Source organism: Paenibacillus sp. LPE1-1-1.1 (assembly GCF_040676435.1).
Lineage (GTDB): Bacteria > Bacillota > Bacilli > Paenibacillales > Paenibacillaceae > Pristimantibacillus.
In genome coordinates this window covers 1-115,343 of the sequence record NZ_JBEGHY010000046.1, presented here as the reverse complement: position 1 = coordinate 115,343, position 115,343 = coordinate 1, and the positions used below count along the sequence as shown (strand labels likewise).

The window sequence follows — 115,343 nt, the reverse complement described above, 5'->3', positions numbered from 1 at the left end:
CTAGTTCCTTAAGGTTTGCCGTAGGATCTTCTAACAATAAGGGATCGTTACGTACATACATTCCCCGTCCATGTTCGATACTGACATTTCCTTGGCTTTCCAGCGTCCGCAGCGCTTCCCGGACAGTAGATACGCTTACTGCCAGATCCTTAGCAATCTCTTGCAGCGTTGGTATACGTGATCCGGGAGGCCATTCCCTGCTAATAATTTTCTGTTCAAGTACATCTATGGTCATGGAAAAAGCAGTTTTTTTCATCATCGTAATCCCCAGTGTATCTTCATAATAGGTCTATATTAACATAATCGTATAAGCTTCTCCTAATCGTAATTACGTATTGACATCTAGAAATAAAGATACTATGATACCTTCATAAAGATCAGATCTTTAATAATAAAAAGTAATTAATTAAAATAATACACGCTATTTTTTTATTGTTAGATCAGATCTATAGGTGTTAATTTTTAAGTTGTTATATATAGATATGATCAATAAATAGGGTGGCCGTCTTGGTGATAGAGGAGGAAGATAGGTAATCATGAACAAACAGGAACAGCTAAAGCAGTTAAAGGATTCCGGCATCGTTGCAGTCATTCGGAAGCCTCCATATAACAAGGTCATTCAGATTACGGATGCATTGGTTGCTGGTGGCGTTGAAGCGTTAGAGATTACGGTCGATACAGACAGGGCATATGAAATCATTGCTCAGTTGAAAGAGAGATACGAAGGTAAAGCACTAGTTGGTGCAGGTACAGTATTAGATGAACAAACAGCGAAGACAGCGATCGAAGCTGGAGCTGACTTTATATTTTCTCCGATCCTGGATGAAGCTACGATCCGTCTAACCAATCAATATGGGCGTATTTCGATTCCAGGAGTCATGACGCCGACAGAGATTGTGAAGGGGTATCAATACGGAGCAGATGTGCTTAAAATTTTCCCAGGCTCCTCACTAGGCGTTAACTATATAAAAGAGTTATCGGCTCCGCTCGGCCATATTCCGATGATGCCAACGGGTGGAGTTACTTTGGACAATGTAGGCCCATTTATTCGCGCAGGTGCTGTGGCGGTAGGAATTGGAAGTTCTTTAACGAATTCGAAAGCGATTGCAGAAGAGCGGTACGATGTGCTTACCGGATTAGCTCGGCAATTCAGACTGGAAATCCAAAAAGCTAGAGAATAGGGAGAGGATTAATTTGAAAATTACAAAGTTTGAGACTTTTATAGTACCGCCCCGGTGGCTGTTCTTGAAAATTGAAACGGATGAAGGAATCGTTGGATGGGGAGAGCCTGTAATCGAAGGCAAAGCTCATACGGTACAAGCGGCTGTAGATGAGCTCATGGATAATCTAATCGGGAAAGACCCGCTTCGCATTGAAGATCATTGGCAGGTCATGTACCGCGGCGGGTTCTACCGTGGCGGTTCGATACTGATGAGTGCGATTGCCGGGATCGATCAGGCGTTGTGGGATATTAAAGGGAAATTTTATAATGCTCCAATCTATCAGCTGCTTGGCGGAGCATGCCGTGATTCGATGCGTGTCTATTCCTGGATCGGCGGGGATCGGCCGAGCGATGTTGGAAAAGCGGCTTTGGAGAAGCAGCAGGAAGGCTTTACGGCGATTAAGATGAACGCTACAGAAGAGATGCAATATATTGATAGCTATCAAAAGGTGGATCATGTTGTGGAACGGGTAGCAGCGATTCGTACGGCGACCGGCCCGGACTTTGGCATCGGCGTAGATTTTCACGGCCGTATACATAAACCAATGGCGAAGGTACTCGCTAAAGCATTAGAGCCTTATAGGCTGATGTTTATAGAAGAACCCGTGCTTCCGGAAAATAACGAGGCTCTCCGAGATATTGCTAATCATACGAGCACACCGATTGCGACGGGCGAAAGAATGTTCTCGCGCTGGGATTTCAAATCATTACTGGAAGATGGCTATGTGGATATTATTCAGCCCGATTTATCGCATGCAGGCGGCATAACAGAGTGTAAAAAAATATTCGCGATGGCGGAGGCTTATGATGTTGCAGTAGCGCCTCATTGCCCACTCGGTCCGATTGCGCTTGCTGCTTGTCTGCAAGTTGACGCCACAGCCCACAATGCAGTCATTCAGGAACAGAGCCTGGGGATTCATTATAACCAAGGGAATGATTTGCTGGATTATATAACGGACCCTAGCGTATTCTCTTACGAGGATGGGCATGTGAAGATTCCGCAGGGACCGGGACTGGGGATTACGGTTAATGAGGAGTATGTCCGTAAAATGGCGACGGATTCCCCGCATCGATGGAGAAATCCGATTTGGAGACATAAGGACGGATCGGTGGCCGAATGGTAGAACAGAAGAGAATGATGAAAAGAGTAAAAAATTAATTTCTAAGGCGTAGACTACTTCCTTCATGCAAGGAGGTAGTCTTTATTATGGTGCAAGTACCGTTGTAAGCTGAGACATATTACCTATTTCATTGTATAATTGTTGGCCATTCATCAAGTGAACAAATGCGAGATCATTTGTTTCTTGACGCAGTCTGCTATCACCCGCAGAGCTTTTTAATTGCGTAGAAGTATGTACTGCAGAAACCCGTTCATGCGAGGTGTTTCTTAGCTACGCTGCTGTTTCTACAACAGAACAACCCACAGACGAGGTGTTTTTTTGCTACGCTGCAGTTTATACAACAGAAACAGCCTATCTAGACTATTTGGGGTCTTCATAGGCTGTTTCTGCTGTACTTTCTACACTGTAGCGCCACACCATGCTCGCAGAATCTGGTTTCTATTGCACAAAGTGCAGTAGGCAACACACTGCGCACGCTGTATTGGCCATTCATTAAGTGAATAAATACGAGATCATTTGTTTATTGTACTGTCTGCCTAGACGGGCTCCTCTAGGGGCCCGTCTTTCTTTTGCGTAGACAGACATGTGTTCGAGAAATAAATATCCCCATGCCGGGTCATTGTCCATAACTACAGCGAAAGAAGAATCATAGACTAATCCCATGTATTCATGGGTAGAGGTGACCTGTTTGCCCAAAATAACTAAAAACATAAGCGGCAAGAAACTCGGTAAGCGAAGACGAGTCTGTGTTCAACACGTAAAAAAAGGTGTTATAAGAATAGAGGGAAAATTTGCCGAAAGAAAAATAAAACAGTCAAGACCTTATACGTAGTAATCCGAATTAAAATAAATCCTTCATGCGTGCGGCGCAAGCACCGAAATAGGCACCGATCAATTCGCATTAGACCAGTGGTTAAAAGATACTTTTTTGTTGCTCCGCATGATATGGATTTAACAGACGGAATCGTTATATTATCCAGTCAATTTAATAATGATAGCGGCGAAGTGATCAAAGTGTTCTCCGATTTCGGTAAAGAGGGATATTTTAATTTATTTATCAACGGAGTAATGCAAGAAGGCGGGATGTATCGCGTGAAGCCCAATGCATTAGCCATTGCTGCAGCGGAGCAAACTATTTCCGAAGGTACTCCGATTATCATAGAATCAGTCGGGTTTACCACGAAGGTAATATACAAATACTCATATGAACGGGAAAATCTACCCGTCCCCTTTTCATTCCCTGGAATATAGTAATATCGAAGCATATTCCAGTAGAAGAGGAGGTTTTTATCATGGCGCTACAACTTATGAAGCTGCTTGTAACGGCAGCAACCACGACCGAAACGGCTCCATCTCCGGAGTAGTTTTTCCATATAACAACAGGTGTAACGGCAGCGGGTACGACATTAACGATCGATACTGCGGATTTTTTCGATGATTTGGGTGTAGTTGCTGTTGACCTTCCTGTATTAGCAACAAATAGCAGCATGTACAATGTGTACATTAACGGAGTATTACAAATGCAAGGCATTTCGACGTATACCCCTGGCATTACGGCCGTTGGATCACTTGCCATTGCGGTACCGGCCGGAGGAGATCCGATTCCAGCTGATACACCGGTTGTATTAGAAGTAGTAAACTTTGCATCAGCATCTACAACAACAGTAACAACATAATTCGAACTATAAAAAGTCTAAATTAAAGCCCTTAACCGAGTCGGTCGAGGGCTTTTTTTTGCGTGTTCTTAGTTAATTTGAAATTGAATTTATGCATACTGGAGGTATCTCTTTTTACAATGAAAAAATAAAAAAGTCATAGTTTAGATTAATCGAATGCTTGCAGAGGGGAATCGTTTCCAGAAAAAATAACAAGCAACGATTATGAGGGCGATATGAGAAAAACAAATGAAAACGCATACATGTTATTTTTGTTTTATTCTATTCCATCGCTGCCCAGAAAGGTTGTCTGATGGACCTAAAGCGATTGGTAAATCTTGCGGAGGCCGTTAAATGGGCGTTTTTAGAGCAAAAATGACACATTATCGTTATTATCAGACTTGTTTGATTAATTCGTCATTTTGTATTTATTCATTAAAGTATGCGCTTTCACGCGAGACTGAAAATGACATATTTACGGTGTCTCCACTTCTAGGCTATCGTTGTCCTTGTAAGCGATAGCAACTTTCGAATCCTGCAACGGATCACGAAGCTAAAGCAACGATAACGAAATCCGAAAGGAGTGACCCCTGTGCAGGAGGCAAAAGGAATCGCAACGGTCGGCATGCTGCCGGAGCCGGGGAAGGCCAAGAGCAGGATATGGCGAAGAGTCATTCAGAATTGGGAGCTGTATCTTTTCATAGCACCCGCATTTTTCTACTTCCTCATCTTCTCATACGGTCCGATGTACGGCATACAAATCGCATTCAAGAACTTCATTCCAACGAAAGGGGTTTTGGGCAGCCCGTGGGTAGGGTTCGATCATTTTACCCGATTCTTTAATTCCTATTACTTCTGGGACTTGTTATGGAACACGCTGAGCATCAGCCTATATGAACTCGCGATCGGGTTTCCGATTCCGATTATTCTGGCACTGGCTTTCAATGAGTTGAAGGGCGGATTCTTTAAACGGATGGCCCAGACCGTGACCTACGCGCCGCATTTTATATCGGTCGTCGTTATGGCGGGGATGATTATTACGTTCTTGTCCCCCTCATCAGGCATTGTCACGCATCTAATCGAATGGCTCGGGTTTGACTCACCGGATTTCCTGACAGACCCTCAGTGGTTCAAGACGATGTACGTGTTCTCGGGTGTCTGGCAGAGCGCAGGCTGGGGAACCATTATTTATCTGGCAGCCCTGTCGGGTGTTGACCCTGGACTGCATGAAGCAGCGATTATTGACGGAGCCTCGCGCTTCCAAAGGGTTCGCCATATTAACATCCCGACGCTTGTCCCGACGATGACCATTTTATTGATCCTGAATATGGGAAGCCTGCTCGGGGTAGGATTCGAGAAAATTTTGCTGCTGCAAAATTCGCTGAACATGGAATCATCGGATGTCATCTCGACTTTCGTTTACCGGTCGGGGCTTGTGGATGCCCAGTACAGCTTCTCGACGGCGATCGGTTTATTCAATTCCGTTATCAACGCGATTGTGTTAGTGGTTGTGAATCAAATTGTGCGACGTACCAACGAAAACAGCTTGTGGTAGAAGGAGGTGTGACCGATGACTTCGGGCGTAAAAGAAACCGGTCGTGATAAACTATTTCTTGTTTGCAACTATATTTATGTTTTTTTAGCCTTTATTATAGTGGCTTATCCTGTTATTTATATGATCAGTGCCTCCATCAGTGATCCGAAGCTGGTTGGTTCAGGCGAAATGTGGCTGTGGCCCAAAGGCATTACGTTTGAAGGCTACCAGCGAGTGTTCCAGAACGAAAGTATATGGACGGGTTACGGCAACACTATCCTTTATACGGTGGTAGGTACAGCGATCAACTTATTCGTTACGCTGCCGGCTGCTTATGCGCTGAGCCGGAAGGACTTTCTGGGACGGAACTTTTTTATGGGAATGTTCATGGTCACCATGTTCTTCGGCGGCGGCCTTGTGCCAAGCTATCTGCTCGTCAAAGAACTGGGAATGGTCAATACGATGTGGGCGATTGTCATCCCGTCAGCCGCCTCGATTTGGAACATTATTGTATCCCGCACGTTTTTTCAATCCTCGATTCCAAAAGAGCTGCAAGAAGCGGCTCAGATCGACGGATGCACCAATATACGGCTGTTCTTCAAAATCATTCTGCCGTTGTCGATGCCGATTATCGCGGTTATGGCATTGTTCTACGGCGTCGGCAACTGGAACAGCTATTTCTCGGCGCTTATTTATTTGAATGATGCCGTGAAATATCCGCTGCAGCTTGTGCTGCGCCAGATTCTTGTTTTGCAGGAGATGTCGGCTCAAGGCGGGGGCACAATCGATGCTTCCACGGCGTCGGCGCTTAACAACAAGGCAGAGATTGCCGCGCTGGTTAAATACGCCGTTATTATCGTGGCGACTGCGCCGATTATCGCGATTTATCCGTTCCTGCAGCGTTACTTTGTGCAAGGTGTCATGATTGGTTCCGTTAAGGGCTGATCTTGCTCATAAATGATATGAAAAAGGGAGAGGGATTTTGGATGAAAAAGCTACGTAAAGCATCATCGCTTCTGCTTAGTCTCACGCTGCTCATCTCAGTATTAGCGGCTTGCGGCTCACCGAACGCGAACGATGAGGGTAATGCAAATGGCAGCAATGCCGGCACCGAGACGGCGACATCCAATCAGGCTGAAGGGGTCAGCAAAGAAGGGTTCCCGATTGTAAGCGAACCGATTACGCTCAAAATGATGTCACAGGATGTCGGCGTTGCGGATTGGAACAAGATGCCTGTCCTACAAGAGATGGAGAAATTGACAGGCATCAAGCTGCAATACCAGAATGCCCCGCTAGACAGCTTTGCTACGAAGAAGAACCTTGTATTTGCCAGCGGTGATCTGCCGGATATTTTTTATGCAGCGGACCTAAAACCGGCAGAACAAGTGACTTACGGCTCCCAAGGCGTACTCATTCCTCTAGAAAAATACATTGATGAGGGTTATGCGCCTAATATCAAAAAAATCTTTGATGACCATCCGGATATCCGTAAATCGTTTACGACGCCAGACGGCCATATCTATGCTTTGCCGAACATTGATTTAGCGGCTGTCTGGTATCGCGGCCCGATGTGGTATAACGGCAAGTTCTTGAAAGCACTTAATGCTGCAGAGCCTAAAACGACAGACGAATTGTATGACTATTTGAAGCGTGTAAAAGATGAGGATGCGAACGGAAACGGGAAGCAGGATGAAATTCCGCTCACTTCCGTGAAGCTGGATGATTTGCGGATGTACTTCCTCGGCTTCTGGGGCATTTACGACGAGGTCGTCTATGCCGATAAGGATGGTAAAGTGCATTATACGCCGCAAGAAGAAGGCTATAAAGGTTACTTAACTTTCCTGAACCGTTTATGGAAAGAGGAACTGCTCGACCATGAGACCTTCTCGCAAACGGACGAACAGAAGAAGGCGAAAGGGAAAAACAACCAAGTTGCCGTCTTCAACGACTATTTCCCATACTTTACGCTAGGCGGCGAGCCAAGCGAGGACAACCCGTTGATGACGCCTGTGAAAAGCGAAATTGCCGATTCTCCGGTCTATGGCAAACATCCCGGCATATCGGCGAACGGTACCTTTGCGATCACGAGCAGCAATCCGGCCCCAGAGGCAACGATGCGTTGGGTAGATTACCTTTACAGCTACGAAGGCGCTACCTTGTTTAACCAAGGTCCAGAGAACCTGCTCTGGAAATACAAGAATAAGGAAACGCATGAGAAGGAATGGCTTCCGGTTCCAGGCGGCGTCGACCGTGAAGAATACCGCGGAACGATTACGCCGAACTATGGGATCCTTACGCCGGGCATGAGCTCCAGCGAGCTTTCCGTGGGTCTTCGCAGCGATTTCGACTTATGGATCGATAAGCAAAATGCGGAAAAGCTTACGCCGATCGCAAAATCGCCTTACCCTAACGTTTATTTGACAAATGAAGAGCAAACCGAGGCATCCGCTTTGTTATCCGATCTGGATACGTACGTTCAACAGATGGAAGCGAAGTTCGTAACCGGCCAGGAGTCGCTGGCCAATTGGGATAAGTATCTGGCTCAAATTAAAAAAATGGGCGGAGACCGCATTGCCGAGCTTTATCAAAGCGCGTACGACAGATAACGCCTAGGCGGCGAATCGATTCGAGCATGAAGCAAGAAGCCCAAATAACCCGGTCATGCATAATGATGACCGGGTGTTGTTTTATCTTTTAGGATTCGTCGTCCAGGTCGGAAGCTGACTCAGCCGATCCGTTCTCCCCGTAAAGCTTGCGGTATTGCCCAGGAGTATAACCGGTTTCTTTCTTGAACTTCCGGATAAAGTTAGGCGTGTCCAGATAGCCGACCTGAATAATGATTTCTTTGAGCGGCGCATTCGTCGTCTTTAGATGGCGCATCACCTCATCCATTCTTTTTTGCCAAATATATTGGATGAAGTTAAGGCCCATCTTTTCCTTGAAGGACCGGCTGACATGCGAAGGCGAGATCGCAAACTCGAAAGCGACCGTTTCGAGACTGAGCGTATGGTCCGCGTAGTGATCATCGATGTAGGAGACAATCCGGTCGATCTGCGTTTGCTCTTCTTTCTGGTTGTTACGCTCCACTTGCTTGCAGATTCGGGAGGCGAGATTCAGAAAGCCGCTCTCGAGCTCATCCAAAGAATTACTGTAAATCATATTCGGAGCCATTTCCTGCATCAAATTATGAATGCCGAGCTCGGATGCGGTTTTCAGCATCGTATTTAGAATATCAAAGCAAATGCAGCGTTTGAGCAAGGCAGACAGCTCGGATGATTGCAGGCTCTGGATTGACGCGCTGATCATCTGCGAAGCCACATCATAGCTTCCCTGCTTCAAGCTCTGGGAGAGCTTGAGCAGGGAGTGATTCGGAATCCAAAACGTATGATCCGGCGCGTAGAGCAGCTTCTCGAAATAAGTGACGGTGCCATGGCCGCTGGATGTACGCAGCTCGAAGGCGGAGCAGGCCTCGATAAACGACTGGTTCAGCTGATCCGGACTTGAATAGCAGGTTCCGACGCCAATCGTGGGGATAACATCGAACGTCTCCAGCATGTTGCAGCGAACGGCTTCGACGATGTGACGGACAGGCGTGAATTCCTGCTCCGCCTGAATGCTGTTAAAGCTGATAATGAGCGCGATTTGATCCAGCTGCGGAAGCTCTACGCCGTAGGCATGGGCTGCCAGCTCCGGGAATTCAATCTGGGCAAGCAGCTCGATCATTTCCTTCCGTTCCTGCCGCTCGTCCTGCGTATCCTCCATGTCGCCCCATCCTATCACCATAACGAAGTGATGGGTCCGGTCGAAATGAAGATCGAAGGCTTCTTGAAGCTCCGGCGTGAGGCTTTGCGCATTGCCGTATTTGAGGAGCATGGACAAGAAGTGATTGCGGGCATAAGGCTCTTGGAGATCGATGCGCGAGCTGTATTCCTGAAGCGCCGTTCGGATCCGGTCAAGCTCGTTGCCGGTTGCTGTTGTTCCGTCTGCCGGATGCCTAGGCTTGGATTTGGAATTGGCGAACTCGACAAGCGTAGAAATGGGCTGGTATTGCATCCTGGCCAGCAATAGGGCGATCGCGGCGCCAACGATCACGACAATAATGAACAACATGACGATGAAGCTCCGAACATGGACGACGCTGCTGAAAAATTGCGCGCTCGGCATAACGGTCACGTACGTCCAGCCGTTGTTCTCCGACGTTACGGATACGATCGAATGCGGTTTGCCGTTTAATAGTTTGTCATGAATGCCAGGCGAGAGACCGAAAAGGGACTTCGCCTCTGCATTTCCCAAAGCTTCTCCTTGCCTATTGTCGACAAGAATTTGGCCCTTGTTGTCCAGGATATAAGTTATGCCTTGATAATTGCCTAGAATCGAATCGATTAAGCTCGTGAGCTCGGATTTCTTGATGAGATACATGATCGTTCCGTGCGGATTGGGATTGTAAGGCGTAATCGGAATAAGATAAGCCAGCATCGATTCCTGAAGGCTTGCGTTGCGGACGACGGTATCGGCTGGACGCATCGTCGGAAATTTTGCGTTGTTCAAGTCTTGCAAAATCGTCTCTTTCTTCCATTTGCTGAAGCTGAAGCTTTTTGCAAAGACGTCGAAGCTTGAAAGTCCCTTGGCCGAGTAAATCTTCTCATCCTTGTGAAAATACAAGAACAACTCGTCAATGATCGAGCTGGTTGCCTTATATTGATCCAACGCATCAATCGCTTCCCCGCTGTAATAGGCATCATGAACCCGAAACGGAGTCAGCCTCTTGTCATAGGAGATGCGGGAAGCAATTTCGCCCAGCTCTTTCATTCGGCCGTCAATAATAACTTTGGTCTGCGTTAATTGATTGAGGCGGGATTGCTCGATTTCGGAACGTAGATTGGAGACTGCGCTTTGATAGATGAAGATCGTCATGAGAACTAAGGGAATAAGTAAAATAAACAAGTAGGACCAGATATATTTTAAAAACAGTTTGGATTTAAAGTAGTTCCTTTTCATCGATTCTGCCTCCTGTTATTTACCGATCCTTTTAGTTGATTCCTATCATACCAACAAATTTACAATTTGGACATAGAGCGAAAAATACTAAAAAGGACATCAAGGGCGGACTCGTTGTCCGGCTTGGGGATAGAAAAGGTTTAGATGAGGCACCGATAGCGCATGTATTTCGCATTAATTAAACGAGAGGGGAAATGAGATATGCAGAAGTGGTTCCAGGAGGCCAAGCTCGGAATTTTCATCCATTACGGCATCTATGCCGTAGACGGGGTTGCGGAGTCATGGTCCTTCTATAACGGGAGAATGTCTTATGACGATTACATGAAACAATTGGACCGGTTCACGGCATCGAAATTCGATGCGGACAAATGGGCGGATTTGATCGAAAAATCGGGCGCCAAATATGCGGTCCTTACGACCAAGCACCATGACGGCGTAGCCTTATGGGACACGCAGTACAGCGATCTCAACGTTGTCAAGAAGACGCCGGCGGAAAGGGATCTGGTTAAAGAATACGCGGAAGCCATTACGCGGAGAGGGATTCGCCTAGGGATGTATTACTCGCTGATCGACTGGTCGCATCCCGATTATCCTAGCGTTTTTGAGGGCGGAAAGGTACCTGATGATTTGAGCAAAGCCAATCGGTTCTCGAATCCGGTCGACGGCGTTCAGGATGAAGAAAAATGGAATCAATTCCTGCAGTTTAACAATGATCAGCTGAAGGAGATTTTAACGAACTATGGGAAGGTCGATCTGCTCTGGTTCGACGGAGACTGGGAACGAACGGCGGAGCAGTGGAATTTGCCTGCGTTCAAGCAGTATTTGCAGTCGTTCAACCCCGATATCATTATTAACTCGCGTCTGCAAGGCCATGGGGATTACAAAACGCCGGAGCAGGGTATTCCGATTACGAGGCCGGAGGGGCCTTGGGAGTTCTGCACCACGATCAATACCTCGTGGGGATACGTCCCTACGGATCACAAGTACAAGTCCTTGAACCAGATCATTCGCATGTTCTGCGATTGCATCACCTTGGGGGGCAATATGCTGCTTGATATCGGGCCGATGGAAGACGGAACGGTAGATAAGCGGCAGGAGGATATTTTGCTGGGGCTCGGCGAGTGGATCCGAACGCATGAGGAAGCCGTATTTGGAACGGATGAAGGCATTATGACGAGGTATTATTTAGGCGGAAGCACGGTCTCGAAGGACAAGAAGACCTTGTACCTCTTCGTTTACGACGACCCGAAGGAGAGCCTCTGCCTGAAGGGCCTATGTAATCCGATTAAAAAAATTACGGTGCTTCATTCCGGCAAAGAGCTCTCGCATGAAATTCATGGCGGCGTGCCGTGGTTCAATATTCCGGGTACGACATGGATCTCGATGACGACAGAAGATGCCCATGAGCAGGTTACGGTCCTTAAGCTTGAATTTGACGAAGAGCTGGAGATGTACGGCGGCTCCGGAGCCGTTGTCACGCATAACTAGCAAACCAAATGGATCACCAAGGAGGCAGGAACGATGAAGATTGGATTAAGCTCTTATAGTCTATTAAAAGCGATCAAAGCGGGAGAGATGAGCATATTGGATGTGATCCGCTGGGTTGCGGATAACGGCGGAGAGCATTTGGAGCTTGTTCCTTACGGATACACGCTGGTGGATAATCCCGAGCTGGCGGATGCGGTCCGCGAAACCGCGAAGGAAGCGGGCATTGCGTTGTCCAACTACTCCATGCCGGCGAATTTCGTGCAAGACACGGAAGCTTTGTTCAATGAGGAGGTTGCCCGGGTCAAGCAGCATGTCGATCTTGTGCATCGGCTCGGCATGAACCATATGAGGCATGACGTTACCGCGTTTACGATTCCGCAAGAGAAAATGAGCATCCAGTGGTTTGAAGATCATCTCTCTCTCATGGTGAAGGGCAGTCAGCTCATCGCGGACTATGCTGCGGAGTACGGCATTACGACAACGATCGAGAACCACGGCTTCAGCGTGCAGTCCAGCGACCGGGTACAGCGTGTCCTGCATGCGGTCAATCGCCCGAATTTCAAAACGACGCTTGATATCGGCAATTTCATGTGCGTGGACGAAGATTCGATCGTCGGCGTGAATAAGAACCTGCCCTATGCTTCGCTCATTCACTTCAAGGATTTCTATTTCCGTCCGTATGACCAGGATCCGGGAGGCGGCGAGTGGTTCTTGACCTCGAACGGGAACTATTTGCGCGGGGCAATTGTTGGGCACGGGGATATTGAAATTCGAAAAATCGTCAAGCTCATCAAGGAATCAGGCTACGACGGGTATATCACGATTGAGTTCGAAGGGATGGAAGAGTGCAAATCGGCCTCCCGCATCGCGATGGACAATCTGCGGCGCTTCTGGGACGAATGTTAACAATAAGCGGGATTCATAGATCAATGCAGAAAAGAAACGAGGGAATGGCATGAATTTAAGCGGAGTGCCGGAGCCGAAGCTCGAATATGCTCCAAAACATTATATTTGCAAGCGCGCCGCGGAGCCGCTCCTGATCGACGGCCGTGTCGATAAGCCATTCTGGGCAGCGGCGGACTGGACGGAGGATTTCGTCGATATCGAAGGCGACCTGCGTCCGGGGCCTGCGAAGCGTACCCGTGTGAAAATGCTGTGGGACGACGACTATTTTTATTTTGCGGCGGAATTGATGGAAGACCAAATATGGGCGACGTTGACGGAACGGGATTCGGTTATTTTTTATGATAATGATTTTGAAATTTTCATAGATCCCGACGGAGATTCCCATCACTATTACGAGTTTGAGATCAATGCGCTGAACACCGTTTGGGATCTGCTGCTCATTAAGCCATACCGGGATGGAGGCCCTCCGGTTAACGGCTGGGATATAAGCGGGCTTCTGACGGCGGTGCATATCGACGGGGAGCTGAACAAGCCGGGCGCTTCGAATCGGAAGTGGAGCCTGGAGGCGGCGATGCCTTGGAAAAGCTTGCGCGAATGCGCGGCCGAAGCGAAGCCGCCGGCAAACGGCGAATTTTGGCGCGTTAATTTCTCCCGCGTCGAATGGCAGGCAGAGGAGCAGGACGGCGAATACCGCAAGGTCGTTAACCCGGATACGGGAAAGCCGTATCCGGAGGATAACTGGGTGTGGTCTCCGATGGGCATTGTTAATATGCATTATCCGGAGCTGTGGGGTTATGTCGTATTCGCGTGCGAAGACGTCCCGGAATCGTTTGAGCTGCCGCCGGATGAACGGATCAAGTGGGAGCTTCGCAAACTCTATTACCGTGAGCGCAATTACTTCGCCAGCCACGGCATCTTTACAAGCGATGAGAAATGGTTGATGCATGACGACGAGCATTGGACGATTAAGCCTGTGATTGAGACGACCAGCTCCCTATTTCAGATATCTGCGCCATCGACGGATGGCAATTCCAGACTCTGCATTAGAGAAGACGGCAAGCTATGGAAGGAGTGAGTGCGAATGACCCTACAGACCTCTGTATTCTCATTGGATCAGAAGGCAATGGACCATATTGAGCGCAAGTTCCGCGAGAAGCAGCTGATCGCTGCGGCAAGAGCACAGGAGCTGTTCGATATCTTTCAGCAGAAGCTGACCTTAGAAGAAACCTGGGCGCTCAAATATTTATTTGCCTATATGCCGGTAAACGATTTGGCCGATTATGACGGATCGTTATTTTTAAGCCATGTACGCCGTACATTGGACATTCGGGGCCGCGTTCCATGGGGAGAGCGTGTTCCCGATCACCTCTTCCTGCATTTTGTGCTGCCGTACCGGGTAAACACGGAGAATATCGAGGATTCCCGCGGCATTTTGTATAACGAATTGGCGGCTCGCACTTCGCACTTGTCTATGGCGGATGCGATTCTGGAGACGAACTACTGGTGCCATGAGAAAGCCAACTATACGGGAAGCGATTTGCGAACGGTCTCGCCGCTGACGATGATCCGGACTGCGCGCGGCCGCTGCGGCGAGGAATCGACGCTTGCGGTTGCTGCGCTTCGCAGCATCGGCATTCCTGCACGGCAAGTTTATACGCCGCGCTGGGCGCATTGCGATGATAACCACGCCTGGGTTGAAGCATGGGCCGACGGCAGGTGGCACTACATCGGCGCTTGCGAACCGGAAGCGCGCCTGAATCAAGGCTGGTTCAGTCCGCCTGCCCGTCGGGCAATGCTGATCAACACGCGGATATTCGCAAATTACTCCGGTCCGGAGGACATCACGCTCGCCGACGAGTGGTTTACGGAAATCAACTTGTTGCAGGGTTATGCGCCTACAAGAACCATTACGGTTCATGTAAAGGACGAGCAAAGCAGACCGGTGGGCGGAGCTGACGTCTTCTTCGAGTTATACAATATGGCAGAGTTTTATCCGATAGCAGCGCTGCCGACAAACGCGCAGGGGAAGGCCTCGTTTAAGACGGGCTTCGGGGACCTCATGGTTCGCGCAGTAAAGGATGGCATATGGGCAGAGAAGAAGATTGCGGCCGCAGACGGCGAGCGCTTCGAGCTTGTGCTGGATCAGGAGGGTCAGCCGAGCGGCACGGCGGATTTCGATATGGTTCCGCCGCCGGAGCTTCCGGGAGAGACTGCCGATCCGTTAACCGAGGAGATGATCCTCCGGCATAACCGGCGCCTGGAAGAAGGCACGGAAATTCGAAGCCGCTATGAGCAAACCTTTATGGATGAAGAGCAAGCGGTGGAGCTCGCCGAAGCTGCGGGGCTCCCGCGGGAGCGGGTATGGGATGTGCTGCGCAAGGCGCGCGGGAACAGCCGGGAGATAGCGGCGTTCCTGCGGGAACGCTCATCCCAATATGGAGAGTATCCGCTGCGCCTGTTAGAGAGCATGAACGAGAAGGATCTTACGGATACGTTCCGCCCGGCGCTTGACGATCATCTCATTGGCTCCCTGGCACAGCGCGATGAGCTTCCGGAGGATCTATTCAACCGTTACATCCTCTGTCCTCGCGTATTATACGAGATGATCAAGCCTTATAAGCTTTTTTTCCAAGACTTGTTTACGGAAGAGGAAGCACGATCGTTCCGGGAGGATCCGGCGGAGCTTGCCCGCAGGCTGGATTCGGAGTGGGAGATCAGGGAGGACCTGCCTAATTTGCGGGGCAAGGGAAACCCCGTAGGCACCTTCCAATTAAAGAAGGGCGACCGCGTATCTGTGGATATTTTGTTCGTGGCGATTTGCCGTAGCCTTGGCATTCCGGCACGCTTGCATCCGAGCGAGCATAAGCCGCAATTTTGGATAGTCGGCAGCTGGCAGGATGCTTTGTTCACTCAAGGATGGAAGCCTCAAACGAAGAAGAAGGATAATGGAACGCTTCGTTTGCTGCCGGACGCCGAACAGAGGACAGAATCGCCCGCCCCCTCGTACTCCGAGAATTTTACGTTCGCCCGGATGGAGAACGGAAGCTACAAGACGCTTAGCTACCCTTACGGGAAATCGGATGTATTCGACCAACCGTTCGAGGTCGAAGAAGGCTCTTACCGCATGACCACGGGCATTCGTCTGAAGGACGGTACCGTTCGCGTGCGATTCACGTACTTCATGGTACGCGCAGGGGAACAAACGGATTGCCGATTGACATTCCGCGAGCCGATGCTCGATATTCCCGTGCTGGGGACGATGAATCGGAATAGCGCGCTCCTTATGGGGAATGGCAGCGTGAAGACGCTGGGTGGGCTGATCGGCATTAGCGGGGCGATTGTCGCTTGGCTGGAACCGGAACGAGAGCCAACCAAGCATTTGATCCGTGAAATTAGCGAGCTTGCCGAGCCTTTGGCGGAGCTCGGAGCGCCGATCGTCCTCGTTGTCGGCGATTCCGAGTGGTCCGCGTCGTTCGATCCTGCCAGCTATCCGAGGCTGCCGTCAAACGCCCTGTTTGTCCGGGATTCCGACTATGCATCGTTACCCGGGTTTATTTCCGAACCGTCAGCCAGCGAAGCAGGTTTCCCGCATCTCTTCGTACTGGACGGCCAAGACCAAATTCGTTATTCCGCATCAGGCTATAAAATCGGTACCGGAAAAGAAGCTTTGCAGATTCTAACCAGCATACGGCAGCAGCCAGCAGAACGGAGTGATAAACAGTGACGAAGAAGAAATATATTGTAGCGGGTTATGCCGTCGATTCGAAGCTTCAAGACATTACGCGGGAAGATTTGATGAAGCTGACCCATCTGAATGTGGCCTTCGGCCATGTGCGCAATGATGAGATTTCTACGGACCATTTGAAGCATACGGATCTTCTTAAGAAAATCAAACAGGAGTTTCCGCAGCTGACGATCCTATTGTCCGTCGGGGGCTGGAGCGCCGGCGGATTCTCGGAAGCGGCGTCTACGCTTGAGGGGCGAACCCGCATGGCGGACTCGGCGGTTCGCGTATTGACCGATTTTCCGTTCGACGGGATCGATCTGGACTGGGAATACCCCTGCTATGGCGAAGCCGGCATCGCGTCGAGTCCGGCGGACAAGACCAACTTTACCCTGCTTCTAAAGACGATGCGTGAAGCATTGGATCGCAAAGGCGCAAGCGACAAACGGCATTATCTGCTCACCATTGCGGCAGGCGCGGATCAATATTACGTAGATGGCACGGAGATGGACCAGGTCCAGCAGTATTTGGATTTTGTGCAATTGATGACCTACGATATGCGCGGCGGCTTTCAAATTTTGACGGGCCACCATACGAATCTGTATACGCCAACCGGGGATTTGTTCCGTATCAGCGTGGACGCTTCCGTTAACCTGTTCGTGCGGGCTGGCGTGCCGAAGGAGAAAATCGTCATTGGCGCGGCATTCTATTCCAGGCAATGGCAGCAGGTTCCGGACCGCGCTAACGGGCTTCACCAAATGGCTGGAAGCACAGGCGGTTATGGGCCGGATTTTAGGGCATTGGCGGCGGAATACATCGATAAAAACAACTATGTGAGATACTGGGACGATGAAGCCAAGGCACCGTACCTCTATGACGGCAGCAGCTTCATCTCCTATGAGGATGAGCAATCGCTGCAGCACAAATGCGATTACGTCAAGCAAAATGAGCTGGGCGGCGTCATGTTCTGGGAATACAGCTGTGACGAGACGCACAGGCTGCTCGATGCGATTGCTCAGGGGCTTAAGGCTTAGCGTTAGCCCATATGATAAAGGCGGGAGTCCTAACCTTCGCGGTTAGGGCTTTTTTTTCCAGGTGTTCATTCCTCGCCAAGGAAGAGATTTACAAACACGCTGCCATAACATTCGAAATATTGGCTTTGTATCCTTTATGGGAATTTCAGAAAAGCCTATAATGAACCCACATACATGAAAGCGCATACAAAAAATGCTTTTAGCTTCTACACTCATGAAGGAGGAAAAGAAATGAAGCGAAGGTTTTGCAGCATGACGCTTGTTATTGCACTGCTTATGACTATTTTTGGCGTAAACGGAGGGGGTTCCTCTCAGGTCAGCGCGGCGCCGGCATTCGCCAAGGGAGCAGACATCAGCTGGGTTCCCGGTATGGAAGCACAAGGCTATACCTGGAAGGATAAAAACGGCGTGACGCGGGACATTATTCAAATTTTGAAGCAGGATTATCAAATCAATTCGGTACGTATTCGGGTATTCGTCAATCCTTCCTCGAGCTATGGCAATGGTTATATGAATAAAGACCGCGCGGCGACTTTGGCCAAGCGCGCCAAGGATGCGGGGATGAGCGTGATGCTGACGCTGCACTACAGCGATTCATGGGCGGATCCCGGACAGCAAACGAAGCCTGCAGCCTGGGTAAGCTATACGTTCCAGCAGCTGATGGATGCCGTCTGGAACCACACGAGAGAGGTCATGACCGCCATGCAAAGCAAAGGCGTGACGCCGGATTGGGTGCAGATCGGCAATGAGACCAATGACGGAATGCTGTGGAATGACGGCAAAGCGTCCTTAAACATGAAGAACTACGCTTGGTTGATCAATACCGGCAACAATGCCGTGAAGTCCATTAGCACGGGGACGAAAACGATTGTGCATTTGGCGAATGGCTACGATAACAGCGTATTCGTGTGGAATATCGGCGGGCTGATCGCAAACGGGGCAACCTTCGATATTATCGGCATGTCGCTTTACCCTTCAAGTACCGATTGGTCTAGCAAGGTTACGCAAACGATCAGCAACTCCAACGATATGATCTCGCGTTACGGCAAGCCGGTCATGATTACGGAGATCGGCATGGACTATAATCAGCCTGCCGCGGCCAAAAGCTTCGTCACGGATATCAAGACAAAAGTACGCAATATATCAGGAGGAAAGGGACTGGGTGTGTTTTATTGGGAGCCGCAGGCGACGCCAAGCTACAACGGCGGATATAGCAAAGGCGCATGGCAAGCGGATGGCAAACCGACAATCGCTTTGGAGGGATTTCTGAATTAAAAAAAAGATCTATCGCTTGCTCATACGAGCGTGTGATAGGTCTTTTTTTTGCTATTCTTTAGTTTCCTTTTGCTGTTCCTTGGCCAGCTGCTGCCGAAGCTCGGCATTTTTAGCCGCAAGCTGTTTAGCCAAAGCCGCCTGTGAAGCATCGATTCTCGCGACTTCGTCGGTTAGCTTCGTGATCTGCGTCATTTTGCTGCTCAGATCACTTGGGGAAGAGCTAAGCTTGCTGCTCTTTTGCAGCTGCTTTATTTTTGCGGCCGCTTTTTCTTTTTTGCTCTTATCGTTAACGCTTTGTTTTTGAAGGTCGGCGATTTCTCTTTTCAACCGGCTGATGATCGAAGTAGTAAAGCTAATGGACATTCCAGCACCTCATAATCGTATAGTGTTGCATCGCCCTATTTTACTATATAAAGCTTGGATAAGCGAGAAAGAAAGGCCAGGGCGGCAGACATCTTAAGCATGATGTCTGCTGCTCTGGCCACCGTCTAACGGTTAAACTGGCTGATGCAGCTTGTTATTGATCGAGGTCCTGCTGCTGCGCTTTGTTCCTTTTGGCTTTAAGCGGCGTGCGTCCGATGAAACGTCCAAGAATCATAAATAAAGGCGAGGCTTCGAGTTCAACCAGATTGAGCATTTCAGCCATGTTGAAAATGACCAGAAACGGAAGTAATCCAATTGCAAGAATACCGACGATAAGACCGATAGAAATATTGCGCAGCATTTTGCCAAGCGGCATACTCTCATCTCCCATCCTGCGATTTTCCTCACCTTTCCATTATACGCCCCTGCAGCAGCATCATTCAACCGCGGCGTCATGCCCCGCTTAATGCCCGAATCGAAAGGGCCTCTGAGAAAGGCTTACTTGTGTCTGCAAATCATAGTAAAGTATATTAAACGTTGTAACGCATATCGTGTTTTTTTCGAGGGCATCAGGCAGACACGGGAAAGGAGCTTATTTTGAAAGCTAAAAGCTTGTACGACAACTATGTAAAAAATAACCTTTTCATGAAAATGATTTTGCTGTTCGCGCTCATTACCACGGTAACAATCGTCACGTTTTCGTATTTTATGTTCAATGTGATGTCGGAATCCATTGTCCGCAATGAGCTTGAAAACCAGAAAAAAGCGATGGACAGCGTGAACAGCTACATGACCCGCAAATATGAATCGGTGCAGTCGATCATGCTGGATGTGTATCGGAATGAATCATTATCGCTTCATCTCGCTTATTTCCTGCAGCATCCCTTTGAGGACTATATGAAATATCAGTTGGACCAATATGCCAATGAGGCGGATATCGAGATGCCGATGGGCCTGGAATATTTTGATAACAAACTGGACAGCGATGCCGATATCGCGAATTTAATGCTGTACAGCTCGGAAAAGCAGTTTCTATTTGCATATAAACAGGGCCATGTATCGAAATTAATATCAACCAACGCCTCCCGCTCTTATATTCCTGATGCGATGGCGCTCGAGAATACGGCGGTATCGGTGCCGAACGCATGGGTTCGCAGCGCGATTGACCAGCATGAGCCTAAGCTTTATGCCATGCGCGTGCCGATAACGGACAAGAATACGTTTAAAAATTTAGGGCAGCTGCTCGTTTATTTTAATGCGGAGCGTATCCAAAAAACGCTGGAGAGCTATAAGAACCAATTAAAAGGCTATATTCTCGTGTTAGGGCCGGCAGGCGAAGTGCTGTTCGACTCTTCTGACCGTTATTACGGCGCCCGTTACCCCTATGCGGACAAAATAGATTCGCTCTACGATACCGCGATGCTTGAGCAGGAGTCCTACGTGACGACGTTAACGCAAAGCCAAGCAGGCTATATGGTGGTTGGCATTGCCCCGAAAGCCGAGGTTGCCGAAGCCTATCAGGGGCTGAAGCGCACGGTCATTTTAATCAGCGCGATCTGTATCGTGACGGTGCTTCTGGTTCCGGTTTTGGTTGTCATTAATTTTGCGAAACGCACCAATAAAATCATCCGGTTCATGCGGAAGGTCGAGAGCGGCGATTTGTCGGCGCGCATCCAAGACGAGAAGGAGGATGAACTCGGACAAATTTCCAGAAGCTTTAACGACATGCTGGACGAGCTGACCCGCCACATTGACCGTGTCTACAAAGCGGAAATCAAGCAGAAGCATACGGAGCTGGCAGCGCTGCAGGCCAGGGTGAATCCTCACTTTCTCTACAATACGCTGGAAGTCATCCGTATGCGGGCCGTATCGCAGGGGGCAAAGGACGTAGGCGAGATGATTTACAGCCTGTCCGTCCTGTTCAAAAGCTTCGTGCAGCCCAAAGGGGAAAATACGTTGAAGGATGAGCTCGAGACCTCGCGTCTTTACTTAGAGCTGTTCCGTATCCGGTACAAGGACAAGCTGTCTTATGAAATTACATGCGATGATAGCTTGGCATCCCGTAGGATTATGCGGATGGCGCTGCAGCCGATTATTGAAAATTACGTCGTGCACGGCCTGGAGCCCCGCAGATCGGATAACCGGATCCGGATCAGTGTTTGGCAGACTGAGGATCGGGTTCGGATTCAGGTGGAGGATAATGGCAGCGGCATTGAGCCGGAACGGCTGGAATCGATTCGCCTTGCGATGGACTCCCCGGAGGAAACCGGGGAATCCTTCGGCCTGCGCAGCGTGCATGAGCGCTTGAAGCTGCTCTACGGTATGGACTACGGAATTGAAATAACGAGCACGCCAGGCGTCGGAACCATTGTTAAGCTTGAATTTCCAGATACGGAGGACGCACAGCATGTATAGAGTGTTTTTAGTAGATGACGAGCCGTTCATTATCGAAGGCTTGTACGATATTATCGATTGGTCGGCGTTTGGCCTTGAAATCGTCGGCTCAGCGGAAAATGGGCAGGATGCGCTTGCTGCGCTTAAGGAATCAGCGCCGGATATATTGCTGACCGACATCTCCATGCCGATTATGAATGGTTTAACGTTGATTCACGAAGCAAGGAAATTCCGGCCGGATCTAAAGGTGATTATTTTAAGCGGCTTTAACGATTTCGAATATATTAAATCCGGACTCAAGCTTGGCGTTGAAAATTATTTGTTGAAGCCAATTAACATTGACGAACTTCAGGAGACGCTGGCCAATACTATCGACAAGCTGAACACAATCAGGCCGGACCGGTTATTTAGCGATTATGATATCCGGATTCTTAGGGATAATATATTATACCGCTGGTTAACCGGACGCATTGCGCCAAATGAGCTGAATGAACGCATGGATATGCTGGATATTCGTCTTGACGCGCCGTATCTCGTTACTGCGGTGCTCCGGACGGAAAGCCAGTTCGAGCCATCCTACGAAGCGGCTCAAAGGCTGGCCGTGCAAGATCCTTCGATGCTGCCCTTTGTCGATATTGACGGCGATCTCGTTATCGTATTTATGATAGAGGACCCGGTTAAAGGGAAAGATAAAGCCATGAGCGTGCTTGAAAATATGCAAAAACGGTTGGAGCCTAGCCCATTGCGCATTACGATCGGCAGCGTGCAGGAGATAGGGGAAGGTGCGCCCCGCAGCTATACCCATGCCAAGAAGGCACAGGAGTATTTTTTGCTGCTGGATGAACCGGCTATACTCGATTACGGCATGCTATCCGAGAAAAACGGGATTGAGCACGCGGCGGCCCAGCCGCTGGATTGGTCCGCGTATTCCAAGCTGATTAAGGCAAAGGACCTGGAGCAGCTTCATGCGGCGATCGATGCTGAATTTGAGCGCTGCCAAATGCTTGAGGGAGCGACGCCTGCTTATATTCAAAGCATGGCGATTGAGCTCATGATCAGGTTCAAGATGGAACTCAAAGAAATTAAGCAGGCGGATCAGCCGGAGCTTTATAAAGCCGGCTTTGCGCAAATCATGCAGGCGGAGTCGATCGAAGGCTTAGCCGCAGTCGTCAAAGAGGCGGCGACCTTGACCGTTGACTCGCTTATGCGCGACGTGAAAAGTCCGATTATCCAGCAGCTGCTGAATTATGTGCATGAAAATTACGCGCAGGCGCTTTCTCTCAAATCGCTTAGCCAGCAATATAATATTCACCCCGTTTATCTCGGCCAATTGTTCCAGAAGGAAACGAATGAGACGTTTACCGAGTACATCAACAAATACCGCATCAATAAAGCAAAAGAAATGTTAAAGGAAACGCAGCTAAAGGTGCAGGAAATCGCGATGCAGGTAGGCTATTGGGAGACGGGGTATTTCTATAAGCAATTCAAGAAATATGTCGGTATTTCTCCCACCGATTACAAAGGACTGCTCTAATGCAACACGGAGCTGTCCTTTTTTCTTTAATTTGTACAGCATACCTTTAATTTGTTCTCTATTTGAAAATCGTTACATCCGTTATTTTTAAGTTAGCCCTTAAAACGCTGTCATTAAGGGACAAGCAATAAAGTAAGCGCATGCTTACGCATTCGGATTCTGCTTCGAAACACAACACGGGGAGGATTTAAACAATGAGTAGAAAGAAAAACAGCTTTACGCTAGCGCTTTCGCTGCTGCTGGTGATGTCAATTGTGCTAAGCGCCTGCGGAGGCGGCAAGAACGAAGGTACAGAGGGGACAGCCGAGAAACCGGTTGAACTGATCTGGTACACGATCGGTACGCCGCAAAAAGACGTTGACAAAGTTATGGCGGAAGTAAGTAAATATACAGCCGAAAAAATCGGCGTAACCGTGAAAATGAACATGATCGACTGGGGCGATTACTCGCAAAAGCTGCAGGTTATGACAGCTTCCGGCGAAGCGGTAGACATTATGTTTACGGCCTCATGGGCATTCGACTATGTACAAAACGCTAGGAAAGGCGCATTCATGCAAGTCGATGATCTGCTGAAAGAGCATGGCCAAGGCATTGTCGATACGTTAGATCCGGCATTCCTGGAAGGCTCCAAAATCGACGGCCATAACTACGGCATCCCGGCTAACAAAGAGCTGCCAGCGCAAGAGGTATGGCGCTTCAACAAGCAGTTTGTCGATAAATACAAGCTGGATATCTCGAAGGTGTACACGCTTGAAAGCTTAGAGCCGCTTTTGAAAACGATTAAAGAAAACGAGCCGGATGTTTATCCGTTCGCCGTAGATAAAAACCAAATGCCTTACGTGCCTTACGACTACATCATTGAAAAGCTTCCAATGGCGGTATCGCTGGATACGACGGATTACAAAGTCGTCAATGTGCTGGATACGCCGGAAATGAAACAAATTTTGAATACGATGCACAAATACTACAAAGCAGGCTACATTCCGACGGAAGCCGCTACGATGGATTCCATGACTGACGTTCAAACGACAGGGAAATGGTTCGCTGACCGTGCAACATCCCAGCCGTTCGCGGATAATCTCTGGTCGGCAAGCTACGGCTATCCTGTCGTATCCACGCCGGCAAGCGACGCGCTTATTTATAACTGGTCCGTAATGGGCTCCATGCAGGCGATCTCCGCTAACTCGAAGTATCCGGAGAAAGCTATGGAATTCTTGAACCTGCTGAACACAGACCCTGTGCTTCGCAACATGGTTGATTCGGGAATCGAAGGCGTTCACTACAAGAAAGCAAGCGACAATGTAATGGAAAACCTGGATGAGTCGAAAAACTATGATATGCCAACCTTCTCGCTAGGTAACGTTATGCTAACGTATTTGAACACGACAGATCCGACCAACAAGTGGGAAGAGTTCAAGAAGTTTAACGATGCAGGAACAGAAGCGCCGCTTCTTGGCTTCAACTTCGATACGTCGAAGGTAACGACGGAAATCGCTTCCGTAAACAACGTGAAAGAAGAGTACTGGGCAGCGCTTATGACAGGTACGGTTGATCCGGAAACTTACCTTGCCCGTGCGAACGAGAAATTCAAAGCAGCCGGACTTGATAAAATTATGGCTGAAGCACAGCGCCAGCTTGATGAGTGGAGAGCCGCGAACAAGTAAACAAGCAGGAGGGTATGAGGCGGATGCTTGGCATTCGATTCATACCTTCTCTCATTAAATTGACAGCAGAGAGGTGATCACGTGGGAGCCTTTGGGCGATTTTTCAAAGATATTAACAAAAACAAAGCGATGCTGATTATGGTACTGCCAGCGACACTCTGGTTCATCTTCTTCTCCTACCTGCCGATGGCCGGCATGGTAATCGCGTTTAAGGAATACCGCTACAGCAGGGATGGATTTTTGGCCAGCATTATCGAGAGCAAATGGGTCGGCCTGCAAAACTTTAAATTTTTGTTCAGCACGAATGACGCTTATATCATCACCCGGAATACCGTGCTCTACAACATCTTTTTTATTGTGCTGGGGCTGGTCATCGCGGTTGCGATGGCGATCATGCTGGCAGAAATTACGAATAAGAAGCTGGCAAAGGTTTATCAGACGGGCATGTTTCTTCCTTATTTCCTATCTTGGGTTATCGTCGGATACTTCGTATTCAGCTTCCTCAGCATGGATCGGGGCGTCGTGAATCAAATCGCGGGCTGGTTTGGAATCGATCCGGTGAATTGGTATTCGGATCCGACTTATTGGCCGATTATTATCGTGGTCGTGTTCCTCTGGAAATCGGTTGGCTACAACAGCGTAATCTATTTGGCTGCGATCATGGGGATCGACAAGTCGCTTTATGAAGCGGCAATGATCGATGGCGCTAACAAATGGCAGCAAATCCGCAACATCACGATTCCGATGCTGACGCCGCTTATTACGATATTGACGCTGCTTGCGATCGGTAAAATCTTTTATGCGGATTTCGGGCTGTTCTACCAGGTGCCGCGGGATTCCGGAACCTTATACAGCGTAACGAACGTTATCGACACCTATGTGTACCGCGGTCTGAAATCGACCGGCGAAATCGGTATGAGCACGGCAGCAGGATTGTATCAGTCGCTTATCGGCTTCGTTCTTGTCATTACATCGAATGGTATCGTACGTAAATTCAATAAAGACAATGCTTTGTTCTAGTCATGACGGCCATACGGCCCCATGGCAGGCATCGCGAAGGGAGGAAAACCGTTGTGTCCGCTCAAACGACGAAAGGCCGCGATTTTCATAGATTGACACCCGTTTGGAATCTCGCTTTCCATTCGGTAGCCGGTATTTTTGCTTTATTATGCGTATTTCCTTTTTTGTTTGTCACCGTTATTTCGTTTACAGATGAAGCAACCTTAGCCAAAAACGGATATCAGCTGTTTCCGGAAAAATGGAGCTTCGATGCTTATACCTATTTATTCAAAGCTGGGGACCAGCTCCTTCGCTCCTATGGGATAACGATTGCGGTTACCGTTATCGGAACGGCGATCGGTGTCGTGTTTACCGCGCTTTTTGCTTACGCGATATCGCGCCACAGCTTTAAATACCGCAATTTTTTCGCTTTTTTCGCCTTTTTCACGATGTTATTCAACGGCGGGCTCGTCCCGACCTACATTATCGTTACGCAGCTGCTCGGACTTAAAGATTCGATATGGGCACTCATTCTGCCTCTGGCGGTCAACGCCTTTTATATTATGATTCTTCGCACGTTTTTCTCGACCATGGTGCCGGATGCGATTATCGAATCGGGTAAGATCGACGGCGCGGGCGAGTTTGGGATTTTCTTCAAGCTGGTGCTGCCTTTGTCGCTGCCCGGTCTCGCAACGATTGGTTTGTTCAGCACGCTCGGCTATTGGAACGATTGGTTCAATGCGCTGCTTTACATTAATACGCCGAATTTAGTGCCGCTTCAGTCGATGCTGATGCGGATTGAAAATAGCATGCAGTTTATTATGCAAAATTCTCAAAATGCGTCGCTCAGCATGGGCGTACTGCAATCGATGCCGCAGGATACGTCCCGTATGGCAATGGTGGTACTCGCAACCGGCCCGATCGTATTCGCCTATCCGTTCTTCCAACGGTATTTCATTCAAGGCTTGACGGTTGGCGCCGTCAAGGAATAACGAAGATTCTTTTCTAAAGGAGCATACCGAACATGGAACAATTCCGATTACCGAAAATCCCGATGCCGGAGCTGACGCTGCCGCAGGCGGTCCAAGAGGTGCTGAAGGAAGCCGAGCAGAAGCTTGCGCATCGCCCGAAGCTGCTGCAATTATTCAAAAACTGTTTTCCGAATACGCTTGAGACGACGACAAAGCTGATGGACGACGGCACAACCTTCGTCATCACAGGCGATATTCCCGCGATGTGGCTGCGCGATTCCGTTGAGCAGGTCATTCATTACGTCCCATTTACTAAGGATGACAAGGATCTGCAGCGCATCATCGGCGGATTGATCAAACGGCATATGTCGTCCATTCTAATCGATCCTTACGCGAATGCCTTTAATGAAACGGCCAATGACTGGCACTGGAACACGACCGATGAGACGGAAATGTCGCCATGGGTTTGGGAGCGCAAGTTCGAGCTGGACTCGATTTGCTTCTCTATCCGCCTTGCGCATGCCTACTGGAAAGAAACCGAGCTGACGGATATTTTCGATTCCGGCTTCAAGGCGGCGATGCGCCGCATCGTAGAGCTATGGAAGACGGAGCAGCGTCACTTTGAGCTGTCCCCGTACCGTTTTGTCCGGGATAACGGCATTCCGACGGATTCGCTGCGCAATAGCGGCCTGGGCATGCCCGTTAACTACACAGGCATGATCTGGTCAGGCTTCCGTTCCAGCGATGATGCTTGCGATTTCCATTACAACGTGCCGGACAATATGTTCGCCGTGGTTGCGCTGCGCCAAATGAGAGAGATCGCGGAATGGGTGTTCCGCGACATGGACTTCGTTAAGGAGCTGAAGAAGCTTGAAGACGACGTCGACCATGGCATTCAGCTGTACGGCATTTACCAGCATCCGGAATTCGGGCCGATTTATGCTTATGAGACGGACGGCTTCGGCAATTATTGCCTCATGGATGATGCGGGCACGCCTGGTTTGATGTCGATTCCTTATCTCGGTTATACGACGGCCGATGATCCGATTTATCAGAATACGAGAAAGTTTGCGCTCAGCAAGCATAATCCGTTCTATTACGAAGGATCGGCAGCTAAGGGAATCGGCAGCCCGCATACGCCGCCAGGCTACATTTGGCATATGGCCTTGTCGATGCAGGGCATTACCGCTGTCAGCAGCGAAGAGAAGCTGGCTTTGATTGCGATGCTGGAGGCGACCGACGGGGATACCGGTTATATGCATGAGGGCTTCCACGCGGATGATCCATCCGTATTCACGCGCAAATGGTTCGCATGGTCAAACAGCCTCTTCGCGCAGCTGGTTTACAAGGCGATGAAGGAAGACCTGCTATGAGCATGAACACCATCATTTTTTATGATCCTTCTTTTCCTATAGCTGCTCACCTAAACGCCGACACGGAAGGACAGCTGCTCCAATTAGGCAGCGTTGTTCGCGCAGCCGGATTAGGAAAGGCGCTTCAGGCAGCAGAAGGCGGCAGCTTCGTCAATCTGCATGCGCCCTATTTTCCAAAAGAAGCGTGGGGCGAAATCCTTGCTTTTCTAAAGCGCGGCGGTGGCCTCATCAGTATTGGCGGAGCGCCGTTTAAGCGCCCGGTTCTTAGAAATGAAGCAGGAGCGTGGGAGGCGGAAGGAGAGCAAACCGCCTACCACCGCGAGCTTCATATCCATGAAATCCTGCCCGTAAGCGAGGCACCGATCAAAACATTGTCTGCTTTCGCGGACATTCCGCTGCTGCAAGGCAAGGAATCGATGTTTGAGGTTGCCGGCACCTGGAATCTGGTGCCCCATGTGACGAAAAGCAGCGACCTGCCGCATCAAATGGGCTCGGCGGGTCCGATGGACGCGCAGCTGTATCCGCTTCTGAAGGGGATTACCTCTGAAGGAAGGGAAGTTGCTGCACCTGTCGTGTTATGGGAAAACACGAAGGGAAGCTTTGCGGGAGCGCGCTGGCTGTTCGTCAACCAGCCGTTAACGGAAGCGTTCTGGCAAGCGGGCGGCGCCGGCGAGCTTAGCCGCTGGGCATCATTCTGCGCGGCAGGCGTAACCGAGCTCTGGTTGAAGCCGAACTATGCTTCCTTTGAGCCGGGCGAGCGGGCAATGCTGACGCTGCAGATGCAGAAGCTTAGCCGCTCTGCCGCTAAGCCCTCGCCTGCGGTCAGTTGGAGCTTTACTATAACGGCCGAGCATAGCAGCAAGCCGGAACAGCGCTGGACAAGCCGTCTGCAAGAAGAAGCAAGCAGCAAGCAGCTGATTTGCCGCATCCCTGTTGCCCTGACGGTGGAGCGCGGTTATTACGAGGTGCAATGCAGAGCCGAGTCGTCTACGGGTGAAGTTCGCATCCTGCGCCAAGGCTTCTGGGGCTTTGATTCCGAGCTGCTCGCGGAGGGCAGCCCGGTAACTTGCGGGCGTGATTATTTCGTGAAGGACGGCCGGCCGATGCCGGTTGTCGGCATGACGTATATGACCTCGGACGTTGCCCGCAAGTTTTTGTTTTTGCCGAATGCCTCCGTATGGGACCGCGATATGGCTCAAATGCGCAAAGCGGGCATCAATTGGATTAGAACCGGCATTTGGACGGCTTACCGGAATATCATGCAGGTGGACGGTCATGCTTCCGAGGAGGCGCTTCGCTCGATTGACGCGTTTCTGCTAACCGCTAAGCGGCATGATCTGCAGGTCACCTTTACGTTTTTCTCGTTCACCCCGGAAACCTGGGAAGGCGAAAATCCTTATCTCGATCCGCGGAGCGTCGAGGCGCAGAAGCGTTTTATCCGGTCCATTATTTCGCGCCATACGCAGTCCAAGCATGTGGACTGGGATTTAATCAATGAGCCGTCCATGTTCGATCCGCCCCGGATTTTTTCCGACGGCCCAAGGTCCGCCCGCGATACCTTCGAGAAGGCGGCCTACGCGGCTTGGCTGAAGGAGCGCCATGGATCGGTGGAACGGCTGCAAAAGCTATGGAATATGACGCCGGAGCAGCTGCCAAGTTTTGAGTCCGCTTTGCCGCCCGAGCCGGAGGAGATCAACTTCGACGTTCAGGATATGCACCAGGGCAAGAAGGGAACGCGCTGGCTGGATTATGTGCTGTTTTCCATGGATATGCATAACCGCTGGGCGAAGCAGCTGTACGAAACCATTAAAGAGGAATGCCCTGACCATATGGTTACGGTTGGGCAGGATGAAGCGCTCGGCGCGCAGAGACCTTCCCCGTTTTTCTACGGCGAGGCCGTAGACTATACGACCGTGCATTCCTGGTGGCTGAACGATCAGCTCGTATGGGACAGTATCTTCGCCAAGACGGCCAATAAGCCTAATCTCGTGCAGGAAACCGGCATTATGTACGTCGAGACGCCGGAAGGACGCGCGAAGCGCTCGGAGGAAGAGCTTCGCAGCATGCTGGAGCGCAAATACGCGTATGCTTTCGCGACGGGCGGAGCAGGCGCGGTCCAGTGGATATGGAATACGAATTTCTATATGGACAACGCGAACGAATCGCATATCGGCGCGCTGCGCGCGGACGGAACAGAGAAGCCGGAGGCAGACGTATCCTATGATTTCGGGCGCTTCATGGCAGAGATCAGGGACCTGTTCAGCGGACGGGAGCTGGAGGATACGGCGGTCGTATTCCCTTATTCGAATGACTTCTCCAACCGCAAGCTGGCCTTTGATGCGACAACCAAAGCGACCCGCGTTCTTGCTTATGAACTGAATAAGCCATTCCGCGGCGTGAGCGAATACCATCTGGAAGAGCTGGAAGCGAGTCCGGCAAAGCTGGTTATTGTACCGAGCGCCCATAATATAGATGATGCGGCAATGGATCAACTGCTCCGCTTCATTGCGCGTACGGGAGCAACGCTCCTGTTTACGGGCCCAACGGGTCTGGATGCCTATTGGAGACCGGTGGCACGCCATTCGGAATTGTTTGGCGCAAGGGAGCTTACCAACGTGCGGCGCGAGGAGCTGCTCAGCTTCGGCAATCGTATGATGCCTGTTTCTTACGGGAGCCGCCGAATTGCGCAGGTAACGAAGGAAACAAGGATTGCAGCTGCGGAAACCCATGCCGAGCAGCTCGTGGAGCTGCCGCATGGCAAAGGAAGAATCCTTTGGTGCCCGCTGCCTCTGGAGCTTAATGACCGTATCGAGCCAATCTCCGCCGTCTATCGTTATGCACTCGAATCATCCGGCTGCTCCGAGGAGCTGCATTGGATCAAGGGCGGACATTTTCCAGGCGTGTACGGCCGCAAGCTGAGCTTCAATGACGGCGCATTATTCACATTCGTATCCGAGTTCGGCTTGGATGTCGAGATCGAGGTAAAGGATCCCGCGACAGGGGTCCGGTACGCGTTCATGCTGGAGAAGGAACGTTCCGTTCTGTTCGCAGCAGACAACAAGGGACAGCTGCTGTCGGTCTACCGTCCTGATCAGGTAAGCATTACGCTCATGCCAGCTAACGACGATTAACAAGAAGAGGTGTTCAATCATGACCCATAAAAGAACAGCCCATATCATCTCGCATACCCATTGGGACCGGGAATGGTATTTGCCATATGAGAAACATCATGTCCTGCTCGTGAAACTAATGGATACGCTGCTTCATACGCTGGATACCGATCCAGACTTCAAAAGCTTCTATTTGGACGGACAGACGATTATTTTGGAAGACTACCTGCAGGTACGTCCGGAAAACCGGGAACGGCTTGAGCGCTATATTAAAGAAGGGCGTATTCCGATCGGCCCTTGGTATATTTTGCAGGACGCTTTTCTTACAAGCAGCGAAGCGAATCTTCGTAATCTTCAGATCGGCCATCAAGATGCAAGCCGTTACGGAACGATCGCAAAGGTCGGCTATTTCCCGGATACGTTCGGGAATATCGGCCAAGCGCCGCAAATTTTGCGGCAAGCCGGCATCGATAACGCCGTATTCGGCAGGGGCGTGAAGCCAACCGGCTTCAATAACACCGTCGCGGATTCCGATTATGAATCCTCCTTCTCCGAGCTGATCTGGGAAGGGCCTGACGGCTCCCGCGTGCTTGGCGTTCTGTTCGCGAACTGGTACTGCAACGGCATGGAAGTGCCGGTTGACGAAGCAAGCGCCAAGGAATACTGGGAGCGCAAGCTTGCGGAAGCGGAGAAATACGCGGCTACCGGCCAGCTCCTGTTCATGAATGGCTGCGATCACCAGCCGATCCAGCAGGATTTGTCGGCTGCGCTTGCTGCGGCAAGAGAGCTTTTTCCCGATACCGAGTTTATCCACTCCAATTTCCAAGATTACTTGGCATCGGTCAATGCTTCGCTTAACCGCGAGCTGTCCGTCGTAAAAGGCGAGCTTCGCAGCCAGCGGACGGACGGCTGGTCAACGCTCGTGAACACGGCGTCTGCCCGCGTTTATTTGAAGCAAATGAACCAGCTGGGCCAAGCGATGCTCGAGAAGGTTGCGGAGCCGCTTGCGACGCTTGCTTATTCGCTTGGGCATGAATATCCGCATCATTTGTTTACGTATGCGTGGAAAACGCTCATGCAAAACCATCCGCATGACAGCATTTGCGGCTGCAGCGTGGATGAGGTACACCGCGAGATGGTCACCCGCTTTGATAAAAGCCGTCATATTGCGGAAGCGATTATCGATGACAGCAAAAAAACGATCGCGGACAGCGTAGATACTTCGGTATTCGGGCAATATGGCGAGGATGCGCTTCCGCTGGTGATATTTAATACGACAGGCTGGAAGCGCAGCGGCGTCGTAGCGGTCGAGCTCGATGTCGCCCGCATCTATTTCCGTGACGGCATGCCGTTAGATGAAATGAATCAGAAAATGTATGCCATCGACATCACAGACAGATCGCTCGTGAATCGTGACGGCGCGGCAATTGCCCACACGGTCGTCGATTTGGGCCTTCAGTTCGGCTATGACCTGCCGGATGATAAATTCCGCCAGCCTTATATGAGCCGGAGAGTACGCTTAACGTTCGAAGCGGCGGAAGTGCCTGCGCTTGGTCTGGCTGCATACGCTTGGGTTCGGGGCGCTGAGCCGGCCGGGCAGCCTTCCGCATCATTAGCAGCGGGAACGCATGCGCTAGAGAACGAATGGCTTCGGATCGATGTCGAAAACGACGGATCATTTAATCTAACCGATAAACGCAGCGGACAAATCTATCGCGGGCTTGGCGTCTACGAGAATACGGGCGATATCGGCAACGAATACATGTACAAGCAGCCAAATGGCGAACAAACATTGACAACGAAAGGGCTGCCAGCGAGCATTCGCCTTACGGAAAACACCGAATACCGGGCTGCAATCGAAATCGTGCAGGAGTGGGCAGTGCCGGCTTCGGCCGATGAGCAATTCGAGATCGAGAAGCGCGAAGCGATTTATTTCCCTAACCGGAAATCGCAGCGAACGGCGCATACGGTTCCGTTGACGATCCGTACGGAAATCGCACTGACCCGCAGCGGCCAAGCCGTAGAGTGGAAATCCTCGTTTAATAACCAAGCGAAGGATCACCGGGTTCGGGTCTTGTTCCCGACGGATCTTGCGACAGCCGTCCACCATGCGGATTCGATCTTCGAGATTGCAAAGCGCGATAACGAGCCGGCTGCCGAATGGGTTAATCCAAGCAATGCGCAGCATCAGCAGGCGTTCGTCGACGTAAGCGGCGAGCTTGCCGGCCTTACGATTGCTAATCTAGGCTTGCATGAATACGAGGTATTGCGCAATGGCCGCAATACCATAGCGATTACGCTGCTGCGTTCCGTGGCAGAGCTCGGCGACTGGGGCGTGTTCCCTACGCCGGAAGCGCAATGTCTAGGTGAGCAAAGCTTCAGCCTCAGCATCATCCCTCATAACGGCGACGGTACGGCATCAGGCGCCTATGCGGCGGCTTATCAGTTCCAAGTGCCGTGGACGGTCAGTCAGACGGGCGTGCACGAAGGAACATTTGCTTCAACGGTTTCCGCGTTTGATTGGGAAGGAAGCAGTCTAGCCTTCTCTTCGTTAAAGGTTAACGAGCAATCCGGCGATTTGATGCTGAGATGGTATAATATGAAGCCGGCTGTGACGGAGCTTAAGCTCACGGCAGGCGAAGCTGCTCCAGATTTGGGGCATGTTTATAAAAGCGATGTGCTTGAACAGCCTGGCGAACTTCTTGCCGGTCAGGGCCAATCATTCTATCAAGTGCCGGTAGGGCCATGCGAGATTTTGACCCTTGGCGTCAAGCTGAAATAAATGAAGAAAAAGCCCTCTGCAAAGGAAGCTGCGCAGAGGGCTTTTTGCTTTTCCCGCCTTCCGATGGTTGTGTTTAACCGCATTATGCGATGGTCATAATGGGAAGAGACAACGGAACCGGAGACGACAACCCATGACTAAGCCTATTCAGGAACCAATCGATGACAAACGGCAGCAGGAGTATGACGGAGTGCCGCTGGCGGCTGATATTCATGAAAATATCGAAATGATTTTGCGGGATCTGGGCGGCAGCGACGATGTCGTCATCCGTGAAATAACGAGTGACCGATATGCCGAACCAGCGGCTGCGATTGCATATATTGACGGCATGTCCGATGCGGCAATTATAAATACGTACATATTTGATGTGATAAACCGATCATTGTCGCATATGGAAGACCTGGACAAGCATGATGCGGAAAGAAGAACGCTTGCCGAAAATCTGTTATCGGGCATTGGTTCGATCCATGTCGTCTCAGATACAGCCGAGCTTTATCAATTCATGTTATCCGGTGAAGCCATCATCTTTCTGGCTGGCAGCGACCATGCTTATCGCGCGGATATCCGCCAGTGGAAGGGACGCGAGGTTACCGAATCGACGAACCAGACCTCCATTCGCGGACCCAAGGAAAGCTTTACGGAAACCTTGCGGGTAAATACCTCGCTTGTACGAAGGAAAATCAAGGATCCCCGGCTCTGGCTGGAGACGTTCCCGATCGGGCGAATTACAAAAACGAATGTCACGATGATGTATTTGAACGGCATCGCCAAACCCCCTGTTATCGATGAAGCGCGTTCGCGTCTGAAAGCCATCGATATCGACGGCGTGCTGGAAGGCGGTTATATAGAGGAACAAATCGAGGATGCCAAATTTTCGATATTCCCGACGGTTTTTAACACGGAGCTGCCTGACAGCGTAGCCGCGCAGCTGCTGGAAGGCAGGGTTGCCATTCTGGTGGACGGTTCGCCGAACGTGCTTATTGTGCCGACTCAATTCGTCACCTTTGTGCAATCAACGGAGGATTATTACCAGCGCGCCTTGTATTCGAGCCTTCTTCGATTACTGCGTTTTATTAGCGGCTTGATCTCGCTGCTGCTGCCCTCTCTCTATATTGCCATTACTACCTTCCACAGGGATATGCTTCCCACCTCCCTGCTCATCAGTCTCGCCGCGCAGCGGGAGGGAGTTCCGTTCCCCGCCTTTATCGAGGCGTTAGCGATGGAGATTACCTTTGAAATTTTAAGGGAAGCGGGGCTTCGCATGCCTCGCGCGATCGGACAGGCCGTATCGGTCGTCGGTACGCTGGTTATCGGGCAAGCGGCGGTTGAGGCAGGAATTGTGTCCGCTGCGATGGTTATTGTCGTATCGGTTACGGCGATATCGACATTTACGGTGCCGGCTTACAACATGTCGATTCCCGTTCGTATGCTTAGGTTTGCATTCATGGGACTCGCCGCCAGCTTCGGCTTGTTCGGCATTATTATGGGCTTTTTTACGCTGCTGCTGCATTTATGTTCCCTGCGTTCCTTTGGAGAGCCTTATATGGCGCCGCTCAGCCCGTTTATCGCAGCGGAGCAGCAGGATGCGCTGATCCGATTGCCGCGCTGGCTCTTTTTTAAACGGCCGAGCAGCACGCAGAAGGGCAACCGAAACAGGCAGCAGAAGAGATAGAAGGATGCGGAAAGGAGCTTAAGCGTGATGCTGCGTAAAACCGTGCTGCTCGTCTTATGTATGTGTCTGCTTACAGGCTGCTGGAGCAGGCGCGAGCTTAATGAGCTGCTAATCGTGTTAGGCATTGCCGTTGATTGGGAGGACGGCGAATATCTGGTCTCCTTTCAGGTCGTAAATCCCAGCGAAATTTCTGCACAGAAACAAAGCGGAGACCGTCCTCCCAGCACGCTCTACCAAGGGAGAGGCAAAACGATGTTTGAAGCCGCGCGTTCCTTGACTGCCGAGGCGCCGCGTAAAGTATATGCCGGTCATTTGCAAATCTATGTGATCGGAGAAAAGCTCGCAAGGCGCGGAATCGGCGACTTTCTTGATAATACGCTGCGGGATAACGAGGCGCGAATGGATTTTAATGTCGTTGTAGCAAAGGGGGCGAAGGCCGAGGATATTTTGAAAATTTATACGCCCCTCGAGAAGCTGCCGACCCAAAACATGCTGAGATCGCTGGAAACCTCGGAAAAATCATGGGCGCCGACGGTTTCGGTTACAATGGATCAAATTTTAAGCACCCTCTCCGGAGACGGCAAGGAGCTGGCGCTCACGGGCATTCAAATCATCGGCAGCCAGAAAAAGGCCGAATCCAAGGAGAACGTCGAAACCTTTTTGCCTCCTGGCCGTTTTCGCTATACGGGAATCGCGGCATTCAAAAAAGATAAGCTCATCGGCTGGTTGAATGAAAAGGAGAGCAAGGGTTATACGGATATCACGAATAACCTGGACAGCACTTCGGTGGAGCTTAAATGCAGCGAAAATAAATATTTGGGGATTGAGATTACCTCATCGGAATCCCGAATCAAGATGAAGATGAACAATGGTCTGCCTGAAGCGCATATTTATTTTCAGACGGAAGCGAACCTTGTCGACCGGGGATGCAGAGAGGTGAACCTTAAGGACCCTGCTGTCATTGGGCAGCTTGAGCAGCAGGTCGAAGGTGTGATGCAAAGCAATGCGGATGCTTCCGTAAAGCATGCCAAGAAGCTGAAGTCCGATATATTCGGGTTTGGCAGCACGCTTGGGAAGCAGCAACCGGAAATGTGGAAGAAAATGCAGAAGGGCTGGAATGAAGAAGGCTTCCCAGCGCTAAAGCTTCACTATCATATTGAGGTACATCTTCGCAAAACGGGCACGACAGGCAATACAACGATCAAATAAGGGGCATTCGACGGGAGGCTGCAGCAATGTCATCTTTTATTGGCGTAATGGCCATTGCTGTTTGCGCGGCATGGTGGGAGCTGCCGAAGCTGATTGAAAAGAAGAGAAAGAAAGAAATATTCGTATTTATGGCTTTGCTGCTGCTGGGGGCCGGATTGTACGGGGCGATGACGCTGAATGTCAAACTCCCGAATCCGTTTCTTCTGCTTAAAGCGGTCTTTGGCAGCTTTGCGTAAGCAAGGCGATGAACGATGAAGGAGGGGCAGCCGTGGGTAAAGGAGTCGCAAGCGATAACGGTCAACTATCTTCCAGGCAATTTATGATCTTGGTCATTCTATGCACGATAGGTGATTCCATACTGATTCTTCCGACGCTTATCGCGGCAGCCTCCAAGCAGAACGCATGGCTTACGATGCTGTTCAGTCTTGTTTTGGGACTTGGCGTAGGCGTCATGTACGGGCTCCTTGCGAAAAGAATGAAGGGGCTTAGTTTGATTGCCTTCGTGCAGGACGCTCTAGGAAAAGCGGCCGGCAGCGTGGTGTGCCTCCTCTTTATCATCTATTTCATATACCTGCATATCACCTTAACGAGTGAAATGAGCCAGTTTATGACGACGCAATTAATGCCGGAGACACCGAATAACGCCATTTTTATTTTGTTTATCGTAGTCGTTATCATTGCCTATCGGCTTGGAGTAGAAGCTTTTGCCCGGATGAGCGAGCTGTTGTTTCCGATCTTTATGCTGCTATTTGTTTTTATGGTCGTGTTCCTGCTGCCGCAGGCCGAAATCGCCAATCTGCAGCCGATACTGGCAGACGGGCTCAAGCCGGTTATGAACGGTTTGCTTGCCTCACTGACGATACCGTTCTCGGAGCTGATCGTCATTTTGATGCTGGTGCCCCATTACAAGGGAATCACGAATACCATGAAGCCGCTGCTCGCGGGGATAGGAATCGGAGGGTTGATTTTATTCGTTACGGTTTTATTATGCGTGCTGGTGCTTGGTCCGAGTTTAATGGAAAGCAAATATTATCCGACCTTTGTTCTCGCCCAGAAAATAACCGTAGGAAGCTTTTTGGAGCGGATGGAGGCCATCCTGACTTTTATGTGGGTGATCACGGTTTACTATAAAACGCTGCTCATCTTTTACGCCGTTACCAAAAGCATAGAACAGTTGTTGGGACTAAAAGAAAGCAATATGCTTACTGTACCGCTAGCCATGCTCTTACTGGTAGGCTCCGTCATCAGCACGCCTAATATCGTGGTCTATAATGAGATCATTAAATCCGTTTGGTCACTGTTTGACGCAGCCATTTGCCTTTTGCTGCCCGCGCTGCTGTTGGTCTGGTCCTATTTCAGGAGAAATAGCGAGAAAAAGGCGAAGGCATAACCGATCGGATGCATGCGGAAATCGGTTTACTCTTATTCCCGCTAACAGAGTCAAATGCCTGCATGCTATAATAGAGCAATACGCGTAACTTTTATGGATAGAATCAGGGTCTCCTCGGAGCGGAGGGGCCCTTTTTTATTGGAAATACAGGTTGCCATACATAGCAGGAGGGAAATAGATGGCAAAAAAAGGACCGAAGCGGCCCACCAGAGATGAGTTTGAGCTGGAGGAGCTGGGTGAGAGATTGGTAGAGGCCAAGCAGGAAGGTACGGAGCTGCTGCTCACGGTTTGGGCAGAGGAAGAACGGGTAAGAGGCGTAATTACCGCACTCGATTCCAGAACGAAGAAGGTACACGTGGAATATATGGGCAGCGTAACGAAGGTTCCTTTTTTGGATATTATGAAGATAGAGAGCCCTTATTAATACAATTGGTTTTAAAGCAAAACAAACCTCCCTCGTTCAGGGCTGAACGGCAGGGAGGTTTGTTTTTTTTGCCCGGCCATCCAGCTTCGTTTGAGCAATGCGGAGGAGAGGTCTATAATGGAATAAGGCTAACGCAAAAGACGCTTATTCATTCATGATGGAGGAGGTTTTACATACATGTACCCAACACAGCAGCATTTGGAGAAATACGCGGCGCTTGCCGTTAAGGTCGGCGTCAATGTACAGCAAGGGCAGACGGTGGTCGTCATGGCTCCGATTACCGCAGCTCCTCTAGTACGGCTTATTGCGTCAAAGGCTTATGAAGCCGGCGCCAAAAACGTGCATGTGGAGTATAACGACGAAGAGCTGTCCCTCATTAAATACAAGCAAGCGCCGGATGAGGCTTTCTCCGAATATCCGATGTTCCGCGCAAAGGCTTGGGAGGATTTCGTGGAGCAGGGCGCTGCTTTTATTACGATCTATTCGCCAAACCCCGACTTGCTTAACGATGTCGATCCGAACCGGGTGGCTGCAGCTTCTAAGGCAGCATCTACCGCGCTTAGCGGATATAGAAGCTCCCTGATGAACCATACGAATGCCTGGTCGCTTCTTTCGTATGCGACACCGGGGTGGGCAGCTAAGGTTTTCCCTGATTCCTCGCCGGAGGATGCGGTTCAGAAGCTTTGGGAGCGGATTATCGATGCTACCCGCATTGGGCTGGAGGATCCGATTGTGGCTTGGAAGGAACATAACGCAAAGCTGCTCCAAATGGTTGAGGTGCTTAATAACAAACGCTATAAACAGCTTCAGTATGAGGCGCCGGGCACAAGCCTGACCGTTGAACTGCCGGAAGGCCATATTTGGCTGGGCGGCTCCAAGGCGAATGCCAAAGGCATTTTCTTCAATCCGAATATGCCGACGGAAGAAGTATTCACCATGCCGAACAAGGATGGCGTAAACGGAACGGTTCGCAGCACCAAGCCGCTTAATTATAACGGGCAGGTCATCAACGGCTTCTCCTTGACCTTCAAGGATGGCAAAGTCATCGAGCATTCGGCTGAGCAGGGCTACGAGGCTTTGACACATTTATTGAACACGGATGACGGGGCGAGACATTTGGGTGAAATCGCGCTAGTGCCTCATGACTCGCCGATCTCGAACGCCAATGTCACGTTCTTTAATACGCTCTACGATGAGAATGCCTCCTGCCATTTGGCGCTGGGCCAAGCTTATCCGGTCAACCTGAAAGGCGGCACCAAGATGTCGCCCGAGGAGCTTCTCGCTCATGGAGCGAATAGAAGCCTCACCCATGAGGACTTCATGATCGGCTCGCCGGACATGAATATCGACGGCGTAACGCAGGATGGAAAGCGCGAACCGATCTTCCGCAACGGTAATTGGGCGATTTAGCAGTAAGGTTAATTTATCTAAAAAAGGCTCTGGTTCCGCAGTTTAAGCTGCCGAATCAGAGCCTTTGTCGTCCGTATGCGACGGTTGCCGCTTCAATAATAAAACTTTTGCATTTCCGCAGGCACGCCGTTGCGCATCAGCAGCTCCGCCAGGGTCTCGCTGGCTGCGGGCGTATCGCCCGATACCAGCAGCCGTACGGCGAATTTATTCGCTTGACGCTCGTATTTTCCCGCATTGAAAAAGGATTGCTCATCCAGCCAAAAACGGTTAAAGCCCGGATGCAGCCGGTCATGCCCAAGCTCATGGGCGCATACGAACCTGCACCAATCCTCGGGAAGCTTATCGTGAATGACGATAAAGCGGCGCCGTAGCTTTTTGAAATAGAGGCCTCTCGTTCCTTCGCCAAGATCAGCATACCGGATATGAATGCCAATGCCCTCGGCGATGGTGAAGGGGTCATTGGTCTTGAATTTCCGGATGAGCTTCAAAATCAATTTATCCATAGCAACACCTACCCTTTGGCATCATCAGGAACATGCCCTGCCGCCTCGGTCTTTTTTTTGTGTTTGTTCATTTGTTTCGCTTCCCAGAACAGCCCGGTCAGCACATCCATAACGCGTTGACGGTCATCCTTGCTCATCGGAACGCCGTCGAACATAATTTCCCCGTCTTCTTCCAGCAGCTTCTTAAAATCTCGCTTATCCTTATACGTCGCCCATTCGGGAATTGTTGCTGCCGCTGCATCGCGTCCCAGTAAATAGTCGGTCGTCGTATGTAGAATATCGGCCAGTTTTTGCAAATCCTCGCTCGTTGGGGTTACGCGGTCATTCTCGATATGCCCCAAGTTGGATCGGCCCATTTCAAGATGGGAGGCGACCTCCTGCTGCGTTAATCCGTGTTCGACTCGCAATTGTTTGACTCTCGTTCCTAATGACATTATAAATACCCTCCGATTTCTTTAAATGGTATTTTAGATACTTGACGGTAATTAAAATACCCAATAAAATGAGTTTCATCAGATAGACTGTTATCATCATGCATAAAGGAATATAAATGATATTTTTAATACTCAATACCTAGTCTAATGTTTGGAAATGATAGTGTCAATACCATTTGTGAGCCGGAAGTTTTCGAGTTAAGAGTATTTAAATTACCAAGTTAATATTTTTTTGATAAAAATAAGAACACATGTTCTTATTTTGGTTGTTTTTTAAGCTCATTATATCACTTTTAATACAAACACAAACACAAACACAAACAGAAAGGATGCTGCAATCGAATGGAAAACAAGGAGATCTATTTGTCGGACAATGAGCTTGAAGCCTTTAAGAAGTATAAAGAAAGCCATGACAAGCTTTTTAAGGACCGTGTCATTCAGCAATTCTTTGAAAATAAGAAGCATGTTAAGCTGCTGGTTGGTTGCAGAAATGGTGATGCTGCCTGCATGCAGCAGTTGGAAGAGACCTTTCGGAAGTATTTTTTTGAATACCGTTTTATCAAATATTTGGCGGGAACGATTCGCTTTTATACGATTGAATTGCTGCGGAATCAGCAAAAGTATAAGCAGCGAAACCCACTTATTTATGACTCGCCGGCTTCCGACCAAGGCGAAGCAACCTTGGGGGAGCTTATGCAGTCCAGCCGAACCGATCAGCCCTCCAGCCTCTCCTACACCTCAAATCCATGCCTTATGGCAGCATCGTTTACGAATGACGACTTAACGGCTGTCTTCGAAGCCCTCTCTGGAAAACAGCGCCTAGTCGCAACTTTAGCTTACGGCCTGCGCTATCAGGATAATGAAATCGCGAAGATACTTAAAGTAAGCCCTCAAGCGATAAGCAAATCGAGAAACAAAGCATTAGAAACCATACGCGGCTCACTTGCCGGAAAGGGGGTGAAATAATGCTGGAGACTTTAGCGATTACGCCTCTGCTTGCAGCGATTGGTCAGGTTGGTTTTCCGATTGTTCTGGCCGGTTATTTGCTTATCCGGTTCGAGAGAAAAATTGATGCTTTGGCTGCCTCCGTTACGGAATTGAATCATGCGGCTAGAAATAAGCCAAACGAAAGCGAGGACAGCGATGGACAAAAAACTGTTTGATCAAGTCAGGGCGGCGCAGCAGGGGGATAAAGAGTCTTTAGGGCAAATCATCGAGGCATTCGCTCCAGCGATCCGGCAAGCAAAGCATCAAACGAATCGAAACGAACAGGAGGATGTGCAGCAAGCGATCATTGAAATGCTGATTCATAAAATTCTCTCCTACGATCTATCTCAGACATTGGATTATTCCGCTTTTTGCAAGCTGAATCAATGCGAGTCCAATGCCAGGTTAAACACGGTAGAGAGAGCAACATACAGCGAGGAGGGATATTGATATCCGAGCTGCTTTATTACGGAGGGAAAACGCGCAGTGCCATGAGGATTCCCGGCTTTAGGCATATGCTCATTTCCTCCAAAAGCCCATACGCTTTTCGCCCTGAATCATAGGATACTGTGTAAGTTAACAAAAAGGAGATGACCACATGAGTTATGGAGTAGCGGGAGCAAATGTTGGACCTGGACACTGCGCGCCTTATCCGGTTGCAGGCGTAAGCACGGGCTGCGGCGGTTTTTCTAACATTGGTTTTATTCTTGTCCTCTTTATCCTACTTGTCATAATTTCTCGTTCTTGGTTGTAATTTTTCAAAATAACACCGCGTAACGAGCTTATGGCGCTTCGAACAACGGCAGCCGTTTACGCTTGGCCAGTGTTTGTTCTTGAGTTTCACTAAGCGTATTTTTCCACTACCTGCAAGCATAAATAACAGCCCCAAGCGCCTGAGCGTTTGGGGCTGTTATAGCTGTGCGATAGGGACGAGCAATGCTGGATGCTAAGGCTGTGAGGTTCGGCGATGACCTCACATCGTATATATATTTATTCATGCGACATCAATCGATAAATTATTTATCAACCAATCATTATAATAGCTAGGTGCGAATGATTTGGTTGTACGGTAAATAATCTATGGGGCGAGGTTGAATCAATGAAGAAGATTCATATTGCAAGGGTAAAATGGACGATGCTCTTATTAATGGTCCTCCTGGTTATCCAGTCACCAATGAATGCCTATGCTGCTGGCAGCGCAACAGGGCCGCTTATTACGAACGTAATTCCTGCAAAACAAGCAACGGTCTATACATCTATGCCAAGGATTACAGCTACATTGCAGAATACTGGTTCTGGAATTAATGATTCAACCATTCAAGTGAAGGTGAATGGAATCGCGGTACCCTTCCAGTACGACATCAGTACCGGAATTGTGGCGGCGGCGACCTCTGGTTTGCCTAACGGTACATATCAGCTAACGATCGATGTTTCAGATTCATCTGGAAACCCGGCAGAGCAATGGAAATCCATGTTTAATGTATCTGTTGATACTGGAGCAGGCAAGATCGAATATCTAGCGTTAGGCGACTCCTTAGCAGCAGGTATGACACCGTACAAATCAGTAGGACTCAGCTATACGGATATGCTGGCCGAGAATATTCGCAGCTTTGGATATTTGGGTGAATTCAACAAAAATCATACCTATCCGGGATATACGACCCAGGATGTGCTGAATGATATTCAAAATAATGTAACGGCTCCGAACGGGAAGACAATCCAGCAGAATATCGCGAGCGCGGACGTCATTACGTTGGACATTGGGGCAAATGATTTTATAAAGCAGCTTAGTCCTGCCTATTCGTTAGACCCAAGTATTGTGCCAGCCTTAATCCAACAAATCGGTACGAATACCGGACTTATAATATCAGCGATCAAGCAGCTAAACCCAACAGTAAACATATACGTTATGGGCTTATATGACGCGTTCCACAATTTTCCTTTATCCGCTATTCAGAAGCAGCAGTTTGCAGTTGTATTGGATTACTTAAACCAAGCACTGGCAGGCGCTGCTGTGCAAACAGGGGCTATATACGTGCCTACTGGTGTCGCCGTTGCTGCGGATTATGGGAATAACCTGCCTAATCCTTTGGATATCCACCCAAGCGAGCAAGGCTATAAGGCCATAGCAGATGCTTTTTGGAATGTGATGAAGACCTCTTATGCATGGCCCCTAGACAGCACGCTGACGGCTGGAAATATTGCCTCTTCAAGTCTCACATTGAATTGGACATCCGCTAATGGCGGCACTTTTGATTATAAAATTTATAATGGGACAGTAGAAGTAGCTACAGTATCGGGAAGCGTATATAATCATCAAGTAAATGGGTTATCATCGGATTCATCATATACCTTTAAAGTAGAAGCTAAGCTCCCGAATGGGATATGGACCACCAATGGGCCGGCAGTAACAGCCAAAACAAATGCAACGAGCGCCTCCGCAGGTCAAACAATCCCGCAAATCAACCAACTAACCGCAAAAGAGATAAGTGATCGGATTACATCCGCCGGCACGTCTCCAACGATAACGATCGATGTAACAGGCGATGATGACATTCTCTTGCCTGGCACTGTGGGCCAACTCCTGCAGCAAGCGAATAAAGCGTTGGTTATAAAATCCAATGGACAATCCGCAGCTATTCCATTCTCTGTCCTGAACGATCTTAGCAAATTAGGCAGCGGTGATGTATGGAAGGATGCGAAGCTTGAAATATCGTTAAAGGCTATACAAGATTCAACGGCGGGTGACTTGGTGAGTGCTGCTAATCTCGCAAGTGGAGCATCGATCAAGCACAAGGGACAGCTGTATGAGTTTGATTTAACGCTAGTGTCCTCAACTGGAAAGACGATTCGTTTGGATCGCTTTAATGCGCCGGTCACTTTACGCTTTTCACTTGTTTCCGACAATACGGATACAAGTCTGCTGGGTATTTATTATCTTAACGAGAGCCTGAAGCAATGGGAGTACGTCGGGGGAGAAATAGGGACTGATAATGGATCAATCGAGTCATCCTTACCGCACAATTCCAAATATGCTGTCCTTGAATACACAAAAACGTATAAGGATGTACCCGCGGCCCACTGGGCTTTTCATACCATTCAAAGACTAAGTGCCATACATGTGATCGATGGTGTCAGCAGCCAGCAATTTAATCCTGCCCAACCGACGACTCGAGCACAATTTGTTACCATGCTGGTTCGTGCTCTTGGTATTCAGTCTACTGAAGCACATACGGCTTTTACTGATGTATCCGAAGGAGCTTGGTATTCTGAAGCGATCGCTGGAGCTGTTCAAGCCGGAATGATAAAAGGACTCGATGAAAGCCATTTTGCGCCTAATGCTACGATTACTCGTGAACAAATGGCCATACTGCTGGTTAGGGCTTATGAGTACAAAACAGGCAAGCAGCTTGAAACGAGTGACATGCTGCTCCAGTTTAAGGATGCAGATCAAGTATCCTCATGGGCAAAAACGGAAGTGAACAAAGCACTCAGGACCGGACTTATGCAAGGGCCGGATAAAAATACATTTGTTCCAAAAGGCTTAACGATTCGCGCCGAAGCTGCACAAGCGATTTATAACTTGCTTGAAAAGTAAATAACGATCAACAAAAAAGGGGCTGCCTAAGGCAGCTCCTTTTTGTTGATCGTTACTTTCTACCGCAAGCAGCGGTATATTCAAAGAAATAGGGAGACAACAGCGATTACCTGCAAGGCCGTTGCGGAGGCGCACGCCTCTCGCTTTGAGTGCCTTGAGGAGATATTCTCCAGTCAAGCAAGCATCGCTGCCAAGTAAGAAAAGGTGCGGGCTGTTCCGAAAAATGAGCAGGAGCACATTTTGCTCAAACGCCTATACGTTTTTCTCTTTGAATCATAGGATACTGTACCTTAATAAAAAGGAGATGAACAAATGAGCTATGGAGTAGCAGGCGCAAATGTAGGACCAGGACATTGCGGACCCGTTTATCCGGTTGCAGGTGTTAGCCACTGCGGTACTGGGGTTGGCGGAGCGTTTTCAAGCCTTGGCGTTATCTTAGTCCTCTTCATTCTGCTTGTCATTATTTCCCGTTCTTTGTGCCACTGAGCGGCAGAGCTTACTTGTAAATCGGCAGCATAGCGTTTCCACTAATTGAAATAGCATAAATACCCCCAAGTGCCTGAGCCTTGGGGGGTTTTGCATGCGGCAGCAGAAGCAGCTATTCGCGAACCTCTGCGATCAGCTCGATTTCAATCGGCGTATGGAAGGGCAGGTCACTTGTGCCAATTGCGGAGCGGGCGTGCCGGCCGTTTTCGCCGAACACCTCGATGAGCAAATCGGAGGCTCCATTCAGTACATATGGCTGATCGCCGAAGCCGGGAGCGCTGTTAATGAAGCCGAGAATTTTTACGATTTTTACGACGCGGTCGAGGTCGCCCAAATGGGCCTTCATGGCGGCAAGCAGGTTAATGACGACCTGACGGGCCGCTTCTTGCCCTTGCTCGATGGTTAGATCGGAGCCGATTTTCCCCTCGTACATCAGCACGCCGTCGATGCGGCAGTCGAAGCCGGAAGTATAGATCAAATTGCCGGTTTGGTTGACCGGGATATAGGAAAACTTAGGTTTCGTGGTTTCAGGCAAAACGATACCTAGCTCGGCAATACGTTTTTCGATGATCGACATCATAAAACAGCTCCTTTGAAATGGGGTGGTTATTTAGTGTGTGCAGCAATGCTGGGCGCGAATAAGCTGCCCTTCGCGTTTATGCGTGTGCACGCCATGAGAAAGCGTGAGCTGGCCGGATACGATGACATGCGAAATGCTGGCCGGGTATTGGCGCGGCTCCTCGAAGGTAGCGGTATCCTGGATGGCATCCGGGTCGAATACCGTAATATCGGCAGCGTAACCGGGCACGAGCAGTCCTCTTTTGCCAAGCTTAAAGCGCTGCGCGGGGAAAGAAGTGAGCTTGCGTACCGCTTGTTCAAGCGACAGAACCTTGTCCTCGCGGACATACTTGGCAAAGACGCGCGGGAAGGTTCCGTACGTACGCGGATGCGGTTTGCCGATTTCGCAGTTCAGGCTGTCGGAGGCGATCAGCGATTTCTCGTAGCCGATGACCTGCTTCACATCATCATCCGACATATGGAAATAGACGATGGCGATCTGCCCTTTCTCCTCCAGCAGCAGATCCATCATGCAATCGACGGGATGCTGCCCGCGCAGCTCGGCAACCTCGGCAATGGATTTTCCTTCCAGCGTTTTGTTCGCATCCGTCTGCATGGACGAAAGGATAATGCTGGTCCAGCCGGTCGAGCACACGAGATTATCCCATGTGTCTTGCTCGCGGCCAAGCTCTTCTTTGATTCGCATACGGAGCGCTTTATCGCGGAACGCTTCAAGCGTTGCTTCGATGCCGCCTTCAAGCACCCATGGAGGCAGTACGGTTGTTAAGGTCGTCGAGCCTGCGGCATAGGGATACACATCTACGGTAACGTCCATGCCGCGTGCCCGGGCGGCTTCCACGAGCTCCAGCGCGTCAAGCGCCTTGCCCCAGTTCGCGCGGCCCGCTGCCTTCAAATGGCTGATATGCAGCGAGATGCCGGCCCGTTCCGCGATCCAAATGACCTCGGCGACGGATGGCAGCAGGTTGTTGCCTTCCCCGCGGATATGGGTGGACAGCAAGCCGTTATATTTCGGCAGCACGCTGCAAAGCTCGGCTAGCTCATCACGCGAGGTATAGCTGCCTGGCGCATACAACAGCCCGATCGATAAGCCGATGGCGCCGGCCCGGAGGCCCTCTTCAAGCAAGGTCTTCATGCGTTCAAGCTCGTTCTTCGAGGCAGGGCGGTTCTCAAAGCCCATCACCGCGATACGAAGCGCGCCGTGCGCAACGTAGGTGGCGATGTGCTCCGAAGGATTCGAGCGGCCGACAAAGTCCATATATTGGCTGACCGTTTCCCACGGCCACTCCCAGCTTGTGCTGCCGAGCACCGGCTGTACGTACGTTTGCAGCAGCTGGGCTTTTTCCCGAACGAATGGAGCAGGGGCGAGCCCGCAGTTGCCGACTACCTCGGTCGTCACGCCTTGCTGCAGCTTAATTTCGCTGTGCGGATGATCGATAATCATCAAGTCGGAGTGGCAGTGCCCGTCGATAAAGCCGGGAGAAATGACCTTGCGGGCTGCGTCGATGATTTGTCCTGCCTCTTGGTCAACGCGGCCAATCGCAACGATGAGGCCGTCCTTCACCCCAACATCGCCGTTATACCAAGGGTTGCCGCTGCCATCGACGATTTTGCCGTTTTTCAAAATAAGATCGAGCATGCCGTACGATGCCTCCTTCTCGTTATTCGAGCATACCGCGAGCGGCTACGGAAGTTTTGCGCAGCTGCCCGGCTGAATCCTTAAGGTAGACGAAGCTGTGCAAATTAACCGTGCTGCAGATATGGTTAGGGATAATACGAAGGACGTCTCCTACCTGATAGAGGGAATCCGGAGACACGCGAATCATGCCATGCTCCTCATTCATTCGCTCCAGCACGGCATCGGGATCTCCGATGACATGGCCGAAGCCCTTGAGGAACAAGGGGGCGTGGCCCGGCTGCACATCTGTCGCGAAGGTTTTGCTGCCGCCGTCGATTACGATGAAATCAGCCGAGGGACGGCTGACAATGGCAGCAAAGACGGAGCCGGCGCATTGCTCAAGCGAGCACATGCCATACGCAGCCTGCATTCGGTCCTGGTAGATATAGGTGCCGGGACGAACCTCCGTTACGCCGTCAATCTCTGCCGCGAAGACCGCCGTTGGCGAGGAGCCGACGCTAACATCTTGGATCGCGATGCCGGCAGCTCTAAGCTCAGCCGCTGCTTCGGCCATCAAACGGCCTTCTTCATGACCGGCTGCTTTGACGTCAAGCGTGGGTGCTCCGCCTGCCATAGCGCCGCGATACGTGAAAATTCCGCTAAGCTTCATCCCGGGAAGCCCGTTGATTTGCTGGGCCATTTGCACAGCTTTGTCCAGGGCTGCGCCTGTGCGCCGCAGTCCGGTGTCGAGCTCAAGCCGCACCTCCAGCTCGGCGCCTTCGCGCAGCGCCGCTTCGGAAATTCGCTTCGCTCCTTCGAGACTGTCAACCCCTATGATTAGCCGGATACCGGACCGGCTCAAGCGGGCGGCACGTTCAAGCTTGGATCTGGCAACCAGCGGATAGGCGACGAAAATATCGCGAATGCCGCCACTCGCCATAACTTCTGCCTCGGAGATTTTCGCTACCGTTATGCCGGCAGCGCCCGCGGCTAGCTGCCGGGCGGCCATCTCCGGCAGCTTGTGCGTTTTGGCATGGGGACGCAGCTTCACGCCAAGGCGCGCAGCCGATTCCGCCATGGCTGCAATATTGCCGTCAACGGCATCGCTGTCGATGACGACGCAAGGGGTTTCCAGCTCCTGTCGTTCATACAACGGCGCATGCATCTTTTCGCTCATACTCCCGTGCCTCCTTCGCTATCCTCGCCTTTGGACTCCTCCAGGTAACTGTATAAGGTGAACTTCGAAATACTCAAATAGCTGCATACCTTCTCGCCCGATTTCTTTATCAGAAAGGCGCCCTTTTGGTCAAGCCATTGGATGATTTTAATTTTATCTTCTTTGGTCATCGCCGCAGGCGGCTTGCCGACCGTCTCCTGCGCTTCCTGTATCAGCGTATCGAGCAGATCGTTCACATTGCTGACGAATGATTCCCGGACCGGCGTGAGTCCGCTTGCCGTAAGCGATTGGAGCGTTTTCTCCGCGACCATCAGATCGGAAATATCGAAGTTGATGCACATCGCTCCGATGATCTTCCCCGCATCGTTTTTGATATACATGGAGGTCGAACGGAGGATGCGCCCATCCTTCGTCTGCGTGACATAGTTATGGCGGTTATCGCCCTCCGAGGTTCCGCGCATAATTTCCAAGCCGAGATTCGTGCCGGGATCACCGATTTTCCGCCCAGTCACATGGCCGTTCTCGATCGCTACAATCGTGCTGTCAACCGGCTTTGACCAATCATGGACGACAACCTCGCAATGATCGCCGAACTGTGCGGTTATGCCTTTGGCCATCTCTGTCAAAAATAGCAGCTCTTGCGATATGGATTCCACCTGCACTCACTCTCCCGTTTGCTTTACAGCTTTGTTGCCCACATAGTACTATGACTGGCCGGAAAAATCAAACAAAAAATCTGCTAACCTAAAAAAAAGTATGATGGGATGTGTTTAAACTTCTTTTTGGCATACTAATGAACAAGTTTGATATTTTAAAAACTTATATGCAGCTTTAATTCTGCCTTATACAGCGTTCGAGCTGCCTATTGCGATATTTGAAAGTGTGGCTTACGATGGCAGCGATGGCGCTTGCCGTTGTTCCGGCCATCATCGCTTATCTGGCTTTTCAGGAGCAGTCGATGAAAGGGATGACCGCAGGAGCGGTTAAGGGTTAAAGAATCGCGTCCGTCACAGGCGAAAGATTGCTGCTGCCTTCTCGCGCGAGATTCTCTGTCTTTGGCAGAGGCATACTTGATTTTAATACGGGCTACAGTGTACATTCTGCAACAGAATGACCCGATATAGCTGGCGCGCGAGCCTACGCTGTAGTTTATACAGCGTTTTCGCAGCTAAGATCAGCAATATCGTGGCTGACGAGGATTCTATTGTATTTTATACACTGTAAACCAGCGGTTCAGCTGCCATGAAAGGTTTCTATTGCACAAAGTGCAGTGGAAGCCTTTTTTCAATTTAGAAGAATTTATAAGTTTCCACTTATAAATGTGCTTATCTATCTCCGCGAAACGAGCTTTTGCCGCCAAAGGACAGCTGGAGCCGTTTATGATTGTGCAAGGGCGAAGTAAGGGAATGCTTTTATATAGAAGATTCGCGGAAAACTAGCTTCATATAAAAGATGAAAGAGCGTAACTGTTACGATATAATAGAGGCGATCACCAATCGCTTAAAATACGGACATACGGGAGAACAAGAGATGAATAATCAAGAACAACATATACCGGTTCATTTGCTGTCAGGCTTTCTGGGGAGCGGGAAAACAACGCTGCTCAGAAGGTTGCTGGATTATTATACGGCGCAGGGCAAGAAGCCGGCGGTCATTATGAATGAGCTTGGCGATATTAATTTGGACGGTCAGCTTGTAGGCGACGAGGTGCCGATGGCCGAAATGCTGAGCGGCTGCATTTGCTGTACGATGCGTGGCGATCTGGGCATGGAAATCAGCATGCTCATCAACGAGCATCAGCCTGATGTCATCTTCATTGAATCAACGGGCGCGGCAAATCCGATGGAAACGCTAGATGGGGTTACCGAGGCGGCCATGTACAAACCAATAGACCTGCGCAGCGTGATTACGGTTGTTGACGGGCCGGAGCTTCTTGCCCGCAGCCGCGACGGCAAAGGCCGTACGTTCAAGCTGATGCTGGAGCAGATCCGATGCGCTACGGTTTTGCTGCTGAACAAAGCGGACAAGCTGGAGCCCGATGAACTCGTGGAGGCGCAGCAGCAGCTTAGGGAGCTTAATGCCCATGCCCAAATCATCGCGACCGTACGCTGCGCGATAGACGAATGGAGCTGGCTGGATGATGAACATGCGCCAAGCGCTCCCTTTCGGCAAAATCCGGCTGCTGCAGGCGGGCATGAACAGGAGGGCGCTGCAGCGGGACATGCCGGAGAAAGCGGGCCTTGCGCCGTGCCTGGCTGCACGAGTGAGAACCATACCCATGGGCATAAGGAAGCGGGTCATCATCATTCGCATGACCATGTGATGGTCATGACGCATTATTGGCGGAGTCCTGTAAACAGCGAAGCATTCGAAGCGCTGCTGCAGAGGCTTCCGTCTAACATTTACCGGGCGAAGGGAATCGTTACGTTTACGGATGCGCCAAGCCGCTTTCTGTTCCAATACGCTTATAAAGAGTCGGATTTTATGCGAATCGATCCCCAGGGCCATGTCAATGACGTGGCGGTATTTATCGGTGAGCATTTTTCAAAGGAATGGCTGCTGAGAGAGCTGGAGCAGCTGGAGAATACGGAAAATAGGGCGCAGTAAGACTAGCTTCGACCAATGTAGGAAAATGTCGAAAAATGCCGTTGACATGTCTATTCGCGTGAATGCTTGGGCAAAATAATCCAGATGAGGCTTGTTTAGCCTCGCATCACGTTTGCAATGGAAAGGTGTGGCAGTAAATGATTAGAAAATGGTTTATCCCTGTTGTATCGCTGGCCGTATTGTTTGCGGTTGCTCCCGTTTGGGCAGCGAAATCAGCAGCGGTTTTGCCGGATGTCTCTTTAACGGCACAGGCGCAGCATCCTAATGAGTCCGATCCGGGCAATGAGCATAAGCATCATAAGGGCAAAATGACCCGCAAGGACTTTGAGGCTTATCGGCTGGAGAAGCTGAAGGAGATCGCGACGTACTTCGGCATTCAAGCCGAAGGAAAAACTGCGGAGCAGCTGAAGAAGGAAGTTGAGGCTGCAAAGGTGGCTAATAAGGAAAAGTGGGAAGCTTTTAAAGCGGAGCATCAAGCGAAGCGTCTTGAGCATTTGCGCAATATTGCCAAAGAGCATGGCATTTCTACCGAAGGCAAAACGTCGGAGCAGCTGCGCGAGGAGCTTTTCCAGCTGCACGGGGGAAAAGGCAAACGGCCTCATCGCTTGGAGGACCATGACCGTGCCAATGAAGACGATAATACGAAGCAAAAGGCCAAGCAAAGCGAAGTTTAGGCTTGGCCATCCGAATCCGCCTGAGTCATGGACTGGGCGGATTTTTTTTGCGCGAATAAACGATTGGAATAACTTACTAGGACATCGAAAAACAAATGGGTCCAAGCGACTCTTGTAATATTAAAAAATGATGAATTAAGTAGTTTTTTGTCGAAATATATAGTATTAATATCCTATTTTTTCATTGTGCTAGGGATGAACTGTCAAGTATACTAGAACCACATCATTAATTGACAGTTTACGCTGATTTTTGCTTTCTCCGACAACAAGGGGCTGATAGATGACATGGGAAAGTTTAGGCTAAGCATCGCACAAAAATTAATATTTTCACTTGGCCTGCTTGTTCTTCTCTCGTTTGGTCTATTAGTTTTTGCCCACCTCATTAAGCTTTATCACTCCAACCTGCGCGAAAGCGAGCTTGAAGCGCAAACAGAATTAAACGCTTACATTTATCCCTTCTCCAGAACAATGGAACAAGCCGTGACGATGCTCCAAACGCTGGAAGCACAGATGTATCTAATGGACGGCCATGATCAGCAGAACCGGGAATATACCGTTGAATTGCTGAAGTGTGTATTAGAAGATAGTCCGGATATATTAGGCGTGTATACATTATGGGAACCAAACGCCTTTGACGGCAAAGATGCGTTTTACAGAAACAAAAACAGCTATGATGATGCGAGCGGCCGCTTCATCCCCTATGTGGTTCGCAAGGGCGAGGCGTTTGAAGTGCTGGCCGTCAATAACTACGAGGATAAGGTGCTGGGGAGTTTCTACCAGCTTCCGAAGCTAACCAAATCCTTTACGCTTTTGGAGCCCTATTCCTATGTGATTAACGGCAAGCCTGTATTAATGACATCGCTTGTTCTGCCTATTTTGGATGCCCAAGGTGAATTTTTAGGCATTGTCGGAGCGGATCTTTCGCTGGAATCGGTGCAGAAAAAAATAGAAGCTTTCCGTCCGTTGGGCGGGTACGCCAATATTATTACGACGGAAAATCATTATTTGGCTAACGGCAAAAATCCCGAACTGGTGAATACGCGATATCAGCTATGGTCGAACGCCGATGACTTGGAAGCCATGAAGGGAACTAAGCCGCGCAAAGCCTACACGCCAGATCCGAGCGGCAATGGCACCGTATTGCGTATGTTCTATCCCATTCTTATACATAATGTGCTTTGGCATATCGAGACCGTCATCCCCAAGAAAAACATGCTGACGGATTATTATAAAAGCTTGCGGGAGTCCGTCCTCATCACAAGCATAGCCTTGCTGTTTATGACCATGGTGATGGCGCTGCTCGTTCGCAAAATTATTTTGGTTAATATCCAGAAGGTGGTGCTGGCAACCTCCGCGGTTGCTGCCGGAGGGGAAGAGCAGCAGCTGGACATCCGTACGAATGATGAATTCGAGTTTATGGCTGTTCAATTTAATCATATGATTGCCCAGCGCAAGGAAGCCGAACATCTGATTGAATACCAATCGACGCATGACTTAATGACCGGCCTGCCTAATCGCTATGCCTATCACCGATATATGGAGGGGACAGCAGCCGAGAGCCATATGCCTCAAGGGCCGTTCGCTTTGCTTTTCATTGACCTCGACCGTTTCAAAATGATAAACGATACGCTTGACCATGCGATGGGCGATCAATTGCTGCAGCAGGTGGCAGAACGGATCGTTCGCGCAGTCGGCAGCGGCGGGCGTGTGTTCCGTTTCGGAGGCGACGAGTATATCGCGCTGCTGGAGAATGCGGAGCACCTTCATCAGGCTGCGCATGCCGCGGAAACGGTTCTGTCGGTTGTTTCTGAACCTATTGAGCTGAGGGACCGCATGTTTTATATCACGGCAAGCATAGGGGTCAGCATCTGCCAAGATTGGACGCCTGCGGCTGCAGACCAGCTCGTGAAGGAAGCCGATATTGCCATGTACGTAGCAAAGAAGGAACGCAATACATACAAGCTGTATGCTCCATCGATGAATGACGTCACGAAGAAGGAACTGATTTTGGAGAGCAGCATGTTCAAAGCGCTGGAGCTTGGCGAGTTTATGCTCTATTATCAGCCGAAGGTTGAAATCGCAACCGGAAGAATTTACGGCGCGGAGGCTTTGATACGGTGGAACCACCCGGAGCTGGGCATGGTGTCGCCGCTTGATTTTATCCCCATAGCAGAGAAAACGGGTTTTATTATCCCGCTTGGCGAGTGGGTGCTGCATACGGCCTGCAAGCAAATTAGCGAATGGGAGCGAATGGGCTTACGGAACCTCTCAGTGAGCGTGAACATGTCGATGATCCAATTCCAGCAAAAGCAAATCGTCCATACGATCGAGCGGATCATTTCAGGCGCAGGCATAAGGCCGGAGCAGATCGAGCTTGAAATCACCGAGACGGTTTTTATGGATAATCCGGCGCACACGCTCAAAATATTAGACGAGCTCAAGCAGCTCGGCGTCTTGCTGTCGCTTGATGATTTTGGCACCGGCTATTCCTCGCTCAGCTATTTGCAGAACATTCCGCTGCATACGCTGAAGATCGATAAATCGTTTATCAGCGGGATCGTAACCGATTATAAGAAACAAATGATTTACAAGTCCGTTATCGTCATCGCGCATAATTTGAATTTGAACGTGGTGAGCGAAGGCGTAGAGACCCAAGAGGAGCTTAATGTCATTTGCAGCCATAATTGCGATGCCGTTCAAGGCTACATCTATAGTCCGCCCGTTACGGCAAGCAAGTTCGTGCAGCTATTTTTGGAACATAATAAAGAAATCTAATGAACGATCCGTCTCCTCTTCGATGTGGGGGCGGTTTTTTTTATCGTGTCCAACGTTCCGGCGGTTGGTAAAATATTATTTAGCCGTGATGTGTTACAAAAAGACGGAAAGCTTCGTCTTCCTTATAGCTTGAGCAAAAAAAAGCAAGGAGGTAATCAGAATGGAACATTCGGCGCCGGATTTGTTTCGTCAGCAATTTAATGAGCATTATCCTTCGGTAAGACGAAAGCTCGTCGCGCTTATTCGCGATGAGGCTGCTGCCGAGGATCTTGCCCAGGAAGCATTTCTAAGGCTTTACCGAAATCCGCCGGATCAGCCTGAAGCAATCGGGGGCTGGCTTCACCGCGTATTAACGAGGCTGGCCTATGATTATATGGATAAGAAAGCACGGGAGCGCGCATTAACCGAGAAGCAGGAGCAAAGCATGCTTTCACAGCCGCAGGCGGCGGAGTCAGGCGAGCAGCTGCTGCTCGATAAGGACGAGCAGGAGCTCGTTCAAGGCTGGCTGGATGCCTTGCCGAAGCGGGATAAGCAGATGCTGCTGCTAAGATATGAAGGATACAGCTACGCAGAGATCGCGGAACAGCTTAAGATCCGGCAGCCACAGGTCGGGATGATGCTGCGAAGAGCCGGGGATCGTCTGAAACGTCATGCGCAGAAGGCAGAAAGCGTGTTTTTGCACGAGAAGAAGGTCTAAAGCAACAAACCTTTGAGGAGGAGTTATGGATGACAACCAATGACGGTTTGAATAAAAGAGAACAAGAGCAAATGTCGGCTGCATGGGCCCGCCTTGAGAAGCAGCTGCAGCAATCAGAGCAATCGCCGCTTTGGCAGCAATGGGAAACGCATGCTCAGAGCAGCGGGGCTGCGGATCCGAAGGAGAAGGACGGATTGGCTCCGACGGAAGGAGTGCAAGCGCCGATCACCGCCGTCGCCGTAAGCCCGGTCATTTCGCGGGAGCAGGTAAATGCCGTGCCGCTGGGAAGAGCCCGCGCATCTGTAAATGAGGCGGGGAGCATCCCGGGCAAGGGCGGCGCAGCCCGTCGCTGGCTTCGGAGAAATCTTGGCAAAACGGCTGCCGCATGCGCTGCTGCCTTGATCACGGTTGTGATTGCCACGCCTTCGACGAATGCAGCTCTGGCCGCATGGCTGAACACCTTCCGCATGGATCATGTGATGGTAGTAAACGAGAACGATTTGGAATCGCTTTTGAACGGCTTTTTGGACGAGGGAGAGTCGCTCGAGACGAATAACCGGTTCGGCAGCTTCGAGCGCTCGTCGGTTGGAGGCTGGGCGGAACTGTCACCCGAGCAAGCAGCTGAAAGACTGGGCTTTTCGATACCGGCTGTAACCGTTGCGGAGAAGCAGACGACGGACATTTCTTCGAGCATGTCTCAAACGCTTACTTTGCGCTTAAACGTCGACGAAATAAATAGCGCCATGCGAAGGCTTGGGGCAGATAAGCTGCTGCCTGAATCGGTTGACGGCAAAGCGATAACCTTTCATACCGGGGAAGGCGTAAGTGTGGGATATCGGCCGAATGAAGGAAGCGGCTCCGAGCAATCCGTGCAGGTTACCTATGTCAAGGAACCAAGCATAAACGTTGATTCATCGGTTGATATAAAGGATGCCTATGAGGCGGTTATCCGCTTCCCTGCGCTTCCCGAGCATTTGCGGAAATCGCTTCAGCAGGCCATCAGCCTGGACAAAGGCGAAATTCCGCTGCCGATCATTACAAATGAAACGCCGGAGAAGGTCTTAATTGAAGGGGTCGACGTCTATTTGGAGCAGAGGGCCGGCCAAAACTCCATCAACGCTATTTGGCTTCAGGACGGCATTGTCGCAAATGCGTACTTCAATGGCTACGGTGACAAGCAGCAGATACAAGGGATTCTTGCGGAGTTGATCCAACCATGAGCGCCCTAGCTATTGAAACGAGCCTGTTAACCAAGGATTACGGAGAAGGACGCGGCTGCCATGGCGTTACGTTAACCGTTAGAGAAGGGGAAGCCTTTGGCTTCCTCGGCCCTAACGGGGCTGGAAAAAGCACCATTGTGAAAATGCTCACCGGATTGATTAGGCCCACCTCAGGCAAAGCGCAAATCTACGGTCATGCTTCGGGAACGATTGAAGCAAGGCGGAGATTAGGCTATTTGCCTGAGCTTTTTCGGTATCCGGATTGGCTGACGGGCGAGGAGGTGCTTGCTTTCCATGCGAAGCTGTGCGAGCTGGACCGAATCACGGCGAAACGGCGCATCTCCCTGCTTTTGGATGAGGTTGGGATCGGAAGCCGCGGACGCGACCGGCTTAAAGGTTATTCGAAGGGAATGCAGCAGCGGCTGGGCTTGGCATGCGCGCTGCTTGGCGACCCGGATATCGTATTTCTGGATGAGCCGGCCTCCGCGCTCGATCCGGTAGGACGGCATGAGGTGCGGGAGCTGCTCGCCAGGCTGAGAGGCCAAGGCAAAACGATCTTCCTTAATTCGCATTTGCTCGAGGATGTAGAGCAGCTATGCGATAAAGTCGCCCTGCTTAATAACGGCAGGGTGCTTGCAGAGGGCAAAGTCTCGGAGATGATTCGCGCGCAATCCAATTGGCGGCTGCGCGTCAGCGGTTATACGCCATATGCAGCCGAACGCATTCATCAAATGCTTGGGGTGAACACGGCTGTCTCCTTATCGGATTCCGGAGACGGTACCGCATGGCTGGAGCTGGAGCTGGAGAACGACGAGCAAATCGGTTTGGTGAATTACCTGCTTATTGAGATGGGTCTAACCTTGTATGAGGTCGGGAAGATGCAATCAAAGCTGGATGAGTGGTTCAGACAAGCCGTTACAGGCTTGGAACATAGGGGGGAACGCAGATGATCGCGGTTTGGGGCTTAACGTGGAAAGAGCTCATTCGCAAGCGCGTGACGCTGATGACGATCATTATGACGGTCCTTTTTTGGATTGCTTATTGGTTCGTTGCGGATGCGATAGCGGGCGGGGAAGTGCATGTTTCCGCTTCTATGGAACTGCTCGAGAATTTTGCGCGCAGCGCGATGATATTGACGCTTGGCTTTTTTTTCGGGGCATTCGCAGTGGCTTTCCTGGCGATTTTCAGCTCGGTTGCGGCTGTAACGGGAGAAGCGGAATCCGGCGTGCTGCAGTCGGTCCTCGCTCGGCCGATTCAGCGCTGGAAATGGTTTATGGGCAGATGGCTCGGTTTTGTCAGCTATGTTGCGCTGTATGCCGTTCTGTTATTCGTCTCGATTATTTCCATTAGCTGGATCGAGACGGGGATCTTATTCAGTCTGGCTGTGCAGCTGAAATCCTTAGCCTTATTTCTTGCCGTTATTCCGCTGCTTGTCTCCTTAACCATGGTTGGGTCTTGTTATATTAGCCCGCTTGGAAATGGGATATGGATGACGATGCTGTTTGGAATGGGCTGGCTTGGGAGCACGATCGGACGTTTTATGGATACGGGAAGGATTCGCATGAAAGAGCTGGAGACGCTGGAGACGATTACCGGCCTCATTAAGCTTGCTATGCCGGCGGATGCTTTGCAGCAGCGCATGCTGAGCGAATTATTTTCAATTTCGGAGCTGAGCGGCATGTATGATCTCAATAACGAGCTAAGCTTTTTTACGATAAATAACGCTGCCTCCAATTCCTTAGTCGTTTATTGCCTCGTCTATACGGTTGTAATGCTATTGGCAGGTTTGCTGCTGATGAGAAGAAAGGATTTCTAAAAAAGACTGCCCCCTGACGCAGGAGGCAGTCTTTTTTGTTATTTATGTCGTCCACTGGGAGTGGACAATCGCGCTTACATACCAAGCCCCGTCCAATTCCTCCAGCACAAGAATCAGGCTTTCCCAATCCATTCCTTCGTACTGGGCATCGAAGCCGCTGAAATGGTAATCCATCACATAGCTGTCCGGAAAAACTTCTTTGATATTGACCTTCATGTTGCCCGTGCCTTTAATTTCATCGTTGCCAACGGTTTCTGCCTCTAGAAAGTCTTTGTCGTAAACAAACTTGTCATAATACTGCTGAAAGGTAAGATCAATCGGTTCGCCGGAGCCGTCATAGGAGCCAAAATGATATACAGTCGTATCCGTTAAAGCAGGAAAACCCTCGGCTGGAAAAACTTTGGCGGAAGCCGTATCAATGTGAGCGTAGGGTGAGAATAATAAGCCTTTATCGGGATGGATGTAGGCTTTCAAGGTAGTCATATCCGATTCCTTTAAGGCTAGCATGACGTTTGCGGCAGCATCATCCGGCGTGGCGGCTTCATTTGGGCCATCATCGTCCGTGTTGTTATTTGAATCTGTAGCTTGACCGGTTGGAGAAGGCTTCGGCGTCTCCGGATTTTGATTTTGAGGCGTCTCCGTATTTACGGGAGACTCTCCGTTATGATTGTCCGCCTTGTTTGCGTTCGAACTGCACGCCGTTAAGGTTAGGAGAAGCATAAGCGTGATGGCAGCTATTGTTTTTTTCATTTTCCAATCACCCCGTAAGTCGTTTTGGTTGTAGCCTTGTTACCAATCCAGACGTGATTTCCCGATAAAAGTTGCATAGGTGCTTGTGGACTTTAACCGCGTCTGTTAAACTAAAGTTGTTATTTAGTAAATTTATTAACTAAACATGGAGTGTGGCATGGCGACGATAAAAGATATTGCGCAGGAGGCAGGTGTTTCAGCCGCTACGGTTTCAAGGGTTTTGAACAATGATGTCACCCTTGCAGTCAGCGAGGAAACGCGTTTACGTATATTTAGCATTGCCGAGCAGCTGCAATATAAGCCGTCCAAGCTGCGAAGAATGAAAAAAGACGAGCAGCTTTCCCGTCAGCAAATTGGTTTGCTGATGTGGTCAACGCTCGAGGATGAGCATGAGGATCCTTATTTTTCTTCCATACGGAAAGGGATCGAAACCCGCTGCGAGGAGCTTGGCATCAGCATTATTAAGGTGCTTCGCGGCAACAGCAAAGCGGAGATGCAGCCGGTGAACGAATTGGACGGCGTTATTGTCGTAGGCTCGATCGACGATCAGGATGTTACCCAGCTGTACAACAACGGGAACCGTTTGGTCTTCGTCAATCATTCCGGGGAATTGGATGAGTATGACACCGTAAAATTGCATTTTGAGCAGGCAACAAAGGCGGTTATCATGCATCTAATCGAGCTTGGGCATGTGAAAATTGGTTATATCGGCGGCAGCGATTATGTACATCGTCTTAGCCGTCAATATGAAGCGGCGGAAAGCGCTGAGCCGCGCCGCATTTTTTTCGAGAAAATCATGCGTGAGCTGGGTCTATATGATGAAAGTTTCGTGATGAAGTCCTATTGGTCTTCGAACAGCGGATATGAAGCCATGAATCAGCTGCTCCGGCAAAGCTCGCGGCCGACCGCCTGTTTTATTGCCAGCGATCCAATGGCAGTAGGCGCCTTGCGTGCGCTGCATGAGCACGGACTTCGCGTGCCTGAGGATATGGCAGTCGTCGGCTTTGACGACATCGAAATTTCTGCTTACCTGAATCCGCCGCTTACTACCGTTCGCGCGCACACGGAGCATATGGGCAGAGCGGCGGTACAGCTGCTGCTTGAACGGATAGAAGGACGTGAGGCGGCCGTTCATATGACCATCAACACGACGCTTATCGTAAGGGAAAGCTGCGGAAGCGCAACGAATTAAGGCAGAGACTCATTTATGCAAAACATTGGGGAGGTTATTTATTTTGACTATTCAATATGATCAGCAGCGTTCGTTATTCCATTTGCAAGCGAAGGATACAAGCTATGTAATCCATATCACGAAAACCGGCTATCCTGCACATATCTATTGGGGCAAAAAGGTTCGCGGCGTGCAGCTGGAGCGTCTCTTCGAGCTTGCCGTTAGAGCTTCCTTCACGCCAAGCACCGAGCTTGACCAGCTGGAATTGTCGCTCGACACGCTGCCGCATGAATACCCGGCTTATGGCAATTCCGATTTCCGGATGCCCGCCTTTCAAGTTCAGCTCCCTAACGGGACGACGATATCGGATCTGCGTTTTGATTCCTACAAAATCGTAAACGGAAAGCCAGCGCTGGACGGACTGCCGGCAACGTATGCGGAAAGCGACGAAGAAGCGCAAACCCTTGAAATTACATTGAAGGATGAGTTAATCGGCTTATCCGTTATTTTGTCCTACACGGTATTCGAACAATTCGACGCCATTGCCCGTTCGGCTAGAATCGTCAATAACGGCTCCGGCACGCTGCAGCTGCAGCGCGCATTCAGCATGAGTCTTGATTTTGCCCATGATCGCTTTGAAATGCTGCAGTTATCCGGCGCTTGGATTCGCGAACGCCATGTTCATAAGCGCAAGCTTGTGCCGGGCTTGCAATCGGTGGAGAGCCGCAGAGGCTCAAGCAGCCATATGCAAAACCCGTTTGTTGCCTTGCTCTCAGAAGGCGCGACGGAGGATCATGGCGATGTTTATGGCGTTAACCTGGTTTACAGCGGTAATTTCACGGCAGGCGTAGAGGTTGATCAATTCCATGCGGCGCGTTTGTTTATCGGCATCAATCCTTTTGATTTTAATTGGAGATTGGAGCCGGGCGAGCAGTTCCAGACGCCGGAAGCGGTTATGGTTCATTCGGAGCACGGGCTCGGCGGCATGTCGCGCAGCTTCCATGATATTTACCGCGCACGCTTAATTCGCGGAACATTCCGCGATCAGACCCGCCCGATTCTCGTCAACAACTGGGAAGCAACGTATTTCAACTTTAACGCGGACAAAATTGAAGATATCGCGCGCGCCGGGCAAGAGCTTGGTATCGAGCTGTTCGTGCTGGATGACGGCTGGTTCGGCAAGCGGGATAACGATAACACCTCGCTTGGAGATTGGTTCGTAGACCGCAACAAGCTGCCAAACGGTCTCGAGGATTTGGTAAGCCGCGTAAAAAGGCTGGATATGCAGTTCGGCTTATGGTTCGAGCCGGAGATGATCTCGCCGGAGAGCGAGCTCTATAAGGCGCATCCGGATTGGTGCCTTCATGTGGAGGGACGCAGACGGACGCAAGCGAGACAACAGCTTGTTCTCGACTTGTCCCGCAAGGATGTTCAAGAATATATCGTGAAGTCGATCTCGGATATTCTCTCCAGCGCTCCGATTACGTACGTGAAATGGGACATGAACCGCAATATGACGGAAATCGGCTCAGCGCTGCTGCCTGCAGAGCGCCAACGCGAGACGGCGCATCGTTATATGCTGGGCCTCTACTCGGTGCTTGAGCAGATTACATCTGCTTTCCCGCAGATTTTGTTCGAGAGCTGCTCCGGCGGCGGCGGACGCTTCGATGCAGGCATGCTCTACTATATGCCGCAAACCTGGACAAGCGATAACTCCGATGCGGTGTCCCGTTTGAAAATCCAATACGGAACAAGCATCGTTTATCCGGTAAGCTCGATGGGCGCGCATGTATCTGCCGTGCCTAACCATCAGGTCGGCCGCATCACTTCCTTGGAGACGAGAGGCAATGTGGCGCTCTCCGGCAACTTTGGTTATGAACTGGATCTAACACAGTTTACCGAGGAAGAGAAAGAGGCGGTTAAGGAGCAGGTTGCGTTATACAAAGATGTACGCCACCTTGTGCAATTTGGCGATTTTTACCGACTGCTAAGTCCGTTCGAGGGGAATGAAACCGCTTGGATGTTCGTTTCGAAAGATAAAAGCGAAGCGTTCGTTGTATTCATATCGGTTCTGCAGGAGCCGAATCCGAAGCTGAACCGGTTCCGTCTAAAAGGACTTGATCCGAACCGTGACTACAAGCTGCACGGAGAAGAAACGGTATACGGCGGCGACCAGCTGTTGTATGCGGGTCTTGCAACTCCACAGTTTTTCGGCGACTATTCAAGCAAAGTATACCGTTTCAATGCAGTAGAATAGAAGCGCGGATTTATTTGGAATAGAGGAAAGGGCGATCCCCGAAGCTGCAAGCTGAGCTAAGGATCGCCCTTTTTTTGTTTGCAGCCGGCATTTCTTCAGCTGAGCAATAAACCATCCTAAATGGAGAATGACTTAGAAAAAGGGCGCCCGTAAGCGTGTATATATGCTTACGGGCGCCTTTTGTATTGTATTTATCAGCTGTTTTTTCTAGTACATCGAGGATGAGGCAGCTGCTGCAATGAGTATGACGGCAATAATAGCGTAGATAACAAGAACGATGGCGCCCCAAATTAAGGAAGCTTTAAAATAATTTTTCTTTGTCGGGTTGCCTTCGCCGAATGCCCATACAAACATCATTATGATGTTTACGATCGGAATGATCAGAATGAGCATCGTGAGCATCCACTCTTTTACCGTAATAACGGGTGAAACCTGTTGATTCTGATCGTAGCCGTAACCCGGCACGCCCGGATTTACTTGAGGCTGCTGAAAATTGTCCATTTCATTATCTCCTTTAATATCGAACTGCTGTAACCATTTGTGCACAAATTTATTATATATAAATTTCTTAGGTTTACAACATCTATTTTTGTAAAATATAGTCTCTTGTATAAAAATATTATAGGCTTGTCAGGATTTATTTTTGGAAAATTAGTAGGTTGTTGTCGATTGTTAAAAATATCCTACTAAACTATTAAACCAATATTTAATATTTAAAACATTCTTTTATTCTACGATTTGAATTAACTTGGCAAGTGACGTGTCCTTGACAAATAAACAAGCATTTTCTTTAATCGTCATTTTTGATAATCTAAATGAAACATGGAATACGGGTGTCATCACGCAGGAAATAATACGAATAATGAATGGAGGAGGGCTCATATGACAGAGAATTGGAGCGGAATGAAAACGCCTGAAGGGATTAGCATGCTTAAGCAGGTGCGCAGCATCGTTATGGCATTACCCGAGGCAATAGAGCTGATTGATGGGCACGGGCATACAACGTTCAAAGTAAAGGACAAGTCGTTTATCATCATGAGCGACTATGGCATTACCTTCAAGTCGGATTTAGAGAACCAGGAGATTCTCCTGCAGCAGGAACGATTCTTCAAGCCGAAATACATAGGGCATCGCGGCTGGGTGTCTATTAGCGAGCCAAGCGACTGGGAAGAGATGGGTATCCTGCTCAAAGAGGCTTATATGCATGCTGCGCCCAAACGTCTGCTGAAGCAGTTCCTGGCAACCGAATAAGAGAAGGGAAAAGCTTGAGGCTCTTTTTTTCCTAAAAGATATAGACACTTTTAGTGTCTTTTTTTGAGGTTTTACAGTTCACTAGTAACCTGCTGATCGCAGCGTAATCCTATTAAACCTGCCGCATATGCGCGCGCGGGGAACAGGAAAAATCATAAACATTAGCAGCGGTGCCGGCATTATCGGATTCTCGAATACAGGGCCTTATTCAGCTTCGAAGTTTGCAATAGAAGGCTTCAGCGAAGCTTTGCGTTTGGAGCTGCTCCCATTTTCCATACCTGTCGTGCTGGTTCATCCGGGAACCTATGACACCGGTATTTCAGCCAAGCATGTATATCGCACCCAGTCCAATTCCCCGTACAGCAAAATGACCGAGCGCTTCAATCAATTTAACCAAAAGTCGGAGCGAAATGCGCCAAATCCCATGCATGTTGCCATTACAATCGTGAAAATATGCCACTCCCGCAATCCCAAGCTCCGTTATATCTGCGGCAGCGATGCCAAAATGATCTTCCTCATGAAAAAGCTGCTCCCGTGGCGGGCCATCGAATGGATTCTTCGCAGAGTGCTGCACTAATTCATGAACTCCGTTAACTATCGAAGGGGACAAGCTGGCCGGTTCCCCTTTACTCCCATCACCCCTTTCACTGCTAAGTAAGCGAGCGCATTGAATTAATGTATAAAGCAATAGAACATATCTATTATGAATGCGATTGACTGTAATTCAATTCAGGTGATAGACTCATCTCAACATAAAACCGACAAAACCTATTTGAATTATTGAATATTGACGTTGGATGGCTTGCTGCGTTTTTTTCATAACGATTTCATTAATAAAATGAGGAGTGAAGAGTGTATGGCAGAGCAAAGAAAATTAAGATTGGGTGCAGTATTACACGGTGCCGGAGGAAATTTAGCAGGCTGGAGACATCCTGATGCCGTGGCGGACGCGAGCGTTAACTTCGCATTTTATAAGCAGCAGGCCTTAAAGGCAGAAGAGGGAAAATTTGATTTTCTATTTATCGCAGACGGACTTTTTATTACCGAAAAATCGAATCCCCATTTCTTGAATCGTTTCGAACCGATTACGATACTATCCGCGCTCGGCGCAGCCACTTCAAAAATTGGGCTGGTCGGTACATTGTCGACTTCCTACAGCCAGCCGTTTACGGTATCAAGGCAATTTTCTTCCCTTGATCACATTAGCGGCGGGCGAGCAGGCTGGAATGTCGTGACATCCCCTTTGGAGGGGACCGCGCTCAACTACAGTCTCCCCCTAGGCGAGCATCCGGATCACAGCAAACGCTACCGCATTGCAGCGGAATATTTGAAGGTAGCGAGAGGTTTATGGGATTCATGGGAAGATGACGCATTTGTCCGCAATAAAGAAACCGGCCAGTTTTTTGAACCAAGCAAGCTGCACGCGTTAAACCACGAAGGAGAATTTTTCTCCGTCAAAGGGCCGCTTAATATCGCAAGATCAAAGCAGGGACAGCCGGTCGTTTTCCAAGCAGGCTCCTCGGAAAGCGGAAGGAATCTGGCGGCTGCTTCAGCGGATGCCGTGTTCACGAATCACGAAACGTTAGAGGAAGCAAAAGCCTTCTATCAGGATGTGAAACGCAGAGCCGCGGAGCTCGGCCGCTCGCCGGAAGAAATTCTTATTTTCCCGGGAATCGGCGTCATCGTTGGAGAAACGGATGAGGAAGCAGAGCGCAAATATGAGCAGGTCGCTAACTTAATCAGCATCGATAATGCGCTCGATAACTTAGGCCGGTTTTTTGAGCATCATGATTTTACGCAATATCCGCTGGATGGACCGTTCCCTGAGCTAGGCGAACTCGGCAAAAACAGCTTCCAAAGCACAACGGACAAAATTAAACGCGAAGCGCAGGAGCAAAACTTAACTTTGCGTCAAGTCGCTGTGCGCTCTGCAACACCAAGGACGCCGTTTATCGGAACGCCGGAGAAGGTGGCTGATCGGATTCAAGAATGGTTCGAGCAGGGAGCCGTTGACGGCTTTATTATCGGCGCGGGCGTTCCGACGGGGCTGGATGAATTCGTAGAGCATGTTATTCCTGTTCTTCAGCAGCGCGGCTTGTTCCGTACGGATTACGAGTCGGATACGCTGAGAGGCCATTTAGGCCTGCCCATTCCAATTAATCGTTACACGGAGCAGCGAAGCAAGCAGCCGGATTCACTTGAGCAGGACGCGGCATCGGAAGCTGCGGCAGCACAGGCGAACGGGGCGGTATAACCTGATCAGAGAGAATGGGGAGAAATAAATATGGTAAAAAAACGAGCAGGCTGGAAAACAATTATCGCGCTCACTGCAGCATTCACATTGCTGCTGAGCGGGTGCGCAGGCACAAATAAATCGAATAGCGCTAGCGAGCGTGCGGCATCAAACGCTAATGCAGAAACAACAGAAGCGGCTGTGCCTGTCAAGGGAGGAGAACTCTCCTATGCGCTTGCCACATCCCCGGATACGCTTGATCCGCATCGCAGCGGCTTGGCCGTGGCGGTTCGCGCCATTCGAACGATCCATGACAGCCTGGTAGCGCAGGTGCCTGACGGCACCATCCAGCCTTGGCTGGCTACGGAATGGGAAGTATCGGAGGACGGAAAGAGCTATACCTTCAAGCTTAGGCAAGACGTTAAATTTCATGACGGTACCACCTTTAACGCCGAGGCCGTGAAGTATAATTACGACCGCATTCTAAATCCGGAGACGAAGGCCGCAAACTCCGCAGCTTTGATCAGGCCTTATCAATCGTCCGAAATCATCGACGAGTACACCATAAAGTTGAATTTGGAGACTCCGTCCAATGCGTTTCTTGGCAATTTAAGCCAAGCGCTAGTTAGTATCGTTTCGCCAACGGCGGCGCGGAAATACGGAGATCAGCTCGGCAAAAACCCCGTAGGAACAGGGCCTTTTAAATTCGTGAGCTGGGAAGAAAATTCCCAAATCATCGTGGAGCGCAACCAAGATTATAAATGGGCGCCGCCTCTGGTAGAGAACAAAGAAGCACCCTATCTCGATAAAGTGGTCTTTAAAATCGCGCCTGAGGAAGCAACGCGGATCGGGAGCGTACAGAGCGGTCAAGTTCTCGCAGGGGAGACGATCCCACCGCAAAATATTCTCGCGCTGGAGAAGGATGAGAAGCTCCAGCTATTCAAGTCCAACACGCAAGGCCTGCCATATACCTTATTCATTAATCAAAACAAAGCACCGTGGAATGAATTGAAAGCAAGGCAAGCGCTGCAAGCAGCCATCGATGTCGACGCGATCGTCAAAACGTTATATTTAGGCACGTACGACCGTGCATGGTCGCCGCTCACGCCGGGTACGTTTGGTTATGACAAGTCTCTGGAAGGCGGTGTGAAACCTAACCTCGATAAGGCAAACGCATTGTTGGATGAGCTTGGTTATGTGAAAGGAGCGGACGGCCTGCGTACCAAAGACGGCAAAAAACTAACCCTTCATTATGTCGACGGTTCTCCAAACCGGGAAAAAAGAAATGACATTGCCGCCATCATCCAGCAGCAGTTAAAGCAAATCGGCGTCGAGGTGGAAGTCGAAATTACAAAGGATGTCCGCACGGTCGTATTCGAAAATGCAAACTACGACATCTACGGAAACAGCCAGGTAAACTCGGATCCCGAGGCGCTGCGTTCCTTCTATCATTCAGGAGCAGTCAGCGTAGGCGGAAACCAGAACCTCGCTGCTTACAAAAACGCCGAGGTGGACGGCTGGATCGATCAAGGATTGATCGAGAAGGATACCGCTAAACGCCAGGAGCTGTACGCGAACGTTCAGAAAGCAATTATCGAGCAAGCGGTCATTATTCCGATCTATGTATTCCCGTATACAATCGCCGCTTCGAAATCGGTGCAAGGCATCAAGTTTGACTCGCTCGCCTATCCGTTGTTTAATGATGCGTTTATTCAAAAGTAAACCGTCACTTGCTTGAAAGGAAGACCATTGTTTTAGCTATACATTACATGCAGGAGGTAAGTCATGCTTAAAACGATTAGTATACGGTTGTTTACCTCCTTATTGGTCATACTCGGCTCGCTCGTGCTCGTATTTGTCATTGTTTATTTGCTGCCGGGAGATCCTGTCATGTCGATGGTCGATCCAAGCACGGTTTCCCCCGAGGTTCTGGCTAATTTGCGAGCGCAGCTAGGCGTGGACCGCCCGCTATACGAGCAGTTTGCTTCTTATGTCGGAAAAGTGCTGCAAGGGGATTTCGGCAAATCGATTGTGAATGACGAGCCCGTACTGCCAAAAATCATCGAGCATCTGCCTGCGACGCTGGCTTTGACGGCAGCAAGCTGCTTCATTGCCGCGGTAGTCGGGATCTGGCTTGGCGTATTATCGGCCATCCACCGAGATCGTTGGATTGATCTTACGGCAAGAGTAGTCGGCCTATTCGGCATCTCGATGCCGACCTTCTGGTCCGGTATTCTGCTCATTCTTATTTTCTCGATTACGCTCGACTGGTTTCCGGCGATGGGCTCCGAGGGCTGGAAGACGCTCGTCCTCCCGGCGGTCGGTCTCGGTATTGTCGGGGCCGGGTTTGTCGTCAGGCTGGTTCGCAACAGTATGCTGGAGGTCATCAATGAGCCATTTATCGTGACGTTGCGGGCAAAAGGCATATCGGAGAAACTTGTGATGTACCGTCACGCGCTTCGCAACGCATTGATTCCGGCATTAACCATGATTGGCGTGCTGAGCGGCGAGCTGCTGGCGGGAACGGTTGTCATCGAGACGGTATTCTCCCGCCAAGGCATTGGCAGAGTCATATCGGATGCGCTGATGTCCAAGGATTTGCCAGTCGTGCAAGGCGTTGTCTTTTTCTCGGCGGTCATGTATGTAATTATCAATTTAATCGTGGACCTCTCCTACCGGATGATCGATCCGAGAGTAAGACGTTCGCAATAGGCAAAGGGGAGTGTGGCATGAAGGAGTCCGCGCTTGTCAAAGCGGCTTGGCCCCGAATGAGGGCAGCACGGCGTTCGGCACCCAGTACGGGAAAACTTAATGTATCCAACTTGCTCGTCTATGCAGCCGGCTTTGTCGTCGTTTTTATTGTTTTATGCGCCTTGTTTCCAAGTCGGATTGCGCCTTATTCACCTACTGAAATGATCATGACCGACATCATGCTGCCTCCGAGCCTCTCGCATTGGTTTGGCACCGATTATTATGGCCGTGATGTATTCAGCGTTGTCGTCTACGGCAGCCGCGATTCCCTGCTTATCGGCCTTGCCTCCGTCATTGTCGGGGGGCTGTTAGGAGCTGCGCTTGGCGCATTGTCTGGCTTTCTCGGCGGTATATTCGATACGGTTATCATGGGTTTTATTGAGGTATTGATGACGATTCCGGGTATCTTGTTCGCATTAGCGATTGCGGCAGCGATGGGACCGAGCCTTTTTAACGTTGTGCTGGCTGTCGCCTTGTCTGCGGTCCCCGGTTATGCAAGGGTATTTCGCGGCCAAATCATGAGCGTAAAAGGACGCCCGTTCATTACGGCGGCTAGATCGGTCGGCGCGGGCAGCCTGCGCATCTTCTTCCGGCATGTCCTTCCGAATGCGTGGTCGCCGCTGCTCGTCATGGCAACAATCGGATTAGGCACCTCGATTCTCGTGGGCTCCGGACTCAGCTTTCTTGGACTTGGCGTGATCAAGGAAATTCCCGATTGGGGCACGCTGCTGTCGCAAGGAAGAGGATATCTGACCGTAGCCTGGTGGATGTCCACTTTCCCGGGCCTTGCCATTACGCTTCTCGTGTTATCGGTCAATCTGATGGGCGATAAGCTGAGAGACTGGATCGATCCGAAGAAAAACAGGATTTAAGGAGGAGGCATTGATTTGAAAGCACTGCTTGAAATCGAGCATTTAACCGTCAAGTTTGCCACTCCAAAAGGCTGGTTGACTGCTATTTCGGATGTTTCCTTGAGCATGAAGCCGGGCGAGACGGTATGCCTCGTCGGAGAATCCGGCAGCGGCAAGACGATTACCTCGAAATCCGTCATGCGTTTAATCGATTATGAGAATGGCATAATCGCAAGCGGCGAGATGAAGCTGGGCGGCATCGATCTTGTGCGCGCTCCTCAAAAAAATATGCGTACGCTGCGCGGCAAGAAAATGGCGATGATCTTTCAGGAGCCGATGTCTGCTTTTGATCCGGTTTTCACGATCGGAAGTCAAATGATCGAAGTCATGCTCGGGCATAAAATGAGCAGCCGGGAGAAAGCGCGGGAGCGGGCCGTGTATTTGCTCGAACGCGTTGGCATTCCCGAGCCCGATCTGCGAATGAAGCAATATCCAAGCGAGCTGTCCGGCGGAATGCTGCAGCGGGCGATGATTGCGATGGCGCTGGCCTGCGGGCCGGAGCTGCTGATTGCAGATGAGCCGACAACGGCTTTAGATATGACGATACAAGCACAAATCCTGCAGCTGCTGCAGGAGCTAAAAGCTGAATTCAATATGTCTATTCTGCTTATTACGCATGATATGGGCATTGCCGCGGAGATGGCCGACCGCATCATCGTCATGTATGCCGGCGAAGTGGTCGAGCAAGCGACAGCGGCCCAGCTGTTTGAGCGGCCGCATCATCCTTACACGCAGGGGCTCCTCCGTTCCGTGACGACGCTCGATAGCGAGAGAGGCAGCAGGCTTTACTCGATCGAAGGGAGCATTCCGAATTTATTCGAGCTGCCTGCCGGCTGCCGATTTCATCCGCGCTGTTCCCATGCCACGGAGAAATGCGCGAAGGAAAGCCCTCCTTTATTGGATGTGAATGATCGGCAGGCGGCCTGCTGGTACGCGAATGAGCTGGCTGAGGCGTGGGATTTGACTCAAGCTAAGCAGACCAGCGAGGTATGGGCAGCTCAGGAAGCCGTTCCAGTCAGCCGCGGGGTGGAACCAGCCTCCGCAGAAAATATATTTGAGATTGAAGGCCTGCGAAAATACTATCCGCTCGGAAAAAGCTTGCTGACCCGGCATTCCTCCGTCATTCGTGCCGTAGATAATGTCTCCTTTCAGATCCGGAAGGGGGAGACCTTTGGTCTCGTCGGGGAATCCGGCAGCGGCAAGTCGACGCTCGGCCGTGTCATTATGCAGCTGGAGAAAGCGACTTCCGGGAAGGTGAAATTCGCAGGGCAGAGCCTAACGGAGATGAGGCCTTCGCAGCTGCATGACGTACGCAAGGACATGCAGATGATCTTTCAGGATCCCTATGGCTCCATGAACCCGCGCTGGCGAGTAGGCGATATCATCGGGGAGCCGCTGTCGATCCATACCTCGCTGAGCGCAGCGGAAAAAAAATCAAGAATTGAAGAGCTGCTGCATGTGGTTGGACTAAATCCGTCCTGGCATGAGCGCTATCCGCATGAGTTCTCTGGCGGTCAACGGCAGCGCATTGGCATAGCGAGAGCCATTGCGCTGCGGCCTTCCTTTGTCCTTGCCGATGAAGCCGTGTCTGCGCTTGATGTGTCGGTGCAAGCTCAAATCGTAAACTTGATGCAGGATCTGCAGCAAAATCTCGGGCTGACTTATTTATTTATCGCGCACGGGCTTCATGTCGTTAGACATATTTCGAATCGAATCGGCGTCATGTATTTAGGCCAGCTTGTCGAGATAGCGGACAGCGAGGAATTGTTTACTCACCCGGCGCATCATTATACGAAAGCGCTGATTGCCTCGATTCCTTGGCCCGATCCCAACCGCAAGCGGGAGTTTCAAGCCATCAGCGGTGAAATTCCATCCCCCGCCAGTCCGCCTTCCGGCTGCCGCTTTCATACGCGCTGCCCCGCAGCGACCGCACTTTGCAAGACCGAGGAGCCAGAGCTGAAACTTATCGATCAAGAACACTGGGCAGCATGCCATTATCCGGCTTAAAGGCCGACGGCTCCGCAAAAGGGGCCGTTTGGCCTTTTTGCCATGTGCATGAACAGATGTGACTATGGGACCATTGACGCACTGAAAAATGCCATGTTACGCTACCTTTATATGGAAACAATTGGAGGGATACACTTGATTGAAATTCGCTTATCGGTAGGTTATGACGAGTATGAAGAAGGGGTAAGGATGTCCAGCTTGATCGAAAAACTGGCATCGAGCCCGGATGGCGAGAAGCTGTCTATACTAACGATTGGCGATTGGGGTCAGGCGTATGAAAATTCTCCGGATAGCTTTCTGGAAACGTTGATTAGTCATAAGGATTCTTTTCCTAACTTAACGAAAATATTTATTGGCGATATGGGCTTTGAAGAATGCGAGGTGTCTTGGATTAACCAGACGAACCTCTCGCCGCTGCTTGAAGCTTTTCCAAATTTGAAATCCCTATCCATCAAAGGGAGCCAGGAGCTGAGCCTGCAGCCTCTCGTTCATGAGAAGCTGGAGGAGCTGGTCGTCATTTGCGGCGGCTTGCCGAGATCCGTGCTGGAGGAAATAACGAGCGCGAAGCTGCCTGAGCTGAGGAAGCTGGAGCTTTATTTGGGCGTTGAGGATTACGGCTTTGACGGCGGCATAGAGGATATTCTTCCGCTGCTTCAAGGCGGTTTGTTTCCGAAGCTCAAATATTTGGGCTTGAAGGACAGCGAGATTCAAGACGAGATCGCGATCGCGATTGCCGATGCACCGATTTTGGACCAACTCGATACGCTTGATTTGTCATATGGCACATTGACCGATGAAGGCGGAGAAGCGCTGCTGGCAAGCACACGGATCCGCGGCCTGAAGCATATTAATCTAAGCTATCATTTTATGTCCGACGAGCTGCTGCTCCGCTGGCAGCAATCAGGCTTGTCCGTAGATGTGACAGACCAGCAGGAAACGGATGAAGACGACTGGCGCTATCCATTCCTTACGGAATAATGGCTGATTTCGAGAAGCCTTATCTAGTCGTCGGAAATCCATCCAATAAACGGACAATGTCGCTGCAAGCTGCAAGGAGAAAGCTGGGGTTTGCGCCGGCTGTCGTGCTTTCTTATGAACAGCTGCTCAATCGCACGTATTACATAGGTGATGCACTGAGAAAGCATGCCAGGCAGGGGGGAGTGATCCTCCGGTTTGACGCGCCTGGCGAGAATCCGGCTGTGGAGCGGGAGCTCATCGCATGGGGAGCGCCTGACCGAAGCGGCGACGATGTGTTTTGGTCGGCTGGCTCTTTGCCGCACAGCATTTCGATTTCCTCGGCGGAGGCGCTCCTGCTGCCGTCTGACCATGGACGGTTATTTTATCCGGCCCAATGGTACCGAGGGTATTGCCGCTTTCTAGCGGCGATGCAGCGGGAAGTAAAGGACTCCGGCGTTTCCGTTTCCTGGGTGAATTCACCGGGTAGCATCGCTGCAATGTTCGACAAAAGAACCTGCTGGCAGCTGCTTGAGCGCCGCGGCCTGCAGCTGCCGGCATTGCCTGCGCCTGTCGGGTCTATAAAAAGCTACGAAGGGCTCCAAGCCGCCATTAAAGCAAGCGGCATGAAGCGTCTGTTCATCAAACTCGCCTGCGGCTCGGGAGCCGCAGGCGTTATCGCTTATCAGATGAATCCGCGCAGCGGCGAAGAGCTTGCCATAACAACGATCGGCATGGAAGAAAGCGCTGGCGGCACCAGCTTTTATAACGCGGGGCTGCTGCGGCGTTACCGGGAGTCTGCGGATATCCGGCGAATCATCGATTGGGTTTGCCGAGAAGGCGCGCATATCGAGCGCTGGATCGAGAAGGAAAGCTTCGAGAGCAAGTCATTTGACGTGCGGCAGCTCGTTGTCAACGGGGAAGCCTGCCACACCGTGCTGCGGTTAAGCAGTACGCCTATCACCAATTTGCATCTCCGCAACGAACGGAGCATGGATGTCGACCGGCTTCTCTCCGTTGCGGTGAAGCAGGCGGTGAAGCAGACAGCCGAAGACGCGCTCCGCGCATTTCCAGGCAGCTCTTCCGCAGGGGTCGACGTACTCGTTCAAAGAGGAAGCGGCGCGACCTACGCGATAGACATCAATCCTTTCGGCGATTTGCTGTATGGCGCCGAGCATGAGGGGATGAACACCTACGAGTGGCAGATGCGGCAGCTTCTGAGAAAGGATTAAGCAGGTATGCTGGATATGAACCAAATCGTGGGTACCCACGATATTTTGATGATCACGCTTGATACGCTGCGCTATGACGCGGCAAAGCTTGAGGAGGAGAATTGTCCGAATCTCTGTGCGGACGGAGGGTGGGAGAAGCGGCATACGCCGGGCAGCTTTACCTATGCAGCCCATCACGCCTTTTTTGGCGGCTTTCTCCCTACGCCTGCAACCACCGACAAAGCTTCTCATGTAAGGCTGTTTCATACGAAAAACACGGGACTCAAAACGCACCCGCATACTTGGTTATTTGATGCCCCGGATCTCATATCCGGCTTGCAGGAGGCGGGTTACCGGACGATCTGCATCGGAGGCGTCATTTTTTTTACGAAAAAAAATAAGCTGGCTAAGGTTTTGCCTAGTTATTTTCAAGAAAGCTACTGGCGGATGACCTTTGGCGTAACCAATCCCCGTTCGGCCGAGCATCAGGTGAATCACGCGCTGAAGCTGCTGGAGAAGGCCGATCCGGCCGAAAGACTATTTTTGTTTATGAATATTTCAGCCATGCACGGACCCAATCATTATTTTGTCCCTGGGGCAAAGCAGGATTCCGTGGAGACGCAGCGGGCGGCTTTGCGATATGTTGACAGCCAGCTGGGCGTTTTGTTTGAAGCGATGCGGCGCAGGGGCAAAACGTTATGCCTGGCGTTTTCTGACCATGGGACGGCCTATGGCGAGGACGGCTATGAAGGACACCGGCTTGCGCATGAGGTGGTATGGAATGTGCCGTACCGCGAGTTTATTTTGGAATAAGGAGGGGAACCGGCTTGCTGCAATCATCATCGTTACGATCTTCTCCCGGGCTGCATGAGCTGGAGCAGCGCTGGACGGAAGCTCCATACCGTTCTTATTTGTATTCCTACCCGCATAAGACGGCTTATCGGGATTTACAGCCTGCGCAATCTTTGAAGGAGCTGTGGGAGCGGGATCAAACCGATTACTACTTTTTGTATATGCACATTCCGTTTTGCGGAGCCCGCTGCGGCTTTTGCAACCTGTTCACGCTTCCGGACCGCCGTGCCGATGTGCATGCGCAATATGTCGATGCGCTCCAGCGGCAGGCGGAGGAATGGGCGCCTTGGTTCAAAGACCGGACGTTTTCGCGGTTTGCGATTGGAGGCGGTACGCCTACGCTTCTGGAGGCATCGCAGCTGAACCGTCTGTTTGATATCGCGGAGCATACGATGGGACTTGATCCCATGTTAGCCTCGATCTCGGTGGAAACATCGCCGGAAACCGTAACGGAGGATCGGATGCGGGTGCTTAAGGAGCGGCTGGTCGACCGAGTCAGCATGGGCATTCAAAGCTTCGTCGAGGACGAAGCTGCTGCCATATACCGTCCGCAGAAGCCGCGTCTAGCGGAGGACGCGCTGGAGAAGCTGATGGCCTATCAATTTCCGCTCATCAATATCGATCTAATCTACGGCTTGCCGGGGCAAACCGCCGGTACATGGCTGTATTCGCTGGAGAAGGCGATCAGCTACGGGCCGGGTGAAATTTTCATCTATCCGCTTTACACGCGGGAGAATACGATTCTAAAACCGGAGCAAATCCGAAGCGCCGGGACGGACATTCGCCTGGAGCTGTACCATATCGCGCGTCAGCGGCTTGAGGAGGCTGGCTACAGGCAGTTTTCGATGCGGCGTTTTGCGAAGGATACGTCCTTTGCCCACAAAAACGTGCTTCCCTTCAGCTGCCAGGAGGAAGGGATGGCCGGCCTTGGCTGCGGCGCGCGCTCGTATACGCGCGAGATGCACTACGCTTCGCGATACGGCGTGAGCGCCGCGGCGACAAGGAGCATTATCGAGGACTACGTAGCAGCCGGTAGCCACGCTGCGGCGGACTACGGCTTTAGGCTCAGCGAAGCCGAGCAAAAACGCCGTTTCATTCTGAAGGCGCTGCTGCACCGCGAAGGCTTGGCGCTTTCGGCGTACGAAGAACGGTTCGGGAGCAATCCGATAGAGGAGCATTCCGAATTGCGGGAGCTGCTGAGCATTGAATTAGCCGAGCTTGCGTCCGGCGTCCTTCGGCTGACGACAAGGGGCATGGCTTATTCCGATGCGATCGGGGACGAATTTATATCGGGCGATGTCAGAGATCTGATGAATGGATATATCATTCGATGAAGGCGGTGCTTTATTACCGCGGAGCGCTGTCATCATGCAATTACGACTGTCCCTATTGTCCCTTCAGCAAAACGAAGGACAGCAAAGAGACGCTCGAGAAGGATAAGCAGCAGCTGCTCGCCTTTATGAGCTGGGTTCGCGAGCAGGGAGCCGCCGGGCACCAGCTGTCGGTTTTTTTCAATCCGTACGGGGAGGCGCTCGTGCACAAGTGGTATCGTGATGCGATGATTGAGCTGTCCGGGCTTGCGCATGTGCAGAAAGTTGCCGTGCAAACGAATTTATCCGCGAAGCTGGATTGGACGCGGCAGCTGGCAAAGGACAAGGCCGCCTTTTGGGTGACCTATCATCCAGGGCAAACGAGCGAGGCACAATTTCTGAGCCAGTGCATGAAGCTCTATGAGCAGGGAATTGCGTTTAGCGTTGGCTCGGTCGGCATCCGCAGCGCTTTTGACGCGATTGCGAGACTAAGGAGTCTGCTTCCGGAGGATGTGTACCTTTGGGTGAATGCCTTTAAAGACCGCAAAGCCTATTACAAGGATGACGAGATCAGCTATTTAACCCGGATTGATCCTTATTTTCAGCTAAATGTTCCGGATTACGCCAGCCTCGGCAAGCGCTGCGGCGCAGGCTCGAATGTTTTTTACGTGCAGGGGGCCGGCATCGTCAAGCGCTGCTACAGCGACCGCAAGGTGATCGGCCATCTCTATCGCGATGGTCTGGAGGGGCTTGCCGAAGAGCGTCCATGCGGGATGAAAAAATGCGGCTGCTACATCGGCTATATTCATATGCCAGAGCTCGGAATGGACCGTATTTACGGGGATCGCCTGCTTGAGCGGATTCCGGCTGGTTTTTCACGCTAGAAGCGGCAGGTATATGATAGGCTGTTCGTTGAAAATAACGTTTTAGAATGAGCCTGCTCAAAGAAACAGCGTCAGCCTTGGACAAGGAAATAGAGTCCGAGGCTGACGCTGTTTTATTAGGCTAACGTTTCCCGTTGCCGTCCATGCAGATTTATTCTAGTGAATGAGTTAAAGCAATAATAGCGAACTTCGTGCTGGTTTTTAGCACCAAAATCTCTCAGGCCAATCACTTCCATAAATCGTTGGAAAAAGAGCAAACAGGAACAACGCACTGTAAACTGCTTTTAAGCGGGTATGCTTTTTAAGTTTTGACCAAAATCCAACCTGGGTATCTTCACTCATTGTAATCCCATCCTTTTGATTATAGTGGCCATACGGCAATCCCTAACGTATAACAAGAAAAACAGAATAGAGCGAAGGTTCAATTCTGTTTATGTGGAATATTTTACCACAAAAGGATTGCATATGTAACCTATTAATCTATCTATACGCATGTTTGATATAGAAGCTGCTGTGGCAGGTGTTGAAAAAACGCCTCCCGGCAGCTTCTTTTTTACAACGATGATGGCTTGCAATTAACTTGGATCACCCGCTTGGAAACGAATTTCCTTAATAGGGTGCGATGTGCGTATAAAAATATTTCCTAAACGGGAGTTTCAGCTGTGTTAAATATGATCATAACGGTTAAAAGCTTAAGTAAGAGAAAAAATATCTCGACCGTTTGGCGTGGCAGCTATCGGAGCCTCTGCAGACACTGAGGTCGTTTGATTATAGATTACGTATCCGTAAATGGCAGTACCATGCTAAGGAGGCAGTGAAAATGGAGAGAGCGGAACAAAAGCTGTATTTTCAAGACATGAAGGATAAAGCGGCTGTCATTTCGCTTTCCGATTCGCATCAGCGATTGGCGTTTTTACTTATCCAATTAAGCGAGCGCGGATACAATGACAATGAAATCAATGCCGAGATCAAGGAGCAGCTGCTTGTTTTGGCCTCGGAAGAGGAGCAGCCGCTGTTTGAGCCGCTCGTTGCCATAATTGAAGAGCTGCTGGATGACGGGTATGCTAGTGTATTTCGATATATAGCCGAGCATGCCACAGAATATCCTTACAGCACCGGATACGCGCGCAGGCCTTTCCGGACGAAGGAGCAGCGTTTGCACCTGGACCGGCTGCTAACCAAAATGATTTCCTTATTTTATTTGCATGCACGGGATTTTTCGGCGACGGATTATTTGGTGAATTCAAACAACATATCGGAAAATGAGCATCAATTTCCTGCCATGGCGATCGCCGATATCATTGCATACGGAATCGACGACGGGAATGAAGCGGTTATCCATGCGGTAAAAGAAATAATATATGGCGATAACAATACGGCTTTATTGTCCCGAAGCATGATTTCGGGCATTTTCCTCAGTCACAGCTGCGAGGCTTATCGCATGATGGGAGAGCTCCTTGCTGCAGCAAGGCTGCAGGAGGGTTTGCGGCAAAGCATCGTCGAAGCGATGGATGAGGGAACAATCGACGCCATGATCTATATGATGGAGATTGTTAACGAGCATGATCTCATTCGCTACAGCTCCGTTATTCGGGCTTTGGATGTCTGGACAGGTCTCGGTCTCGAAGCTTCGAATGCTAAGGCAGCAAGGCAAAATATGGCCTATGCCGCGCAGTGCCTTGCGGATCCCGCTGTTTTACGGCAAGGGCTTGCGAGCAGTGACGTCAATGAGCTTTATTTGAGTCTGTGGGCAACGGCCGTACATGAGGAGAAGCAGCTTTATGAGCAAATCAGCCTCATTATGGCTAGCGACGAGGACGATCGGAAAATTGTCGCGCAGTACATGCTGGCACAGTCGCAAAACGAGGATATTCGATTCTTGATTGCCCAGGATTGGCTGGGCGAGCAGCATAGAGAAGTGCAATATTGGGTTGTGATGAACTATACCTTCGACTACTCCTATACCTGGGAAAGCGATCCGAAAGGTACATACACGCGGCTTGTGTTCAGAAAATCGGTGCTGCTTGCGGAGAAAACGGTGCGGAGGCGGCAATTCGGGCAATTCATGTCGATGCTGGGCGGCATGCCCTTGAAGGATAGCGAAGAAAGATCCAGGGTGTTTCAATGGGTCGACTATACCTTCTCGGCGGACATGATTATTCGTAAGCTCCTCTATTTGACCGCTTATGATATGGATCAGGAATGGCTGGCGGAGATTTTCGCTTTGAAGGATAGGCTTAGCCAAGATATGAGAGGCGAGCTGCTCAAATTTTTTATCAATGATCCGTCCAGCAGCGCCCAGCGCTCCTTTCTGATGGCATGCTTATCGGATAAAAGCATGACCAACCGCGAGCTCGCTTTGCAAAAGGCGGCCAAGCTTGAGCTTAGCGATGATGAAATCGATACAGTGGCGTCGCTGCTTAAGCTGAAGACGGGCACGCTTCGGCAAGGGGCGATCGGTCTGCTGCTGAAGCAATCGGCTCATCGGCTCGAAGCCGTGCTCGCCCTGCTGCTGCAAAGCCGAAACGAGCTTCAGCGCCTGGCGGCGCTTGAGCTGCTGACGGAAATGAAGGATGAGCCCGCGCTCGCCCAGCTCTCGAGCGCCATGAAGGATGAGGTCGATTTAATCGAAGAGCCTTCCGACAAGGAACGGCTGTTGATTGCGAAGCTGAAGCAGCAGACGGTCTATACGATTAGCAACGGTCTCGGCTTGTTTAATCCGGAAAGTGTCCAGGAGGACCTCTCTAGAAATGAACGGCTGCCGATGTCTGCGCTGCAAGAGGGCAAACGTTATTTTAACCTGACGATTGAGCAAATCAGCGGCTTTATTAAGGGCTTGGCAGAGCTTGTTCATCTTCATCGCGATCATGAATACGAAACGACAGATCATTCAGGCGCAAAGGTGACGCTGCTTGTTGGAGCCAAGCTGACGAGCTTTCAATGGCGAAAGGAGCCGAATGAGGACATGCCGGTTCTAGATCGGTATCCGCTCGCGCACGTATGGGCGGACTATCTGGAGAACAGCGGCTTTGGGCCGTCTGAGCTGCAGCAGCTGCATTTCTTCCGCTCGGCGGAATCGCTTTACCGGTATTATTACGGGGAGCAGGAGCGCTGGCACGCAGCTGATTATGAGCCGGCCGAGGGCTGGCGCAAGGAGCTGCTTGATCAGCTGTATCCGATGGAGCTGCTGCGCGAGACGTATCTGCTAACTGAAAACGTTCCTTACCGCATGCAGGTTTATGAAATCGTCAGCGCTTATCTGAGCGAAAGCCGCGGGAAAAAGCGGTTTGACGCAGCGGACCATTTCCTTCGCTTGATCCAATGCTGCTTTCCGGCCGAGCGCGTAAAGGAAGAGGGCAGGCTCCTTGATTTGTTCACGGAATTCTGGAGAAAGGAGCTTCGCGCAAGCAGCGCCGACGATGCATCCTTCGCCCGATTATTCCGATCTTTTTATGCGTTGTATGAGATGTTTGGCTTCGAGAAGCAGCTTCTGGACACGATGGATTTTGCCCGCGCATTCTGCTTGGGCATCATCGATGAGAATGGGCTGCTTAAGGAGTTCGTTGCAAGGCCGCATAGCAGCAGACATATCAGACAGCTGACGAACCCGAAAAGCAAGCTGAATAAACAATATCCGCAGTTGAATACGGTTAAAGAATCGGTGATGCGGCGTATACTCGAGCTGGAGCTGGATCGCGGGGATTTGGCCTCCGAGGTAACCCATCTGGCGACGAGCATTCAGTATTTAGAGGGCATGAACGACTTTATTTCCATATTGAAAGGGCTGGACAAGGAATCTTTCGTTCGGGGCTATCTTTACGGCTATGGCAAAGATATTACCCGGAAGGAGTCGTTCAGCCATCTGCTTAAGGTATGCCATCCCCGGAAGGACGAGGACGAAGCAGCGCTGCGGGAGCTGCTGCAGGACAGCGGCATTTCAGAGACAAGGCTGCTGGAGGCCGCGATGTATGCGCCTCAGTGGGTTGAGCCCGTATCCGGCTATCTAGGCTGGAGCGGCCTGCGGAGCGCAGTCTGGTTCTTCCATGCGCATATTAATGAATCGCTTTCGGCTGAGAAGGAGACGATCGTTGCGCAATATTCGCCGATTGCGCCGCAGGATTTCAACGATGGCGCATTTGACATCGAATGGTTCAGGCAAGTGTATAGCGAGCTTGGGGAGGAACGCTTCCGCCTGCTTTACCAATGCGCGAAATACATCACCGCGGGAGCAAACCATCGGCGGTCGCAGCTGTTTACGGACGCCGTGCTTGGACGGCTGAACGCGGGCGAGCTCGAAGCCCAGGCTGCGGAGAAGCGGAACATGGATCTTCTGCTTAGCTACAGCCTGCTGCCTTGGAGCGGGGAAAAGGAAGATAAGCGCGAAGTGCTTGCGCGTTATTCCTTCATTCAGCAATTTTGGAAGGAAAGCCAATCGTTCGGTGCCCAGCGGAAGGCAAGCGAGGAGAAGGCAGCTTGCATCGCGCTGGAAAATCTTGCGCGCAATGCGGGTTATGCAGATGTCATCCGCTTAACCTGGGATATGGAAGACAGGAAGCTGGACGGGCTTCAGCTATATTTTGAACCGCATGCGCTGGATGACGGTAAGCTATGAGGAAGGCCTTGCTTCAAATCATGTCAAAAAGGGTATAGTACAACATGGTATGAATATGGAAAGGAGTGTGCAAATGATAACGCAAGCAAAGAAGGTAGCATTTCTGCTGGCCAATGATTTTGAAGATTCCGAGATGAAGAACCCTTATGATGAAATGGTGAAAAATGGCCACGAGGCCGTTATTATTAGCTTAAACGGCAACGAGGAGCTCAAAGGCAAGAAGGGAACGATTTCATATACCTCCCATATGGGCATTGAGGAAGCGAATGCGGATGATTACGCCGCTGTCATTATTCCGGGAGGCAAATCGCCCTCGCATCTGATGGATAACGCGGCAGTGCAAGCTTTCGTCCAGAAGGCCGATCAGGCCGGCACGACGATTGCGGCGATATGCCACGGTCCGCAAATCTTGGAGGCGGCCGGTCTGCTGAAGGGCAGAACGCTGACAGCGTATCCGGGACTTTCCTCGGATATTGAAGCAGCTGGCGGGAATTTCGTCGATAAAGAGGTTGTTGTTGACCGCAATTTGGTCACGTCCCGGACGCCGGAGGATGAGCCTGCTTTTATCCGCGAAACGATCGATAAGCTGGGCGTAAACGCTTGGTAATTTAAGGGTTATCAATCGTATTCGAAATAGGGAAAAGACAAAGCTGGCTTCGGATCTTAGCGGATTCGAGGCCGGCTTTTTTGTATTTGGAACTAGCCTTGATCTAGTCTGGATAAGCACCAGCTGATGGGCAGAACAGTTGAATTGTCTATTGCAGTGAGGTGGGGTATACTTCAACTTATACATAAGACAAGCATAGGCTTTTGGCGTTTGAAATAATTAAGGAGGGGTGCTTATGCAAGGTTCTACGCTAGACGGACAGGTAGACCAAGCAGGCAGACCGTCCTTACGTGTGAGCCGGTCTTCCCTGATTGACAACGGCATGCTGACTTTGCAGGCCTGGGGAGCGGATCATATTTGCAAGGTTTGCATTGCGAACAGCGGCTCATGCTGCCGGGATTGCCGGCATCTATCGGATGGCGTGGGATGCCAGCTTCGCAATACGAGCTGTACCGCATGGCTCTGCGGATTTCATAAATACTTATTATACGAGGTAGGCCAATTGGAGAATTGGCAGGCGTTCTGGAAGCAGGTGCCGGGCCAGGATTACCGGGGGGATTCTACGCCTGATCAGATCGCTATTCATAAATCGTTACACAGACCGGGACAAACGATGGATCATTTAGGCGAGGCGCTTGCGGCGGATTTGCTGGATATGGCGCGTTCGCATGTCTCTGTCGGATTGATTATAACGCTTAGAGAAAAACTCGATAGAAACATCGATCAGCTTCAGCTGGAGAAGCAGGACCAAAAACGGATAACCAGGCTCAAAAGAAAAATAAAAGTGCTGTCGGGCGATTTTCAGCGCTTTCACCATTTGTTAAATAAATATTACCAGGAGCTGGCTGATGTTTCAGCGCCGTAACAAATAAAGAGGAGCCGATTAAAACAGCTCCTCTTTATTTGCTTATATAACGATTTTCGCCACAGAAGATGGCGTCAGCCGTTTACCGCTTGTTTACTTCAAAAACTCCAGCAGCTCTTCATTAAATCTAACCGGCTCATCATAAAGCATGCCGTGGCCGCTTTGCTCGAACGTAACGAGAGTCGAGCCGTCGATGCTGTTCAGCATCTCCTTCGCGAATTCCGGCGGGCAGATCTTATCGAGCATGCCATGGAAAATCGTCGTTTTCGCTTTAATTTGCAGTAAGTCCGCTCGGAGATCTTCATCGCGCAGCGATTCGAACGTACGGACGGTCCCCCAGGCAGACGCTTCTAGGCCTAGCAGCTGAAGCCAATCCTTAAACGGCTCGGATATCGGATGCTGAGCGGTATTCGCGAGAAAAAGCTCGCCAAAGCCGCGCAGCATCTCCGGACGGTCTTTCTTGACGGCGGCGATTTGCTTATCGGCTTCCTCCTGCTTCATCCCAAGCACGTAATCGTCCCGCTGCGTGAAGGAAGGGGCGGCTGCGCCGAGCAGCGCAAGCTTTTGGATGCCATAGCCGCCATGGCGCGCCATGTAACGGACGGCTATGGCGCCGCCTACGGAGAAACCGACAAGAAAGGCATGCTCCAGCCTAAAATAATCGATGACCGCCTTCACGTCATCGGCAAGCCGGTCATAGTCGTAGCCGCTTGCCGGAGCGCTGGATTTGCCGAAGCCGCGCTGGTCAATGCCGATGCAGCGGTATCCCTGCTCCGACAGCAGCGTGAACTGATATTCAAACATTCGGCTGTTCAGCGGCCAGCCATGCAGGAAGATGACTGGGATGCCGGAGCCGATATCCTCAACGTAGAGTTTAACTTTTCTCTCAACCTCAATATAATGTCCCATCGTATCTCTCCTCTTCGCGATTATTGTTTATTCTTACCCAATTAAGCAGCTTTTGAAAAATAAATCTTTTTACCGCGTATGAAGGAGTACAATGGTGACAAGAGATTGGAGGCTAAAGTATGTTTTCTTGGCTAAGAATGGCGCTTATTATTATCGTCACTACCTTTCTGACGCGGTTCATCCCTTTTTCGGCATTTTTTCAAAATGTGAATACATTGGTCCATGAGCTTGCCCATGCAGTAGTAACCTTGCTGCTTAAAGGCAGCGTCATGCATATTTATTTGTACGCGGACCAAAGCGGAATAACCTATACCTCCTATACGGATAACTGGATGCTGATTCCGATTGCGCTTGCCGGGTATATGGGCTCCGCATTGTTCGCACTGCTGCTTTTCTATCTCCATGCGCGAGGGAAAGGGAGCTTCGGCTTAGCTTGTATTGCGGTTGCCGCAGCGGCTGCGCTCGCGCTTTTTGTACGGAACAACTACGGTATGGCATGGAGCGCCGGCTTTACGGCATTAACGGCCGTTATTTATTTTGCCGCGCCAGGCTGGCTGCGAAGCGGATATTATTTACTCATCGCTTTTATTTGCCTGGTGGAATCTATCATTAGTCCATTTATTTTGCTTTACCTTGCTGTTACTGACCCTGCTTCAGCCGGCGATGCAGCCAGCTTGAGCCAGTCCACATTCGCACCGGCTTTCGTATGGGCGGCCTTGTTTTGCGGCTTCTCGCTTTGGTGCGCCAAAATAGCCGTGGGCTATTTGTTTAGACGAAGAGCGTCAGGGATACAAATAAGTAAATAGACATGGGAAGGGCGTGAGGATATGTCTAAAAGCTACAAGCTGCCTGAGCAGAAAAAGGTATCTTTGTCAGCTATTGATCCAAAAGATACGGGACGCTTTCACAATAAGGAAGAGGTCTTGCAGGAAATAAAGGGGCTTGAGCAGGAGCTGGAAGCGCTGCAGGAGAAGCTCGTTGCGAGTAAAGAGCATGCGGTTTTGTTTATTTTTCAGGGGATGGATTGCAGCGGAAAGGACGGAGTCATCAAAAAAGTGTTTGCCGGACTTCATCCGCAGGGCATATCCGCCCATAGCTTCAAGACGCCGTCGGAGGAGGAGGCTCAGCATGATTTTTTGTGGAGAGCTCACCGGGCTGTACCCGCCCTTGGACAGATCGCGGTCTTTAACCGTTCCTATTATGAGGAAGTGCTTATTACAAGAGTCCATGGCAAGGTGTCTGACGAGCTGGCGAAGCAGCGGTTTAAGCATATCAACCATTTTGAGAGGATGCTGACGGACAGCGGCGTTAAGGTGGTCAAAATCTTCCTGCATATTTCGAAGGAGTTTCAGCTCGAGAAGCTTATCAGCCGGATCGAGGACACGGGCAAAAACTGGAAATTCGATCCTTCCGACCTGAAGGAACGGAAAGCTTGGAATCAGTATAGCGAGCTTTACGAGGAGCTGTTCGAGAAATGCAGCAAGGCCGCGCCCTGGTATGCTGTACCCTCCGACAACAGGTGGTACCGCAATTATGCCGTATTGCGCATCGCCGTGGACGTGCTGCGAAGCCTTGATTTAAAGGAGCCGCCCGCTAATCCCGAGCTTCAGCCGCTGCTTGCGAAGCTTAGGATGGAAGAGGCTTAGCAAGCAGATAGAAAAGGGGCTTTCCCATGGGAAAGCCCCTTTCTTATTTTGAAATAAAGGTTAGCTGCTGCCAGTCTTTTTTTGCAGAAGCCGCTTCAGCTCATCATCGATCCGCGAATTTCGCAGTTCCTGCTGCTGATCATGGCCTTGCACGCTTGGATCTGAACCGTACCGTCCTTTGGCAAGCTCAAGCTGGGCTTCGCGTTCCATTAGCTTCTGTTCAATCCGGTCAAAACCTCTAGAGGCGGAGCTTTCATGCCAAGGTGCCGCTGAATATCCGGATGCCTTGGATGTCTGCTCCATACGGGCGATTAGCTCCGTACGTTTTGTTTGAAGACGCGTTTTTTCTTCCTTCAGGGCCTCAGCACGCAGCCCTAGCTCAATGGCAGCTTGCTCCGCGAGCTTCAGCAGTCCCAGCGTCTCTTCCGCTTGGTCCAAATAAAGCAGCTTTGCCTCAAGCGCTGTACGGGCTTCAGGCTCTCGTCCCTCGATCGCCGCTTGCTCCGCTTTTTTCTCATAGTCATTCGCTTGCTCTTTCAGCTCGGGGAGTTTTGCCTGCATAATACGACCCTGTGCCTGCTGCCGTGCAGCTTCACGCTCGGTGCTGGCAATTTCCTCTTCCAGATCTCTCAGATATTGATTAAGCATGGTCACCGGATTTTCTATCTTGTCCAGCACCTCATTCGTCGCGGCTTTCGTCATGCTGACAACACGCTGTAAAATTCCCATTCCGTCATCTCTCCTCAAATTGTTTTTAGTATAAGTATCTATAGCTCCAGCTTATCTATCGACTACTGCCGTATAGGTTTAGTAGTGGTTGACGTACCTGAAATCATTGCTCGTCGCTTTTGGTACAAACAGCGTGGCGATGAAATAAGCCAATATGACGGCTCCGAAGCTGAAAAATGCGGCAATGACGACCAGCATCCTTACGATGGTAGAATCGATGCCAAGCCATTGTCCAATACCTCCGCAGAGACCGGTTAGCTTGCTGTCCGTAGTTGATCGAAATAATTTTTTCATTTTTATCATCCTTTCGTTCTGCTCATCTATGTCCTTATTTTAGTATGCGCATGAGGATTGCGTAACGGTCCGTGGTCTGTTTTGGAAACTAGGCTTAAGGCGGGCCTTAGTGCGACAAACGACGGGGAAGGGAAGCGGAATCAAGCTTAATAGAGAATTATTAGTAGAAAAGCGCGACACGGGCGCGATTTTCCGGTTGTATTAACCTCCGGTATGAACTTGTTTTGTAGCCAAGCTGCAACTAGTCCGCATAATTGGTCAAGTCCCCTCATAGACATGTTATCAGCCAGTAAAAAACAATGTGCAGAGGGGATGATTACATGCGTCGCATGACATGGACCGCGGCAATATTATTATGTTTTTCATTAGTACTAGCAGCTTGCGGAACGAAGGACGCCGAGTCCGTGGTTAAGGAGCTCGACAAAGTAGTAAACAGCATGGAGAGCTATCAAGGAAGCGGCACGATGACGCTGCGGACGGGGCAGCAGCCACTCGAGTATAAAGTAGAAGTATCTTATCAAAAGCCGCAATACTATCGGATCAAGTTGACGAATGAAGAGAAGGACATTACACAAATCGTGCTTCGCAATGACGACGGCGTATTCGTTCTCACACCGAAGCTGAATAAAGTTTTCCGCTTCCAAAGCGATTGGCCGCAAAATCAAGGCCAAGTGTACTTGTACCAAACGCTTATCCAAAGCATTCTCGTTGATAATTCCCGGCAGTTTGTGATTGATGAAGACAACTATGTATTCGATGTCATGGCTAACTATAATAACGGTTCGCTTGCCCGCCAAAAAATTTGGCTCAATAAATCGGACTACAAGCCGGTTCAGGTAGAAGTCAGCGATACGAATGCAGCCGTAATGGTCGAGGTCAAATTCGATACATTTGATTTTGGACCGAAATTCGACAAAGCCGTGTTCGAGACGGAAGCGAATATGAAAGCAACGCCTTCCAGTCAATCTACAGAAGAACCAACCATGACAGAGCCGGATGAAGGCAGCACGAACGGTACAGCAGACAACGCGGTAAACAATGCAGATGCTAATGCGGATGCTAATGCAGATGCAGGAAATAACGCAGACGCTAATGCAGGTACTAATGAAGATGCAGGAAATAACGCAGACGCGGACGCGGATTCCAATGCGGATAATAGCGGAAATAAAACGGATAATAACAGCGCTGTCGATGGTGACGATCAGACGGACAACAGTGGGAATGCAGCTGAAAATGAGGGTGATGATGCAGCGACCGGGGCTAAACCGGATGAGACTGCTGATTTTACCGCAATGAAACCGTCGTACCTGCCAGACGGCGTTAACGAGCCGGAGCTTGTTGACATCGTGTTTGGCGGCAACCCTGGCCTGATGCTTCGTTATTCAGGCGATTACAGCTACACGCTTATTCAAACGGAGCCAAAAGACCAAGCCGCTTCCATCGTTCCCGGCATGATGGTGGATCTCGGTTTCACGATGGGTCAGCTTAGCGGCGATGAGCAGCAGACGCTGGTTTGGACCTATGAGGGCCATCAATTCCGTCTCACCAGCGCCAATCTTCCTGAATCCGAAATGATTAAGGTGGCGCAGTCGGTACAGGGAGAAATCGGGAAATAAATAGGATAAACAGACGATTTTCCAAGACGTACTAGCCATTTTCGGGGTTCGTTTCATTGACAGTCTCAGCGGCAGGGTTTAACATTATTCCTATTGATGTTTGCTGCTCGGACTGTTGTGGCTGCCAGTAAAGGAGAAGGTGAACGGCTTGGATTCGTATTACCGCCCGACAAGGGTTGAATTGTCACTAGATGCATTAAGACATAATTTACAGGCTTTTCGTAACGCAATTCCTCAGGATTGCAGGCTCATGGCCTCCGTAAAAGCGAATGCTTACGGACATGGCGCGGTTGAGGTCGCGCGGGAAGCGGAACGCTTTGGCGTAGACTATTTAGGCGTTGCTTTTCTGGACGAAGCATTGCAATTGCGCTCGGCAGGCATCCAAACCCCGATTCTTGTACTAGGATTCGTGGCGGCGGATGCTTTGTCTGTCGCAAGGAGCCATGATGTTACGATAAGTCTCTTTCGCGATGATATTATCGAAGCGGCTGCAAAGCTGCCGCCTGACAGCAGCGGCCGCAAATTAAAAGTGCACATTAAAATGGATTCCGGCATGGGCCGGTTAGGCGTGATCGGCAAGGATGCGGTCCTGTCCTTTATCCAGAAAGCCATGCAGGTGCCTCAGCTTGAAGTTGAAGGTTTGTTTACGCATTATGCGCGCGCAGATGAGGCCGACAAGAATTATACGATGCTGCAATACGACAGATTTCGTGAAGTGGCAGAACATATCGAGCAGCAAGGCTGGCCAATTCCCATCATTCATGCAGCGAACAGCGCTGCCGGAATCGACACGCCGCAATGGGCGGGAGGCATGCTGCGTCTTGGTGTCAGCATGTACGGCTTATATCCGTCCGATGAAGTGAATCGGCAGCGCATAACGCTCGAGCCGGTGATGACGCTTAAGACGGAAGTCGTCATGGTGAAAACAGTGCCTGCAGGCTGGGGAATCAGCTACGGTACGCGTTATTTCTCGAAAGGGGAAGAACGTATCGGAACGCTGCCAATAGGTTATGCAGACGGGTACAGCCGTATGCTGACGGGCAAAGCCCAGGGGTTAATACGCGGCGTGAAGCTTCCAATACTCGGTACGATATGTATGGATCAATGCATGATTGCGCTTGATGCTGCGGCTTCGGATACAGCGCTGGCCGTTGAGCCGGGCGAAGAGGTCGTGCTTATAGGCCGCCAAGGCGAATCGGTTATAACGGTGGAAGAAGTGGCAGATCAGCTTGGCACGATAAACTATGAAGTAACCTGTATGCTTGCTGCACGTGTACCTCGTATTTATATTAACGACGGCCGAGTTACAGCCATTCAAAACCCCATAGCTTAGACATAATTTGAATTGGTAATTGTTTCATTTTACAATTTTTCGTAAATGAAGAGGATTTTCGCCAAATACCACGAATGTAGTAAGGCAGATCATCAATAAAGGCTATACATGAAAACATGCAGCATATTTGATATACGGCTATCATAGATATGTTGAAGTATAGCGACGGCAATATAATGTCATAATGAGTATTAAGGTTATGGAAAAGTTTTGGGGGTGCGAGTTCGGTGGCCAATGTACAAAATACCAAAAGAATCATGATTAGCCTGCCAGATCATTTGCTGGAGGAGGTTGACGGGATTGTAGCCAAGGAAAACTCCAACCGCAGCGAATTTATTCGGCAAGCCATGAAACTGTATTTGGTGGAGCGCAAAAAACGTCAAATCCGAGAATCCATGCAGCGCGGGTATATGGAAATGGCGAAAATAAACCTGAACATGGCCTCGGAAGCTTTTCAAGCGGAGGAAGAAGCAGATCATACGTTAGGCCGTCTCGTTAGCGGGGTGTAGAGGTTGATTGTAAAACGTGGTGATGTTTTTTTTGCGGATTTATCGCCTGTCGTCGGATCGGAGCAGGGCGGAGTTCGCCCCGTGCTGGTCATTCAAAATGATATTGGGAACCGGTTCAGCCCTACGGTCATCGTTGCTGCGATAACGGCTCAAATCCAGAAGGCGAAGCTGCCCACCCATGTTGAAATGGATGCAGCTGCGCATGGCTTTGACCGGGACTCCGTTGTGCTTCTCGAGCAGATTCGGACCATCGATAAGCAAAGATTAACGGACAAAATTACGCATTTGGATGATGAAACGATGCGTAAGGTTGATGATGCTTTATTAATCAGCGTAGGCTTAATTGATTTTTAACGGGTGAAGGCTATTTAGCAATCGAAGGGCGGCCTTCTGCTGAATGCCTTTTTTTGTTGCATTTTACAGGAAACTGATGAAATTGGTAAAATAATGATAGACAAATGAAATTTGTATTGCTATTATGAACTCAATTACTTTTGCAAACCTATATATGAGCACTATTATGCGAAGAACGCACGCAGTACGCCTTAGATGGCTGCTGGTGCGTTCTTTTTTTTATGCTCAGAGAGGAGTGACGATGAAGAAGAGAAGAAATGCCATCATCAGCCTGACAGCCGCAGTGCTTTCCGCAAGCTTAGTTTACGGCATGTACGAGCTTCAGCGTATCCAGATCGAGAAAGAGGAAACGGTAGCGGTACTTGTGCCGAAGCGCTTTATTGGGGCAGGAGAGCGGCTGAAGGAAAGTGATCTTGAGTATAAAATGGTTCCGCAAACCGCATTCGTCCCGGATATGGTCATCAAGCTGGAACAGGCTGCCGGAAAAGAAACGGTTATTCCTTTGGGCAAAGGGGAGCCGCTTTTGATATGGAAGGTCGACGATTTTTATTTGCAGCCCAGACGATCGGAATCAACCTTTCAAATTCCGAAGGAGTATATCCGTTCCATTTCAAACGGCATCAGGGCAGGGGATAAGGTGCAGCTTTTTGTTTCGGGAGAAGGTTCGCCCTCTGAGCGGCTCTTCACGGAAGCGGTAACCGTAGCCTCGGTGAAATCATCGGGTAATGTCGAAATCGATAATCCCGAGAATCCGAACTTGTTCTCGCGTGCCGAGGGAAACAAAGAGCAGATGTACGCATCCAGGCGCGAGGCTAACGGCATGATTGAATATTTGAATTTAAATCTAACGGAGGCACAATGGCTCCTGCTGGACGGCTTGTGTAAAAGCGGCTCTTTGAAGCTGGTCGTTGCGTATAGCCCGGAATCTCTTGATCTGAAGATGGGCGAGGAGGGGGAGGGGCGGTGAATGGAGCCTTAGCGCCACATGCTGTTTTTATTGGCACAACCCCTAATATTGGAACGACGGCAGCGGCGTTTGCTGCAGCCTGCCGGATAGGAGAAGCAAGCGGCAAGCCGATCGGTTATTTATGCCTTAACCTCAAAAGCGCGAAGATTCACCGCTATATCGGCGTTGGCGAGCCGCTTGTTACGCTCGACAAGCTGCGTCCCGAGCTTCGCTCTTATACGCTGACGCCGGACAAGCTGCGCAGAGCCGCGTACACCGTTCCGAGCCAACCGAATGTGCAGGTGTTATTCGGTAATCTGTTGAGGGACCAAGCCGAGTATTTTACGCCGGAAGAAGCTGATCATTTGCTAACGGTCGCTGAACAGACCTTCGCGTTTATAGTCATCGATGTGGGCGCATATTGGGATAACGCGGCTACGATATGTTCGATTCGAAGGGCTGGCACGCGCATTCTCGTTACCACGCCGGCTTTGTCCCATTTTCAAGAAGATGGTAAACGCTGGATTGGCCAGGTTTCGCCATTATTCGGGATTGCTCCCGAGCTGTACGATACAGTCATCATTAATGGACCATGGAAAAATGGAGGTTATCAGATGAAGCATATTTGTAAAGAGCTTGGGACCTCGGCACTCGGTCAGCTGCAATTAAGCGAGCCGGTCTTTAGCCAATTGGATAACGGGAGTTATGCAGAGTGGCTGAAAACGGATCTGGAGGGCAAGAAAGCGATGAAAGAGCCTGCGAATGCGATCATGCGCCGGCATGGCATTCGAAGCATGGCGACTTCCGTAGCTGTGCAGCCTTGGTATCGCAAGCTTCTTACCCATCGCAACGGCAATGGTACAGGCTCGTGACCGCGCAGCCAAATCGATTTTCACCCTCTGAATTTGCTGCTCAAATGCAATCGGAGCGGGAGAAGCTTGATCATGAACCGGTTTCACCTTACTTAACAGCAGATGCGCAAGGAGAATTCGCGAGCCTTGCGGATGATATCCGGTCCTATTTAAGCGCCCCGCATGGATTGGGTGAAGAAGACCGCAGGCAGTATAGCGAGACGCTCAATCGCGCGGTGCTTGGTTATTCGCAGGAGCGGGAGCAGGTGCTGGCCGTCATTACGGATCGGTTGATTAGGCTGCGCATCCACGGCACAGCAAATGTGCGGCATCCGTTTCAAACGTTATCAGAAGCCCTGTTCGCGGAAGTTATAGGACTGAATGTGCTGGAACTAGTGCTTGCTGATAAGGACAGCTTGGAGGAGATACAGGTTGTGGGCGTCCAAATCTTTATCGTTAAAAATGGCGTTACGACGTCTTCGCCTTACCGCTTTGACAGTATCCGGGAGGTTGAGCGCATTCAGCAAAATTTGGTTTTGTACAATAATGACCGCATTAATCCGCGGAAGCGATGGGCAGAAGTCATGCTGCGGGATGGATCTCGCGTAACGATGACAGGCTTTGGCTTCACGGCAAGCCCGACCTTGACGATTCGCTTCTATACCGTGCGCAGCTTCAGCCTGGAGACGCTGGGCAGCCCGGCATATAGTACGTTGAACGAGCAAATACGAGTCATGCTCAAAGCGATATTGGCTGCACGGTTTAATGTTGTCATCATTGGCCCGACAAATTCGGGCAAAACCAATCTGATGAAGGCGCTGATTGCGGAGCTGCCCGATGAAGAGCGGATCATTACGATCGAGGGGCGATTCGAGATGATGCTCGGGCGTGATTTTCCAAGCAAAAACGTAGTGGAATACATGACGGATGAAGAGGATAGCTATCACCGTTCGGATCAGGCCTTCAAGCTTGCGCTAAGGCAATCGCCCCAGCGTATCATTCATGCCGAGATACGCGACTTGGATGCGAACATATACGTTCGAGCTTGTACGCGGGGACATTCCGGGAGCATGACAACCGTGCACGCGAATCGGCTGGAGGATGTACCGGAGGCCATCACGGATATGTGCATGCTTGACGGCAGAGGCATGAATGCCGAACGGCTGGCCAAACGCATCACGCAATATGTGACGGAGGTAGGGATTGAAATGAGCTATCTGCGAGGACGACGAGTCATTAGCCGTATTGGCGAGCTGTGCTGGGAGGATGGTCAAGCGCATGTGAGGGACTGGGTGCGGTTCGACGAAGCGAAGGACAACTGGCTGTTCCCGGCGCCGCCTTCCGAGGCTGCAGCCAGCAGGCTTGCTGCCGGAGGCAGCCGCCATGAATGAGCTGTCTACCGCAGCGTTGGCAGGGCTATTATTTTGCTTCCTATATATCGCTATCTTTAATCTGCTGCTGCTTTGGTCGAGGGAGCAGCAGCTCGTCAGCAAGCTGGCATACCGGACGAATGGCAGCTTGCGTATACGGGCAGCAGAGCGCTTTAAGCGTTTTGTATGGCTGTACCGGCATTTATCGGATTTGCTGGAAACGCTGCGCTTGCAAATAACGCCGGCTTCCTTCGCATGTATATCCGCCTTGCTGCTGCTGGCGGGCATCGCCGGCGGCGGTATCTTCTTTCAAAGCATCAAAGGGACCTTGTTGTTTGGCGCATTGCTGGGCGCATTGCCCTACACGGTTCTAAGGACGCTGCTGGTACACCGCCGGATGCAGACGCAAATGGATTTTTTGCCTGCGGTTGAGCTTTTTTATCAATGCTACCTCGTAACGGGCGAGCGGCAAGTACGGGTAGCGCTGCAGCGCACGGTCGAGGAGCGGAGATTGCTCGGTCCGATGCAGTCCGTATTCGAGCAGCTGTATCGCAATTTGTCCGTGCGCGGCGATGATGAAGCGAGCCTCAGACTGCTTGCTGCATCGCTCGGTCATTTGTGGGCGGATTATTTTGTTCATATTTTACGGGTTGCGCTTGTAGAGGGAGTGTCCGTGTCGGATAGCTTAAAGGAGCTTCTTACCGATATGCGTAAAGCTAGGCGCGCGAATGAGCAGGAACGCAATCGTCTTTTGGAAATACGCGTAGCGAATTTCTCGCCGCTTTTGTTCCTCGCTTTATTTATTGGAATCAATCTGCGGTACAACAAGGATAACGCTTACTATTATTATGTCGTTGATCCAATGGGCCGGGATATGATGCTCAATGCGGCAGTTTTGATTTTCGCGTCATTCCTTATGGGACTATGGCTGTCTCGCAAAAAAATGTGAAAGGAGGCCCTATATGCCGGCGTGGACAGAGGAAATGTTGAGGTTTGCTTTTTTTATTGGCCAGTACATATTCGGTATGGCTGCGATTTATGCGCTGCTGCAGCTTTGGCCCGAGCGTCCTGCCAGGTGGAAGCATCTGACTTACGTAACCGGTTGGCGAACGAGGCAGGTGCCGGATAAATGGCTGCGGCTGGCCTTTCTCTCAAGGCAGCAGGCCTCCTTTATGGAAAGAGAGCTCCTGCTTGCCGGCTGCGGAATAACGGCGGATGCAGCTTGGTACGTTGTCGCAAGAAGAGTGCTATTTTGCGTAAGCGGCGTGTTGGTTATGATCGTTGCGGTAGGGCATGAGCGGCTAAACCCGTATATTCCAATCTCCTATGCCGGTCCCGCCTTGCTTTTGATTATGCTGTTGATTTATATGGACTTGGCATGGCTGCGCTCTATTCGTAAAATGCGCGCATTGCAGGTGACCAAAGAAATCTTTGTCATCAGCAAGCAGCTGCTTTACTTATCGGATTCCTCGCTGCATGTCCACGCGAAGCTGCTTCGCTGCATCCCTTTCACGCGGGCGATCCGCCTCGACTTAGAGCGGCTTTTGGCGGAGTGGTATCATGATGCGGCAGGAGCTCTCCAGCGCTTTAAGCAGCGATTAGGTACGGAAGAGGGCATGAGCTTTGTCGAAACGCTCGATGCCCTACGGTTGCATGAAAGCCCTCAATATTACGAGCTGCTTCGCGTGAGGATCGAAGATTATAAGGAGAAAATCGACCTGGCCAAAGAAAGCCGCAAGGAATCCACTTCTTATATTTTATTCGTTATCGCGGGCATACCGATTTTGTATACCTTCCAAATATTTATTTACCCCTGGGTAAGAGAAGGCCAGAAACTGTTCCAATCTCTTAATTGAAATCATTTTTTTGCGGAAGGAGGTGGAGGCATGCGTAATATTTTAATGACCGTTATGATGCTTGTAGTCGTAATCGTCTTATTCAACACGATTATCGCCCAGGATGCGACGGGAACAAGCAGCCAAATCGAGTCGCAAGGAACATCGGCAAACACACGGATCAGCCAGATGCTTCCGTAATCACTCTGAGCTATATTGGCCAAAGCTAGCGGAGGTGTTTATTTTGCGAGGAATTCTAATCTCAATGCTGCTGCTTGTGACGGTGCTCATTTGCTACCAAGCCGTTGCCGAAGGCGACACGGGAATGAAGAGGCAAATGGATGGCGCCGGCAGCTCGGTGAGCACTCATATCAGGAGCATGAGCCCGTGAAGCAAATATTGATTTTTGTCCTGTTTGCGGCCCTATTGTGCTGGCTCATGTTCTCTCCGATCTATAAGCATGTCCTTATTGTCAGGCAAGCGGTTTTGCAGCAGGAGGTCGATTATCTTCTGGAAGTTGGGGCGAGCGGAACCTATGGCTATATCAGTGAGGAGATGCAGGAGCAGTCAAGGCAGCGCTTGGCCCGCTTTGGAATGCGGCCAGACGATATCAGCTTCGAGCTGGCTGCGACGAGCGGACTTGCGGCGTCGGATCCCAATGCGCCGCTGCCGCGAGGGACGGGAATATCGCTTACGATGAGCTACCCGTACGAGGATTTATTTGAAATTGACCGCTTAATAGGTTTGACGCCTCCCCTGCCGAGTGAGCGCATGCGGGCGTTTGGCATGAAAATGAGCGAATATGTGCCATAAATGGAGGAAGCGGGTGTATCGTTGTACAAGCTGCTGCTTATCGTCGTTATGATGTCGGTCTGGCTCTCGATTCATCTGCTGCAGGTGGAGGAAGAGCTCGCCATGAAAACCTTGTTTCAAGGCAAGCATGCCGTTAACCGGGCAGCGCATGCGGCGGCACAGCAGCTTGATACGGCTGCGCTCGGGGAAGGTTTACTTTCCCTTGCGCCCGATAAGGCCGCTGCTGCGGCATCTTTGTATTTACAGGAGAATTTGCAGCTGGATGAAAGCGGCGCGCCGCTGCCGGGATCTTTTTTGAAGCAGCCGGTTGAGCTGGTCCTGTTTAAGATTGTAAATGCAGACGAAACCTTTCCGTACACGTACCGGAATGAGGCTTACGACTATGAGGTTACATTAAACCAGCCGGGAGTCGTGATAATCGTTCATATGGTTTATCCGCGCGCCTTTCAGGTGCTGGAACCCATAGAATGGAATATTAAGGGGGCGGCAGAGCTCGTCGCGGGTTGACGAAATTTTGGAAAATTGGTGTAATAAGGGGAGGGTTTTAAAATATAAGAAAGTATAAAATTCAACCTTATACGTTGCTTATATTTCACCGCGAAACGAGCTTTTGCCGCCAAGGACGGCATCAGCCGTTTAAGCTTGGTATAGGAGTTGATTGTCAACGTGATGGATATTGTTGCCGATGTTCCGGCAGAGCTCATAAATCAGCGAATTGGACGTTTGCAGGCCGTTATGCAAGCGGAGGGCTTGGATGCGTTTCTTCTTACTCAGAATGTAGATCTTTATTATTTTTGCGGATCGATGCAAAATGGATATTTGTTTGTTCCAAGCACCGGCAACGCTACCTTTTACGTTCGGCGCAGTGTTCAGCGTGCCAAGCTGGAGACCGCTGTTCAGGTAACGGAGCTAGGTGCTTTTCGGCGATTTGGGGAAACGCTGGCCCGGGATTACGCGTATTTGTTTGGTAAAAGATCAGGGCTTCGAATGGCGGCGGATCTGGATGTGCTGCCGGCACAGCTTTACTTAAAGCTTTCGGAACTGTTTGGCTCCTCCGCGCGCTGCGAAATCGTGGACGGGTCAACCCACATACGCAAAATGCGAATGATCAAATCGCCTTGGGAAGTAAGCCGGATCGAAGCGGCCGCAGAAGTTGTCGCGGAAGCGCTCAGCTCGGCGCTGAATGTGCTAAGGGAAGGAATCAGCGAGCTGGAATGGATGGCGCGCGTGGAATACGAGCTTCGTATACGCGGCCACATCGGCGTAATGCGCCTTCGCGGCTACAATCAAGAGATTACGACCGGTATGGTCATTTCGGGAGCGGCTGCGGCTGTCCCGTCGTATTTTGACGGCCCAGCGGGCGGGCTTGGCCTTGGTGCGGCGTCGCCTACGAGCGTAAGCCGGTCGGTTATTAAGCGGAACGAGCCGATACTGATCGATATTGGCTGCTGCGTGGACGGTTATGTAATCGATCAGACCCGTACGGCGGTTATTGGAACGCTGCCGGCAGTGCTCCAGCATGCCTACGGGGTATCGGAGTCGCTGATGGTTATGGCCGAGAAGCTGCTGGTTCCCGGCACGCCCTGCTCAAAGCTTTACGAGGCGGCTCTTGAAGGCTGCGCGGCAGCCAATCTGTCCGACCATTTTATGGGCTTTGGCGCGGATCAGGCGAAGTTTCTGGGTCATGGCATCGGGCTGGAGATTGATGAATGGCCGGTGCTTGCCAAGGGCTTTCAAATGCCGCTGGAGCCGGGAATGGTTCTTGCGGTTGAACCGAAATTCACGTTTCCCGGTCAGGGCGTGGTGGGGATCGAGAACAGCTATCTCATTACAGAGCAGGGGCCGAGAGCGCTTACTCGTTCCAAGGCAGAGCTTATTGTGCTGCCGTAAATAAGAGGAGGAGATTCATCCATGGATCGGGAGTTAACAAGGCGGCTTCATCGCGATTATATTACGGTTTACCGTATTAGCGAGCTTATTACGAACGGTATTTTTCTTGCTGTAATTATCGCTTATTTCACCTGTGCGATCATTTGGGATTGGACGCTGATTCCCGGATGGATTGCATTGTCCTTATTTATGGTTTCACTTGTCCTGTTTACCTGGATCATCCCCCAATTGAAGTATTCGCGTTTTCAATACGAGCTGTTTGACGAAGAGCTGGAAATCCAATCCGGCGTGATCTTTCTGAGCAACGTGCTCGTTCCGATGGTGCGCGTACAGCATGTCGAGCTCGAAAGCGGGCCGCTTATGCGCAAATATGATTTAGCCAGCGTTTCCATCGTAACGGCCGCAACTACGCATCGGATCAACGGGCTTAAGCTTGGGGAGGCGCAGCAGCTCAAACGCCAAATCGGCGTCTTGGCTAAGGTGGATGACCAAGATGAATAATCGACGTACGCTGCATCCCATTTACATATTGTTTGGCCTGCTAAATACGATTCGAGGCTTTATTCCGTTTATCTTAATCGGACTATTGAAAGGAACAGACTTCACGGGGCTGGATTGGTACTGGTATGCAGGCGCTGCCGCTCTTTCCTTAGTCATCCTTGCTTTCAGTTATATCGAATGGAGGCGTTTCGGGTTTTGGCTGGAGAGCGATCGGATCATTATTCGCAAAGGCTGGCTGTTTAGGGATGAGAAGACGATTTATTATACCCGTATCCATTCGGTTAACGTAGAGCAGCCTCTTATTCAGAGGATTCTCAAAGTGGCGCAGGTGAAGATCGAGACGCCGGGCGGCAACAAGAAGGCGGACGGTATTCTGCCGGCGCTGTCGCTTAAGGAAGCAAATGCCATTCAACATATGCTCAAAAAGCAAGCCTCGACGGCAGCCCAGCCGGAAAGCCAAACAGATACCGCCGCCATAGGAATACCCAATCAAGAAGCCGATGCTCCCCTAGTTGTGAGCATAAACCATAAACGGCTCGCGACGGAGCCTAAGGACGAAGAGATCTCGCATAAACCCGCATTCACGCTTCATGCGGGACAGCTGCTTCAGGCAGCCGCAACCTCTATGAATTTCGGGCTCGTTGCGGCTTTTATGGGGGGATTGTACTCCTTTGGCAATGATATTTTCAATCAGCTGCTGCCGGATCATTTTTTCGAAACGGTCGTAGAGGACTCTACAAACTTGATGCCAAGCTATTTCATTATTATATTTATCGTGATTGCAGGAATAGGCTTTGCTTGGCTCCTCTCCATGCTGTTGTATGTGTTTAAATACAGCGGTTTTACTGTCAAAAGAGACGGCAGGCAGATTTCCGTTTCTTACGGGCTGCTCGAAAAGAAGTCTTTTGTGTTTGACCCCAAAAAAGTGCAGGCTGTCATCGTTAAAGAAGGATTGCTTCGTCAGGCTTTTGGTTATGCTGAGATTCAGCTTCAAATCGTATCTTCTGACAAGATGGAGCAGCTAATGCTGCATCCCTTCTTGAAGCGTTCCGATATACAGAAGGTGCTTGGCGATTTCGTGCCGCAGGTGAAGCATTCCCCGGCGAAAATCTTGACAGGGGCCCCTAAGCGCGCGCTGCTTTATTATGTTAGAGTCGAGCTAGTACTGGTGCTGCTTTTATGTGCAGCCTCTATCTTCTTTCTAAAGGAAGACGGATTATGGTCGCTGCTGCTCGTACCGGTTGTCATTTGGTGGAGAAGAAGCTGCTTTCTCGCGGCCGGCGTCAACTTGGAGGATGGACAGCTCACGCTTCGCAATCGTTTCTTAACGAGATCTACTTATTTGGTTCGGCGGCCGCAAATGGTAACGATGAGGGCGAAACGCTCGATTGGACAGCAGCGCAAGCAGCTGTTAACCTTGTCGGTCCATGTGATGGGAAGTCCCTTCGAATACAAAGTAAAATGTCTTGACTGCGCGGACGTAGAGCCTGTCTGGCGATGGTACAGCCGCAGTCAAATAAAAGAATAGCGAATACCTTTCCTGAGCTGCAGAAGAGCTTTCCGCTTCCGCAGTTTTTTTATCGTGTAAATATTTTTGAAATGGAATGAACGAATTCAAGCCGCTATCCGTCTAAGCTGTATAACCGAATTCGGCAAGGGAGGTCCAGCGCTCGTGCAAGACGAGACGAAGCTGATTAAGCAAGCAGTTCGAGGAGACACGCGTGCGCTCTCTGAGCTGCTGCGGCAGCATTATTCTTTTTTATATCAATACGTGCTCAAAGTAACGATGAACAAAAGCCGTGCGGAGGATGTCACGCAGGAGACGATGCTGAAAGCGATTGAGAAAATAGCGACATTTCGCGGGAAAGCTAAATTTACGACTTGGCTCATTACGATAGCCTCGAGAATCGTTATTGACCGGATTCGCCGGAGCGAGCTGGAGCGGCATTGGCTGAAAGAGGAGCAATCGCTTAGGTCTATTCGTTACGATACCTTGCAGCGCGGAGAAGAATGGACAGAAGCGCTGCAAGCCCTAGGCCAGTTGAACAGCGATATTCGAATTCCGGTATTGCTCAAATATTATTACGGTTATGCGCAGGAGGAAATTTCTTTGATGCTGGATATTCCGGTCGGAACAGTAAAATCCAGGCTGCACAATGGGTTAAAACAATTGCGGAAGGAGCTGACGGAGCATGAAGAAGCCTAAAGAGGAGATTGACGATCAGCAGTGGTTCAACGATCAGTTCAAGAATGCATTAACCCGGTTTGATGCTTCGCATGGGCCTGATGTTCCTGAGCTGCGGCAGTTCGAGGCGTTTGTGGATAGGCATAAGCAGGAAACGAAGAAAAAACTGCTCAAGGAGCTGATGCTCCTGTGGGCTGCCGCTTGCTTCATTTTCGCCGTCATGGTTTGGATAATTGACCGCAATTGGGTTTGGTTTGCTATTCTTCAAGCCGTAGTTGCGGCAACCGGAATTGGTTACGCCAGCTTGACGTTCGGCTTAAGGAAGGTGCGCGGATGGAAGAGCTGAAGGTACTGCCGATTTGGTTTTGGGTTTTGCTCATTATTGTCTTAATGGCACAGTCGACCTGGTTATTTATAGACGCGCGCAAACGGGAAAGCATGCCGTGGCTGTGGGGGTTATGGGGTTTAATACAAGTGCCTATGCCGATTATCTTTTACTTTCTCTTTGTTCGAAGCGGCTGGTTTAGACGCGAGGGACAAAAGGATAAAAAATGATGCACGGAGCATTGGAAAAATAAAGAGGGGGTTAATTTATGAAAGAAGAGCTCGTGTTATCTGAAATCTTGCCTATTATTGCGCCGATTATCGTTATCCAGTTGATTCTAATGACCATTGCGTTGATTTTATGCGCAAAGGCCGAGAGCACGCGCGGTCCTAAATGGGTTTGGGTTCTGGTCATCATATTTGTGAATCTATTCGGGCCGATTGCTTTCTTTATCGCCGGAAGGAGGAATGAGGCATGACGGAGCTTCTCCAGGTAAGGGGCTTAACCAAAACCTTCGGCACGTTTAAGGCGGTCGCAGGCATTGATTTTTCCATAACCGAAGGGCACTGCGTTGCGCTGCTTGGTCCTAACGGGGCAGGGAAGACAACGACGATACGAATGATAACGGGACTGTTAAAGCAGACAGCGGGCCATATGGTTTTCCAGGGCTCCGTTCAAGCTGGCAAGCATCGCGAGCTAATCGGCTATTTGCCGCAATCCCCTAGCTTCTATCCTTGGATGACAGGCTACGAATATGTTGTTTACGCCGGGAAATTATGCGGCCTAAGCTCCGCTGCCGCTCAAAAACGAGCAAAAGAGCTGATAGAACGGGTCGGAATCTCCACTGCTGCTAAGAGACGCATCGGCTCCTATTCGGGCGGAATGAAGCAGCGGCTGGGCCTTGCTCAAGCACTCGTCCATCAGCCCAAGCTGCTCGTTATGGATGAGCCGGTCTCCGCGCTGGATCCGCTCGGGCGCAGAGAGGTGCTTGAACTGCTGCGCGAACTAAAGCAAGAAACGACTGTGCTCTTCTCAACTCATGTGCTGCATGACGCAGAGGAGCTGTGCGATGACGTTATCATCATTCGTGACGGGCAGGTTGCGCTGCAAGGGTCAATCGATACTATACGGAAAGAGCACCGCAAACCGATTATCGAGCTGCAGCTCGAAAGGGACGCATATTCCGAACGCTGGTTATCCTCATTTTTGCAAAGAATGAATCAAGAGATAAAAACCGGGACAAAGGCAGGGGTATTTGAAACGGCCGAATTGGACAATAGGACAGCCCGTTTTACCGTAAACGAAGTGGACGCTGCTAGGCAGCGCCTATTGGATGAGCTGTCGCGGGAGCAAGTGAAGTTCAGCAGTCTGGCCGTAGGCCACACTACATTAGAAGACTTATTTATGAAGGTGGTGACCTCATGAGCAGCGAAGCTACGGAAAGCAGACGTCTAAGCTTACCTCAAGCGCCTTTATCTTCAGGCTTTTACCGTTATATGGTCATGGTTCAAAAAGAGCTGCTGGAGCTTGTACGGAGCTACAAGTTATTATGGGTGCCGCTTATCTTTGTTCTGCTTGGCATTATGCAGCCGGTATCGACTTATTACATGCCCGTCATCTTAGAGCATGCCGGAAGCATGCCGGAAGGAACGGTTATTGAAATTCCGAAGCCGCTGGGCACGGAGGTGTTAGCGCAAACGCTTCAACAATTCGGTACGCTGGGCGTACTTGTGCTCGTGCTCGCCTGCATGGGCACGGTATCCGGTGAGCGTAATAGCGGCGCGGCATCGCTCATTCTTGTGAAGCCGATTTCTGTACTGTCCTACATCGGCTCCAAATGGACGTCTATGCTGCTCCTTGCCTGGGGCTCGCTTACCGCAGGATATTTGGCCTCATGGTATTATACCGGGCTGCTGTTCGGCGAGATTCCGTTCTCGGGTGTGTTAAGCAGCCTGCTTGTGTACGGTCTATGGCTTTCCTTTGTTATGGCGATAACGCTTCTTTTCAGCGCCTTGCTCCGGAGTCCGGCCGCGGCTGCTTTTTCAACGCTTGGCGGGGCCGTAGTGCTGTCTTTGCTGGCAGGCCTCTTCCCTAAAATTTTTGGATGGGGTCCCGGTTCGTTAAGCGGCTTCGCTTATGAATCCGTAGCTTCGGGTATAGCAAATACTAGTCGATTCGGCTGGGTGGCTGCTTCATCAATTGTCTGTATGGCAGCGGCAGTAAGCGTTTCGGCGGCGCTGCTTCGCAAAAGTTCGGCAGTGGATTAAAAAAAGTCTGCCTATTAACTCTCTTCGATTGGACACCGCTATCATTTTTTAGTAGGATAGTAGTGAAAGAATCAGCGGCGAAGAAACGGGAGTTGAGGACGATGCTACAACTAGGCACAAAGGTCGTCATTGTGGCTGACCAATATGAACAAAACCTTCCCATCGGGGAGCATGGTTATATAATAGCTTACGACCGCAATGCGGATAATGTCTTTGATTATGTGCTGCGGGTTCCATCGGCGAATCGCAATTTCCTCATTCCGGATGAGGACGTCGAGCTTGAAGAGGTACTGATTCAAGATGAGGTTGACCGCATTGAGCGGGAGGCGCTAATCGATTTTGCGCTCGCAACGCATAACGAGGAATTATTTAAACGGATCATGAACGGCGGGAACGAAGCAGAACCGGAGCTGGAAAATACGGCTAAGGAACCGCTAAGTCCTGCGGACTTTATTCGGCAGGTAAATTTAAAGGCTTGGATCTAACTCGAGGCTGCGTATAGAGGACTGTTCTGCATGTCACTAACTGACTGCGGAACAGTCTTTTTTTTGATGAGCAAATAGGAATGGATGGACGCCGGGGCTGATGTTTGCCGTTTTCATTGATGTTCGCCATGCAAGTGAGATATAATAGGAAGAATGATTACAGGAATAGGAAAGGAAGAATACCTGATGAGCATTACGCCCAAGGATGTAGAGCATGTCGCGAGACTGGCGCGGTTGGAGCTTTCCGATTCGGAGAAGGACAAGTTTACGGAGCAGCTCAATGCGATTTTGAAATATGCGGAAAAGCTTAACGGCTTGGACACGGAAAATGTTGAACCGACCAGCCATGTGCTTCCGATAACGAATGTTATGCGTGCGGATGAGAATCGGCCGTCGCTGCCAATCGAGAAGGTTTTGCTGAATGCGCCTGATGATGAAGATGGACAATTTAAAGTACCTGCGGTACTTGAATAATAAGAATGGGTTTTATTTGAAGGGAGGAACTACTGTTGGCACTGTTTGATTTGCGCCTGCAGGATGTACATAACAAGCTTAACAATAAGGAACTATCCGTTTCTGAGCTGGTTAACGCATCATATGCGAGAATTGCGGAAACTGAGCCTGCTATCCAGGCTTTTATCACATTGAACGAAGAGAATGCGCGCTTGCAAGCTTCCGAGCTGGACAAGCAGCTGCAAGAAGGCGGCGAACGCGGTTTGCTGTTCGGATTGCCGGCTGGAGTAAAGGACAACATCGTTACGGAAGGGCTGCTTACGACCTGCGCAAGCCAGTTTTTAAGCAATTACAATCCGATTTACGATGCTACCGTTGTCCGCAAGCTGAAATCTGCCCAATCCGTAACGATTGGCAAGCTGAATATGGATGAGTTCGCCATGGGCGGTTCCAACGAGAATTCGAGCTATTACCCGACACGCAATCCATGGAATACCGAGTATGTGCCAGGCGGCTCTAGCGGCGGCTCGGCAGCATCGGTTGCAGCGGGTCAAGTATACTTCTCGCTTGGCTCCGATACTGGCGGTTCTATTCGTCAGCCGGCAGCATACTGCGGCATCGTTGGACTTAAGCCTACATATGGGCTTGTTTCGCGCTTTGGTCTCGTCGCTTTTGCCTCTTCACTGGACCAAATCGGCCCGCTTACCAAAAATGTGGAAGACTCCGCTTACGTCCTGCAAGCTATTGCCGGATATGATGCGGGTGACTCCACTTCTGCGAACGTGGAAATTCCTGACTACACCTCTGCATTGACCGGTGATGTCAAAGGCTTGCGCATCGGCGTGCCAAAAGAATACCTCGGAGCGGGCATTGACCCGCGCGTGAAAGAAGCGGTGCTAAAAGCGCTAGCGGTATATGAAACGCTGGGCGCCACATGGGAAGAGGTATCGCTTCCGCATACGGATTATGCGATTGCTACTTACTATCTGCTTGCTTCTTCGGAAGCCTCGTCGAATCTGGCTCGATTTGACGGCGTACGCTACGGCGTCCGTGCGGAAAATCCGGAAAACCTGATCGATTTGTATAAGAAATCACGCAGCGAGGGCTTCGGCCCGGAAGTGAAGCGCCGGATTATGCTCGGAACGTATGCGCTAAGCTCCGGATACTATGATGCTTATTACTTAAAGGCACAGAAAGTACGGACACTCATCAAACAGGATTTTGATCAAGTGTTCAGCCAATATGATCTGATTATCGGACCTACGGCGCCGACGCCGGCATTCCGTATCGGAGAGCAGGTAGGCGATCCGTTAACGATGTATTTAAACGATATTTGTACAATACCGGTTAGCTTGGCAGGGGTTCCTGCTATAAGCGTTCCATGCGGTACGGCTGACGGCTTGCCGATCGGCTTGCAAATTATCGGGAAAGCGTTCGACGAGTCGACGGTGCTGCGCGCCGCCCATGCGTTCGAGCAGCACACGGAGCATCATAAACAACGTCCGCAGCTATAAGCGGCCATATCTACGTTTACGAAGGGATCGATACGAATGTCTGAACCGAACAAATACGAGACGGTTGTCGGGCTGGAAGTCCATGTGGAGCTGCATACGAATAGTAAGATTTTTTGCGGCTGCTCTACGGCTTTCGGCGCGCCGCCGAATACCCATACCTGTCCAGTCTGTCTTGGGCATCCCGGCGTTTTGCCGGTATTAAACCGCCAAGCGGTTGAATACGCGATGAAAGCGGCAATGGCACTTAACTGCCAAATTGCCGATATTAGCAAGTTTGACCGAAAAAACTACTTTTACCCGGATTCGCCTAAGGCTTACCAAATATCGCAATTCGATCAACCGATCGGCGAGCACGGCTGGATCGATATCGAGGTGAATGGCGAAACGAAGCGAATTGGCATTACAAGGCTGCATCTTGAAGAGGATGCAGGAAAGCTGACTCACGTAGATGGCGGCTATGCCTCCCTTGTCGATTTCAACCGTGTCGGTACGCCGCTTATCGAGATCGTGTCCGAGCCGGATATCCGCACGCCCGAAGAAGCAAAAGCTTATTTGGAGAAAATCAAAGCGATCATGCAGTATTGCGACGTTTCTGATGTGAAGATGGAGGAAGGAAGCTTGCGGTGCGACGCGAACATCAGTCTTCGTCCTTACGGCCAGAAGGAATTTGGTACGCGGGCTGAGCTCAAAAACATGAATTCCTTCCGCGGCGTTCAGCGGGGACTAGAGTACGAGCAGTTCCGCCAAGCGGAAATTCTTGACGGCGGCGGCGAGGTTATTCAAGAAACGCGGCGCTTTGACGATGCGCTTGGGAAATCATTCTCAATGCGCGGCAAGGAAGAAGCACATGATTACCGCTACTTCCCGGATCCGGATCTCGTGCAGCTGCATATCAGCGAGGAGTGGAAGCAAAGCATTCGTGCCACCATTCCGGAACTGCCAGATGCGCGCAAAGCAAGATACACGGCTGATTACAGCCTTCCTGCTTATGATGCCGAGGTGATTACTTCATCCAAAAAGCTTGCTGATTTCTTTGAGGAAAGCTTGTCCTATACCAAGGATGCCAAAACCGTGTCGAACTGGATTATGGGAGATCTGCTGGGTTACTTGAATGCGAATGGCCAAGAGATTTCCGATGTGAAAATTACGGGACAAGGCCTGGGCGAAATGATCGGATTGCTGGAGAAGGGCACGATTAACGGTAAAATTGCCAAAACCGTCTTCAAAGCAATGCTCGAATCCGGCAAGCTGCCAGAGCAAATCGTCGAAGAGCAAGGTCTCGTTCAAATAAGCGACGAAGGCGCTGTCCTTCAAATCGTGGATCAGATTATCGAAGCGAATCCGCAATCTGTCGAGGATTACAGAGCGGGTAAAGATAAAGCGATTGGTTTCTTGGTCGGCCAGATCATGAAAGCCTCCAAAGGGAAAGCTAATCCTGCGCTTGCGAATAAGCTGTTAATCGAACGCTTGAAATAGGCGCATCGTGCACAAAGACGCGGTTCATCTCCCGATGAATCGCGTCTTTCTTTTTGAGCAATACTCCGGTAAGAAGAGCTGTACGCTCCAATTGCTGCATACAATTATGTTACAATAGTGATTATGGAAAGGTCGGGATCGCATATGGAATTAAATCCGTTAAACAATCCATGGGATATCAGTGAGCTTCATATTTTGTTAAGATTGCTTCTTGCATTGCTGTTAGGAGGGCTCGTCGGCTTCGAACGCGAGCAGTCCAAACATGCGGCAGGGCTGCGAACCAACATATTGGTTTGTTTAGGCTCATGCTTGCTTATGCTGCTATCTATGTATGGCTTTTCGGCATTTGTCGATGAGCCGAATGTAAGGGTTGACCCTGCCCGTCTTGCAGCGGCAGTCATCACAGGCATCGGTTTCCTTGGAGCCGGAACGATATTATTTACGGGGAAGTCGATAACCGGTTTGACTACTGCGGCATCGCTTTGGGTCGTATCCGCGATTGGGCTAGCGGTAGGGGCTGGCTTCTATTTCGCTTCCGCAACAGCGACAGTTATGGTGCTCGTCACGCTATGGGCTTTTAATAAGCTTGAAAAAAGGTATATCAGAGCGAAGAAAGAGCAGTTGGTTAAAATCAAAGCGAAAGATCTTTCACGGGCCATGTTGGATATCAACAGCTTGATGACTGATCGGAAAATCGTGATAAAAAAAATGCTGCTGGAGGAGTGCGAGGCGGATGAAAACGGTGAACAGGTTATGCTGCAGCTCTTTATTACTTTGCCTAAATCCGAAACGCTGCTTGTGCTTCTCGACAGTATAAAGCATTTGGAGGGTGTGCGTTGGGTCAGCTCAGAATAAAACGAATGAAAAATAGGCTGCTCACTGTATTATTCGCATTCCTGATGCCAGGAGCGGGGCATATGTATACCGGGCAGCATCCGAAGGGATTATTGCTTATCGCAGCTTTTTGGCTGGATTTGACGGCCATTGTCCGATTGGCTGATTCAGACGGCGGCAGACATTTGCTGTTAATTGTATATTTAGGCATTATGCTTCCGGTTTTTTATTTCATAAGCGTATTTGATTCCTTGCAAAGCGCGGAGGCGGTCAATCCTAATCCGGTTGCGTTAAATCTCACGCACGGTGTTTTACTTTTAGCATCAGGAAGCATTATGCTCATTTTGGTAAGGCCGCCGCAAGCTCTATTGCCTTGGATGAATGAGCTTGCGGAGCTTTGCGTGGGTCCAATCATTGTGCTGGCATCCATTTTGCTGCTGTTACGTTCACGGAAAGGGTCGGTATCTATGTTTAAGCTAGGACGTTTCACGGCTGCGGTGCTCGTACTGACCGTGGGAATATTGCTTTTGCTTGATCAAATGAATGGTCGGAATGATATTTCGCTACTTGGACAATGGTGGCCGGTCATATTTATTGTATTAGGCCTTGAAATCATAATTTTCAGCTTAAAATTTAAAGGAGCGGAGAAGAAGCTTAGACTCGACGTCGCAGGCGGAATGATTGCTCTAGTCATTACTCTGACCGCTTATGTCGTAACGCAATACGCAGATATCCCTTTCCGGTGGTTGGATCAATTTAATGTCGATCTGAACGGAACTGCCGAATATGGAGAAGAAAAGGGCTTCCAATATGACAAGGCGGTTATCAAGGTTCCGCTGGATGAAGCGGCTTCGCTCATCCGTATCGTTAATCCGAATGGCCAAGTAACCGTCCGTACGGGCGACGTGCAGGAAATTGAGCTTTTGACGGCCGTATGGGTCGATGTCGCCGATAAGGAAGAAGCGGATGCGATCGCTGAGCAATCCATGGTAAAAGTCAATCCCGGAGCGGAGGTTACCTTAGAGGCTAAAGGGCAATCCTATGGTACAAATGGCAGTAGAAAGCCGAGAATGAACATGCTTATCACCGTGCCTATGTCGCTTTCTGATCAAGTAAAGGTGGAGGAAGCGCCAACGGAGACGGCGGTGCAAACAGACTTGAACGGTATTCTCGATGCGGCAAACGTGAATAGCTTGGAGATGCCATTTCCGCTAGTTGCAGCAGATGAAGAGTCGGCAACGCCTTTGGCAACGGATACAAATTCGGACGGTGAGACGGAGCAGACACCTGAACCGTCGGAGGAGCCGAAGCCTGCTTTGAAGCTGAGCGTGGAAGCGGATAACGGTTCGGTTGAAATTAAGGAATTGACGCTGCCCGGCGGCTTAGACATTCGCAGCAACAGCGGAATTATTTCAGTTAGCAACATTAACGGCTCTTTGACCGTCAAAGGTAATAATGGCAGCATTACCGTTAACGGCATAACGGGAGATTCCAGCCTAGAGACGAAGAACGGCACGATTACCGCAGCAAAAATCCAAGGCAAGCTTTTCGCCAATACGCTGAATGGAAGCTTAGAAATCAAGGATATAACAGGTAACATCGAGGCCGAAACGAAAAACGGAAAAATTAAAATGGACGGAGCGGACTCTTCCGTAAAAGCGGATACGCTCAACGGCAGCATAGAGCTGAGTAGCGATAAGGTTGGCGGCGATTGGGATTTGGACAGCTCGGTTGGCGAAGTGAAGCTTGCGATGCCGGAAGATGGACATTTTACCGTTTACGGATCGGTAACTTTCGGTAATATTACGACGGAGCTGCCGCTGGAGGTAAGTAAGAAAACCATACGAGGATCGTTAGGCGAGGGCACTTACCGAATCCAAATCAATGCAACGAACAGCATTTCGATCAGTCAATTTGGGCGATCTTAATAAGGCGCTTTCATTGACAAACGCTTAAATTAGAACGTACAATAGCTGTAACTACTAAGGAAAGGCGTGAGGGGAATGGGAGCCAGCGTTAACTTAGCACTTGAGCAACTGAAGATGAATGGCGTCCGTATGACCCCGCAACGTCACGCCATATTAAGCTACTTGATGGACTCCATGTCCCATCCGACTGCAGATGAAATTTATAAAGCGCTCTCTCCAATTTATCCAAGCATGAGCGTGGCTACCATATATAATAATCTGCGTTTATTTGTAGAAGCTGGATTAGTGCGTGAGCTGACATATGGCGATGATTCTAGCCGTTTTGATTCGGATTTATCCGATCATTACCATGCCATTTGCAAAAAATGCGGTTCCATCGTGGACTTTGATTATCCGCCGCTGCTTGAAGTTGAACGCGCCGCGTCTCGGGTGACGGGGTTTGTAGTTGAAGGCCACCGGATGGAAATATACGGGCTATGCTCGACATGCAACACCGCAACAACGAAATAATGATTTTCAAGCCAAAAAAAAGAACGTGCCGGGGAGCGATTTAAGCGCTAATCAGCACGTTTTTTATTGCCGGCGGAGCATACAGAAAGCATATAGGAGAGTGATGTTTTGGAAACGATTTACAACCGAGCGCCGCGCCGCAGAGGAAACCGGGGTGCCCGGAGCATTGCGTTATTATTTTTGGCGGGAGTACTGGCCGTTTTTTGCTGGTATGGCTATATGCGCTATATTCCAAATAACGAAAAGACAGAGCCGGACTATCAATTCGAGCATCCGATTTTTGTTCGGGGCACAGAATCCGCCATTGGAGCCATTGTGGAAAATAACGAAGTAAAGCTGCCGCTTTCCGTTCTCGAGGAGGTACTTGGTGCGGACAAGCCTATCCGGTATGAACCTGATTCGGGCTCCATTATTTTGACCACGGCTAATAAAGTGCTTCATCTTAAAACGGATTCATTATCGGCTAAAATAAATCAAAAGCCTTATAATTTAACGATTACCGCTGAAAAAGCGGGCGATACAGTTTACATCCCAGCGGAGCCCTTAGAGGAACTGTACGGTTTGCAAGTCGAATTTATGCAAGATACAGGTTCGGTTACTTTATTGTCAGAAGGGGACTCGATCCAATTAGGAGAGACAGCGTCATCCAAGAAAGACGCGGCTGTACGTACCGAACCGACGATCCGTGCGCCCTTTATACAAAAAATCCCCCAGGGCCAAACGTTTAGAATTTGGAAGGAGCAGGATGGATGGCTTCTGGTCCAAAGCGGCGATGGACTGACCGGTTACATGAACAAAAACGACGTGAAGCTGACGGACATCGACCAAATCCCTGCAAAAGCCGAGGAGAAACCGTTCATTGCTTGGAAGGTGCTTGGCAACAAAATCAATATGACTTGGGAAGCTGTTTACGATCGTAAGATCGACACGGCTAAGATCCCCGCCATGCAGGGCTTGAATGTCGTTAGTCCAACATGGTTTGCGCTATCGGATGACAAAGGTATGATCAAAGGCAAGGCTGATCCTGCTTACATGAACTGGGCTCACAAGCAAGGTCTGCAGGTTTGGGCGCTATTCAGCAATGATTTTGAGCCTGATCGTACGACCAAAGCATTAGCTACTGCAGCAACGCGATTTTCAATGATCCAACAGCTGATCGGGTTCGCGCAGGTTTATGGCTTGCAAGGAATTAATTTGGATTTTGAAAATGTGCACACCGCCGATAAAGCCAACTTTGTGCAGTTTGTCCGTGAACTCACGCCGCTGCTGCACGAACAGGGCCTTGTTGTATCGGTTGACGTAACGCCAAAATCGAATAGTGAAATGTGGTCATTGTTTCTGGACCGCGCGGCCTTAGGCGGAATTGTAGATTATATGATGGTCATGGCTTACGATGAGCATTGGGCATCAAGTCCGAAAGCGGGTTCGGTTGCTTCTCTCCCTTGGACTGAGAGCTCCGTGGTTCGCATTATGCAGGAGGACGGTGTTCCTTCTAATAAACTCATACTAAGCATGCCGTTATATACCCGCATATGGACCGAGAAGAAGGAAGCGGACGGTAAGGTTACCGTTACTTCTAAGGCAGTCGGGATGGAGCGTATCAAGGAAATTATTAATGAGAAGAAGCTAAAACCGGTGTTTGATGCAGCGGCTGGCCAGAATTACGTGGAATACAAGGAAGACGGAAACTTAACTCGAATTTGGATTGAGGACGATGTATCCATTAAAGCACGTGTTGCTCTCGTTCGAAAATATGATTTAGCCGGTGTCGCAACTTGGCAGCGGGCATTCCAGACCCCAACCGTTTGGAAAACGATCGACAATGCTATCAAACAAAGGCCATAATCTTTTTTATATACTCAAACCAAAAGCGCCTCCTTCTCTGTACGCAACAGGGAAGGAGGCGCTTTATTGATTTCATGCTTCAGCGTTGAGGATTACATTTGCTGTTCAGAAGGACTATGCGTTGCTTGCGCCGGATCGAGCGTCAGCATGGTTTTGCAATACATGCAGCGGTCGGTCTTGCCGAGCATTTTGGTTGGTCGGCTGCATTCCGGGCATTGCAGCATGGTTGCGCTCGTAGACATCATGCCGGCCCAGAAATAGACGGCTACGCTGATGAGCAACGCGATCATGCCGATTACCATGAAAATGGCTGCGATAATTTTTCCGGCTTGTCCCCAAAATACGATGCCGGCAGTGCCTAGTATCATTACACCCATGCCAACAAGGGTGAATACGAGCCCCCAGAGCCGGAATTCATTGATTTTGGCTGACTTAAAAAAGAACTGTTTCATTTGTTCAAACCCTTCCTATGACTAATGGCTTATTAAAATGCGACTGATTTCTGAGTCAGTAAGCAGGAATGTGCCTCTGACCTGTCGAAAAAGAATAAAACTGTAGATTATTATTATAGCTCAATAAAATGTGATTAGCTATATGGAGGAACCAGTGGAACATATAAAAGAGCATTTCGCAAGCAGCTATCAAGATGCACCCAATGTTATCGGTATAGCTGCAATAGAAAACCCATATCCCTATAACCCGCTAATTGATGGATTGGATTTGTTGGTACTTGTTGTAGTTAAGGAAGGACATGCCTGCAATGAAACGGAGCATGTGCAAATCGAAGGTCAGCGCGTGATGATTCGAACCATTGATTCAGCGGGTCTGAATGAATGGTTGTCCGGCGGAGAAAATCGCAATATTATTGAGTGGCTAGTTCGGGGGGAGATCTTGTTGGATCGCGACGGCTATTTAAGCAATGTTCGGGAACGTCTGCTGCAATTTCCTGATTCCATGCGGGAGCAAAAGCAGTTTTCTGAATTTGCCGGTTTTTTAAGGACATATTTGCAAGCGAAGCAAGACTTGTTGGACGGTAATTTGCTTGATGCATACAGTCATGTGTTAACTGCTCTGAACCATTGGGCTCACATTGTTCTTATAGAAGAAGGACGGCATCCTGAGCTTACGGTGTGGAAGCAGCTGAAGCGGGTTCATCCTGGAATATACAAGCTTTACGAAGAGTTAACCGTAAGTCCGGAAACTTTGGAGCAAAGAGTACAATTAGTAATGCTGGGCTGCGAGTTCTCCGTAATGACAAAAATGAAAACAAGCTGCGTCTTGTTGTTTAACATCCTAAGAAGCCGCGAGGAGCCTTGGAGCATTGCGGAGCTTCAATCGCATTCCTCCATTCATGCCTTGCATGTCGACTTGTCTCTTGTTCTTCAGAAACTGGTGAAGAGGGAGTATATCCGCGAAGTTGCGGTTATGCATGAATTAGGGGATATCGGTGCTCTGGAGCTGCGCTATATGATGACGGAAAACGAAATCTAAGCGGGTTATAAAAAGCGATTGTTAAGCCATTGTTCCTTACGGCTGACAAGCGCTTTTTATTTTTTAAAGAAATACTTAAAAACATTCTTGACTTATATAAAGGTCAGATGATATATTAGTACTCGCCGCTTTTACAGGTTATCTAATCGACAAACGACAGGTTAAAAAAATGTCGAACATCGAAAAAAAAGTACTTGCAAAGAGATAGGCGAATGTGATATATTATAAAAGTCGCCGATATGAAATACGCGGTTGACACGAAAGAAAAGATTGCTCTTTGAAAACTGAACAACGAGTAATAACTGCCCTTACGATCCTAACGGATCGTTAGAAAAGCGATAAAAAGTAATGAGCATTTCAAACACCAATTTGGAGAGTTTGATCCTGG

The 115,343-nt window shown here is 50.2% G+C and carries 105 protein-coding genes and 3 pseudogenes (1 of these 108 running past the window's edge); 91 read left to right on the top strand and 17 right to left on the bottom strand.

The window, feature by feature from the left end:
• Window positions 1–259 carry the start of a FadR/GntR family transcriptional regulator gene (locus MRBLPE1_RS31295; RefSeq protein WP_364153927.1) on the bottom strand. Its footprint begins 410 nt before the window's first position, so the window shows 259 of its 669 coding nt (coding positions 1–259); its start codon is at window positions 257–259; the stop codon falls past the left edge of the window.
• A gap of 277 nt (window positions 260–536) precedes the next feature.
• Here MRBLPE1_RS31295 and MRBLPE1_RS31290 point away from each other — a divergent pair, with 277 nt between their 5' ends.
• The 7 genes and pseudogenes from MRBLPE1_RS31290 (at window position 537) to MRBLPE1_RS31260 (ending at window position 8,138) form a co-directional block, all read left to right on the top strand.
• A complete protein-coding gene (locus MRBLPE1_RS31290) occupies window positions 537–1,181 on the top strand; it encodes a bifunctional 4-hydroxy-2-oxoglutarate aldolase/2-dehydro-3-deoxy-phosphogluconate aldolase (protein ID WP_364153925.1) in 645 nt (214 codons plus the stop codon).
• Between the two features lie 13 nt (window positions 1,182–1,194).
• On the top strand, window positions 1,195–2,346 hold the full coding sequence (gene dgoD, locus MRBLPE1_RS31285) for a galactonate dehydratase (RefSeq protein ID WP_364153922.1): 1,152 nt from the start codon (window positions 1,195–1,197) through the stop codon (window positions 2,344–2,346).
• Between the two features lie 906 nt (window positions 2,347–3,252).
• Window positions 3,253–3,594, top strand: a complete 342-nt coding sequence (locus MRBLPE1_RS31280) for a DUF4183 domain-containing protein (RefSeq protein WP_364153920.1) — start codon at window positions 3,253–3,255, stop codon at window positions 3,592–3,594.
• A gap of 41 nt (window positions 3,595–3,635) precedes the next feature.
• Window positions 3,636–4,019, top strand: a pseudogene (locus tag MRBLPE1_RS31275) (DUF4183 domain-containing protein).
• Between the two features lie 604 nt (window positions 4,020–4,623).
• The gene (locus tag MRBLPE1_RS31270; protein WP_364154265.1) at window positions 4,624–5,553 is read left to right on the top strand and encodes an ABC transporter permease; all 930 of its coding nucleotides are present in this window, start codon (window positions 4,624–4,626) and stop codon (window positions 5,551–5,553) included.
• 15 nt (window positions 5,554–5,568) lie between these two features.
• Complete coding sequence (locus MRBLPE1_RS31265) at window positions 5,569–6,477, top strand: carbohydrate ABC transporter permease (RefSeq protein ID WP_364153918.1); 909 nt, start codon at window positions 5,569–5,571, stop codon at window positions 6,475–6,477.
• A gap of 41 nt (window positions 6,478–6,518) precedes the next feature.
• On the top strand, window positions 6,519–8,138 hold the full coding sequence (locus MRBLPE1_RS31260; protein ID WP_364153915.1) for an extracellular solute-binding protein: 1,620 nt from the start codon (window positions 6,519–6,521) through the stop codon (window positions 8,136–8,138).
• Between the two features lie 88 nt (window positions 8,139–8,226).
• Here the strand turns inward: MRBLPE1_RS31260 and MRBLPE1_RS31255 are convergent, their stop codons facing one another.
• A complete protein-coding gene (locus MRBLPE1_RS31255; RefSeq protein ID WP_364153912.1) occupies window positions 8,227–10,530 on the bottom strand; it encodes a helix-turn-helix domain-containing protein in 2,304 nt (767 codons plus the stop codon).
• 201 nt (window positions 10,531–10,731) lie between these two features.
• On the opposite strand from MRBLPE1_RS31255, the gene MRBLPE1_RS31250 reads away from it, so the two are divergent.
• The 6 genes from MRBLPE1_RS31250 (at window position 10,732) to MRBLPE1_RS31225 (ending at window position 18,957) form a co-directional block, all read left to right on the top strand.
• Window positions 10,732–12,018 (top strand): alpha-L-fucosidase, encoded by a 1,287-nt coding sequence (locus tag MRBLPE1_RS31250; protein WP_364153910.1) that lies wholly within the window; start codon window positions 10,732–10,734, stop codon window positions 12,016–12,018.
• Between the two features lie 33 nt (window positions 12,019–12,051).
• On the top strand, window positions 12,052–12,924 hold the full coding sequence (locus MRBLPE1_RS31245) for a sugar phosphate isomerase/epimerase family protein (RefSeq protein WP_364153907.1): 873 nt from the start codon (window positions 12,052–12,054) through the stop codon (window positions 12,922–12,924).
• Between the two features lie 49 nt (window positions 12,925–12,973).
• On the top strand, window positions 12,974–13,999 hold the full coding sequence (locus MRBLPE1_RS31240) for a carbohydrate-binding family 9-like protein (RefSeq protein ID WP_364153904.1): 1,026 nt from the start codon (window positions 12,974–12,976) through the stop codon (window positions 13,997–13,999).
• Window positions 14,000–14,005: 6 nt separating this feature from the next.
• A complete protein-coding gene (locus MRBLPE1_RS31235; protein ID WP_364153902.1) occupies window positions 14,006–16,648 on the top strand; it encodes a transglutaminase domain-containing protein in 2,643 nt (880 codons plus the stop codon).
• Window positions 16,645–17,682 (top strand): glycoside hydrolase family 18 protein, encoded by a 1,038-nt coding sequence (locus MRBLPE1_RS31230; protein ID WP_364153899.1) that lies wholly within the window; start codon window positions 16,645–16,647, stop codon window positions 17,680–17,682. Before MRBLPE1_RS31235 ends, MRBLPE1_RS31230 begins: the two co-directional genes overlap by 4 nt.
• A gap of 276 nt (window positions 17,683–17,958) precedes the next feature.
• Window positions 17,959–18,957: a glycoside hydrolase family 53 protein gene (locus tag MRBLPE1_RS31225; protein WP_364154263.1), complete on the top strand. Its 999-nt coding sequence runs from the start codon at window positions 17,959–17,961 to the stop codon at window positions 18,955–18,957.
• Between the two features lie 51 nt (window positions 18,958–19,008).
• On the opposite strand, the gene MRBLPE1_RS31220 is transcribed toward MRBLPE1_RS31225, so the two are convergent.
• Window positions 19,009–19,320 (bottom strand): hypothetical protein, encoded by a 312-nt coding sequence (locus MRBLPE1_RS31220; protein ID WP_364153896.1) that lies wholly within the window; start codon window positions 19,318–19,320, stop codon window positions 19,009–19,011.
• A 154-nt stretch (window positions 19,321–19,474) separates the two neighbouring features.
• Entirely contained in the window at window positions 19,475–19,711 is a 237-nt protein-coding gene (locus tag MRBLPE1_RS31215; protein ID WP_364153893.1) for a hypothetical protein, read from the bottom strand.
• A gap of 206 nt (window positions 19,712–19,917) precedes the next feature.
• Between MRBLPE1_RS31215 and MRBLPE1_RS31210 the strand changes: the two genes are divergently transcribed.
• From MRBLPE1_RS31210 to MRBLPE1_RS31145, 14 genes are all read left to right on the top strand, one after another.
• Window positions 19,918–21,735 (top strand): cache domain-containing sensor histidine kinase, encoded by a 1,818-nt coding sequence (locus MRBLPE1_RS31210; RefSeq protein ID WP_364153891.1) that lies wholly within the window; start codon window positions 19,918–19,920, stop codon window positions 21,733–21,735.
• The gene (locus MRBLPE1_RS31205; RefSeq protein ID WP_364153889.1) at window positions 21,728–23,248 is read left to right on the top strand and encodes a response regulator transcription factor; all 1,521 of its coding nucleotides are present in this window, start codon (window positions 21,728–21,730) and stop codon (window positions 23,246–23,248) included. The genes MRBLPE1_RS31210 and MRBLPE1_RS31205 overlap by 8 nt, the downstream gene beginning before the upstream one ends.
• A gap of 194 nt (window positions 23,249–23,442) precedes the next feature.
• Complete coding sequence (locus MRBLPE1_RS31200; protein ID WP_364153887.1) at window positions 23,443–24,912, top strand: ABC transporter substrate-binding protein; 1,470 nt, start codon at window positions 23,443–23,445, stop codon at window positions 24,910–24,912.
• 81 nt (window positions 24,913–24,993) lie between these two features.
• The gene (locus MRBLPE1_RS31195) at window positions 24,994–25,932 is read left to right on the top strand and encodes an ABC transporter permease (protein ID WP_364153884.1); all 939 of its coding nucleotides are present in this window, start codon (window positions 24,994–24,996) and stop codon (window positions 25,930–25,932) included.
• A gap of 53 nt (window positions 25,933–25,985) precedes the next feature.
• The gene (locus MRBLPE1_RS31190) at window positions 25,986–26,903 is read left to right on the top strand and encodes a carbohydrate ABC transporter permease (protein WP_364153881.1); all 918 of its coding nucleotides are present in this window, start codon (window positions 25,986–25,988) and stop codon (window positions 26,901–26,903) included.
• Between the two features lie 32 nt (window positions 26,904–26,935).
• Complete coding sequence (locus tag MRBLPE1_RS31185) at window positions 26,936–28,255, top strand: glycoside hydrolase family 125 protein (RefSeq protein WP_364153879.1); 1,320 nt, start codon at window positions 26,936–26,938, stop codon at window positions 28,253–28,255.
• Window positions 28,252–31,386, top strand: coding sequence for an alpha-amylase family protein (locus MRBLPE1_RS31180; protein ID WP_364153876.1), 3,135 nt, complete (start codon window positions 28,252–28,254; stop codon window positions 31,384–31,386). Before MRBLPE1_RS31185 ends, MRBLPE1_RS31180 begins: the two co-directional genes overlap by 4 nt.
• 19 nt (window positions 31,387–31,405) lie before the next feature.
• Window positions 31,406–34,147 carry an alpha-mannosidase gene (locus MRBLPE1_RS31175; protein WP_364153874.1) on the top strand — a complete coding sequence of 914 codons (2,742 nt, stop codon included), beginning with the start codon at window positions 31,406–31,408 and terminating at the stop codon, window positions 34,145–34,147.
• 133 nt (window positions 34,148–34,280) lie between these two features.
• Complete coding sequence (locus MRBLPE1_RS31170) at window positions 34,281–35,819, top strand: spore germination protein (protein WP_364153871.1); 1,539 nt, start codon at window positions 34,281–34,283, stop codon at window positions 35,817–35,819.
• Between the two features lie 27 nt (window positions 35,820–35,846).
• Window positions 35,847–37,028, top strand: coding sequence for a Ger(x)C family spore germination protein (locus tag MRBLPE1_RS31165; protein ID WP_364154261.1), 1,182 nt, complete (start codon window positions 35,847–35,849; stop codon window positions 37,026–37,028).
• A 26-nt stretch (window positions 37,029–37,054) separates the two neighbouring features.
• Window positions 37,055–37,264 (top strand): hypothetical protein, encoded by a 210-nt coding sequence (locus tag MRBLPE1_RS31160; RefSeq protein WP_364153868.1) that lies wholly within the window; start codon window positions 37,055–37,057, stop codon window positions 37,262–37,264.
• 32 nt (window positions 37,265–37,296) lie between these two features.
• Window positions 37,297–38,418 (top strand): GerAB/ArcD/ProY family transporter, encoded by a 1,122-nt coding sequence (locus MRBLPE1_RS31155; protein WP_364153865.1) that lies wholly within the window; start codon window positions 37,297–37,299, stop codon window positions 38,416–38,418.
• A gap of 178 nt (window positions 38,419–38,596) precedes the next feature.
• Window positions 38,597–38,842 carry a YolD-like family protein gene (locus MRBLPE1_RS31150; RefSeq protein WP_364153863.1) on the top strand — a complete coding sequence of 82 codons (246 nt, stop codon included), beginning with the start codon at window positions 38,597–38,599 and terminating at the stop codon, window positions 38,840–38,842.
• 177 nt (window positions 38,843–39,019) lie between these two features.
• Window positions 39,020–40,252 (top strand): aminopeptidase, encoded by a 1,233-nt coding sequence (locus MRBLPE1_RS31145; protein WP_364153861.1) that lies wholly within the window; start codon window positions 39,020–39,022, stop codon window positions 40,250–40,252.
• 92 nt (window positions 40,253–40,344) lie between these two features.
• Here the strand turns inward: MRBLPE1_RS31145 and MRBLPE1_RS31140 are convergent, their stop codons facing one another.
• Window positions 40,345–40,755, bottom strand: coding sequence for an ImmA/IrrE family metallo-endopeptidase (locus MRBLPE1_RS31140; RefSeq protein WP_364153858.1), 411 nt, complete (start codon window positions 40,753–40,755; stop codon window positions 40,345–40,347).
• Window positions 40,756–40,763: 8 nt separating this feature from the next.
• Entirely contained in the window at window positions 40,764–41,189 is a 426-nt protein-coding gene (locus MRBLPE1_RS31135; protein WP_364153855.1) for a helix-turn-helix domain-containing protein, read from the bottom strand.
• Window positions 41,190–41,531: 342 nt separating this feature from the next.
• Between MRBLPE1_RS31135 and MRBLPE1_RS31130 the strand changes: the two genes are divergently transcribed.
• From MRBLPE1_RS31130 to MRBLPE1_RS33220, 6 genes and pseudogenes are all read left to right on the top strand, one after another.
• On the top strand, window positions 41,532–42,155 hold the full coding sequence (locus MRBLPE1_RS31130) for a hypothetical protein (protein ID WP_364153852.1): 624 nt from the start codon (window positions 41,532–41,534) through the stop codon (window positions 42,153–42,155).
• Entirely contained in the window at window positions 42,155–42,352 is a 198-nt protein-coding gene (locus MRBLPE1_RS31125; RefSeq protein ID WP_364153849.1) for a YvrJ family protein, read from the top strand. Before MRBLPE1_RS31130 ends, MRBLPE1_RS31125 begins: the two co-directional genes overlap by 1 nt.
• Window positions 42,333–42,626 (top strand): helix-turn-helix domain-containing protein, encoded by a 294-nt coding sequence (locus MRBLPE1_RS31120; RefSeq protein ID WP_364153847.1) that lies wholly within the window; start codon window positions 42,333–42,335, stop codon window positions 42,624–42,626. The genes MRBLPE1_RS31125 and MRBLPE1_RS31120 overlap by 20 nt, the downstream gene beginning before the upstream one ends.
• Before the next feature lie 148 nt (window positions 42,627–42,774).
• Window positions 42,775–42,930, top strand: a complete 156-nt coding sequence (locus MRBLPE1_RS31115) for a sporulation protein YjcZ (RefSeq protein WP_364153844.1) — start codon at window positions 42,775–42,777, stop codon at window positions 42,928–42,930.
• Between the two features lie 345 nt (window positions 42,931–43,275).
• Complete coding sequence (locus MRBLPE1_RS31110; protein WP_364153840.1) at window positions 43,276–45,774, top strand: S-layer homology domain-containing protein; 2,499 nt, start codon at window positions 43,276–43,278, stop codon at window positions 45,772–45,774.
• Window positions 45,775–46,167: 393 nt separating this feature from the next.
• Window positions 46,168–46,260: pseudogene (locus tag MRBLPE1_RS33220) on the top strand (YjcZ family sporulation protein); the annotation flags it as partial.
• 112 nt (window positions 46,261–46,372) lie between these two features.
• Here MRBLPE1_RS33220 and MRBLPE1_RS31100 read toward each other — a convergent pair.
• The 4 genes from MRBLPE1_RS31100 to MRBLPE1_RS31085 are packed head-to-tail and all read right to left on the bottom strand — an operon-like array spanning window position 46,373 to window position 50,287.
• On the bottom strand, window positions 46,373–46,837 hold the full coding sequence (locus MRBLPE1_RS31100) for a RidA family protein (protein ID WP_364153834.1): 465 nt from the start codon (window positions 46,835–46,837) through the stop codon (window positions 46,373–46,375).
• A 33-nt stretch (window positions 46,838–46,870) separates the two neighbouring features.
• The gene (locus MRBLPE1_RS31095) at window positions 46,871–48,475 is read right to left on the bottom strand and encodes an N-acyl-D-amino-acid deacylase family protein (RefSeq protein ID WP_364153831.1); all 1,605 of its coding nucleotides are present in this window, start codon (window positions 48,473–48,475) and stop codon (window positions 46,871–46,873) included.
• 22 nt (window positions 48,476–48,497) lie between these two features.
• Window positions 48,498–49,631, bottom strand: coding sequence for an alanine racemase (locus MRBLPE1_RS31090; protein WP_364153829.1), 1,134 nt, complete (start codon window positions 49,629–49,631; stop codon window positions 48,498–48,500).
• Window positions 49,628–50,287, bottom strand: coding sequence for a helix-turn-helix transcriptional regulator (locus tag MRBLPE1_RS31085; protein ID WP_364153826.1), 660 nt, complete (start codon window positions 50,285–50,287; stop codon window positions 49,628–49,630). The genes MRBLPE1_RS31090 and MRBLPE1_RS31085 overlap by 4 nt, the downstream gene beginning before the upstream one ends.
• 230 nt (window positions 50,288–50,517) lie before the next feature.
• Here MRBLPE1_RS31085 and MRBLPE1_RS31080 point away from each other — a divergent pair.
• The 8 genes and pseudogenes from MRBLPE1_RS31080 to MRBLPE1_RS31045 form a co-directional block, all read left to right on the top strand.
• Window positions 50,518–50,625: pseudogene (locus MRBLPE1_RS31080) on the top strand (carbohydrate ABC transporter permease); the annotation flags it as partial.
• Window positions 50,626–51,161: 536 nt separating this feature from the next.
• Window positions 51,162–52,238 carry a CobW family GTP-binding protein gene (locus MRBLPE1_RS31075; RefSeq protein WP_364153824.1) on the top strand — a complete coding sequence of 359 codons (1,077 nt, stop codon included), beginning with the start codon at window positions 51,162–51,164 and terminating at the stop codon, window positions 52,236–52,238.
• Window positions 52,239–52,375: 137 nt separating this feature from the next.
• Window positions 52,376–52,912 carry a hypothetical protein gene (locus MRBLPE1_RS31070; RefSeq protein ID WP_364153821.1) on the top strand — a complete coding sequence of 179 codons (537 nt, stop codon included), beginning with the start codon at window positions 52,376–52,378 and terminating at the stop codon, window positions 52,910–52,912.
• Window positions 52,913–53,197: 285 nt separating this feature from the next.
• Window positions 53,198–55,687 (top strand): bifunctional diguanylate cyclase/phosphodiesterase, encoded by a 2,490-nt coding sequence (locus MRBLPE1_RS31065; protein WP_364153818.1) that lies wholly within the window; start codon window positions 53,198–53,200, stop codon window positions 55,685–55,687.
• 160 nt (window positions 55,688–55,847) lie between these two features.
• On the top strand, window positions 55,848–56,384 hold the full coding sequence (locus tag MRBLPE1_RS31060; protein WP_364153815.1) for a sigma-70 family RNA polymerase sigma factor: 537 nt from the start codon (window positions 55,848–55,850) through the stop codon (window positions 56,382–56,384).
• A gap of 29 nt (window positions 56,385–56,413) precedes the next feature.
• Complete coding sequence (locus MRBLPE1_RS31055) at window positions 56,414–57,604, top strand: hypothetical protein (RefSeq protein WP_364153812.1); 1,191 nt, start codon at window positions 56,414–56,416, stop codon at window positions 57,602–57,604.
• On the top strand, window positions 57,601–58,554 hold the full coding sequence (locus MRBLPE1_RS31050) for an ABC transporter ATP-binding protein (RefSeq protein ID WP_364153810.1): 954 nt from the start codon (window positions 57,601–57,603) through the stop codon (window positions 58,552–58,554). Before MRBLPE1_RS31055 ends, MRBLPE1_RS31050 begins: the two co-directional genes overlap by 4 nt.
• Window positions 58,551–59,420 carry an ABC transporter permease subunit gene (locus tag MRBLPE1_RS31045; RefSeq protein WP_364153807.1) on the top strand — a complete coding sequence of 290 codons (870 nt, stop codon included), beginning with the start codon at window positions 58,551–58,553 and terminating at the stop codon, window positions 59,418–59,420. Before MRBLPE1_RS31050 ends, MRBLPE1_RS31045 begins: the two co-directional genes overlap by 4 nt.
• 42 nt (window positions 59,421–59,462) lie before the next feature.
• Here the strand turns inward: MRBLPE1_RS31045 and MRBLPE1_RS31040 are convergent, their stop codons facing one another.
• Window positions 59,463–60,170, bottom strand: coding sequence for a hypothetical protein (locus MRBLPE1_RS31040; protein WP_364153804.1), 708 nt, complete (start codon window positions 60,168–60,170; stop codon window positions 59,463–59,465).
• Between the two features lie 157 nt (window positions 60,171–60,327).
• Here MRBLPE1_RS31040 and MRBLPE1_RS31035 point away from each other — a divergent pair, with 157 nt between their 5' ends.
• Window positions 60,328–61,362 (top strand): LacI family DNA-binding transcriptional regulator, encoded by a 1,035-nt coding sequence (locus MRBLPE1_RS31035; RefSeq protein ID WP_364153802.1) that lies wholly within the window; start codon window positions 60,328–60,330, stop codon window positions 61,360–61,362.
• Window positions 61,363–61,405: 43 nt separating this feature from the next.
• On the top strand, window positions 61,406–63,598 hold the full coding sequence (locus MRBLPE1_RS31030; protein ID WP_364153799.1) for an alpha-galactosidase: 2,193 nt from the start codon (window positions 61,406–61,408) through the stop codon (window positions 63,596–63,598).
• A 207-nt stretch (window positions 63,599–63,805) separates the two neighbouring features.
• On the opposite strand, the gene MRBLPE1_RS31025 is transcribed toward MRBLPE1_RS31030, so the two are convergent.
• Window positions 63,806–64,099: a hypothetical protein gene (locus MRBLPE1_RS31025; RefSeq protein ID WP_364153796.1), complete on the bottom strand. Its 294-nt coding sequence runs from the start codon at window positions 64,097–64,099 to the stop codon at window positions 63,806–63,808.
• A gap of 381 nt (window positions 64,100–64,480) precedes the next feature.
• Here MRBLPE1_RS31025 and MRBLPE1_RS31020 point away from each other — a divergent pair, with 381 nt between their 5' ends.
• The 12 genes from MRBLPE1_RS31020 (at window position 64,481) to MRBLPE1_RS30965 (ending at window position 77,962) form a co-directional block, all read left to right on the top strand.
• The gene (locus tag MRBLPE1_RS31020; protein ID WP_364153793.1) at window positions 64,481–64,849 is read left to right on the top strand and encodes an MmcQ/YjbR family DNA-binding protein; all 369 of its coding nucleotides are present in this window, start codon (window positions 64,481–64,483) and stop codon (window positions 64,847–64,849) included.
• 127 nt (window positions 64,850–64,976) lie between these two features.
• Complete coding sequence (locus tag MRBLPE1_RS31015; protein WP_364153791.1) at window positions 64,977–65,426, top strand: SDR family NAD(P)-dependent oxidoreductase; 450 nt, start codon at window positions 64,977–64,979, stop codon at window positions 65,424–65,426.
• A gap of 279 nt (window positions 65,427–65,705) precedes the next feature.
• Complete coding sequence (locus MRBLPE1_RS31010) at window positions 65,706–67,103, top strand: LLM class flavin-dependent oxidoreductase (RefSeq protein WP_364153788.1); 1,398 nt, start codon at window positions 65,706–65,708, stop codon at window positions 67,101–67,103.
• A gap of 30 nt (window positions 67,104–67,133) precedes the next feature.
• The gene (locus MRBLPE1_RS31005; protein WP_364153785.1) at window positions 67,134–68,804 is read left to right on the top strand and encodes an ABC transporter substrate-binding protein; all 1,671 of its coding nucleotides are present in this window, start codon (window positions 67,134–67,136) and stop codon (window positions 68,802–68,804) included.
• Between the two features lie 63 nt (window positions 68,805–68,867).
• Window positions 68,868–69,794: an ABC transporter permease gene (locus MRBLPE1_RS31000; protein ID WP_364153782.1), complete on the top strand. Its 927-nt coding sequence runs from the start codon at window positions 68,868–68,870 to the stop codon at window positions 69,792–69,794.
• A 17-nt stretch (window positions 69,795–69,811) separates the two neighbouring features.
• The gene (locus MRBLPE1_RS30995) at window positions 69,812–70,705 is read left to right on the top strand and encodes an ABC transporter permease (protein ID WP_414698946.1); all 894 of its coding nucleotides are present in this window, start codon (window positions 69,812–69,814) and stop codon (window positions 70,703–70,705) included.
• A 15-nt stretch (window positions 70,706–70,720) separates the two neighbouring features.
• Window positions 70,721–72,751: an ABC transporter ATP-binding protein gene (locus tag MRBLPE1_RS30990; protein WP_364153779.1), complete on the top strand. Its 2,031-nt coding sequence runs from the start codon at window positions 70,721–70,723 to the stop codon at window positions 72,749–72,751.
• A gap of 138 nt (window positions 72,752–72,889) precedes the next feature.
• Complete coding sequence (locus tag MRBLPE1_RS30985; protein WP_364154256.1) at window positions 72,890–73,729, top strand: STM4015 family protein; 840 nt, start codon at window positions 72,890–72,892, stop codon at window positions 73,727–73,729.
• The gene (locus tag MRBLPE1_RS30980; protein WP_364153776.1) at window positions 73,729–74,937 is read left to right on the top strand and encodes an STM4014 family protein; all 1,209 of its coding nucleotides are present in this window, start codon (window positions 73,729–73,731) and stop codon (window positions 74,935–74,937) included. The genes MRBLPE1_RS30985 and MRBLPE1_RS30980 overlap by 1 nt, the downstream gene beginning before the upstream one ends.
• A gap of 6 nt (window positions 74,938–74,943) precedes the next feature.
• Window positions 74,944–75,729, top strand: coding sequence for an STM4013/SEN3800 family hydrolase (locus MRBLPE1_RS30975; protein ID WP_364153773.1), 786 nt, complete (start codon window positions 74,944–74,946; stop codon window positions 75,727–75,729).
• A gap of 17 nt (window positions 75,730–75,746) precedes the next feature.
• The gene (locus MRBLPE1_RS30970) at window positions 75,747–77,102 is read left to right on the top strand and encodes an STM4012 family radical SAM protein (RefSeq protein ID WP_414698950.1); all 1,356 of its coding nucleotides are present in this window, start codon (window positions 75,747–75,749) and stop codon (window positions 77,100–77,102) included.
• Window positions 77,099–77,962 (top strand): STM4011 family radical SAM protein, encoded by an 864-nt coding sequence (locus MRBLPE1_RS30965; RefSeq protein ID WP_364153770.1) that lies wholly within the window; start codon window positions 77,099–77,101, stop codon window positions 77,960–77,962. The genes MRBLPE1_RS30970 and MRBLPE1_RS30965 overlap by 4 nt, the downstream gene beginning before the upstream one ends.
• 201 nt (window positions 77,963–78,163) lie before the next feature.
• Here MRBLPE1_RS30965 and MRBLPE1_RS30960 read toward each other — a convergent pair whose 3' ends face one another.
• Complete coding sequence (locus MRBLPE1_RS30960) at window positions 78,164–78,304, bottom strand: hypothetical protein (RefSeq protein WP_364153768.1); 141 nt, start codon at window positions 78,302–78,304, stop codon at window positions 78,164–78,166.
• Between the two features lie 478 nt (window positions 78,305–78,782).
• Between MRBLPE1_RS30960 and MRBLPE1_RS30955 the strand changes: the two genes are divergently transcribed.
• The 3 genes from MRBLPE1_RS30955 (at window position 78,783) to MRBLPE1_RS30945 (ending at window position 84,046) form a co-directional block, all read left to right on the top strand.
• Window positions 78,783–82,574, top strand: a complete 3,792-nt coding sequence (locus MRBLPE1_RS30955) for a DUF5724 domain-containing protein (protein ID WP_364153765.1) — start codon at window positions 78,783–78,785, stop codon at window positions 82,572–82,574.
• A gap of 73 nt (window positions 82,575–82,647) precedes the next feature.
• Window positions 82,648–83,181 carry a type 1 glutamine amidotransferase domain-containing protein gene (locus MRBLPE1_RS30950; RefSeq protein WP_364153762.1) on the top strand — a complete coding sequence of 178 codons (534 nt, stop codon included), beginning with the start codon at window positions 82,648–82,650 and terminating at the stop codon, window positions 83,179–83,181.
• 235 nt (window positions 83,182–83,416) lie between these two features.
• Window positions 83,417–84,046, top strand: coding sequence for a hypothetical protein (locus MRBLPE1_RS30945; protein WP_364153759.1), 630 nt, complete (start codon window positions 83,417–83,419; stop codon window positions 84,044–84,046).
• 93 nt (window positions 84,047–84,139) lie between these two features.
• Here the strand turns inward: MRBLPE1_RS30945 and MRBLPE1_RS30940 are convergent, their stop codons facing one another.
• Entirely contained in the window at window positions 84,140–84,955 is an 816-nt protein-coding gene (locus MRBLPE1_RS30940; protein ID WP_364153756.1) for an alpha/beta fold hydrolase, read from the bottom strand.
• Between the two features lie 119 nt (window positions 84,956–85,074).
• On the opposite strand from MRBLPE1_RS30940, the gene MRBLPE1_RS30935 reads away from it, so the two are divergent.
• Together MRBLPE1_RS30935 and MRBLPE1_RS30930 are read left to right on the top strand one after the other, a co-directional pair.
• Complete coding sequence (locus tag MRBLPE1_RS30935) at window positions 85,075–85,761, top strand: M50 family metallopeptidase (protein WP_364153754.1); 687 nt, start codon at window positions 85,075–85,077, stop codon at window positions 85,759–85,761.
• 21 nt (window positions 85,762–85,782) lie between these two features.
• On the top strand, window positions 85,783–86,601 hold the full coding sequence (locus MRBLPE1_RS30930) for a PPK2 family polyphosphate kinase (RefSeq protein ID WP_364153751.1): 819 nt from the start codon (window positions 85,783–85,785) through the stop codon (window positions 86,599–86,601).
• A 60-nt stretch (window positions 86,602–86,661) separates the two neighbouring features.
• Here MRBLPE1_RS30930 and MRBLPE1_RS30925 read toward each other — a convergent pair whose 3' ends face one another.
• Together MRBLPE1_RS30925 and MRBLPE1_RS30920 are read right to left on the bottom strand one after the other, a co-directional pair.
• A complete protein-coding gene (locus MRBLPE1_RS30925; RefSeq protein ID WP_364153749.1) occupies window positions 86,662–87,330 on the bottom strand; it encodes a PspA/IM30 family protein in 669 nt (222 codons plus the stop codon).
• A 78-nt stretch (window positions 87,331–87,408) separates the two neighbouring features.
• The gene (locus MRBLPE1_RS30920) at window positions 87,409–87,624 is read right to left on the bottom strand and encodes a PspC domain-containing protein (RefSeq protein WP_364153746.1); all 216 of its coding nucleotides are present in this window, start codon (window positions 87,622–87,624) and stop codon (window positions 87,409–87,411) included.
• A gap of 320 nt (window positions 87,625–87,944) precedes the next feature.
• Between MRBLPE1_RS30920 and MRBLPE1_RS30915 the strand changes: the two genes are divergently transcribed.
• From MRBLPE1_RS30915 to MRBLPE1_RS30770, 30 genes are all read left to right on the top strand, one after another.
• Window positions 87,945–89,240 carry an outer membrane lipoprotein-sorting protein gene (locus MRBLPE1_RS30915; protein WP_364153743.1) on the top strand — a complete coding sequence of 432 codons (1,296 nt, stop codon included), beginning with the start codon at window positions 87,945–87,947 and terminating at the stop codon, window positions 89,238–89,240.
• A 148-nt stretch (window positions 89,241–89,388) separates the two neighbouring features.
• Window positions 89,389–90,573 (top strand): alanine racemase, encoded by a 1,185-nt coding sequence (gene alr / locus MRBLPE1_RS30910; RefSeq protein ID WP_364153740.1) that lies wholly within the window; start codon window positions 89,389–89,391, stop codon window positions 90,571–90,573.
• A gap of 227 nt (window positions 90,574–90,800) precedes the next feature.
• Window positions 90,801–91,082: a CopG family ribbon-helix-helix protein gene (locus MRBLPE1_RS30905; protein WP_028609437.1), complete on the top strand. Its 282-nt coding sequence runs from the start codon at window positions 90,801–90,803 to the stop codon at window positions 91,080–91,082.
• A gap of 3 nt (window positions 91,083–91,085) precedes the next feature.
• The gene (locus MRBLPE1_RS30900; protein ID WP_028609438.1) at window positions 91,086–91,436 is read left to right on the top strand and encodes a type II toxin-antitoxin system PemK/MazF family toxin; all 351 of its coding nucleotides are present in this window, start codon (window positions 91,086–91,088) and stop codon (window positions 91,434–91,436) included.
• Between the two features lie 241 nt (window positions 91,437–91,677).
• Window positions 91,678–92,403, top strand: a complete 726-nt coding sequence (locus tag MRBLPE1_RS30895; RefSeq protein ID WP_364153735.1) for an SAF domain-containing protein — start codon at window positions 91,678–91,680, stop codon at window positions 92,401–92,403.
• Window positions 92,400–93,254 (top strand): hypothetical protein, encoded by an 855-nt coding sequence (locus MRBLPE1_RS30890; RefSeq protein ID WP_364153733.1) that lies wholly within the window; start codon window positions 92,400–92,402, stop codon window positions 93,252–93,254. The genes MRBLPE1_RS30895 and MRBLPE1_RS30890 overlap by 4 nt, the downstream gene beginning before the upstream one ends.
• A gap of 44 nt (window positions 93,255–93,298) precedes the next feature.
• Complete coding sequence (locus tag MRBLPE1_RS30885; RefSeq protein WP_364154250.1) at window positions 93,299–94,624, top strand: ATPase, T2SS/T4P/T4SS family; 1,326 nt, start codon at window positions 93,299–93,301, stop codon at window positions 94,622–94,624.
• Entirely contained in the window at window positions 94,617–95,552 is a 936-nt protein-coding gene (locus MRBLPE1_RS30880) for a type II secretion system F family protein (protein WP_364153730.1), read from the top strand. Before MRBLPE1_RS30885 ends, MRBLPE1_RS30880 begins: the two co-directional genes overlap by 8 nt.
• A gap of 13 nt (window positions 95,553–95,565) precedes the next feature.
• Window positions 95,566–96,459 carry a hypothetical protein gene (locus tag MRBLPE1_RS30875; protein WP_364153727.1) on the top strand — a complete coding sequence of 298 codons (894 nt, stop codon included), beginning with the start codon at window positions 95,566–95,568 and terminating at the stop codon, window positions 96,457–96,459.
• 30 nt (window positions 96,460–96,489) lie between these two features.
• Window positions 96,490–96,639, top strand: a complete 150-nt coding sequence (locus MRBLPE1_RS30870; protein ID WP_364153724.1) for a hypothetical protein — start codon at window positions 96,490–96,492, stop codon at window positions 96,637–96,639.
• Window positions 96,640–96,682: 43 nt separating this feature from the next.
• Window positions 96,683–96,829, top strand: a complete 147-nt coding sequence (locus MRBLPE1_RS30865) for a hypothetical protein (RefSeq protein ID WP_364153721.1) — start codon at window positions 96,683–96,685, stop codon at window positions 96,827–96,829.
• Window positions 96,826–97,251, top strand: a complete 426-nt coding sequence (locus MRBLPE1_RS30860) for a hypothetical protein (RefSeq protein ID WP_364153718.1) — start codon at window positions 96,826–96,828, stop codon at window positions 97,249–97,251. The genes MRBLPE1_RS30865 and MRBLPE1_RS30860 overlap by 4 nt, the downstream gene beginning before the upstream one ends.
• Window positions 97,252–97,272: 21 nt before the next feature.
• Window positions 97,273–97,758 carry a hypothetical protein gene (locus tag MRBLPE1_RS30855; protein WP_364153716.1) on the top strand — a complete coding sequence of 162 codons (486 nt, stop codon included), beginning with the start codon at window positions 97,273–97,275 and terminating at the stop codon, window positions 97,756–97,758.
• A gap of 162 nt (window positions 97,759–97,920) precedes the next feature.
• Entirely contained in the window at window positions 97,921–99,141 is a 1,221-nt protein-coding gene (locus MRBLPE1_RS30850) for a M24 family metallopeptidase (protein WP_364154247.1), read from the top strand.
• A gap of 21 nt (window positions 99,142–99,162) precedes the next feature.
• On the top strand, window positions 99,163–99,642 hold the full coding sequence (locus tag MRBLPE1_RS30845; RefSeq protein WP_364153713.1) for a PH domain-containing protein: 480 nt from the start codon (window positions 99,163–99,165) through the stop codon (window positions 99,640–99,642).
• Window positions 99,635–101,170 carry a PH domain-containing protein gene (locus tag MRBLPE1_RS30840; RefSeq protein ID WP_364153710.1) on the top strand — a complete coding sequence of 512 codons (1,536 nt, stop codon included), beginning with the start codon at window positions 99,635–99,637 and terminating at the stop codon, window positions 101,168–101,170. The genes MRBLPE1_RS30845 and MRBLPE1_RS30840 overlap by 8 nt, the downstream gene beginning before the upstream one ends.
• A 144-nt stretch (window positions 101,171–101,314) precedes the next feature.
• A complete protein-coding gene (gene sigY, locus MRBLPE1_RS30835; RefSeq protein ID WP_364153708.1) occupies window positions 101,315–101,848 on the top strand; it encodes an RNA polymerase sigma factor SigY in 534 nt (177 codons plus the stop codon).
• The gene (locus tag MRBLPE1_RS30830) at window positions 101,835–102,173 is read left to right on the top strand and encodes a DUF5345 family protein (RefSeq protein ID WP_364153705.1); all 339 of its coding nucleotides are present in this window, start codon (window positions 101,835–101,837) and stop codon (window positions 102,171–102,173) included. Before sigY ends, MRBLPE1_RS30830 begins: the two co-directional genes overlap by 14 nt.
• Window positions 102,161–102,382, top strand: coding sequence for a sigmaY antisigma factor component (locus MRBLPE1_RS30825; protein ID WP_364153702.1), 222 nt, complete (start codon window positions 102,161–102,163; stop codon window positions 102,380–102,382). Before MRBLPE1_RS30830 ends, MRBLPE1_RS30825 begins: the two co-directional genes overlap by 13 nt.
• A gap of 38 nt (window positions 102,383–102,420) precedes the next feature.
• On the top strand, window positions 102,421–102,630 hold the full coding sequence (locus MRBLPE1_RS30820) for a PLD nuclease N-terminal domain-containing protein (protein ID WP_364153699.1): 210 nt from the start codon (window positions 102,421–102,423) through the stop codon (window positions 102,628–102,630).
• On the top strand, window positions 102,627–103,577 hold the full coding sequence (locus MRBLPE1_RS30815; protein WP_364153696.1) for an ABC transporter ATP-binding protein: 951 nt from the start codon (window positions 102,627–102,629) through the stop codon (window positions 103,575–103,577). Before MRBLPE1_RS30820 ends, MRBLPE1_RS30815 begins: the two co-directional genes overlap by 4 nt.
• Complete coding sequence (locus MRBLPE1_RS30810) at window positions 103,574–104,419, top strand: ABC transporter permease (RefSeq protein WP_364153693.1); 846 nt, start codon at window positions 103,574–103,576, stop codon at window positions 104,417–104,419. Before MRBLPE1_RS30815 ends, MRBLPE1_RS30810 begins: the two co-directional genes overlap by 4 nt.
• A gap of 101 nt (window positions 104,420–104,520) precedes the next feature.
• On the top strand, window positions 104,521–104,904 hold the full coding sequence (locus tag MRBLPE1_RS30805; protein ID WP_364153691.1) for an ATPase: 384 nt from the start codon (window positions 104,521–104,523) through the stop codon (window positions 104,902–104,904).
• A 186-nt stretch (window positions 104,905–105,090) separates the two neighbouring features.
• A complete protein-coding gene (gene gatC, locus MRBLPE1_RS30800) occupies window positions 105,091–105,378 on the top strand; it encodes an Asp-tRNA(Asn)/Glu-tRNA(Gln) amidotransferase subunit GatC (RefSeq protein ID WP_364153687.1) in 288 nt (95 codons plus the stop codon).
• 35 nt (window positions 105,379–105,413) lie between these two features.
• Complete coding sequence (gene gatA / locus MRBLPE1_RS30795; RefSeq protein ID WP_364153684.1) at window positions 105,414–106,871, top strand: Asp-tRNA(Asn)/Glu-tRNA(Gln) amidotransferase subunit GatA; 1,458 nt, start codon at window positions 105,414–105,416, stop codon at window positions 106,869–106,871.
• A gap of 36 nt (window positions 106,872–106,907) precedes the next feature.
• Window positions 106,908–108,347, top strand: a complete 1,440-nt coding sequence (gene gatB, locus MRBLPE1_RS30790; protein WP_364153682.1) for an Asp-tRNA(Asn)/Glu-tRNA(Gln) amidotransferase subunit GatB — start codon at window positions 106,908–106,910, stop codon at window positions 108,345–108,347.
• Between the two features lie 144 nt (window positions 108,348–108,491).
• Complete coding sequence (locus MRBLPE1_RS30785; protein ID WP_364153680.1) at window positions 108,492–109,202, top strand: MgtC/SapB family protein; 711 nt, start codon at window positions 108,492–108,494, stop codon at window positions 109,200–109,202.
• Window positions 109,184–111,109: a DUF4097 family beta strand repeat-containing protein gene (locus tag MRBLPE1_RS30780; protein WP_364153678.1), complete on the top strand. Its 1,926-nt coding sequence runs from the start codon at window positions 109,184–109,186 to the stop codon at window positions 111,107–111,109. The genes MRBLPE1_RS30785 and MRBLPE1_RS30780 overlap by 19 nt, the downstream gene beginning before the upstream one ends.
• 75 nt (window positions 111,110–111,184) lie before the next feature.
• On the top strand, window positions 111,185–111,619 hold the full coding sequence (gene perR, locus MRBLPE1_RS30775) for a peroxide-responsive transcriptional repressor PerR (RefSeq protein WP_364153675.1): 435 nt from the start codon (window positions 111,185–111,187) through the stop codon (window positions 111,617–111,619).
• Between the two features lie 108 nt (window positions 111,620–111,727).
• Window positions 111,728–113,464 carry a glycosyl hydrolase family 18 protein gene (locus MRBLPE1_RS30770; protein WP_364153672.1) on the top strand — a complete coding sequence of 579 codons (1,737 nt, stop codon included), beginning with the start codon at window positions 111,728–111,730 and terminating at the stop codon, window positions 113,462–113,464.
• A gap of 92 nt (window positions 113,465–113,556) precedes the next feature.
• Here MRBLPE1_RS30770 and MRBLPE1_RS30765 read toward each other — a convergent pair whose 3' ends face one another.
• A complete protein-coding gene (locus MRBLPE1_RS30765; protein WP_364153669.1) occupies window positions 113,557–113,916 on the bottom strand; it encodes a YgzB family protein in 360 nt (119 codons plus the stop codon).
• 154 nt (window positions 113,917–114,070) lie between these two features.
• Between MRBLPE1_RS30765 and MRBLPE1_RS30760 the strand changes: the two genes are divergently transcribed.
• Window positions 114,071–114,955, top strand: coding sequence for a nucleotidyltransferase-like protein (locus tag MRBLPE1_RS30760; protein WP_364153666.1), 885 nt, complete (start codon window positions 114,071–114,073; stop codon window positions 114,953–114,955).
• Window positions 114,956–115,343: the final 388 nt, after the last annotated feature.

Bases quoted from the DNA above. Each gene is read 5' to 3' on its own strand.
- MRBLPE1_RS31260 (WP_364153915.1), top strand. From the start codon at position 6,519: ATGAAAAAGCTACGTAAAGCATCATCGCTTCTGCTTAGTCTCACGCTG.
- MRBLPE1_RS31290 (WP_364153925.1), top strand. From the start codon at position 537: ATGAACAAACAGGAACAGCTAAAGCAGTTAAAGGATTCCGGCATCGTT.
- MRBLPE1_RS31185 (WP_364153879.1), top strand. From the start codon at position 26,936: ATGGAACAATTCCGATTACCGAAAATCCCGATGCCGGAGCTGACGCTG.
- MRBLPE1_RS30920 (WP_364153746.1), bottom strand. From the start codon at position 87,624: ATGAAAAAATTATTTCGATCAACTACGGACAGCAAGCTAACCGGTCTC.
- MRBLPE1_RS31090 (WP_364153829.1), bottom strand. From the start codon at position 49,631: ATGAGCGAAAAGATGCATGCGCCGTTGTATGAACGACAGGAGCTGGAA.
- MRBLPE1_RS30940 (WP_364153756.1), bottom strand. From the start codon at position 84,955: ATGGGACATTATATTGAGGTTGAGAGAAAAGTTAAACTCTACGTTGAG.
- MRBLPE1_RS30765 (WP_364153669.1), bottom strand. From the start codon at position 113,916: ATGAAACAGTTCTTTTTTAAGTCAGCCAAAATCAATGAATTCCGGCTC.
- MRBLPE1_RS31235 (WP_364153902.1), top strand. From the start codon at position 14,006: ATGACCCTACAGACCTCTGTATTCTCATTGGATCAGAAGGCAATGGAC.
- MRBLPE1_RS30785 (WP_364153680.1), top strand. From the start codon at position 108,492: ATGGAATTAAATCCGTTAAACAATCCATGGGATATCAGTGAGCTTCAT.
- MRBLPE1_RS30875 (WP_364153727.1), top strand. From the start codon at position 95,566: ATGCCGGCGTGGACAGAGGAAATGTTGAGGTTTGCTTTTTTTATTGGC.
- gatC (WP_364153687.1), top strand. From the start codon at position 105,091: ATGAGCATTACGCCCAAGGATGTAGAGCATGTCGCGAGACTGGCGCGG.
- perR (WP_364153675.1), top strand. From the start codon at position 111,185: ATGGGAGCCAGCGTTAACTTAGCACTTGAGCAACTGAAGATGAATGGC.
- MRBLPE1_RS31150 (WP_364153863.1), top strand. From the start codon at position 38,597: ATGGCAAAAAAAGGACCGAAGCGGCCCACCAGAGATGAGTTTGAGCTG.
- MRBLPE1_RS31010 (WP_364153788.1), top strand. From the start codon at position 65,706: ATGGCAGAGCAAAGAAAATTAAGATTGGGTGCAGTATTACACGGTGCC.
- MRBLPE1_RS31225 (WP_364154263.1), top strand. From the start codon at position 17,959: ATGACTATTTTTGGCGTAAACGGAGGGGGTTCCTCTCAGGTCAGCGCG.
- MRBLPE1_RS30840 (WP_364153710.1), top strand. From the start codon at position 99,635: ATGAATAATCGACGTACGCTGCATCCCATTTACATATTGTTTGGCCTG.
- MRBLPE1_RS31115 (WP_364153844.1), top strand. From the start codon at position 42,775: ATGAGTTATGGAGTAGCGGGAGCAAATGTTGGACCTGGACACTGCGCG.
- MRBLPE1_RS31020 (WP_364153793.1), top strand. From the start codon at position 64,481: ATGACAGAGAATTGGAGCGGAATGAAAACGCCTGAAGGGATTAGCATG.
- MRBLPE1_RS31265 (WP_364153918.1), top strand. From the start codon at position 5,569: ATGACTTCGGGCGTAAAAGAAACCGGTCGTGATAAACTATTTCTTGTT.
- MRBLPE1_RS30820 (WP_364153699.1), top strand. From the start codon at position 102,421: ATGAAAGAAGAGCTCGTGTTATCTGAAATCTTGCCTATTATTGCGCCG.
- MRBLPE1_RS31145 (WP_364153861.1), top strand. From the start codon at position 39,020: ATGTACCCAACACAGCAGCATTTGGAGAAATACGCGGCGCTTGCCGTT.
- MRBLPE1_RS30825 (WP_364153702.1), top strand. From the start codon at position 102,161: ATGGAAGAGCTGAAGGTACTGCCGATTTGGTTTTGGGTTTTGCTCATT.
- MRBLPE1_RS30930 (WP_364153751.1), top strand. From the start codon at position 85,783: ATGTCTAAAAGCTACAAGCTGCCTGAGCAGAAAAAGGTATCTTTGTCA.
- MRBLPE1_RS30885 (WP_364154250.1), top strand. From the start codon at position 93,299: ATGCAATCGGAGCGGGAGAAGCTTGATCATGAACCGGTTTCACCTTAC.
- MRBLPE1_RS31180 (WP_364153876.1), top strand. From the start codon at position 28,252: ATGAGCATGAACACCATCATTTTTTATGATCCTTCTTTTCCTATAGCT.
- MRBLPE1_RS30870 (WP_364153724.1), top strand. From the start codon at position 96,490: ATGCGTAATATTTTAATGACCGTTATGATGCTTGTAGTCGTAATCGTC.
- MRBLPE1_RS30950 (WP_364153762.1), top strand. From the start codon at position 82,648: ATGATAACGCAAGCAAAGAAGGTAGCATTTCTGCTGGCCAATGATTTT.
- MRBLPE1_RS31055 (WP_364153812.1), top strand. From the start codon at position 56,414: ATGACAACCAATGACGGTTTGAATAAAAGAGAACAAGAGCAAATGTCG.
- MRBLPE1_RS30845 (WP_364153713.1), top strand. From the start codon at position 99,163: ATGGATCGGGAGTTAACAAGGCGGCTTCATCGCGATTATATTACGGTT.
- MRBLPE1_RS31130 (WP_364153852.1), top strand. From the start codon at position 41,532: ATGGAAAACAAGGAGATCTATTTGTCGGACAATGAGCTTGAAGCCTTT.
- MRBLPE1_RS31140 (WP_364153858.1), bottom strand. From the start codon at position 40,755: ATGGATAAATTGATTTTGAAGCTCATCCGGAAATTCAAGACCAATGAC.
- MRBLPE1_RS30960 (WP_364153768.1), bottom strand. From the start codon at position 78,304: ATGAGTGAAGATACCCAGGTTGGATTTTGGTCAAAACTTAAAAAGCAT.
- MRBLPE1_RS30935 (WP_364153754.1), top strand. From the start codon at position 85,075: ATGTTTTCTTGGCTAAGAATGGCGCTTATTATTATCGTCACTACCTTT.
- MRBLPE1_RS31135 (WP_364153855.1), bottom strand. From the start codon at position 41,189: ATGTCATTAGGAACGAGAGTCAAACAATTGCGAGTCGAACACGGATTA.
- MRBLPE1_RS31250 (WP_364153910.1), top strand. From the start codon at position 10,732: ATGCAGAAGTGGTTCCAGGAGGCCAAGCTCGGAATTTTCATCCATTAC.
- MRBLPE1_RS30830 (WP_364153705.1), top strand. From the start codon at position 101,835: ATGAAGAAGCCTAAAGAGGAGATTGACGATCAGCAGTGGTTCAACGAT.
- MRBLPE1_RS31160 (WP_364153868.1), top strand. From the start codon at position 37,055: ATGTCATCTTTTATTGGCGTAATGGCCATTGCTGTTTGCGCGGCATGG.
- MRBLPE1_RS30880 (WP_364153730.1), top strand. From the start codon at position 94,617: ATGAATGAGCTGTCTACCGCAGCGTTGGCAGGGCTATTATTTTGCTTC.
- MRBLPE1_RS31015 (WP_364153791.1), top strand. From the start codon at position 64,977: ATGCGCGCGCGGGGAACAGGAAAAATCATAAACATTAGCAGCGGTGCC.
- MRBLPE1_RS31255 (WP_364153912.1), bottom strand. From the start codon at position 10,530: ATGAAAAGGAACTACTTTAAATCCAAACTGTTTTTAAAATATATCTGG.
- MRBLPE1_RS31025 (WP_364153796.1), bottom strand. From the start codon at position 64,099: ATGGACAATTTTCAGCAGCCTCAAGTAAATCCGGGCGTGCCGGGTTAC.
- MRBLPE1_RS31000 (WP_364153782.1), top strand. From the start codon at position 68,868: ATGCTTAAAACGATTAGTATACGGTTGTTTACCTCCTTATTGGTCATA.
- MRBLPE1_RS30995 (WP_414698946.1), top strand. From the start codon at position 69,812: ATGAAGGAGTCCGCGCTTGTCAAAGCGGCTTGGCCCCGAATGAGGGCA.
- MRBLPE1_RS31270 (WP_364154265.1), top strand. From the start codon at position 4,624: ATGCTGCCGGAGCCGGGGAAGGCCAAGAGCAGGATATGGCGAAGAGTC.
- MRBLPE1_RS31120 (WP_364153847.1), top strand. From the start codon at position 42,333: ATGGACAAAAAACTGTTTGATCAAGTCAGGGCGGCGCAGCAGGGGGAT.
- MRBLPE1_RS31240 (WP_364153904.1), top strand. From the start codon at position 12,974: ATGAATTTAAGCGGAGTGCCGGAGCCGAAGCTCGAATATGCTCCAAAA.
- MRBLPE1_RS31100 (WP_364153834.1), bottom strand. From the start codon at position 46,837: ATGTCGATCATCGAAAAACGTATTGCCGAGCTAGGTATCGTTTTGCCT.
- MRBLPE1_RS31060 (WP_364153815.1), top strand. From the start codon at position 55,848: ATGGAACATTCGGCGCCGGATTTGTTTCGTCAGCAATTTAATGAGCAT.
- gatB (WP_364153682.1), top strand. From the start codon at position 106,908: ATGTCTGAACCGAACAAATACGAGACGGTTGTCGGGCTGGAAGTCCAT.
- MRBLPE1_RS31165 (WP_364154261.1), top strand. From the start codon at position 35,847: ATGCTGCGTAAAACCGTGCTGCTCGTCTTATGTATGTGTCTGCTTACA.
- MRBLPE1_RS31205 (WP_364153889.1), top strand. From the start codon at position 21,728: ATGTATAGAGTGTTTTTAGTAGATGACGAGCCGTTCATTATCGAAGGC.
- MRBLPE1_RS30945 (WP_364153759.1), top strand. From the start codon at position 83,417: ATGCAAGGTTCTACGCTAGACGGACAGGTAGACCAAGCAGGCAGACCG.
- MRBLPE1_RS30895 (WP_364153735.1), top strand. From the start codon at position 91,678: ATGAAGAAGAGAAGAAATGCCATCATCAGCCTGACAGCCGCAGTGCTT.
- MRBLPE1_RS30965 (WP_364153770.1), top strand. From the start codon at position 77,099: ATGAAGGCGGTGCTTTATTACCGCGGAGCGCTGTCATCATGCAATTAC.
- MRBLPE1_RS31215 (WP_364153893.1), bottom strand. From the start codon at position 19,711: ATGGGAGATGAGAGTATGCCGCTTGGCAAAATGCTGCGCAATATTTCT.
- MRBLPE1_RS31005 (WP_364153785.1), top strand. From the start codon at position 67,134: ATGGTAAAAAAACGAGCAGGCTGGAAAACAATTATCGCGCTCACTGCA.
- MRBLPE1_RS31125 (WP_364153849.1), top strand. From the start codon at position 42,155: ATGCTGGAGACTTTAGCGATTACGCCTCTGCTTGCAGCGATTGGTCAG.
- MRBLPE1_RS30805 (WP_364153691.1), top strand. From the start codon at position 104,521: ATGCTACAACTAGGCACAAAGGTCGTCATTGTGGCTGACCAATATGAA.
- MRBLPE1_RS31035 (WP_364153802.1), top strand. From the start codon at position 60,328: ATGGCGACGATAAAAGATATTGCGCAGGAGGCAGGTGTTTCAGCCGCT.
- MRBLPE1_RS31070 (WP_364153821.1), top strand. From the start codon at position 52,376: ATGATTAGAAAATGGTTTATCCCTGTTGTATCGCTGGCCGTATTGTTT.
- MRBLPE1_RS31110 (WP_364153840.1), top strand. From the start codon at position 43,276: ATGAAGAAGATTCATATTGCAAGGGTAAAATGGACGATGCTCTTATTA.
- MRBLPE1_RS31050 (WP_364153810.1), top strand. From the start codon at position 57,601: ATGAGCGCCCTAGCTATTGAAACGAGCCTGTTAACCAAGGATTACGGA.
- MRBLPE1_RS31220 (WP_364153896.1), bottom strand. From the start codon at position 19,320: ATGTCCATTAGCTTTACTACTTCGATCATCAGCCGGTTGAAAAGAGAA.
- MRBLPE1_RS31095 (WP_364153831.1), bottom strand. From the start codon at position 48,475: ATGCTCGATCTTATTTTGAAAAACGGCAAAATCGTCGATGGCAGCGGC.
- MRBLPE1_RS30975 (WP_364153773.1), top strand. From the start codon at position 74,944: ATGCTGGATATGAACCAAATCGTGGGTACCCACGATATTTTGATGATC.
- MRBLPE1_RS30955 (WP_364153765.1), top strand. From the start codon at position 78,783: ATGGAGAGAGCGGAACAAAAGCTGTATTTTCAAGACATGAAGGATAAA.
- MRBLPE1_RS30815 (WP_364153696.1), top strand. From the start codon at position 102,627: ATGACGGAGCTTCTCCAGGTAAGGGGCTTAACCAAAACCTTCGGCACG.
- MRBLPE1_RS31175 (WP_364153874.1), top strand. From the start codon at position 31,406: ATGACCCATAAAAGAACAGCCCATATCATCTCGCATACCCATTGGGAC.
- MRBLPE1_RS30925 (WP_364153749.1), bottom strand. From the start codon at position 87,330: ATGGGAATTTTACAGCGTGTTGTCAGCATGACGAAAGCCGCGACGAAT.
- MRBLPE1_RS31200 (WP_364153887.1), top strand. From the start codon at position 23,443: ATGAGTAGAAAGAAAAACAGCTTTACGCTAGCGCTTTCGCTGCTGCTG.
- MRBLPE1_RS31040 (WP_364153804.1), bottom strand. From the start codon at position 60,170: ATGAAAAAAACAATAGCTGCCATCACGCTTATGCTTCTCCTAACCTTA.
- MRBLPE1_RS30810 (WP_364153693.1), top strand. From the start codon at position 103,574: ATGAGCAGCGAAGCTACGGAAAGCAGACGTCTAAGCTTACCTCAAGCG.
- MRBLPE1_RS31075 (WP_364153824.1), top strand. From the start codon at position 51,162: ATGAATAATCAAGAACAACATATACCGGTTCATTTGCTGTCAGGCTTT.
- MRBLPE1_RS31065 (WP_364153818.1), top strand. From the start codon at position 53,198: ATGGGAAAGTTTAGGCTAAGCATCGCACAAAAATTAATATTTTCACTT.
- MRBLPE1_RS30850 (WP_364154247.1), top strand. From the start codon at position 97,921: ATGGATATTGTTGCCGATGTTCCGGCAGAGCTCATAAATCAGCGAATT.
- MRBLPE1_RS31045 (WP_364153807.1), top strand. From the start codon at position 58,551: ATGATCGCGGTTTGGGGCTTAACGTGGAAAGAGCTCATTCGCAAGCGC.
- MRBLPE1_RS31170 (WP_364153871.1), top strand. From the start codon at position 34,281: ATGACTAAGCCTATTCAGGAACCAATCGATGACAAACGGCAGCAGGAG.
- MRBLPE1_RS30980 (WP_364153776.1), top strand. From the start codon at position 73,729: ATGGCTGATTTCGAGAAGCCTTATCTAGTCGTCGGAAATCCATCCAAT.
- MRBLPE1_RS31245 (WP_364153907.1), top strand. From the start codon at position 12,052: ATGAAGATTGGATTAAGCTCTTATAGTCTATTAAAAGCGATCAAAGCG.
- MRBLPE1_RS30915 (WP_364153743.1), top strand. From the start codon at position 87,945: ATGCGTCGCATGACATGGACCGCGGCAATATTATTATGTTTTTCATTA.